Raw genomic sequence first — 115,343 nt, 5'->3', positions numbered from 1 at the left:
AACCCGGCAGCATCCGCCGGCGAGGGCGATGGCGTGTCGATCACCGTGCCGGTGGTGTTCCTCAACCAGCTCGATCCTGCCCGCTTCGCCTGGCTGATCCCGGGGCTGCGCCACGAGCTGCTCACCGCGCTGATCCGCTCGATGCCCAAGGCGATCCGCAAGAACTTCGTGCCCGCCCCGGATGTGGCGTCCAAGGCGCTGGGGATGCTGGAGGCGGACTTCGACCCGGACACCGACGAGCTGGCCGAATCCCTGGCCCTGGTGCTGCGCCGGCTGCGCGGCATCGTCGTCGATCCGGGCTCCTTCGATTTCGCCGCGCTGCCCGCGCATCTGCGCTTCGGCTTCACGATTACCGACGGCTCGGGCAAGGTGCTCGGGCGCGGGGACGATCTGGCTGCGCTGCAGTACAAGTTCGCCGCCGCCAACCGCGCCGCACTGGCCAGCGGGGTCAACTCCCCCGGGGCGGCCGCTCCGGGCGCAGCCGGCAAGCCCGGGACCCCGGGGGCGATGGCTTCCTCCTCGAAGCGGCAGAAGAAGGGAGCCAAGGCCGCCGGCTCCGCGGCCGCTGGCTCCGCTGCCACCGGGGCCTGGGACCAGCGCGGGCTGGATCACTGGCCGCAGCTGGAATCCGCTGGCGAGACCCAGGGCGATACGCTGCCGCAGAAGGTGAGCACCACCGTGATGGGCCAGCAGATTACCGCCTACCCGGGGTTGCTGGATACCGGGGACAAGGTGGACCTGACGGTCTTCCGCACCCAGGCCGAACGCGATGCGGCGCACCGCACCGGCGTGATCCGGCTGCTGATGCTGCGCCTGCCGCCAGCAGCGAAGTTCGTGATCTCGCACCTGAAGAACGCCGAGAAGCTGGTGTTCACGCAGAACCCGCACGGCTCCATCGAGAAGCTGATCGCCGACTGCACCATGGCAGCGGTGGACCAGCTGGTGCCCGAGCGGCTGCCGATGAACCGCGCCGAGTTCCAGGCGCTGTTCGAAACCGTGCGCGCCGAGCAGATCGATACGGTCTTCACCATCACCGCGATCGTGGCGAAGGTGTTCGGCTCCTCCACCCGCATCGCCAAGGATGTGAAGAACACCAAGTCGCTGGCGATGTTCGCGGCGGTGAGCGATATCCGCTCGCAATTGGAGCAGCTGATCTACCCGGGCTTCATCGCCGCTACCGGAGCGCCGCACCTGATGCGCCTGCCACGCTACCTGCAGGGCATCGAACTTCGCCTGGACAAGCTGCGCGGCGGTGCGGTCACCCGCGACGGGCAGGCTTTGGCGATCATCCAGAAGCTGGAGGACGAATACGATGCCGCGCTGGACAAGGTGCCCGAGGGCGCCCGGGTGCCGGCCGGCTTGGCCCAGGTGAAGTGGATGCTGGAGGAAATGCGCATCTCGCTGTTCGCCCAGGAGCTGGGCACCGCCTACACGGTCAGCGAGAAGCGCATCCGCAAGGCGATCAAGGATTCGCTGGCGCAGCTATAGCGGCCAGGAAAGGATCCCGACATACACGGCGGTACCGCCGAGCACGCTGAGCACCGGTGCGCCGGCGCAGCAGGTGCAGCCCCATGGTGGCCGCCAGCGCGGCGGCCACCGGCCAGGCCACTGCCGGATCCATGATGCCGGCGGGCAGCGTGGCAGCAACCAGCACCACCATGATGCCCAGCGGCATGCGCAGGGCGAGGTAGTTGATGAACCCGTGGCTGCGCAATTTGGCGATGAAGGCCAAGGGCAGCGCGCGCAGCCCGAAGGTCACGGCGGTGCTCGCCGCGATGGTCGAAAAGAGGTACAGGTTATCGGGCATTGCTTCCTTCTTCCTGAAGTGGCGCAGCGGCAGGCTCGCCGTCGCCGGCACCGGTGCGCCGGCGCAGCAGGTAGGCCGCCGCCAGTCCGGCCAGGAACATCGCCATGGCCACCACCATCATGCTCTGCGGCGCGATCCAGCTGGCCACCACTGCGCTGATCAGCGCCAGGCCGGACAGCGGAATACTGCGGTACGCCTTGAACGCTTCGATCGCCAGCACGGCGAATAATGCGGTCACCGCGAATTCCAGGCCCTTGATGGATTCGGGGATCAGTGAGCCCAGCAGCGCCCCAGCCAGCACGCTGGTGGTCCAGCTTGCATGGAGCAGGCCCTGGATGGCCAGGATCCGCGTCGAGGAATAGTTGTACCGCTCTGCCTGCAGGGTCAGCGCGTAGGCCTCATCGGTCAGTGCGAACATGCTGTAGATCTTTGCGCCCTTGCCCCTGACCCGGTGAAGCCTCCCATATGACCATGCGCAATGTCCGCGGCTAGGCCTTCACAGGGCTGAAGGCCGGCTCAGGCCTCGGGCACGAACTGGCCGTGGCCGTCCTGGCGCAACCCCTCGCGCAGCGCCTGCGCGTTGTTCTCCATGGCCTGCGGATCCGGGTTGTCGGCCGCCCGGGACAAATCGAAGTCGGCCAGCGAATTGGTCGGCCAGACATGCACATGCAGGTGCGGTACCTCGAAGCCGGCGATCATCAGCCCGGCGCGCTGCGCGGAGAACACGCGCTTCTGGGTGCGCCCGATCTTGGTGGCGACCAGCGTCAGGTGCGCCATCAGCTCGTCGGGGGCGTCGGTGAACTCGTCGATTTCCTCGCGCGGAACCACCAGGGTGTGCCCGTCGGACAGCGGCCCGATGGACAGGAACGCCACGCACTGCTCGTCCTTCCAGACGAAGCGGCCGGGAATTTCCCCGTTGATGATCTTGGTGAACAGCGTGCTCATTGCTGCCTTTCTGCGTTGATTGCTGAATTCTAGTGGCGGTGCTGCTCGTCGCTCGTGGCGATCGGCGCATCCGGGTAGGAGCAGTATTCGGACCAGCTGCCGGGGAACAGCGCCAGCTCGATCCCGGCGGTGGCCGCGGCCAGCACCTGGTGCGAAGCGGTGATCCCGGAACCGCAGTAGGCGGCCGAACCCGGCCGGTCGGCGCCCAGCTTCGCGAAGCTGGCCTGCAGCGCTTCGGGCGCGTGGAACCGCATCTGCGCGTTCAGGTTGTCGGTGGTGGGGCGATTGCGCGCGCCGGGGATATGCCCGGCCACCGGGTCCACTGGTTCCTCGATGCCCAGATAGCGTGCGGTGGCCCGCGAATCAATCAGCGTCCCGGCCACCTGTCCCAGCTCCTCGTACTCCACCACCGGCATCCGGCCCCAGGACAGCGACACGCTGCCCGGCTCGGCCTGCTCGTAGCCCAGCGCCAGCTGCCCGCCGGCGTCGGTCCAGGCGCCCAGTCCCCCATCGAGCACCTGCACGCGCTCGAACCCGGCATGGCGCAAGAGCCACCAGGCGCGGGCGGCGGCCAGCGCGCCGGCGTCGTCGTACACCACGACCTCGCTGCCGCCATCGATCCCCCAGCGGCGCGCGGCCGCTTCGAAATCCGCCGGCAGCGGCAGCGGATGGCGGCCGGTGTGCTCGCCCGGGGTCCCGGAGAGCTCCTTTTCCAGGTCGACGAACACGGCGCCGGGAATATGCCCGGCGGCGTAGTTCTGCGCGCCGTCATCGCGCCCGAGCACCCAGCGCACGTCAAGCAGCACCGGGTTCTGGCCTGCGTCCAGGATTTCGCGCAGCTGCGCGGCGCTGATCAAGGGGTTCATTGGCTGTGTCCTCCCAGCAGCTCGTCGAGTTCGTGTTCGATTCCGGGTTCCGGGCGCAGATAGCTGCATCCCGCGCGCTGGGCGATCGCGCCGAGCTGGCGGTCGAACAGGCCCAGCCCGTTGCCGTTGAGCAGCCCATCGTGGATCGGGATCCAGCACGCCGCATCCACCGCCACGGCGAAATCGGCCGCCTCGGCCATCTTGCCCCACGGGGCCATCACCGGCAGCAGCAGCACATCGGGCTTGGCCCCGATGGGAACCTGGTAGCTGTCGCCCGGGTGGAAGATTTCCCGCTGGCCGACCGCGCGGTCCCCCAGCAGGTAGCCCACGTTGGCCACCAGCGGGATCGAATGGTGGATCGTGGCGTGGGTGCCACCGAAGGTGCGGATGCGGATGCCGCCGACGATGAAGTCGGCCCCGGCCCGCACCGCCACCACCTGGGCTTGGCTGGCCGGCGGCAGCTGCTCGCGCATTGCGTGCGCCAGCGCTTCGGGCGCGTAGAGCTCCAGGACGGGGTTCGCTTCCAGCGCGGCGGCAATGGCCGGCTGGTCTGCATGATCGGCATGCTCATGGGTGATCAGCACGGCATTGATGCCGTTGAATGCGTCGTCGAGCTGCGAGAACCCACCCGGATCCAGCAGGACCTTGCCGTCGATCGTGCCCACTTCCACGCAGGAATGGCCCCTAAGTTTGATGCGCATATCCTTAGCGTAGGCTCAGCGCCCCGCCCATGCCAGAGCCAGACACGCATTGCGCCGCAAAGTTGGCTAAAATTGAGGGAAACCGCAGGTGATTGGCCCAGTTTGCTGGCTGGTCGCCGATCCGCAACAACGTCAAGGAATGGTGCACGTCGATGTCCCAGCCAGAAACCCGGGTCACCAAGCAGCGCCTGGCCGTCACCGAGGCGCTGAGCGAGGTCGATGATTTCGCCACCGCACAGCAGCTGCACCGCTGGCTGCAGGATTCCGAGAAGAAGGTTTCGCTGGCCACCGTGTACCGCCTGCTGCAGTCCATGGCCGACGACGGCCTGGTCGACGTGCTGCGCAGCGGAGATGGCGAAGCCCGTTTCCGCCAGTGCGTCACCGAAGTCCACCACCATCACCTGGTCTGCCGCTCCTGCTCCAAGACCGTCGAGGTGCTCGCCCCGGCCGTCGAACGCTGGGCCGCCCGCGTCGCGGCGGAGCACGACTTCTCCGATCCCGAGCACACCGTGGAGATCTACGGCCTCTGCGCCGACTGCCGAGCCAAGGCCGAGACCGGCACCAGCTCCGCCAAGTAGCCGTTTCAAGACCCGGGATCGGTTATCCCCACAAGAAAATATTCGAAGACATTTTCGAATAACGGGCGTATACTTATAGCATGTCCGAAGCAAAGGCGCACGGAAATGGCCTCGCACTCACCGCGGATCAGCCGGATTTGGAATCCCACCTGATCCAGCTGCAGAACGATCTGTCATGGCTCCAAGACCATGGCAGCAAAGCCGAATGCGCCCAAGCCATCGAATCCATCGAGGGCGTCATCGCTTCCCTGCGCTATGGCCAAGCTGGCCTGGCCCATCAGCTGGAGAAAGAAGTGCTGCGCGAGAATGAAGAGCGCGGCACCAATATCGATGACCAGGTCCGCGGAGCAGCCAGCCGGGTCGCCATCGCCCGCAAGCGGCCCCAAAACGGTTCCAGGAACTACTTGGTCAACTGCCGGATCCTCTTCGAAGACACGCCAAATATTGCCGCCGCGTTTTCCCGCGGTGAATTCACCGAGGCGCAGATCCAGGCAATGCTCACTCCGCTGCAGGATGTCCGGCCGCTGCGCCGCACCGAATTCGATGAGATTTTCAGGCAGAATCCAGACATGTTCGAATCCATGGGGCCTAAGCGCATCAAGGAGACGGTCACCAACTTCACCGTCAAATACACCTCGGATCGCGAAGACAAGAAGCTCAAGGACTCCAACGCCCAGCGTTATGTCCGCTTCCGCAAGGACCGCGAAGAAGGATGCGTTTTCCTGCAAGCCCGTCTGCCCATTGTGGGCGGCACCGGTTTGCAGAAGACCCTGCGGGACCAATCGTTCAGGATCAAGTGCAAGGGCGACCCGCGCACGCGCACGCAGATCGAGGCCGACCTGCTGGCCCGCTACATGTTCTTCGATGAAAACAACGAACAGACGATCAACGTCCAGCTGGGGCTGATCATGACGGACAAGGCATTGTTCATGGGCGATCGGGAACCGGCCTATTTGGAAGGCTACGGCTTCATCCCTGCCCAGACAGCCCGAGAACTGATTGGCGGTCACCAGATCCCCAATGAGCTGACCTTCGAGGAAATGGAAGCCAAGCTCACCCCGGAAAATATTGAGCGGATCGAGGTAATGACCGAGATTACCCGCCTGTACACAGCACCTGGGGATCAGGAACTGATCACGATGGATTCCAAAGCCCGGATCTTCCCGCAAAAGCTCAAGAAGTTCATCAGGATCCGCGACCGGCACTGCCGAACCCCATTCTGCGATGGGCTGGTCGAGGAAACAGACCATGTCACCCAATTTGCCCGTGGCGGAGCGACCAGCGTTTCGAACTCATCGGGCCGTTGCGCCATCTGCAATAAGGCAAAGCAAGCCACCGGCTGGTATGAATACACCGCATTCAATGATCATCATTCGATGCTGATCTGCCCGGGCTCGGCAATGTCCTATCGCTCTACCGCGCCACCGGCAACTGGGTACGTTCATAAGCCATTCCCGCAATTGATGTGCGATTCACAGTGGTTCACGCAATTCAAGGAACGGCTCGACCATCCCGATGGGCCACATTGCAGGCAATCATAGATAGCAGCGCGTGCTCCGTTGCGCTATTCATCGCACGAAGGCCATCCGCGGGCCTGACAACCCTCTAGCATGCTTGCCGCGGCTGGAGAGTAGCATCAGCAATTCAAGACGAGTGCCGGCGATCTGCGGGCCAATGCCCCAACGAAAAGTTTCGTCCTGGCTGCATAACTGCACCTTGCGTGCCAGTTCCTTGGCACCGCCAACGCCTTGAGGGGTGGCGGCCTGGTACTTGATCGCCAATTCCAGCGACATTTCGGGATAGTCCCGTTTCAAGCCCACGGCACGGCGGATATCCTCGCCGTGCGCGATTTCTTCGACCAATCGGCTGGCTACCGGCCCCGGCGGAGCATCGCGCAAACCAGCTACCTTCACAAGCTTCTGCAATGTCCCATCGGGAGTTGCGGATTTCTCTGCCGCCACTCCCTGATCGTTCTGGCGGTCAAAGTTGAATCCAGCCTTGGCCATCGCGATCAGCAGCCGGAAAATCGTTGCCCGCGCGTTATCGACTAAATGGGCGGCCACGTCATGGATGCTCCACCCGCTGCAGAGCGAAGGAGCCTCCCACTGATCCGCCGTCAATGTTCCCAGATCATCGATCAGGGCAAGGCGCTCGGCGTGGACCAATGGCCAGATTTCACTGGCAGGGATTTTGCTCATGTTCCACCTTGGGAGCATGGACTCCAGTTAGTCAAGCAAGCCCATGCCAGCCGACGCGCTCCAGGGACAGCAGCGCTATACCTGGTGCCGGCGCGGGGAACGCACCGCTTCGATTCCACGGCAGATCACATAGATAAGGAATGAAATCGTCGTGACATACGGGCTGATCGGCAAGGAACCTGCCAATGCCAGCAGGATGCCGCCTACGACAGCCAGTTCTGCGAACACGATGGAGAGCACGACGGTAGTAACCGGGTTGGAGGTCACGCGCATGGCGGCGGCGGCCGGGGTGATCAGCAATGCAAGCACCAGCAAGGCGCCAACCACTTGGATCGTCACGGCCACGGCCAACGCCAGAATCATCATGAAGACAATGGACAGGCCCGAGGTGCGCACGCCGCGGGCGTTGGCAACCACCGGATCCACCGAAGCGAAGGTCAAGGGGCGCCAGACAAGCAGCAGCGCGATGACCACTACTGCCGAAAGGAGCAGCATTCCGTTCAGTTGCACATCATCCACGGCCACGATCTGGCCGGTCAGCAAGCCGAACTTGTTCGCGCTTCGCCCCTCATACAGCGACAGGAAAAGGATGCCCAAGCCAAGTCCGAAAGGCATGAGCACTCCGGTGATGGAGTTTCGATCCCGGGCCCGGGTTCCGAGGATGCCGAGGATCAGGGCCGCGATCATGGAACCGAAGACTGAACCGGTCACCACATCAGCGCCGATGAGCAAGGCGAACGCCGCACCCGCGAAGGACAGCTCGGCGATGCCGTGCACGGCGAAAGCCATGTCGCGCATCATGATGAAAATCCCGATCAGGCCGCCGACGATGCCCAGGGCAGCGCCGGCGATCAAGGAATTGGTCACCAGCGGAAGCAGCAGCCCATAGTCCTGGAAATTGAATGCCTTCTCCAGAAGATCCGAAAAGTTCATATCCTGCTCCTACTTTCCGGTCTCGAGTTCGATGTCTTCAATGTGGTCATGCCCGTCGGCGGGCAAGGCCCGGGTGCCGTCGCCGGAGACCACCACGATGCGTCCGTTGACCCGAAGCACCGCGACCGGAGCGCCGTAAAGTTCGGTGAGCACGGAGGACTGCATGACTTCATCCACGCTCCCCAGGTGGAAGCGCCCTTCGGCCAGGTACAGGACACGGTCGACGTACGGCAGGATCGGGTTGATCTCGTGCGTCACGAAGACCACGGCGCTGCCGCGCTCCACAGCCTGGCGGTGAATCACTTCACTGATCGCCTGCTGGTGGTTCAGGTCAAGCGACAGCAACGGCTCATCGCACAGCAGGACCCGAGGGTCGCTGGCCAATGCCTGGGCGGCGCGCAAGCGCTGCTGCTCGCCTCCGGAGAGGTCGGACACCGCGCGGTTGGCGTAGCCGCTGGCGCCAACGAGCTCCAGCAGTTCGTCGACTTTGTTGCGCACAGCCCGGCGGGCCATGCGGATCCCGGGCTTGGCGCCATCCACCCCCAGCGCCACCAGATCGCGGGCGCGCAACGGAACGTTGTCCCCAAAGGGTCGTTGCTGCGGAATCAGCCCGACGGCAGCTGATCCCCTGCGCACCGGCTCACCGGCGATCGAGACGCGGCCGTGATTCAGCGCGGTGGTGCCGAGCATCGTGTTGATGAAGCTGGTCTTGCCCGATCCGTTGGGCCCCAGAACTGCAAGGAACTCCCCGGCCGCGATGGACAGGTCGAGTTGTTCCCAGAGCACGCGCGAGCCGAAGGCAAGGCGCGCGTCTTCGAATTTGACGATGGGGGTCTGAGTCATTGACTGCTTTCTAGATTGCGCTGGCTGCGGATGGGCCGGCGACGAAAAACTGCGGCACCGCAATGGGTGCCGCAGTCAATCCTACCAGTTGCGAGTCATTCGCAATATGCGCTTAGGCGTGAGCTTCCGCTATTTTGCCTGCTTTTCGCTGCGAGGCGGGATAACGCGCTTTCGGGTGGTATCGGTGATCTCGCCAACCAGCACCTCGATGATGTCCTCCAGGAAGACGACGCCGAGGGTTGCGCCGGACTCGTCGACGACTGCAGAAAGGTGGTTTCCTTCCTGCCGCATCGCTTCGAGTGCCGCCTCGATTTCGGTGTCCTGCTCCAACCGGCCCAGCGGATGCAATGGCAAGTCGAGCAGCGGCTGCGTGGAGTGCGCATCATCGATGAGCATCACGTCCTTGACATGCCAGTAGCCCACCGGGACGTCGTTCTTGGTGATCACCATGCGCGAGAACCCGGTCTTGCCGACCTTCTTCTCGAATTCGCGTGCGGTGGTCTGTCCGTATTCCAAGGTGAACAGGTCATCCAGCGGAACCATGCAGCTGCGTGCGGTCACCGAGGAGAATTCCAGCGCCTTGGTCAACCGTGCGGCGTCGTCCTCATCCAGCGCGCCTTCCTCGGAGGAAGTATCGATGATCGAGCGGACTTCGGCGGCAGTGTAGGAACTGGCCACCTCGTCCTTCGGCTCGATGCCGAAGGCATGCAGCACGAGGTTCGCCATGCCGTTGAGCGACGCGGTGATCGGCTTGAGCAGCTTGGACAGGCCAACCAGCGGCATGGCCAGCAGCAGCACGGCCTTGTCGGCGATGGACACCGAAATGTTCTTCGGCACCATTTCGCCGAAGGTCACGTGCAGGAAGGTCACCAGGATCAAGGCGATCAGGAAGGCAACGGAGTCCGCGGCGGATTCGGCCATGCCGATCTTCATCAGCGGCTCGGCGAGCAGGTGGTGGATTGCCGGCTCGGAGATATTCAGGATCAGCAGCGAGCAGACGGTAATGCCCAGCTGGCATACCGCGAGCATGATCGACACATGCTCCATGGCGTACAGCGCGACCTTCGCCCGCTTGTTGCCTTCGTCGGCCAGCGGTTCGATCTGCGAACGACGTGCGCTCATCACCGCGAATTCACCGGCGACGAAGAACGCGTTGCCGGCCAGCAGCACAACCAGCCAGATCAGGCCCATGAAGTCATTCATTGCCTTCCTCCTTCGCTGGGGTTGCTGGTTCGAAGCGGACCTGCGAGATGCGTCGGCCGTCGAGTTCGGTCACCGTGAAGGTGCCATGCTCGGTGACGACCTGGTCGTTGAGCTCGGCCAAGCGGCCCAGTTCGGCGAGCATGAAGCCGCCGATCGTCTCGTACGCCGATTCCTCCGGGATCACGTCGCCATCGAAGTTCTCGTTGATTTGGTCCGGACGGTACATGCCCGGGAACAGCCAGTTGCCATCGGGCTGGGTGACTGCTTCTTCCTCGTCCTCGTCGTGCTCATCGGACACTTCGCCGACGATTTCCTCGACCAGGTCTTCAAGGGTGACCAGCCCGGCGGTTCCGCCGTACTCGTCCATCACGATTGCAACCTGGTATTCGGCGGCGCGCAGCTGCTCGAGCAGCACGTCCAGGTGGATTGTTTCCGGCACGTACAGCGCATCGCGGGCGAACTCGCCGACCTGCAGCGCAGCGCGGCGTTCACGGGGCACCGAGACAATCGCCTTGACATGGCAGATGCCCTGGATTTCATCGGTGGATCCGGTGGTGACCGGGAAACGCGAGAAGCCGGTGTCGGCGCTGACTTCGATCAGCTCGGACAGGGCCGCCTCGGAATCGATGGTAGACATCGAGGTGCGCGGGGTCATCACGTCGGCAGCGGTGCGCTCGGAGAATTCAATGGTGGATTCCACAAAGCGCGCGGTCTGCACATCCAGGGTGCCCAGCTGGGCCGAACGGCGCACCAGCGACGCCAATTCCTGCGAGGAACGGGCCGCGGAGATTTCCTCCTTGGCTTCCAGCCCGAAGAACTTGCGCAGGACCATGTTGGAGAAGCCATTGAGCACGATGATCGCCGGCTTGAAGATGGCGGTGAAGACCAGCTGCGGGCGGGCCAGCAGCTTGCCGACCGCCATGGCCTTGGCGATCGCCATGTTCTTCGGGACCAGCTCGCCGATGAGCATCGACAGCAAGGTGGCAACGACCATCGAGACGACAACCGCGATGGCCAGCGAGCTTGCGGCGGGAATGCCCAATTTTTCCATCAACGGCTCGAGCAGCGCGCTCATCGCCGGTTCAAGCACATAGCCGGTCAGCAAAGTGGTCAGCGTGATGCCCAGCTGGCAGCTGGAGAGCTGGGTGGAGAGGGAGGTCAAGCACTGCAACAGCGGCTTGGAGCCGCGCTCGCCATTGTTGACTGCGTTCTGGACGGTGCTTTTATCCAGTGCGACCAAGGAGAATTCCACGGCCACGAAGAAGCCGGTGCCGAGAATCAGCAGCAGGCCGAAGAGTATTGAGAGCCATTCCATAGGCGCTTACCGCCGCCTATGCGCTGGCGTGCAAAGTTCAGTTTCAGTGCCGATCTGGCGGCAACTAGAAGGCTCCAAACGGGAGGCGGAACTTCCTGAACATGGACTGTTGTGGCCGGCACTGCGCCCGTGGGCGGCACACCGGCTTGGAGAGTGAGATTCCATAGTGCGCATCAGTCTATCGAACGAAGTGCTGTTGCGCACGACTTCGACACATGCTCGTTCAGCGGTGCCGCGGATACGCTGAACGGCATGTTATACGCGACACTTTCGTGAGATTAGATACGTGCCGTGGCCAAGTGGGAGAAAAAGTCACTAGACTGGTGCGCAGGTCTAGAAATCTTGTGGGCCGCAGTGGTCGTATCACGTCCTCGAAAGACCACCGGCTCAAGCTAGAACAACGTAGAAATCAGGGAAGAGGCGTTGCACGTGCCAGAGCAAGCACACCACCGGCTGACCGAAGAGTTTGGTGGAAACGAGTGGCTAGTAGACGAGCTGTTCGAACAGTATCTCGTCGACAAGAACTCGGTTGATAAGAAATGGTGGGATATTTTCGAATCTCTCGCCGCCGAAAAGAAGGAACCCGCAGCACCGGCAGCGCAGCCGGCACCAGCAGCGGCAGCCGCGGCAGCACCAGCTGCCAACGGGCAGGGCGCACCACGCGCCGCCGCCCAGGCCCGTGCCACCGAACCAGCGCCGGCTGCCACGGCAGCACCAGCTCCGGCCGCTGAAGCCAAGAAGGCTGAGCCAGCTCCGAAGACTGCCCCGATCCCGGCACAGGCCCCGAAGGCCACGCCGTCCACCGAACTTTACGGCGAGGAGAAGCGCACCCCGCTGCGCGGGCCGATGAAGGCCATCGCAACCAACATGGATGCCTCGCTCACCGTTCCTACCGCCACCACCGTGCGTGCCGTGCCGGCCAAGGTGATGATCGACAACCGCATTGTCATCAACAACCATCTCAAGCGCGCCCGCGGCGGCAAGATCTCCTTCACCCACCTGATCGGCTTCGCCGTGATCCGTGCGCTGAAGCAGATCCCGTCGATGAACGTCACCTACGACGTGATCGACAAGAAGCCGACCGCGATCCAGCCGGCTCACGTGAACTTCGGCATCGCCATCGACATGCCGAAGCCGGATGGCACCCGCATGCTGGCCGTGCCGAACATCAAGGCCGCCGAGACCCTGAGCTTCAACGAATTCTGGGCCACCTACGAAGATTTGATCAAGCGCGCCCGCGGCAACAAGCTGACCGCTGACGACTACGCAGGCACCACCGTCTCGCTGACCAACCCCGGCGGCATCGGCACCGTGCACTCGGTGCCCCGCCTGTCCAAGGGCCAGGCCGCGATCATCGGCGTCGGCGCACTGGAATACCCGGCCGAATACCGCGGCTCCTCGGAGAAGACCGTGGCCCGCCTGGGCATCGGCAAGCACATCACCCTGACCTCCACCTACGACCACCGCGTCATCCAGGGTGCAGGTTCGGGCGAGTTCCTGAAGCTGGTCGAGTCGCTGCTGCTGGGCGAGCAGGGCTTCTACGACGAGATCTTCGAGCAGCTGCGCATCCCTTACGAGCCGGTCCGCTGGGCCGTCGACAACCAGGTCGACATCGACCTGCAGGTCAACAAGGTCGCCCGCATCCAGCACCTGATCAATTCCTACCGCGTGCGCGGCCACCTGATGGCCGACACCAACCCGCTGGAATACGTCCAGCGCAAGCACCCGGACCTGGACATCAAGTCCTACGGCCTGACCCTGTGGGACCTGGACCGCGAATGGCTGGCCGGCGGCTTGGGCGGCAAGGACCGCGCGCTGCTGCGCGACATCCTCGGCGTGCTGCGCGATGCCTACTGCCGCACCATTGGCACCGAGTACATGCACCTGCAGAACCCGGAAGAGCGCGAATGGTTCCAGGCGAAGCTGGAATCCGGCTACGCCAAGCCAAGCCGCGAAGAGCAGCTGCGCATCCTGAGCAAGCTGAACTCCGCCGAGGCCTTCGAGACCTTCCTGCAGACCAAGTTCGTCGGCCAGAAGCGCTTCTCGCTGGAAGGCGGCGAATCGCTGATTCCGCTGCTGGATGCGATCATCTCCGACGCAGCCGATGAGCAGCTCAACGAGGTTGCGATCGGCATGGCCCATCGCGGCCGCCTGAACGTGCTGACCAACATCGCTGGCAAGACCTACGCACAGGTCTTCCGCGAATTCGAAGGCACCGCCACCCCGGGCTCGGTCCAGGGCTCAGGCGATGTGAAGTACCACCTGGGCACCGAGGGCTCGTACACCTCGGACGCCGGCAACCAGACCAAGATCTACCTGGCTGCCAACCCATCGCACCTGGAAGCGGTCGATCCGGTGCTCGAGGGCATTACCCGCGCCAAGCTGGACCGGCTGGAGCAGAAGAACACCGTGCTGCCGATCCTGGTCCACGGCGACGCCGCCTTCGCAGGCCAGGGCGTGGTTTCCGAGGTGCTGGCAATGAGCCAGCTGCCGGGCTACAAGACCGGCGGCACCGTGCACGTGATCGTGAACAACCAGATCGGCTTCACCACCGCGCCGAGCTCCTCGCGCTCCTCGGTCTACGCCACCGACGTGGCCCGCACCGTGCAGGCTCCGATCTTCCACGTCAACGGGGATGACCCGGAGGCAGTGGTGCACGTGGGCCAGCTGGCCTTCGAGTACCGCCAGAAGTTCGGCAAGGACGTCGTCATCGACCTGGTGTGCTACCGCCGCCGCGGCCACAACGAGGGCGACGACCCGTCGATGACCCAGCCGATCATGTACAACCTGATCGAAGCCAAGCGCTCAACCCGCAAGCTGTACACCGAGGCCCTGGTCGGCCGCGGCGACATCACGCAGGAAGAAGCCGAGAACGTGCTGGCCGAGTACAAGGAGAACCTGGAGCGCATCTTCGCCGAGACGCATGCCGCCCAGACCTCCCCGATCCCGATCATCACCCCGGGCTCGACCATCAACGACCTGGAGAAGCCATTCGCGCAGGCCGCCGACGAGAACACCGTCGACGGCGCCCGCGGCTCGGCCATCTCCGAGCAGACCCTGGCCAAGATCGGTGCCGCCCACCTGGACATCCCAGAAGGCTTCACCATGCACACCAAGCTGAAGTCGCTGCTGGAGCGCCGCGAGAAGATGTCCCGCGAAGGCGGCATCGACTGGGGCTTCGCCGAGCTGGCAGCCCTGGGCAGCTTGACCATGGAAGGCGTGCCGGTCCGCCTGGCAGGCCAGGACTCGCGCCGCGGCACCTTCGTGCAGCGCCACGCAGTCTTCCATGACCGCGAGAACGACAACGAGTGGTACCCGCTGAAGGGCCTGTCCGAGGACCAGGCTCCGCTGTGGATCTACGACTCGCTGCTCTCCGAATACGCCGCCCTCGGCTTCGAGTACGGCTACTCGGTTGAGCGCCCGGACGCGCTGGTCATGTGGGAAGCCCAGTTCGGCGACTTCGTCAACGGCGCGCAGACCGTGATCGACGAGTTCATCTCCTCCGCCGAGCAGAAGTGGTCGCAGTCCTCCTCGCTGGTCATGCTGCTGCCGCACGGCTACGAAGGCCAGGGCCCGGACCACTCCTCGGCCCGCATCGAGCGCTTCCTGCAGTTGTGCGCGGAGAACAACATGGTCGTGGCCCAGCCGTCCACCGGTGCCAACCACTTCCACCTGCTGCGCCGCCAGGCCTACGCCCGTCCACGCAAGCCGCTGATCGTCTTCACCCCGAAGCAGCTGCTTCGCCTGAAGGCAGCCGCCAGCGCCGTGGAGGACTTCACCACCGGCGGCTTCCGCGAGGTCATCGGCGATGCGTCGATCACCGATGCGAACGCCGTGGACAAGGTGCTGCTGTGCTCGGGCCGCGTGTACTACGACCTGCTGGCAGCCCGCACCAAGGCGAACGACACCAAGACCGCACTGGTGCGCGTCGAGCAGCTCTACCCGGCTCCGGCCGAGCAGATCGCCGCCGAACTGGCCAAGTACCCGAACGCCGAGGTTTCGTGGGTCCAGGACGAGCCTGCGAACCAGGGCCCATGGCCGTTCTTCGGCCTCTACGTGGTGCCGCAGCTCGATCGCAAGATCAAGCTCGTTTCGCGCCCGGCATCGGCTGCCACCTCGGCCGGTACCGCCAAGCGCCACGAAGCAGAAAACGCAGTGCTGATCCAGCAGGCTTTCGCCCGCTAACCAGCATCGGCTGAACGCTGCTGGCCAGCTGTGCCGGCGAACCGACCGGGGGTTGACCTCGGAGGTTCGCCGGCACAGCGCTTTAACCCCGGCACCGGATTCTCGCAGGGAATTGTGGGGTTCAACCACTGGCCGCCTCCCCCGATGCCGGCGATCCGACTGCTAAGGTGGGGATCGATTCATCATTTTGAGCCAACGAAAGGTCGCCCAGTTGGAGTTACGCACAATCCGCATTACCGCAATCGGAGATGAGCTGCTGGCCGGGCATGGCGACCCGCGAGGCCTGGGCTGGTTCGGCCGGGTCATGGCCCGCACCCAGGATCCGGCGCTGCGCCTGCAATCCTTCGTCCTGGCCGCACCGGCCGAGGGATCCGAGTCGCTGGCCGAGCGCTGGCTGGGCGAAGCCTCCCGCCGCTTCAGCGACCAGTACGAGAACCGCCTGGTCATCGCACTGTCCGACCGCGACGTCGACCTGGACGTCACCACCGCGCGCAGCCGGCTGAACCTGGCCAACATCCTGGATTCGGCCTCGCAGATGAACATCAAGGCGCTGCTGGTCGGCCCGGCCCCCGGCTTGGACGATGCGCGCAACCAGCGCGTGGCGGAGCTGAACCGGGTGTACTCGGATGTGGCGCTGCGCCGCAATCACCACTACGTCGATACCTTCACCCCGCTGCGTGCCCATGCCCAGTGGCGTGCGGACCTGAACGCCTCCGGCGGCGTGCCCGGCCAGGCCGGGTACGGCCTGATGGCCTGGCTGGTGCTGCACCGCGGCTGGTATTCCTGGCTGGACTTGCCCGAGCCGGGCGATAGCTGAGCCGGTCCGGTCCGTTAGGAAAATGGGCCGGAAGTGTGAAAGACTATGAGCCGGCCCGAATTTTCGGGAAGTACTATTGATCCCTCTAAGGAGTCACCATGTCGAAGCGCGCTCGTAAGCGTCGCGATCGCAAGCGTGGCGGTGCCAACCACGGCAAGCGCCCAAACAGCTAAGCGAAGCGAACATAAAAGAACCCCGTACCCTTCGAGATCTTCTCGAAAGATGCGGGGTTTCTCTTTGCCTTGCTAGCGGTGCCGGGCTAGTGCCCCGACTCCACGCGGATCTGTGAAATCCGCGCAATGATGCTGGCCTTCAGGGTCTGCGGGGCATGCTCCTGGCAGCTGCGGCGCACCACCGAGCGGATGATGCACTCCAGATCGTACTGCTCGGTGCATTCCGGGCAGCCTTCCAGATGAGACTTGACCTCCTTGAGGTCATCGAGCGTCAGCGCGCCGTCAAGGTACTCGTAGATGCGGACGATGCGGTCATCGGCGCAATCACCCAATGAATTGCAATCCATCCTATTTCGCTCCTCGTTCGGCCTTGGCGGCGCTCTTGCTCTGGGTGCCGGTGGCGATCCCGCGATCCGCGGCGTAATCCGCCAGCAATTCCCTCAAATTCTTTCGTCCACGATGCAACCTGGACATCACGGTGCCGATCGGCACGCCCAGGATCTCGCTGGCTTCCTTGTAGCTGAAGCCCTCGACATCCACGAAGTACACGGCCATGCGGAAATCCTCGCCGATCGACTGCAGCGCGGCCTTCACATCCGAATCCGGAAGGTGGTCCAGCGCCTCGGCCTCGGCCGAACGCAAGCCGGTCGGCGAATGCTCCATGGCCTGGGCCATCTGCCAATCCTCGACCGTGTCGGTGGAGGTGCGCAGCGGTTCGCGCTGGCGCTTGCGGTACAGGTTGATGTACGTGTTGGTCAGGATCCGGTACAGCCACGCCTTGAGGTTGGTGCCAGGCTTGTACTGGTGGAACGCGGAATAGGCCTTGGTGTAGGCCTCCTGCACCAGATCTTCGGCATCCGACGGGTTGCGCGCCATGCGCAGGGCAGCCGAATAGAGCTGGTCCACGTACTGCATCGCGTCACGCTCGAAGCGTTCGCGGCGCTGCTGTTCGGACTCAGAGGCCGCATCGGGCAAATTCTCGTCCACGCTCTCATTATTCATCACTGCCGAGTCTACGCGTTCAACCGGCTTTATGCGCGCGCCAGCACGGGCGAAGGCCGGGCGCGGGGCCTCGGCCAGCGCGCAGGCGGTGCCGCCGGCACTTGAAGTGTCCTGTCGTATCGTCACACTAGGCATAACCAACCGGGCGCAAACCTTATTCCCGCACCGATCTCGGCTAGGATTAAGCAGTGGGCGCACAGTGCTTCAAGCGCTGCTCGCGGCCCCCGAAGTGAAGCATCGAGCCGAAGGATCTACCAATCAGCACCGCAAGCGCCCCCGGCAACCGACCCAACCAGCTGCACGAGGCAGAAGAGAACTGGTGGGCGGCGCCCTTCGCCGCCACCGGCCTGGATGCCACCGTGCAGGTGCCCGCGTCGAAGTCGCTGACCAACCGGTATCTGATCCTTGCGGCCCTGGCCTCCTCCCCCTCCACCATCCACAACACGCTGATCAGCCGCGACACCGAGCTGATGCTGCGCGCCCTGGCCGAGTTCGGGGCAGGAATCGAGCGCATCGGGCAGGCCGATGGCTCCACCACCGTGGTCATCACCCCGGGCCAGCTGGCCGCCGGCCCGCTGTCCATCGACTGCGGCCTGGCCGGCACGGTAATGCGCTTCGTGCCCCCGCTGGCCGCCGTCGCCGGCGCCACGGTGGCCTTCGACGGCGACGAGGCGGCCCGCGTGCGCCCGATGGCCCCGGTGCTCGACGCGCTGGCGGACCTCGGCGCCCGCATCGACTATGCCGGTGCCGCCGGCATGCTTCCCTTCACCATCGACGCCAGCGCCATGAAGCAGGACGCCGAGGTGGTGATCGACGCCTCGGGCAGCTCGCAGTTCATCTCCGCGCTGCTGCTGGTCGGCCAGGCCCTGCCCGGCGGGCTGGCGCTGCGCGCCGCACCCGGGCCGATCGCTTCCCCGGACCACATCGCGATGACGGTGCAGACCCTGCGCGAGCTCGGCGTGGACGTGCAGGTCGATGCCGATGCGCGCGGCTGGCGCATCGCACCGGGGCAGCTGAACGGCTTCACCGTCACCGTCGAGCCCGACCTGTCCAATGCCGGCCCGTTCCTGGCCGCCGCGCTGGCCACCGCCGGCACCGTGCGCGTGCCCTTCTGGCCCGCGACGACCACCCAGGTGGGCGGCAAGTGGGTCGAGATCCTGACCGCGATGGGCGCGCAGGCAGAGCTGGGCGAGGACGGCGTGCTTTGCGTGCGCGGCACCGGAACAATCCGCGGGATCGACTACGCCGACGCCTCCGAGCTGGCCCCGACCCTGGCCGCCCTGTGCGTGCTGGCCGATGCGCCGAGCACGCTGAGCGGCATCGGGCACCTCCGCGGGCATGAAACCGATCGGCTGGCCGCGCTGGAAGCCGAATTGTCGAAGGTCGGCGCGCGCGTCACCGCGACCGCCGACGCGCTGCAGATCGTCCCAGGGCCGCTGCGGGCCGCGGATATCGAGTCCTACGAGGATCACCGCATGGCCACCGCCGGCGCCCTGCTGGGCCTGGCCATCGACGGGGTGCGCGTGCAGAACATCGCCACCACCGCGAAGACCATGCCCGATTTCCCGCAGCTGTGGAGCGCCATGGCGGCTACAGCAAAGGGCCAGGGCTGATGCGCTACTCCGACTACGACGAGTCCTCGGTGCGCGTGCGCCCGAACAAGAAGGGCAGCCGTCCGCGCACCAAGGACCGCCCGGCCCACGAGCAGGCCGTGATCGGCCGCATCATCACTGTGGACCGCGGCCGCTACACCGCGATCCTCGACGAGGACACCGCCACCGAGCGCATCGTCATCGCCGCCCGCGCCCGCGAGCTGCGCCGCCAGGCGATCGTGCCCGGGGACCTGGTGGGACTGGTCGGCGACACCTCCGGCAAGCCCGACACCCTGGCCCGGCTGGTGCGCATCGAACAGCGCAGCACCCTGCTGCGCCGCAGCGCCGATGACACCGACGCCACCGAGCGCGTGGTCGTGGCCAATGTGGACAAGCTGGTCATCGTCGTCGCCGCCGCGAACCCCGAGCCACGCACCGGCTTCGTGGACCGCGCGCTGGTCGCCGCCTACGACGCCGGCATCCAGCCGGTGCTCTGCGTGACCAAGGCCGATGTGAAGGACCCGGCCGAATTCCTCACCCACTACGAGGGGCTGGACTTCCCCGTGGTCATCTCGCGCACCACCGCGGCCGAGGCCTCGGGCATCGACGCCCGCAGCGCCGACGGCTCCAGCGCCCGGCTGGACGCCGGCGCCCTGGCCGAACTGGAGCAGCTGCTCTCCGGCTGCGTCTCGGTGGTGCTCGGCCACTCCGGGGTGGGCAAGTCCACCCTGGTCAACGCCCTGACCGGGTCGACCCGCGCCACCGGGCACGTCAACGCGGTCACCGGCCGCGGACGGCACACCTCCTCGAACGCGCTGGCCCTGCGCCTGGGCGGCACCCCCGGCTCCTGGCTGATCGACACCCCGGGCATCCGCTCCTTCGGGCTGGGGCTGGTGGATCCGGACAATATCCTGGCCGCCTTCGAGGACCTGGCCGAGATCGCCACCGGCTGCCCGCGCGGCTGCACCCATGCGGCCGGCGAGGCCGGCTGCGCGCTGGAAGCCTGGGCCGCCGAGTCCGAAGGCAGCCAGGCGGCCAACCGCCTTGCCTCCTACCGCCGGCTGGTCACCACCGAGGAAACCACGCACGAAAAGGAGCTCGGCGCGCAGTAGCCGCCGCATAACCATGGCTGAATACACCCTGCAGCAAGATCTCGACTTCGCCCTGGCATTGGCCGACAAGGTCGACGCCTTCACCCTGGCCCGCTACGGCGCCAACGACCTGGTGGTCGAATCCAAGCCGGACATGACCCCGGTCTCCGATGCCGATCGCGGCGCCGAGCAGCTGATCCTGGCCGAACTGGCAGCCCACCGCCCCGGCGACTCGGTGCTAGGCGAGGAATTCGGCGTGCACGGGGATTCGGCCCGGCGCTGGGTGATCGACCCGATCGACGGGACGAAGAACTTCGTGCGCCGCGTGCCGGTGTGGGCCACGCTGATCGCGCTGCTCATCGACGACGAGCCGGTGCTCGGCGTCATCTCCGCTCCGGCGATGACCCGCCGCTGGCATGCGGCCACCGGCCTGGGCGCCTACGTCAGCGAACCGGGCACCGTCCCCGGGGCCACCGCCACCCGCCGCCTCGCCGTCTCCTCGGTCAGCGCGCTGGAAGACTCCTCGCTGTCCTACGCCTCGCTGAACGGCTGGAAGGACGCCGGCAAGCTCGACGGCCTGCTGGAGCTGCTGGGCACCGCCTGGCGCACCCGCGGCTACGGGGATTTCCTCTCCTACGCGCTGGTGGCCGAAGGCGCGGTCGACGCCGCCTTCGAACCCGAGCTGGAGCTCTACGACATGGCAGCGCTGGTGCCGGTGGTGCGCGAGGCCGGTGGCCGCTTCACCTCGGTGGCCGGGGCTGAAGGCTGCCATGGCGGCAACGCGCTGGCCAGCAACGGCAAGCTGCACGAGGCAATCCTGCCCTACCTGAACCGCAGCTAGGCGCCGGGACGATCATGGCACCTGCACGCCGCGGACCGGCCGGCCTGACCACCAGCGAAGAGGACTACCTCAAGGCGCTGTACGCGCTCACCGAATGGGAAGACGCCGAAGTCGGCACCGGTGCGCTGGCCGACCAGCTGGGCCTGTCCCCCGCCTCGGCCACCGCCATGGTGCAAAAGCTCGCCGCCAAGGAGCTGGTGAACCACGTGCCGCGCGGGGCGATCACGCTCAGCGAGACCGGGCGGCGCGAGGCGCTGCGCATGGTGCGCCGCCACCGGCTGCTGGAGACCTTCCTGCGCGACGAGCTGGGCTACGGCTGGGACGAGGTCCACGACGAGGCCGAGGCCCTGGAGCACACCGTCACCGACCGGTTCATCAACGCCCTGGATGCCCGGCTGGGCCACCCGCGCCATGACCCGCACGGAGATGCGATCCCCAGCGCCGACGGGACCTTGCCGGTGTCTGCCGCGATCCGGCTGGACCGCTTCACCGGAAGCAGAGCGGTCATCGACCGGATCAGCGACGAGGATCCGCAGTTCCTGCGCCGTGCCGCCGCCCAGGGCCTGGTGCCCGGGGCGGGGATCGAGCTGCCGCATCAGCTGGATTTCATCGAGGCCTCGCTGATCTGGGTGCGCAAGGCCTAGCCGCAATGCCGTTGACTTAGCGTCGATGCATTATTCACCTTCCATGGCACCCAGCGGATGGGTGAAACCCTACCGATCAAAACGACTCCCAGACCAGGCTTCCCTGGGCGTGTTGGTGAAGGTTTTCCCAGCCACGCTAGCAAACGAGGTGATCGCCAAGGCGGGCGCCGGCGAGCAGCGCTCACACCTGCTCCCCGCATCGATGATGGTGTACTGCGTGATGGCTCTGGCATTGCATGCTGCAGCCACGTACGAGGAGGTCATGCCCAGCTTGCTCGGAGGGCTGCAATGGATTTCGCAAGGGTTCAGCGAATGAACGATGCCCACCAAATCGGCAATCTTCATAGCCCGTACCCGACTGGGATCCGAAGTGATGCTTGAGTTGTTCGAGCAGGACGCAAAGCCCTTCGGCTCCCAAACATAGCAGGGTTTCCTCGCTTGACTGCGACCGGTCAGCGTCGACGGGAACCACGATGGATATCGCAGGTAGGCCGCCAACGAACTGGCCTATGGGCGGTACGGAACCAATTCCAGCTTCAAGACCGACTTCCCGCAGGCAACTGGGGCTGCTGGAATGCGGCACGCACGCCATTATCGGCGCAGTGACAGGCCCTTTATCCACGTCGGAAAGCGACATGCACCTCGAGCTGCATCACAAGCTGGATCAGAGCATGCTGCTGATGGCTAACCGGGGTTCTTCAACTACCAATCGCTCAAGGATAGCTCCGCAACCTGCACCCAGCTGCTGCGGCGGTTGAACGAGAACTTGGTTCTTCCGGTGGTAGAGCAACTGAGGGACGGTTCGTATCTTTCAGCCATCTACGAAGAGACGAATCAGCGCCGGAACAAGGTGGACCCGGTGCCGGTGCGCGTGGTTGGGTGCACGGTCAGCAATGGTGCTCAAATCAGTGAATTCCGGTTGCTCACCACGCTGTTGGAACCAAATGCGGTCATTGTGCAGGAGCTCACTGAGGCCTACGCGAAACGGTGAGAAATCGAACTTTGCTTCAAGGAAGTTAAGACGCATCAGCAAGGCCGCTCGGCGGTGCTGCATTCGAAAACACCGGAAGGTGCGCTGCAGGAAATCTTTGGGTACTTGTGTACTGACTACGTGTTGCGCGCTTTGATTGGCGAGGTTGCCTCAGAGTTCGGCGAGGGTCCTTTGAGGGTTACCTTTGCGCCATGTTACGGGCTGCACAGCGTTTCATGGCCGAGCCGCCCGGTTTTCGCCCTAGAAATTTGCGGCAGCTGTTCACAGTGTTCTGCTCGGAACTGCTGCATGAGCTGTCGCCGGAGAGGCGGAGCAGGGTATTTCCGCGGACGGTGAAGCGGAAGATGTCTAATTGGTTGTTGCGGCAAGTCCCGAGACCTGTTAAGCAAACAGCATTGGGGCTAAAGCTCACGATTCGGAGATTGGGCCGCCCCCTTGAGCTCCCCGATTTTTCTAGGCTAAATCATTGAGCTTCCTGTTTTCAATCCGACCCTACGTGCATTTGAAACGATCTGCCCGCAGTACTGCTCCCCTGAGCTGCCCACGCACGCTACCACTTATTGAGCAATCAACAACCTAATGCGATCCATTTCAAACGCATATTTCGGCGCAGCGCTTACTGAATCGACTGAAATAATCGATCATCTACATTAAAAGGTTGCTACCAAAATCAAAACTGTGGTCAAATAATTCCACTGGGGAAATTACTCGCACGTCATTTCACAGCAAATCAAGGGAAAGATTCGTTGAATATTCAATCGAATAAGCTAACCATTGCTTGCAAGTGGTTAGCTACAGGGGCAATGACCATTGCGCTGGTCGCCTCAAATTTTGCAGCCGCCCAGGCTACCCCGGATGCTCAATCTGAAAAGGTTGTCACATCTAGCGATTCGGAAACTGCAGAAGAGACTTGGAAAACTCAGGAAGCTAGCCGAAAGGCCAAGCCCGCAAATGATCTTGGTGGAAAGATCTCCTTTAGCGCCAACGACACTTCAATCACTGCACCCGCAAAAAATAGCGGAATCGTCCTCCTCGACGCCGAGCATGCCTCACCTATAGGCATGTCCCTGCCCAAAAACCTTTCTCTAGACGCAGCAAGCGTTACGGGAGATGGGGTCGTTAAGTACGATTCGGCTAAAGATGGCGGTGTTGATGTCAGTGTACAGGTCTATGACGACGCTTCTGTCAGTATTCACACCGTAATTCCGAACATTGAGGCACCAAAGACATACGAGTACGATCTTACGTTGCCGAAATCAGCGCAGGCTATTCCGCAAGAAGACGGTTCAATTCTTTTTCTCGGAGCTGATGAAGAGTTCCTCGGTGGCGTGGCAGCTCCTTGGGCAAAGGATGCCACAGGAAAGTCCATAGCAACGTCTTACGAGTACGCTGATGGTGTTTTACGTCAATATATTGATTTTGATGGTTCTACTGCTTTTCCCGTTACAGCTGATCCGTGGATGGGCATTAAGATCTTCAAAAAAATCTCTGTCGACAAGTACTCTGGTCAACCGCGCGTAAATCTGGACCTGAGTTGGTGGGGCCACAGCATCTATAGCGGAGCTGCTCAAGGCGGTGGACTTGCAGGAATCGCGGCCGGCCAAGCTATTTTGAGGGGCGCTGGCTGGACAGAGGCCACGACTTGGAGCAGTACGGCAAGAAAAGCTTTGCTTGGGAAAGCTAGTATGAAGCAGCAGTTCGACTGCCATGTTGCGGGTTCGGCATTTGCGGGACAATGGAACCTTGAGCGATTCCGAGTAAGTCGCACTGTCCACTGGTCATATGGGGTTGCAGTGCATCACTGCAATTGGAAAACCGCTACACGGTACTAGAACGGAGATCGATCATGTCGATACAAGCTACAAAGAAGGCTGACCGTAAGTGGCGAGGGCCTCTCGTTATTGTTGCGATCCTGGTCGTGATAGTCATCGCTGGCGCCTGGTATTTGTCCGGAGGCTTCGAGAGGGATCGAAACAACAATCTGCGCGACACCCTATCAACGAGTACTACTCTCGACCCTCAGGAGAAAACGCAAGAGTTGTGCGCCAATGACTTATGTGTCGAAGGTTGGTCCACTTCAAGTGGAAATTTCCTCCGGTTTGATTCTCAGGGTGCTGCAGAGCAGTACGCTACCTACCTGGGAGATGAAGGTCGAAGGTGGAAGAACATCGTGCTTGACATGAGTGGCCAGGACCTGACTTTCGAACAGAAGAAAGAAGTTATTGACACTCTTTTTGCCCAGCATGACTGGTCGTAATTCGAATTCCTAAGTTAGCTAGGATCTGATGGTATTTTCCATCAGATCCTAGCTAGCTTGTTTGTCAAGCAATGAATCTTGATGCAGTTCTGTCAGTATTGCTCGTAGGGTAATTGTTTGGTCTCTCTGTCGGTCTCCTCTGAATCTGAAGTTAAGTTAGCGAAATCGCTGGCTCCACGGAATCACGTGGATCCAATCGTTTCCCCTTTCCCGTGTCTGCCTACGCCCGCGCTATTCCACTGGTCCAATTGGTCTGCGATCAGTTCCATGACTCGGTGCCGGGTGGCGGTCGGCATGGCCAGCAGCTTGCAGCTCTCCCCGACCCCGACAACGCACACGGGCTTGTCTTCATCGTTGTACGGCAGTTCGGCCACGGCGGTGCGCAGGTGCCAGGTCAGGCGTCCGGTGAGCATGCCAAGGAACACATGGGCCCGGGTGCGGTTCTCCGTGTAATGGCGCATGGTGGCGAAGCCGTAGTCGAACGCGCCAGAAAGCTCGGTGATCCGGGTGAAGAAACGGCTGAACGTCGCCTCGGAAGCCACCAGCTCGAACACACCTGAGGTAGTGCGTTATTGGTCGGTATCGGTGATGTGCCCCGCTCTCGTCGCGGATCAGGACCAGGTCGCTGACCATTTTTCATGGTCGGTGGGTCGCGATGGCGGGGACAAACTGCCCGAGCCGGTCCTCGGCCAGTTGTCAGAACCCGAGGCTGTTGAGCGGTCCGGTCAACGTACCAGCCCTGCGTGGGACACTAGATTTTGGGATGTGGTCGCGGTTGGGAGCTGCGGGTAAAGACCGGTAATATTGTGCACTGACAGAGCGATCATTGAACTCATGGAATTTTGGCTTCCACACCTTTACTTTCTCAGTTCAGATCACCCTTTCGTCTTTAACGACGGATAATTGCGCGGATCTTCATGAAACACCGAGCTAGCTTCTGGCCGGCTATGCGAGAATGAACAACAGCGGCGCGGACCTGAGCGCCTGAACGCCTGGGGAGGCCGGATGGAGCAGCGACCGATCATCCTCGGCGTTCCTGACCGGCTCGAACCCCATGTGCTGGCCACGGCCGCGGATCTGTCCGGTGCGCTGGGCACCCGGCTGCTGTGCGTGCATGTGAATGCCGCCGGCTACCTGATCGAAGAACTGCCCGATGGCACCATCCGCAGCGCACCGCTGGATCCCGAATCCGGGGAGGAAGCCATCGCGCGCTTCCCCGAGGAACTGCTGCTCCAGCTCCACGCCCAGCTCGACGGCACCGGGCTTGACTGGCAGGTGCATGCCACCGCCGGTGGGCCCGCGCAGCAGCTGGCATGGCTGGCAGTGCGCCATGATGCGGTGCTGATTGTGCTCGGTGTCCGCCAGCGTTCCCTGGCCAGCATCATCCACGAGCTGCTCAACGGCTCAGTCGCGGTGCAGCTGGCGCATCGCCACCACCACCCGGTGCTGCTGGTCCCTGCCCGCCCCGCCGAGAGCGCAGAACAGGATCAACGTCCATGACCCGCCCGCCAACACCCCTTGGCCCGGGCACTGCACGGCGTTCCCAGCTCAACCCGGGCTTCCTGCTGCTGGTGTTCCTCGGCGGCACGGCCGGAACCGCCTGCCGGCAGGCGCTGGGCATGCTGCTGACTGCCGTCGGAGATATCCCGGTCGCGATTTTCCTCGTCAACATGCTCGGAGCCTTCCTGCTGGGCTTACTGCTGGAGGCGCTGTCGCGCGGCGGCCGCGACGAGGGCAGGCGCCGCCGGCTGCGCCTGCTGCTCGGCACCGGTTTCCTGGGCGGCTTCACCACCTACAGTGCGCTGGCCACCGACAGCATGCTGCTGTACGCCTCGGGTGCAGCGTTACCGGCCGCAGTCTATGGATTGCTCACGGTGCTCTGCGGGGCTCTGGCCACCTGGTGCGGCATTGCCGTCGCCGCGAGGAGCGCCGTGCGCAAACAGGGAGGTCGCCGCTAGTGCTCTCCCCCGGGCTGTTTATTGTTATTGCGCTCTGCGGCGGCCTCGGCGCCTGCCTGCGCTACGTGCTTGATGCCTTCATCAGGCGGTGGCTGGCTGCCCCGCTGCCGTGGGGAACGATCCTGGTCAACCTCTCTGGTTCCTTCGCGCTGGGAGCGGTGACCGGCTTGGCGGCCCAGCAGCTGTTCTCGGCCCAATGGTTGGCGGCCGTGGGCACCGGACTGCTTGGTGGCTACACGACGTTTTCCACTGCCAGCTTCGAAACTGTCCGGCTGCTCCAGTCAGGCCGCATCGCGGCCAGCTTTGCCAATGCCGTGGGCACCTTGGTGGGTGCGGTGCTGGCCGCGTGGCTCGGTTTCCAGGTCGCAGGGATGTTTTAGCCCAAGAAAAAAGCCAAGCCTTGCGGCTTGGTTTTTTTCTTGAGTTTCTAGCGTGCTGCGCGGCGTCCCTTGGGGGCGCCGGTTCGTGCTCGGTTCGGAAGCGGCTTCTCCGGTTTCTTGGTCCGGTCGTGCGGGACCACGTAGCCGCCGGTAGCGAGCACCAGGATGGCGCTGATACCGGTCAACGAGAGCATCGCAATCGCCCAGATCTGGGACTGGTCATAGAAGGAATGGTCGACGCTCAGCCAAAGCACGTAGGCGCCGATGAGGTAGATGATATGGATCAAGAGCAGGCGCGTCCGCAGCCGCAGCTTGATGACTGCCTTCGGTGAGAAGAAGATCGACCACAGGATCAGCAGCGGAATGACCACGACGAGTATTGCTGGAATGGTCGGCCAGGGGATGAAGGCGATAGCTGCGAGTGCCGCCGCGAACAGCAGCCCGACTTCCAAGAGGAAAGCCACTGCGGCATAGGTTGCTGAGAGGAAAGGCGATACCCGCTGGGAACTTTTTTTACCCATCGACTTCAATCTCACTCCGTTTCTGCACGCGGCATTTCAAAGCCTTCGACTTTCATCTCAAGTCTATGTGCAAATTCTCCATCCCGCGAACAGGCTCGCGATGCGGCGGCTGACTTCAAGGCAAACAAAAAGCTCCGGATCCAAGCTTGCGGGCTTGGATCCGGAGCCGGAAATTGTGGAGATGGGGAGAATTGAACTCCCGTCCGATGTGGTGTTGCCAGGTCTTCTCCGGGCGCAGTTTGCTGTGGATTTTCTCTGCCCCAACCATCACGCAAACAAGTGGTTGATCCGGGCACAGTTGCCTGAATGTGTACTCAGCAGCGGCAACAACTGCTGAATACATTGGCTATCTAAATGACGTTAGGAACAGGGGCGATAGCGTCCCCTGGCTAACGGACTGTCTGGCTGCTTAGGCAGCGAGAGCGAAGTCAGTGCGCTTTGATTCGGCACTTATTGGTTTGCAAAGAGCGTTTACGAGATAACTTTGCGTCCTCGGCCCGCTTCATCTGTCGCGACTCACACCGTCGAAACCGATCATCCCCGTATTTTGTTGTCAGTCCCGGTTTCCCGGATGCAACCACACCCTAGGGCGTGTTCATCAATCATAGCGCATCACGCCGGGTTGCCCCAATGCGAAATGCGCCACAACCTCTGCTTACGCGTTGCCGCGGTTGCGTTCGCGCATGGCACGTAATGCTTCGCGGTTATCCTGCTTTTCGCGCAGGGCCTGCCGCTTGTCGTACTCGCGCTTACCGCGGGCGACACCGATTTCCAGCTTCGCCCGACCCGATTTGAAGTACAAGCTCAGCGGTACGACAGTCAGGCCGGCTTCGCCGATCTTGCGCTCGATCTTGAGCAGTTCCTGGCGGTGCAGCAAGAGCTTTCGCCGACGACGAGCCGCATGATTGGTCCACGATCCGTTGAGGTACTCGGGAATGTAGACATTCTCGATGTACAGCTCACCGCGGTAGAACTGGCCGAAACCATCAACGAGCGAAGCTTTGCCTTCGCGCAGCGACTTCACTTCGGTACCGGTGAGCACCATGCCAGCTTCGAAGGTGTCGAGGATTTCAAAATCGTGGCGCGCCTTGCGGTTGCTCGCGATGACTCGATCTTCTTGGTTCTTCTTAGCCACGTTACTCCTTGCATGTCGCGGGCGGATTCCCGCGCACAGACTACAAGTCTAGCGCTAGAGAAGTCCCAATGGGTTCACATGTGATCCATTGATGATCGTTTCGAAGTGCAGATGGCAGCCAGTCGAATTGCCGGTGGTGCCAACGTAGCCGATGATCTGGCCCTGCTTCACATGCTGGCCGACACTGACCGCGATGCGGGACATATGGTGGTAGTTGGTGGCCAGGGCCTTGCCCTTGATGACTCCATGCGAAATGGTGACCTTGTTGCCCGAGGATCCACCCCACCCGGCCATCCAGACTTCGCCGGATGCTGCCGCCGTGATGGGCGAGCCGCACTGGCCGCCGAAGCCCCAGTCGATACCCGCGTGCACATAGCCGCCGCGGCCACCGTAATCGATGGTTCCGGCTGGCGTTGGGCGCCATCCGAAGGTCGAGGTCAAACGGTTGCTGGTGGTCGGCTTAATCAATCCCCAGCTGCTTGGCTCGGCGTAGTCCGAAGACTTCGGCTGGGATTTCGGTGCAACGTAGGGCTTCTTCTTGTAGGTTCTTTTCTCCGCTCGGGCTTCGGCAGCCTTGCGCTCCTGCTCAGCCTCGTAGGCGGCCTTTTCCTCAGCGATGCGCTTTCGCTCGGCCGCTGCTTCGCGACGCGCCTTTTCTTCTGCCTTGCGCTTGCGCTCGGCGGCTTCCCGGATCAGGCGCTCCTGGCGTTCCTTGATCTGCTGATTGACCGCAGCGTATTCCTTCTGCTGCGATTCCAGCTTCGCCTGGATGCGCGGCTTCTGCGCTTCGAGTTCGGCACTGAGCGCTTCGGTGCTGGCTACCAGTGCATCCAGCTCGTTCTTGGCGTTCTGCGCAGCATCTCGCGCTGCCTGCTCCTGCGCCAAAGCTTCCTCTGCCTGGGCTTTCAACGAGGAGATTTCCTTCTCCACGGCAACCAGGCGAAGCTTGTTGCTTTCGTTATTGGCCTGTTCCTGGGCCAAATCGTTGTATGCGGCATTCTGGGATTCCATGGCACGATTGGCCATGTCCAGGCCGTCGGCCATCTTGGTTGCCGAATCCATGTTGAGGATCATGTCCAGCCCGCCCGAGACACCGCCGCGCTTATAGGCTTCCGCGGCGATCTGCGCCATCGCGTCCTCCGCTTCGGACAGCTTCGCAGCGTTTTCTTCGATCTGCTGGGCCACTTCATCACGAGTCGCCTGCGCGCTGATCAAGCGGTTGTTCAGATCGGAGAGGGTGGCCTGGGCATTGGCTACGCGGCTTTGCGCGTCAGCCAATGCCTGCTGGGCAATGGGTACCTGCGCCTGCTGGTCACGCAATTTCTTGTCGGTTTCCTGGATGTCGGCATCCAGGAATTCCATGTCGGTCTCGAGGTTTTCTATGTTCTTCTCGACCTGAGCTTTCTTGTCGTCCAGCTCGTCAGCGACCACAAGGCCTGCTGGCAGAGTGAGCGCAAGAGCCATAGCTCCACCGATAGAGGCGCGTAAGAATTTACGTCGCACGGCGTTCGACAGCATAAAGCTCCTTTAAGAAATTGCGTACTTCAGTTCAAGCCTAGATAACGTTTCGGCTAAACCTTCAGGTAACGCTTCAACGTTACCACTGATGAAATTGTGGCCAAAACGATACCAATAATCAAGAGTATCGGAGCAACTAGCCATATTTCGGTGGTAGAGATGAACGCTACACCGACGTTTTCGTTGGCCAACTTGTCCTCAACCAGGAACTTCAGCAGCAACCACAGGGTGCCCGAAGCCAGCAGGCCGCCAATCAGCGACGCGATCACGCCTTCGATGATGAATGGCAATTGAATCGTTGCTTTCGAAGCGCCGACCAGCCGCATGATGGTTGTTTCGAGCCGCCGGTGCATGGCCGAGAGCTGAATGGTCGTCCCGGTGAGCAGCACCGCGCAAACAATCATCACGATTGCCACGACGGCGGCGGCAGCGGAAGCCACGCGCACCAACTGGAATACCTTTTCAAGCAGTTCGCGTTGGTCGATTACCGAGTCAACGCCGTCAACGGTGGAGAACGCTTCGTTGATCACCGGATACTTTTCCGGATCAACGAGTGCGACGCGGAAGGATTCGGGAAGTTGTTCTGCAGTGACCTGGTCGACCAACGCGGAGTTCTCGTATTGGTCAAGGAAGTTCTCGTACGCCTGTTCCTTGGATTCGTAGGCGAATTCCTTGATGTATGGGGCGAGCTGCTCGGACTTGAGCATCTCCTCGATGTCCTGCCGCTGTTCCTCGGTGACCGCACTGCCGGCACAGTTCGGTGAGGTGCTCGTGTCATCGCAGAGGTACACCGCGACTTCCATGCGGTCGTACCAGTAGCCCTTCATCTGGTTGATCTGGAGCTGAAGCAATACCGAAGCGCCAACGAAGGTCAACGATACGAAGGTCACCAGCACCACGGAAACAACCATGACGACGTTTTGCCGCAGGCCCTTCGCCGCTTCGCGGAGAATAAATCCTAGTCTCACTGGTCCTCGTCTTTCTTATCCTCGGCAACCTGCGATTCTTCGTCGTATTCCACGGCCGAATCGCCGACGAGCAGTTCACGCGAGCCGTCCTGGTTCACCACAGTGGTCATCGGCGTGTACTGGCCATCAATTTCATCGCGGATGACTCGTCCGCGTTTCAGTTCAATAACGCGGTGGCGGTATTCGCTCACCAGCTCGTGCGCGTGCGTAGCCATCAGGACGGTCGTGCCGTTCTGGTTGATGCGATTGAGCACGTTCATCACTTCGATGCTGTTCTTGCGGTCAAGGTTGCCAGTAGGCTCATCGGCCAGCAGGATCGACGGCCTGTTCACAATGGCGCGGGCAATGCCAACGCGTTGCTGCTCGCCACCGGAAAGCTCGGTTGGCTTGCGGCGTGCTTTGTCTTCGAGGCCGACCATTTTCAATGCGTCCGGCACTCGCTCGCGGATCTGGGCACGGGAGGCACCGATGACTTCCATGGCGAACGCGACGTTGTCGAAGACCGTACGCTCACGCAAGAGGCGGAAGTCCTGGAAAACGAATCCAATGTCGCGGCGCAGCTTGGGCACACGACGGCTCGGTATGCGGTTGAGGTTCTGTCCGGCCACGTAGACGGATCCGTCGGTGGAGCGCTTTTCGCGCAGCACCAAGCTGAGGAAGGTCGACTTACCCGAACCGGATTCACCAACCAGGAAGGCGAATTCGCCACGGTCTATCTCGATGCTTACCTCGTCCAAAGCCGCATTCTGCTGCTTCGGCTCGTAAACCATCGAGACGTTTTCGAATTTAATCATGTCTTCAATCGCTAGTCTTCGTCGGGGCGCGACCCACGAACACCAATCTCGAGATCAAACGTCTATTGATGCGCCAGTCTTCCAAACACTATCGGTGCAAGGTTGCGAACCAGCCGAAATATAAGGCGTGTTGCAAGATTCATGCCGTACGTCCAGCTAACGCGAAGTGCGCAGCTTCGGCATGACTAGCTGTAATTGGCGCAGCAGGATCCGCAACGGTGATGATGCTTACACCCTGCATGACAGAAGCGTCCACCGCGGTCAGTGTCAGCGAGACCGCCTACTTGCTTGGTCGGCGTTGTCCTGCACGCCAGCGGATGCCTGCATCGATGAAATCGTCGATTTCACCGTCAAGCACCGCCTGGGTGTTGCCCACTTCATGTTCGGTTCGCAGGTCCTTGACCATTTGATACGGGTTGAGCACGTAGGAGCGCATTTGGTCACCCCAAGATGCCTTCACATCGCCGGCGAGTTCCTTCTTCTGCGCGTCCTCCTGCTCCTTCTTCAAGAGCAGCAAGCGCGACTGCAGAACTCGAAGCGCGGCGGCACGGTTCTGGATCTGCGATTTCTCGTTCTGCATCGAGACGACGACGCCGGTAGGAATATGCGTCATGCGTACCGCGGAGTCGGTGGTGTTGACGCTCTGGCCGCCAGGCCCCGAGGAGCGGAACACGTCCACGCGGATTTCAGATTCCGGGATTTCGATAGTGTCGGTCTGCTCAATCAGCGGCACAACTTCCACGGCCGCAAACGATGTCTGGCGACGACCCTGATTATCGAATGGCGAGATGCGCACCAGGCGGTGGGTACCGGCTTCTACGGAGAGCGTGCCGAAGGCATACGGGGCATCAATTTCAAAGGTTGCCGATTTGAGGCCGGCTTCTTCGGCGTACGAAGTGTCCATGACAGTGGCCTTGTATCCACGGCGTTCAGCCCAACGCAGGTACATGCGCAGGAGCATCTCCGCGAAGTCCGCGGCATCAACACCGCCGGCACCGGAGCGAATCGTGACAACCGCACCTCGGGCATCGAATTCGCCGTTGAGGAGGGTGACTATCTCGAGTTCAGCGAGGGCCTTCTGGATGCTGGTGAGCTCCTTGTCAGCTTCATCCAGCGTATCGTCGTCTTCTTCGAGCTCGGCAAGCTCAACCAGGACTTCCAAATCATCGATTCGCGTCTGCAGCCGAGTCAGCCGTTCCAGCTCGGATTGGCGATGGGATAGCTTGCTGGTGACGATTTGAGCAGCGGCCGGATCATCCCAGAGGTTGGGAGCGCCCGCTTCTTCCGAGAGGACTGCGATGTCAGCTTTGATCTGCTCGACATCGCTCACGTCTTCAATTGCGGAGAATGTAGAACGCAGTGAGCGGATTTCAGCGGAGAAGTCAGTTTTTGCCATGGTCTTCTAAGACTACGTCATTTGGCTTCTGATCATTGAGTCCGGCGGCCAACGTGGTGATTACCTGCTCAATACGGTTCGAGCGGATGATTCGACTGATATCGGCACTCCACCGGGAACTAGCCACCCTACTATCGGCGGTTGCACCGAACCGCTCAACTGGAGATTCGCGCCTTGGCCATCGGGCATGATCTGGACCCGGCCGATTCGCAGATTCTCCACCCGGCCGGCCGCACCAACGTCTGACAGGTACTGCTGCACTGCTTGCTGCACGCGTTGCTGGTCGAGCTGGATCCTTGGGTTGCCGTTGTCCGCAACGAACTCGAATTCGTCTACGGCAGCCACGACCGCTCCGTCGGCAATTGACAACAGCTGACGCGCTTTGAGATTGACGGCGCTGGCTGCCAGCACCACGGAAATGGTCAGCAATGTGATGGCGCACAGGCCGATTGCCAGCACCAAGGATTGCCCATCCTCATTCCGCAGATTCCGGACGGCACGCTGCGGCCTAGCCAAATCGATCAGTCCTTTGCGACGCGGAGGAATCCACGGTGAATGCGGACGCCTCGACCCATTCGGATACGAAAGGCAGCGGGACATCCAAGGCTACAGTCACGGTGACGACACTGCCCGGGCTCAAGCATTCCATTTCGCAACGAATTGAAGTGCGGGCGTTGCGATACCCAAAATTGTGCATGGTTCTTCGCACAACAGCGTGTGCATCGTTCCTCGCCTGCACAGGGTCTTCGGCGGCGGCAAAGACCTTGGCGGCATGATCGGCAGCACCAACCACGGCATAGCTGCCTCCTTGAAGCTGGCCGGCGGCCAGTATCAAGTACACCAGGGGAATCAGCAAGACGGTTGAAGCAAAAACGAATTCCACTACCGCACTTCCACGATCTTCATTCCGAATTCTGCGATGCATGGCGGTAGCCAGATTCTTGGCCCTACCCATAACGCACTGCTTCTCCTTCCACGTGCAAGTCCCACCCATTGGGCAAGAGCCCGATCAATGGCACTCGGGTGCTGACCGATACGGTAACCAACTGGCTGTCCCCTACTGGAGTGGTGCTCACGGCAATGTCACGGGCGAATCCACCATGCAAGCTTTCGGTGATCAATCTCCGGGTCCTGCCTTGGGCATCGGCCGCTGAACGATTGGCCAGTGCACCGTAGTGGGCGCCGTTGGAAGCCGCGTCAATCAGCGTATTTCGCACATGCAGAACCAGCGCGAGTTGGACAAGCGTCATTGCGATCACCACAAGCAACGTTGTCACCATGACAAATTCCGCTACCGCAGACCCGCGCTCGCTGCGCGTGGGCTCCACGGAGCGCAGAATTCCGGATGACCGCGCACCAAAGCTCATGCGCGGTTATCCCAATCCGGAAACTCGATCGATTGCCTGGTTGAACAGGTCCTGCAGCCTAGGTCCTGCGATGGCCAGCAACGCGGCGACCAGCAAAGCAGACATGAGCGTGATCATGACCCACCCCGGAACGTCGCCTCTGCTATCCCTGAGTTTCGGAAAAAGCTTATGAATGAGTAGTTCACCGGCCGCGATGATCTGCATTGCCAGTTTGAGCATCATTTGTTGTACGTGGTTCATGACAGCCCTTCCAATGTGCTAAAAGAATTCAAAGTGAGAGGTTCAAGATTTTCTATGCACCGTTCAGTAGCTCATCTCCAATAACGCTAGGCCGGGGAATACGGCAAAAACGATCGTGAGCGGCAGAATGCCGAATACCACCGGGATGAGCATGGAAATTTCACGTTTTCCGGCAACTTCCATCAGTTCGCGTTTCGACGCATCGCGAACATCCTGCGCCTGGTCTCTGAGCACCTGTGCCAAGGGCGTGCCCCGCTCTGTGGCAACAACGATCGCATCGACAAAGCGCGTCATCGCCCCGACTTGCATCCGGTCAGACATATTCTGCATAGCTTGGACCATCGGCGTACCTGCGTGAATGTCGTTCAAGGTCTTCGTTAATTCCTCGCCGATCACTCCATGGCAGATTCGCGAGATTCTCTCGATTGCTCCCGTTGTGGATTCGCCCGCGCCGACAGTTAGCGCCAGCACCTCGGCCACGGTGGGGAATTGAGTCAGTATTTTTCTAGACCGCCGGTGGATCTGTTCGCCAAGCCACCAACCACGCAAGGCGTAGCCCGAAATTCCGAAACCAATGACAACCAGCACTGACAAGAACAAAGAAACGTGATACTGGACGGCAGCAAGAGCCATGAATGCAGAACCTGCTACCAAACCAGCCAAAGCATAAACGATTTCCTGGGACCGATAGTCAACGAGGCTCATGTCCAATCCTGCAGCGTTCAGGCGCTTCCGGAGCGTACCGGCAGAAGGACTGTGCAAGCTAGCCAGCTTCTTGATTTGTTGCAGCATGGGGGCAGCTAGCTGGCCCAAAGCCGAGTGCCCGGAGTCCGAGTGCCAGGAGTCTTCAAGCATGCGCGAGCTTCGAACGCCAACACGGACGTGCGGCGCAATACGATCAGCGAAGGCCATTCTGCGCCAGCCCGGCAGGTTCACGAAGACCAGCCATAGACCCAGACCAAGTCCCAAACCGCAAAGCGCCGCCCATGACGTATAGCTGCTCATGCCAGCACTCGTTCTTCTACCGGCAAGGTACCGAGCCGGAGCATGATTCGATAGCAGACGAACGAAACCACCACGCCGAGGCCGAGCACGATCACTCCCCCGAATGTCATATACGCATCTTTCGCAGCTTCCTGGGTGCCCAGGACCAGCAGCAAGATCCACGGCGCCGCAACGGCCAGACGTGCTGCTGAAACAATCCATGATTGCCTGGCCGCGAGTTCTCCTCGTGTTCTCACGTCATCTCGCAGGAACGCCGACAACGTTGTGAGCGTATGGCCCAAGTCGGTGCCTCCGACCTCACGGGTGATGCGCAATGTCGTGAGAATTTTGTCAGCTACCGGGTCTGCCAATCGTTCGCCCAGCTGGTCCAGTGCCACAGAGAAGTTCGCGGTGGCTCGATAGTCCAAGGCGAAGTCCCGGAATAGAGGCCGCAATACGTCCGGTCCCACAACTGCCAACTGGCTCAAGGCTTCAGGAAGCGAGAGACCTGCCCGGATGGCGCTTCGCAAGTGGTCAACCACTTCGGGCCATTGCTCTTGCAACGCCGCGTGGCGTTTAGCTGCCTGATGGCGCAGATAAACCCATGGTGCAAATGACCCAAAGAGGCAAAACACGACGGCGAAGAGCCACGAAGCGGTGAGTCCCAAGGTCACCAACGCGAAAGTCAGCCCGCAGACCGCGCAAATTGCGATGAATTTTGCCGGCGCCAGATTGCTCATGCCCGCATGGAGCAATGCGTTCTTGATCGCCGAGCTGCGTTTAGGCGATTTCTCCCACGGGGCAAACAGCAACCAGTCAACCATGAGGGCAATGCCCAGCCCGCCGAGGAGAGCAAAGAAAGCAACCACCGCTACACCGCCATCAGTTCGGCAATATTGATGCCAGCTACATCGAACTTTTCATGCGACCAATCAGCACCCCTGGCCGGTTGCAGGCGATCGGCCTGCCGTTCGAAAAGCGTCGAGGACTCAATTTGCCCCTCCTCCACGCGATTGCGCACACTGAGAATTTCGTTGACGTAGCGATGGCCCTGGGGGCTTCGTACGCAATGGACAACTAGGTCAATGCATGCGGCTACCGTCTTGATGGTGAAGTCGCTGGTGATGTTCGGTCCGGCAAGCAGAGGCAAGGTGCAAATTTTCGTGATCGCGTCACGGGCAGAATTCGCATGCAAGGTGCACAGCCCCGCGATTCCCGAGTTCAACGCAATCAGCATATCCAAGGACTCTGCCTCGCGAACCTCGCCGACAATGATGCGTTCAGGGCGCATGCGCAGAGCTTCCTTGACCAATCGGCGCATGGTGATTTCGCCAGTTCCTTCAAGATTGGCGAGACGTGTTTGCATCGCAACGACATCCCGTAGCGAGAGATTGAGCTCGAAAATTTCCTCGATGGTGATGATTCGTTCCCTGGGGCCGATCGCTGATGCCAGGCAGTTGAGCATTGTGGTTTTTCCGGCCTGGGTAGGGCCAGTCACGATGACATTAAGACCTGCGCCGATGGCGGTGGAAAGGAATCTCGCCGCTTGTTCGCTCAATGATCCGAGCTCGACCAGGTCTTCGAGCTTTCCTGCGCGTGCTATGAACTTGCGAATGTTGATGGCCCAATGCTCGTGGGTGATATCCGGAATCACGACGTGCAGACGAGATCCGTCGGGCAACTGGCAGTCGACGAATGGTTGGGAAAGATCCAGGCGCCTGCCAGAGGACTTGAGCATCCGTTCTACCAGGGCTGCAATTTCGGCCGCTTCCATGCGGATGTGGGTCAGTTCGCTTTGGCCGCCCCTTGCGCAAAAAATTTGATGCGGTGAATTGACCCAAATTTCCTCGACAGAAGGATCATCCAGCAGGGGTTGCAATGGTCCAAAACCGGACACGTTGTCGAAAACTGAACGTTGGGCGGCCTCTAGCGATCCAAGTGAAGGCACAGCTCCAAGCAATGCGCGTTCGTCGTAGTCTCGGATGACTTCATCGATTAAGGCCCGGATCATCGCTGGCTGCTTGGCTGGGTCCAATCCGCGACGCCGGACCAGCTCACGTACTTCGTCTTCGACAATGGACAGCGCATCCACCACTGGCTCCTTTGGCTTTCCTGTTGGAGGATCCCGAAGTCGGGGACCATCGGCGAGCGCGTCGTCGGTGCAGCATACCTATTCGTATGACAAGGGATGCTATCTGCAGCGGAGACCGCTTTCAAGAGGTTGCTGCAGTTGTGGATAGTTCTTAATTCTTTCTCCACAATGGGATTTATATTTCCCGATGCCGACCAAATTGCTGGTTTTGATGGGAAAGGCTACTTTCCATCACTTTCAGGAGGGCTCATGGTCCGCTATGAATTGCTTCTGGTTTCCCGAAAATTCCAGCATCCGAGACAATTCGAACTTGTCATGTCCGGGCGAATCTCGGGCGAGCAGCTCGCCGCGCTCCTGCAGCGGAACTTCCCGGACCATCGATGGTTTGCGGGAGCAACGCGGATAGAAGAATTGGAGACTCTGTCTGCTGCCGATCGCCTCGTGCTCCATGAACTGCCCCAGCCCGCTCTCGTCTCAGGCACCGCTGCTTCGCGCCTCAAGCTGCTAGTGCTTCGCGGCCCCGACGCTGGTGCCTGGATTCCGCTCACGAAGGGAGAGCATGCCATCGGCCGAACTGCCCCGCTCTGGTTGGAAGATCCGCTGGTTTCCAGGAATCATGCGAAGGTCATCGTGACAGCACAGGGCTTGCACCTGCACGCGTGTGCCGAGCAAGAAATTGCCATGCCAGATGGAAGCCACCGCCAGTCCGTCGAGCTGGAGCAGGGATCACGCTTCCGGCTAGGCAACACCGAATTCGCCGTAGGCGATCCATTAGTTGCCGACTCCGGTCATCTGGTCTCCTCCGAACAGTTGGAAATCCAGGCACCTTCAAAGCCCGAACTGTCCCGATTGATTGCATTGGCCTTAGCCGCATTTGTTCCGATCATTTCCGGCGTCTTGCTTGCCGTGGTTACCGGTTCAATGCTCTTCCTGGTCTTGAGCGGCGTTTCTGCCCTGATGGGGCTGGTACCTGCGGGTCAGCTGGTGGTGGAACGGCGTCGGTGGAAAAGCGAAATGCAAGATCAGCGGGCGTCCGCGATCGCCGCAAGAACGAGATACTCCCCGGACCTTGGCGAAGCGTTCGTAGCTGGACTGGATGCTTCGTCTTTGGGCCTGTCCTGTAATCGGATACCACCCTTGGTTTGGGGCGAGGGCCTGTGGTCTCCCCAAGAATTCTCTCGTCCTTCTCCCACGGGCGTGCGCAAGATATTTCGAGGCCTCAGAAAGACGAAGACGGATGCGCCCTGGTTTGGCCCGGTGTTCTTCCCAAGCACCCCGGGAGTCTGGCAATTGAAGACTGTGCAAGGGCAAAGTGCGGGATCGATTCTCGCCGCAGTTCTTGCGCGTTACCTCCCGGCTATACATGCCGGCCAGCTACGGCTGGTGATCGATCCCAGTATTCGCTGTCTTCCTGCGTCATTGCTCTTGATGAACAACGTCTGCATGTCCCATCTGTCCGATTCCGATGAATCGAGCTTCCTCAGGAAAGAGGAAGCCGGTCTGGCCACGCTGTACGTCACTGCCCAATCACCGCAGCCCATATCCGGCACACTGGTGCTGGGCATTTCGCCGGTACTGTCCGAGTCTGTGGAGAATTGGATTGTTCCAAGCCCCGTCTGTGCGCATTTGCCCGACGAACGGCTAGTTCTTCAGAGCCTGGGCACGCTGAGCCTCGCTCGGTTCGACAAGATGGTGCAGCAATATGTGCAGCTGCCTAAGAAAGCAGCAACAGAGAATCCAGACTCAAGGCCATCTGGCTCCCGGTGCCTACGCGCGCTTCTGGGTCTGGATGACCAGCAAGAGGACGTGTTCCTCGACCTTCACGAGGACGGTCCGCACGTACTGGTATGCGGCACGACCGGCTCGGGCAAGTCAGAAGCGCTCCGGCGCATCATCGCAGATTTTTCCTGCAACTATTCGCCGGCTCAGCTCGCTCTCGTGCTCATTGATTTCAAGGGTGGAGCTGGGCTCGGTGTTTATGCAGGCTTGCCCCACGTCCAGCTCTTCGCAAGTGACCTTGATGAAGCCGCGGCTCAGCGTACGTTAGAGCAATTGGAGCATGAAGTGCATCGGCGCGAAGAGCTTTTGGCGGATCACGGTTGCAGCGACATTGCCGAATATCAAGATCTCGCTGAACCAGGCCCAGTCCTGCCTCGCTTGGTAGTCGTCATTGACGAATTCCGCGTCTTCATCGAAACCCTGCCTCAAGCCAGCGCCAGAATTGATCGCTTGGCTGCGGTAGGCCGGGCTCTCGGTATCCACCTGATTCTCAGTACGCAACGACCGGCTGGCGCCTTGACCGGGCAAACCAAGGCGAACTTGAACACGACAATCGCCTTGAGGGTCAACGACCCAGGCGAATCGATCGAACTGGTTGGCTCCGTCCAAGCATCCAAATTCCTCTTCCCTGGCCAGGCGATCATCAAGAGTGCTTCCAAGCCAACTCGGTGCCTGCAATTCCATCTGGCCATCGAGCCACCTCTGCACGGCGAATTATTCGAGCGGAATCGCCAAGATCTCACCTTGCTTCCCCTGTGCCAATTCGAGAAGAGCGTTGCATCAGCAACCGGAGATCCATTGCGCGACCATGCCTCCGAGCTTTCTTCACGATGGTCAGGTACGGAGCTGCCGGCATCCGGTTTTGCCCCGGCGTTGCCATTGCCATCAGAACCATGGCCTTCGCCGCCGACTTGGGAGGGGAAGGAGCGCGGGGCTATCTGCTGCGGTATTGCAGATAACCTGCATCTGGCCCGGCTCGAGCCGCTGGTCCTCGACCCTGCCCGTTCACGATCAACGTTGATCTGCGGCCTGCCTGAAGCCGGTGCACGCACGCTATTTGCTTCCCTTGCCGATTCGACAAGAAAAATATTGTGCTTCGGTCCATCACCAGTTCCTGATGCCGCCAAGAACCTCAAAGTTGTCACCGGTGAAGATCCCTACGACTTCTTCGAAGCTGTCGACTTCGTGGAATCCATGCCGAAGGATCCGGCATTGATCATTCTTGTACATTCACTCACCCAGTTGCAGTCCAACATCCACCCCCAGCATTTTCAACGCTTGGATGAAGCACTCGGTACGCTATTGCGCTTCGGCGGGCCTGAATCGCCAATGGTTCTTTGTTCAGTCGACCGGGACCAGAATGCCATGAAGTCCACTGGTCTTTGCACCGAGCAATGGTTTTTCCCATTCAACGCCACCGAGTCGTTGAAGATGATCTGGCCCAAGATTCCGGCCTGTTCTCCGCTGCCTGGCCGCGGAGTCAAACTAAGTTCCGGGCAACCGCCGCAAGTCTTCCAACTCACCCACGCACATTCGGCTGGCGTCGCCGATAGCGCCTGGCCGGTCCGGCCAACGGCCAGAGAGATCTTTGCAGGATCTGCGCTGCGCCCGGAAACTTTTCTGGGATTCTCGCCCTTTGATGGTGAAGCCGTGCCTCGACCAGCAGGGCAACTAGCCATTGTGCTCTGTCCCGATACGCTACAGCGCGGGCAGTTGAGCGATGTGCTCGCTGGGCGCTGGAACGCCATGCATATTTGCGGCTTGTCGGGCTTGGATCGGTTCGTCCGGGCTCTCGATGACGCCTCATCCGGGGACCGGCAGGAATTGCTCTGCGTCTACTTGGAAACCACTAGTGATTCGCGCCTGCCCCCGATCATTGAGGCGCTGAAGTCCAGAGGGATCGGTGTCGTGCTATTCGTTCCACCGTCCAACAGGATCGCCTACGACTTGGGAATGAGCGTCAACGGGCTAGATGATCGCCAGGTGATTGTTGTCGAAGCCCATCATCCGCAGGATCTTCAACCGATGAACTGGCCGCCGATCCACCCGGAGATTGACCAAGGGTTCAAGGATTATTGGGCCGCCATTATCTCTAAACGAGGCAACCCTCGTGTGATTCACATTCCGTACGAATTATCTGGCGGGCTTTCAGCGATTCGGCCGGTCTCCGAGGAAAGCGGTCGTCTTCGGGGCGAAGAGCATCACCACAGTAGTTCCCGCGATCACAATGGACAGGACCGCCGCGGCCGTCACCATCGGGATGTCGGAGCTCAGGAACGAAACGGAGAGGATGAGCTGGAATAGTTGCCAAACGATAATCGGAGCACGAGTGAACGCTTTTCCCTTGAAGAAGTTAATGGCAACCGAGCCGTGCCAAACAGCAAGCAGCAAGCAAAGAGCCAGCATGAATAGCTGCCCACCCATGTTGACTGTTCCATTGGCATCCAGGTTCAGCATGTAGCTGATGGCGTACGCCAGGGTGGCCAGTGCTTCAATCAGGACCAGCGCGGCAACCACGAAAACACTGGTTGGGCGGGACGAGGTTGTATTTTCGTTGCTCACATCAACAATTTTCGTTGACCTTCTACAGGAACTCAAACCGCAACAATTGACTTTCGCTGTTGTTCGCGCCACACCACCGATAACTAGCGGATCCAGGTGCCAAATGCCATGTGAGAAAGCCCTCAGGCATTCAGCAACTTTTCACTTCCGTGACTCTTGTTTACTTCCGCGTTACATGAAAACCTTATGTGGTTGGTTAAACGAAGTGCCCGAATGGACTTCACCGACCTTTCGAAACGCCAGAAGTTAACCACTAGGCAACCAGGAATTCATTTCACTCCTAGGTCATTGTTGCCTGTGTGTTGATTGCCGTTGGCGTTTCAGACCCTCTCAGATTTCAAGGAGCATCAATAAGCATGGATTGGCGTAGCCGCGCGGCGTGTCTGGAAAAGGACCCGGAACTGTTTTTCCCAGTGGGAAACACCGGTCCGGCCCTGTTGCAGATCGAAGAGGCCAAGAGCGTCTGCCGTCGATGTGAAGTAACCGAAACCTGCCTGCAGTGGGCCATTGAGTCCGGCCAGGACGCAGGGGTATGGGGCGGCATGAGCGAAGATGAGCGCCGTGCCTTGAAGCGTCGCGCAGCACGAGCTCGCCGCGCTTCCTAATTGAGCTGCGCTCGAGGTAATTCTCGCAACCCGAGACGCTATACGAAATCCGCCAGCGGTCAACACCACTGGCGGATTTCGAGTTTAAACGGCAAATTGTCAGCTCACCTAGGTACATTAAAAGTAGTATTCATGTTCGAAAGGATCCGTTAGTGACTCTGGCCCGCTTCGCGCGCACCGTTCAGGCAGGTGCGTCCGCAAAATGAGCCCGGCCCTGACCGACCCGAACCTGGGCAAGACGCTGGATGGCCGCTACCGGCTCGACCATCTGCTCGCTCTGGGTGGCATGTCACGGATCTACCGCAGCATGGACAAGCGGTTGCACCGAGCCGTTGTCGTGAAGATCTTGAATGACAACTTCGCCAGCGAGTCCACGGTTCGTGAACGATTCGAATCTGAAGCTGTCATCGCCGCGAATATCACCCATCCGAATGTGGTTTCAATCCGAGATCACAACGTGAGCGACAATCTGGTGTACCTCGTGATGGAATATGTTCGCGGGCGCAATCTCGAACAGGTCATAGAGGAACGCGGGCGTTTTACACCGCGCCAGGCCCTCAGTGTCCTTGAGCAGATTTGCCGCGGTCTCAGCGCCGCGCACAGCGAGGGCATCATCCACCGGGACATGAAACCGGCCAACGTGCTGCTCTCCGATACCGGTGAAGTCAAAGTCACCGACTTCGGCTTGGCCCGTGCCGCGAGCGCCCATACCCAGTCGGCGACGCTCGTGGCAACGCTATCCCATGTTTCTCCTGAACTGGTTTCAGGCTCGCCAGCCGATTCGCGCAGCGACATCTATGCCCTGGGCATCATGATCTATCAGATGCTGACGGGGCAATTGCCGTATACCGAAACCAATGCAGCCGCATTGATGAAACATCATCTGGACTCCCCCATGCCCCCGCCCTCGGACCTGGTTCCCGATTTGGCCGAAGATCTCGATGAACTCGTTCGATGGTGCACCGAGAAGGATCCGGAAAAGCGTCCGCAGGATGCCTCATTGCTGCTGGAGGAGATCATCCAGATCCGCTCCACGCTCAGCGATGCGCAATTGGATGTCGGTGCCGAGGATCTCGGCGGGATCGAAGATCTCGCACCGCAAGCATTCGCGCAGATGCCTACGACGCTGCAGCAGCGCCTTGATGCGATGCAGCGCGAGCGCGAGGAAGAACGTGAACAGCTGTGGCTGGAGCGGAACGCTGCACAGCAAGAGACCGGCTACGAACTAGATGATGCTCCAGCCGATCCTGATCGTACGACGGTCATTGCCGCCGCCGATGCCACCGAGGTCCTGGACCTTCGCGACGCGCAAGCCACCTTGGCCCCGCCTCGTGCGGCTGATCCCGGCTCGGATCCTGGAATTGCCGCGACGTCGGTGTACTCCCGTGGCGATGAGTTGGAATCAACCGAAGAACATGGCGAAGCCGATGAAGCTCCGCTGTCGGTCCGTGGCCAGAAGCGTGCGCAGAAGCAAGCCGCAAGGAAGTGGCGCAAGGAAGCCCAGGTGCCCACCCACAGTTTGCGGCAGCCGCGCACCGGAACGCAGAGGTTCGTCATCACGCTGATGTGGATCCTCGTCGTCGCTCTGGTGGCCGGCGCAGGATGGTTCTTCGGCCGCGGCCCCGGAACAATTATCCGCATCCCGTCATTGACCGGAATGCTCCAGTCCCAGGCAGTCGCGCAGATGGACGGCCAAGGCGTTCCCGTTCGCATAGGCACCGCCTACGACGATGAGATTGCCATCGGCCGGGTGGTGGATTCGCAACCTGGAACCGGCGAAAACATCATGAAGTTCCAGGGAATCGACCTGATCGTTTCACAAGGGCCGCAGCTTTTTGCGGTTCCGGATGTTGCCGGGAAAACCCTTGAGCAGGCCACCACGGCCCTGGCCGAGGTCGGCTTCGAGGACATTAAGACCACCGAAGCCTACTCGGAATCGGTCAAGGAGGGCGAAGTCATCAGTTCCGCCCCGGCCGCCGGCGAGAAATTGCCGAGGAAGAACATCATCACCCTTGCCATTTCAAAGGGACATGCTCCGGTCAGCGTTCCCTCGGTCATCGGCCTTGGCAAGGAGGCGGCCAAGGAGAAGCTTGAGGCGGTTGGCCTGGAGCTTGAGGCAGGTGAAGCCGTCCATTCCTCGACGGTCGAAAAAGACCTCATCGCACTCCAGGATCCAGCTCAGGGCACCGTCCCATATGGCAGCACCGTGACGGTAAATCTTTCGCAAGGACCGGAGTACGTCCAGATCCCGTCCGTGATTGGCATGGGCGTGGAAGAAGCCGTCACGACGCTGGAATCCGCCGGTTTTACCGTCAAGACCCATGATGTCTTTGGCGGTTTCGGCCAAACCGTGCGCATGCAATCTCCGCTGCACCAGCAAGCCGTGCGCGGCAGCGAGATCAGCATCTACGCTTTCTAGGGCCGTTGGCGCTTCCAGTTCACAAAAAATAATCCGGTTCCCGCTTGGGGAACCGGATTACTTTTCTAGCTGCTAGCGATTGCGGCTGCGGCTCTGCAGTGCCGAGGAGACCAGGAAGGCCATTTCCAGGGACTGGCGGTGGTTCAGCCGCGGGTCGCACAGCGACTCATACAGCGAATCGAAGTCTTCCTCGCGGATCGGATCCGCGCCGCCGAGGCACTCAGCAACATCGTCGCCGGTCATCTCCACATGCAGACCGCCCGGGAAGGTGCCCAGCGAGTCGTGCACCTCGAAGAAGCCGCGGACTTCGTCCATGACGTCTTCGAAGTTGCGGGTCTTGTAGCCGTTCTGGCTGGTGACCGTGTTGCCGTGCATCGGGTCGGTAACCCACAGCACCTGTGCTCCTGATGCAGTGACCTTCTCCACCAGGTTCGGCAGCTTCTCGCGGATGTTCTTCGCACCCATGCGGGTGATGAAGGTCAGTCGGCCCGGCTCGCGGTTCGGATCGAGCTTGTCGATCAGCGCCAAAACGTCCTCTGGGTCCGTGGTTGGGCCCAGCTTCACGCCGATTGGGTTGCGCACGCGCGAGAGGAAATCAACGTGGGCGTGGTCCAGCTGGCGGGTGCGTTCGCCGATCCACAGGAAGTGGCCCGAGGTCGCGTACGGCAGGCCGGTGCGGGAGTCGGTACGGGTCAGCGCACGCTCGTAGTCCAGCAGCAAGGCTTCGTGGGAAGCGAAGAACTCGGTGCGCTTGAGCGCCTCGAAGTCTGCTCCGCAGGCATCCATGAAGCGGATGGCCGAGTCGATTTCTCCGGCCAGCTGCTCGTAGGCGGAGTGCGCCGGATTGGCCATGAAGCCGCTGTTCCAAGAGTGCACGCTGCGCAGGTCGGCGAATCCGCCCTGGGTGAAGGCGCGGATCAGGTTCAACGTCGCAGATGAGGTGTTGTAGGCCTGCACCATGCGCTTTGGATCGTGGGCACGCGACTCCGGCGTGAAATCGAAGCCGTTGACGATGTCGCCGCGGAATGCCGGCAAAGTTACACCATCTCGGGTTTCGTCATTCGAGGAGCGCGGCTTGGCGAATTGGCCAGCCATGCGCCCCATCTTGATGACCGGCATCGAGGCGCCATAGGTCAGCACGACGGCCATCTGCAAGATGGTGCGCACACGCGATGAGATCTTGTCTGCGGTCGCGTCGGCAAAGGTTTCGGCGCAGTCGCCGCCCTGCAGCAAGAAGGCCTTGCCTTGGGCCGCCGCGGCCAGGCGTTCGCGCAATACGTCGACTTCGCCGGCAAATACCAGTGGCGGACGCGAACCCAATTCCTTGATGGAGGACTGATAGTCCTTGTGCTCACGCCAGGTCGGCTGCTGGGCAATTGGCAGTTCACGCCACAAATCTAGTTGCGGATCGGTGGCGGGGCCGGCTACAGAGGAGCCGGGCAATGGGGTTCGGTTTTCTTCGCTCACCTTGCCCATTCTACGTGGCGTGGGCTCAAAGCACCGCGACGAATGTAACAACGAGCCGTAACACTGCCACTGGTGCGCTGCTACTTCTTCGCTTTGCGCGGTGCGTAGATATCCACGTAGCTCTGGCCTGAGAGGACATTGATCGCCTTGCGGATTTCGTCGGCGCAGGCACGGAGCGTTTCGGGGTTCGATGGCTGGCCGCCCAGGTGCTCGAAGGTCAGCGGCTTGCCGATCTTGATGCCGACCTTTCCCGGATGCGGCAGGCTCTGGCCGATGGGCTGCACCTTGTCGGTACCGATCATCGCAATCGGTATCACCGGTGCGCCGGTCTCCAAGGCGAGCTTGGCGACACCGAGCTTGGCCCGGTACAACCGGCCATCCGGAGAACGCGTCCCTTCGGGATAGATGCCCAGCACCTGTCCCTGCTCCAGCGCCTTCTTGGCGCTGGCCAGCGAGGCCGCCGATTTCTGCCCGCCCGACCGGTCCATGGGCAACTGGTTGATGTTGCGGAAGAACCACGCGGTGATCCTGCCTTTGATGCCGGTGCCATTGAAGTACTCGTCCTTGGCCAGGAAGATGACGGTGCGGTCCAACGCAGCGGGGAGGAAAACCGAGTCGCACACCGACAAGTGATTCGAAGCCAGGATTGCCGCGCCGGTTTCCGGCACATTGCCGATGCCCTGGATCTTGACGCGGAAGAAAATTCGGATAATTGGCCGGACAGCGAAACGCTTGAGGAAGTCGTACAGCACGGCGGGAAAAGTCCTTCTTCTAGTTGACCAGCTACGCGGGAAGAGAAACCGCGACCTTGCTGGTCGAAGCGCACTCCGCACCATTCAATTGTGCACTACGCTCGGAGGTGTAGGCAGAATTCGGGAGGATACCATGATGAAAATTGATGAAGGCAATACTCCGCTCAATGAGCCCGTGCGCTCCAACGCAGTGCTCTTGATCCATGGTTTTACCGGCTCCCCCGTCGCCATGCGGCCTTGGGCGGATTCCCTGGAGCTGGCCGGGTTTGACACTGACGTCCCGCTTTTGCCAGGCCACGGCACACAGTGGCAGGACATGGTCGGCCGAGGGTACGACCAGTGGATCCATGCCACCGAAGAAGCGTTCGACGAGCTCGCCAGGACCCACCAGCAGGTATTCGTCGCCGGACTTTCCATGGGTGGCGCGCTGGCTCTGCATCTGGCGACCCGGCGCAACGTGGCTGGCGTGTCGCTGGTCAACCCGGGACTGGTCGTGGACTCCCGCTTGGCGCCCTATACCCGTTGGCTCAAGCATGCCGTGCGCACTGTCGCCCCGATCAGCAATGACATTGCCAAGCGCGGCGTCGATGAAGGGGCCTACCCGCGCACCCCGGTAGCGGCAGTAGCCGAACTCCACGCGCTCTTTGCCCAAACCCGCCGCCGCCTGGAATTGGTCAGCGCCCCGGTGCAGCTCTTCCGGTCCACCGTTGACAACGTGGTCTCGGAGCAATCGGTGCGCGAACTGGTGGATGGCTTGAACCCGGGCACCTTGGCCGAGCACCATATGCTCCTGCACTCCAAGCATGTGGCCACGCTGGATTACGATGCCGAGCAGATCTTCCATGAATCGGCCCGCTTCTTCGCGCAGCTGGCCGCCAGGGAGCAGAAGCGCAAGGAGGAACGCGCATGAATCCAGATGATGTCCATCCTTCGAACCAGCAAGACCCGCAATGGGATGAGCTGGTCGAGAATTTCCGCCAGCTCGATGCCGCGGCACCACGCGAACCCAGCGCCGAAGAGCGCAAGGCGCAGCTGGAGAAGCTGTTCAACACCGGACCTGCCGCGGTTCGCGGTCCACGCGACTACGAAGTCGACGACACCGGCGAGGAGTTCGTTCCAGAAGCACCCGCCGCACTGGGTTCTGGCGATCCGATGCTGAATCTCGCCTGGGCTGGCGCGGCTGGCGGCCCGCTGGGGTTGCTGCTGTGTGTGCTGTTTTTCCGCTCGGCTCCGGCGTTCATTTATTTCGGTTTGGGAATCATCGCCCTGCTCGGAGTCGCATACTTGCTGAAACGTCTTCCCACTGAACGCGATCCGGGAGATGATGGGGCGCAAGTCTAGAAAACGGCTTTGAGCACGAACCACCGTAGGTTACTCTATAGTAATAAACATGTGATGCGGATTACCCGCAATTGCTAATGGGGTCACACGAAGTTTCAGGAGTTGAAGACCAGATGCGCGAATACAGCTCGCCAATTCGCATTCATTCGCCAGAGCAGTCGAACATTACCGATCTGCTGCTGCGCCACGCGAATTCAGCGGCGAACCCGGCCTTGTTCTCCAAGCCGGGAGCCGACGGAACATGGAATGATGTCACTGCCTCGCAGTTCGCTGCCGATGCCCGGGCCATCGCGAAGGGCTTCATCGCCAACGGCATCGAGGCCGGCGACAGGATCGCCCTGATGGCCAAGACCCGATACGAGTGGACACTGGTCGACTTCGCCATCTGGTTCGCCGGTTGCATCACCGTTCCCATCTACGAAACCTCCTCCCCCAGCCAGGTTGCCTGGATCGTTTCGGATTCCGGCGCCAAGGCCGTGGTTGTCGAGGCCACCGCCCAAGAAGCGGTCGTGCGCCGCGCCGCCCATCAGGAGCAGCTCGATTCCCTGGATCATGTCTGGCAGTTCGACGGCGGGCTGGACCAGCTCTCCGAAGATGGCAAGAACGTCGATGACCAGCTGCTCGAAACCCGCCGGGCAGGCGCATCCCTGGAGGATGTCGCCACAATCATCTACACCTCTGGCACAACCGGCCGCCCCAAGGGCTGCGAGCTGACCCACGGCAACTTCGTGGAACTGGCCGAGAATGCGGTGGCTGCCTTGCCCGGTGCCGTCTACCCGGGCGCATCGACCATCATGTTCCTGCCGCTGGCCCACGTATTCGCCCGTTTCATCTCGGTGGTCAACGTGGCCGCCGGCTGCCGCACCGGGCATACCCCGGACGTCAAGCACCTGCTCGAGGACCTGCAGTCCTTCAAGCCGAATTTCATCCTCGCCGTGCCGCGCGTCTTCGAGAAGGTCTACAACTCGGCCATGCTCAAGGCCGAGGACGGCGGCAAGGGCAAGATCTTCCACGCCGGCGTCAGCGTCGCGGTGGCGTATTCCAAAGCCACGCAGCAGGGCAAGGTTCCGTTGGCGCTGAATCTGAAGCATAAGCTCTTCGACGCCCTGCTCTACAAGAAGCTGCGCACCGCCATGGGCGGCAACATCCGCCATGCCGTCTCCGGAGGCGGCCCGCTGGGCGAACGCCTGGGCCATTTCTTCAACGGGATGGGCGTGACCATTCTGGAAGGCTACGGACTGACCGAAACCACCGCGCCGATTTCGGTCAATACGCTTGACCGCATCAAGATCGGCACCGTCGGCAAGCCGCTGCCGGGCAACGCCGTGCGCATTGCCGCTGACGGCGAGATCCTCGCCAAGGGCATCTGCGTGATGCGCGGCTACCGCAACCGCCCGGAACTCCAGGACGAGACCTTCACCGACGGCTGGTTCCACACCGGGGATATCGGCGAGCTCGATGCCGATGGATTCTTGAAGATCACCGGCCGCAAGAAGGAAATCATCGTGACCGCTGGCGGCAAGAACGTGGTTCCTGCCCTGCTCGAGGACCAGATCCGCGCCGACGCGCTGGTATCCCAATGCGTCGTCATCGGCGAGGGCCGGTCGTTCATTGCGGCCCTGGTGACCCTGGACCAGGAAGCCCTGCCGGGCTGGCTGGCCCGCCACCAGATGGACAAGGACCTGTCGCTGGAGGAGTTGTCGACCCACCCGAAGGTGCTCGAAACCGTGCAGGCGGTAATCGACAAGGCCAATGCCTCGGTCTCCAAGGCAGAGGCAATCAAGTCCTTCCGCATCGTGCCCGCTGACTTCACCGAGGAAACCGGCCATCTGACTCCCTCGATGAAGATCAAGCGTGCGGTAGTGCTCAAGGACTACGAAGCAGTGATCGATCAGATCTACTCGGCTCCCAAGCCCACTGCATAATCCAGCACAGCATGAGCCAGCTCCCACGATTCGCGAGCTGAAGCGGCCCAAGGCAACTTGAGGCCGCTTTGCTGTGTCCGGGCATAGTAGCTGCGCGGCAGGACCACGCGGCTGAACGCCGGGGCAGGGTGGTTCTGGTGCTCGTGGCCGAGCACCGCGTAGATCAGGTTCGCGGCAAGCTCCTTGCGGCCATTGGCCAGCAGCCATTCCACCAGTTCCATCAACCGGTCTTCGGATTCGGCGCTGGTATCCCCCACCGCCACCAGCACGTTCACACCGGTGAATTTGCCTTCCCTCACCGATTGCACGCGCTGCGGCCCGGCCGTGGCTACCGTGGCCTGGCACTCCAGCTCGCCGAATTGCTCGGCCAAGTGCTCGGCAATTTCGCAAAATGGCAGATGCGTGTCGAGGGTGAAGACCAGTACCGAGATGGGCAGGATCCTGGATCCCAGCTCGGCAACTTGTTGCTTCAACTCCTCGGGCGCAGCCCCGGGCTTCGTCTTGTGTGCGCGCATCCCTGCTCCTTCAGCTAGTTGGTTCACACGATCATTTGCGGCAGAGCGCAGGGGCCCGCAACCGTGGTCGCGAGCCCCTGCGCTCCGGGTACGGCGGGTGCTACTTCGGTTCGATGACCAGCAGCAGATCACCGCCCTGCACCTGGCTGGTGCCGTTCAGGGTTACCTGGCTGACCACGCCGCCGGTGTTGGCGGTGATGCCTGCCTCCATCTTCATGGCTTCGATGGTGGCTACCGACTGGCCGGCCTCGACCAAGTCGCCGACCTTGACGTTGACCGTCACGGCTCCGGCGAATGGTGCGGCGACATGGCCCTTGTCGTTAGGGTCGGCCTTCGGCGCGGACTTCACGGTGGATTCCACCGATTCATCGCGGACCCTGACCTGGCGGGACTGGCCGTTGAGGTTGACCACGACGGTGCGCAGGCCCTTCTCGTCAGCTTCCGACACCGATACCAGCCGGACGAGCAGTCGGACGCCGGTGCCCAGCGAGATGACATGCTCGATGCCTGGAACCAGGCCGTAGAGGTAGTCGCGGGTGTGCAGCACGGACAAATCGCCGTAGTTCTCCACCGACTTCTCGAAGTCGCGGGTTGGGCCTGCGAAGAGCAGCCGGTTCAGGGTGCCGCGGATCGTCTCCGAATCCGACTTCAGCGCCGCCGCGTCTTCCGCCGAGAGGTCCTCGATACGGGCCTTGACGTTGCGTCCCTGCAGCGCCTTCGTGCGGAATGGCTCTGGCCATCCGCCTGGAGGGTTGCCCAGCTCGCCCGAGAGGAACTGGATGACCGAATCCGGGATGTCGTAGTTCTGCGGGTTCGCTTCGAAGTCCGCGGCGGGCACGCCGGAGCCGACCAGCTGCAGGGCCAGGTCGCCGACGACCTTGGATGACGGGGTAACCTTCACCACGTTGCCGAGCATGTCGTTGACCGAAGCGTACATCGACTCGATGGCTTCGAAACGCTCGCCCAGGCCCAGCGCGATGGCCTGCTGGCGCAGGTTCGAAAGCTGGCCGCCAGGAATCTCATGCTGGTAGACACGGCCGGTCGGCGCCGGCAGTCCGGATTCGAATGGCCTGTACATCGCGCGCACTGCTTCCCAGTACGGTTCGAGCGACGCCACTGCATCCAGCGACAGGCCCGGATCGCGTTCGGTGAATTCCAGCGCCGCAACCAGTGCGGACGCCGAAGGCTGCGAGGTGGTGCCCGCCATGGCCGCGCTGGCCACGTCCACGGCGTCGACGCCGGCATCGATGGCAGCCATCAGGGTTGCCAGCTGGCCGCCGGAGGTGTCGTGGGTGTGCAGGTGCACCGGCAGGTCGAAGCGTTCGCGCAGCGCGGTCACCAGCTTGGTGGCAGCGGCCGGGCGCAGCAGGCCTGCCATGTCCTTAATCGCGATGATGTGCGCACCGGCATCGACGATCTGCTGGGCCAGGTCCAGGTAGTAGTCCAGGGTGTACAGCTTCTCGTTGGCATCCAGCAGGTTGCCGGTGTAGCACAGGGCCACTTCGGCGACCGCGGTGCCGGTTTCGCGCACTGCCTTGATGGCCGGGGCCATCTGCGAGACATCGTTCAGCGCGTCGAAGATGCGGAAGATGTCGATGCCGGCGGAGGCTGCTTCCTTCACGAACGCGTCGGTTACCTCGGTCGGGTATGGGGTGTAGCCCACGGTGTTGCGTCCGCGCAGCAGCATCTGCAGCGGGATGTTCGGCAGCTCGGCGCGCAGCAGCTCCAGGCGCTTCCATGGATCCTCGCCCAGGAATCGCAGGGACACATCGTAAGTGGCACCGCCCCAGACCTCCATGGAGAACAGCTGCGGCACGTTGTGCGCGTAGGCCGGAGCGGCGGCGAGCAGGTCGCGGGTACGCACGCGGGTGGCCAGCAGCGACTGGTGCGCGTCGCGGAAGGTGGTATCGGTGATGCCCACCGCCTTCGAGTCGCGCAGCGCCTTGGCAAAGCCCTCGGGGCCCAGCTCCAGCAGCTTCTGGCGCCAGCCATCAACCGGTGCGGCAGACTTCGATGGGCCGTCGAATGGCGAACGCTCCGGCTCGTCGGACTTGTCGCCCGGGAACGCGGGAAGCTTCTTACGCGGGTCGATGCCCTCGACACGGCTGCCATTGGGCTGGTTCACCGTGACATGGGCCAGGTAGTTCAGCGCCTTGGTGCCGCGGTCCTGGGACTCGTTGCCGGTAAGCAGATCCGGACGGGAATCGATGAAGTTGGTAGCGACATCACCGGCCAGGAACTGCGGGTCGCTGAGCACATTCTGGATGAACGGGATGTTGGTGGCCACGCCGCGCACGCGGAACTCGGCCAGCGCACGGCGGGCGCGGGCCACGGCGGTGGCGTAGTCGCGGCCGCGGCAGGTGAGCTTGACCAGCATCGAGTCGAAGTGCGGCGAGACCTCCGCACCGGTGTAGATCGTGCCGCCATCCAGGCGTACGCCCGAGCCGCCGGCCGAACGGTACACCGTAATGGTTCCGACATCCGGACGGAAGCCGTTGGCCGGATCTTCGGTGGTGATGCGGGACTGCAGTGCCCAGCCACGCACCTGGACTGCATCCTGGCTGATGCCCAGGTCCTTCAGCGATTCGCCGGAGGCGATGCGCATCTGCGCCTGGACCAGATCGATGTCGGTGACTTCTTCGGTCACCGTGTGCTCCACCTGGATGCGCGGGTTCATCTCGATGAAGACGTGCTGACCGGCGCGCTCGCCCACGGTATCGACGAGGAATTCGACGGTACCGGCGTTCTGGTAGCCCAGGGTTTGGGCAAACTTCACGGCGTCGCGGAACAACGCCTGGCGGATCGACTCGTCCAGGTTCGGTGCCGGAGCGATCTCGACAACCTTCTGGTGGCGGCGCTGCAGCGAGCAGTCGCGCTCATGCAGGTGGACGATGTTGCCTTGCTCGTCGGCGAGGATCTGCACCTCGATGTGGCGCGGACGCAGCACTGCCTGCTCCAGGAAGACGGTTGGATCGCCGAAGGCGGTGCCGGCTTCGCGCATGGCCGCCCCCATCAGTTCCGGCAGGTCTTCGCGCTTGTCGACGCGGCGCATGCCGCGCCCGCCGCCGCCGGCTACTGCCTTGACGAAGATCGGGAAGCCGATGCGATCGGCCTCGGCGATCAGGTAGTCGACGTCGTCGCTTGGCTCGGAGGATTCCAGTACCGGAATGCCTGCTTCGCGGGCTGCTTTCAGTGCCGCGACTTTGTTGCCGGCCAGTTCAAGCACGTCCGCCTTTGGACCGATGAACTTGATGCCTTCTGCTTCGGCAGCGCGGGCGAGGTCGGGGTTCTCCGAGAGGAATCCGTAGCCCGGGTAAATTGCGTCCGCGCCGGCTTCTTTGGCAACGCGGATAATCTCGTCTATATCCAGGTAGGCTCGGACCGGATGGCCCTCTTCGCCGATCTGGTAGGCCTCTGCGGCCTTCTGGCGGTGGATCGAATTGCGATCTTCATGTGGGTAGACAGCAACGGTCTTTGCGCCCAGCTCGTAGCCGGCACGGAAGGCACGAATTGCAATCTCACCGCGGTTGGCGACCAAGATCTTTTCAAACATAGTGTCCCTACATCGAATCATTACACGCTGGCACAACGGCACCCTCGGGACTGTTTCCGCCAGGTGCTTGCCCGCCATACCAGCGTGTCGGGTCTCGAAAAGCGGCAAGCATTTGCCACTTCTGTGAAATACCCTACACGGGGAATCTCCAGAACGTCCAAACATTTCATCTTGTGGTCAGACCACATGAAATAATTGGAGCTGTGAAGTTTTAATCACCAACTTGTGCCTAATGGCAAAAACTCACGTTGCAAAGTCGGAGAAACGCCGGTCGGCACACTATGATGATGAGAGACTAAAAATTCGGTGGGACGTTTAAACTAACGAACAGTGAAAGGCGTGGTCTGGTCCGTGCACGTAGTGAGCATCAGCAGCCTCAAGGGTGGCGTAGGAAAAACCTCCGTGACACTCGGATTGGCTTCAGCAGCACTTGCCGCCGGCATTCCGACTCTCGTCATTGACCTGGATCCCCATGCGGATGCCAGCACTGGCCTCGGAGTCCGGGCTAACGGAAAGCAGCCAATTGGGCAGATGCTCAAGAACGCTCGCCGTGCCCGCCTGCAGGATCAGGTTGTCGCCAGCGCCTGGCAGTCAAAGGCAGCAGAGAAGAAGTCCCGCACCCGCATTCCAGTGCTCGACGTTGCTGTTGGCGACGCCTTCACCGGAATCTACGATCGCCCTGATCTGCGCACCCGCGACCTGCGCCGCCTCTCCCAGCTCCTGAGCCGCACCAGCGGTTACCAGCTGGTGCTCATCGACTGCCCGCCATCGCTCAACGGCCTGACCCGCATGGCATGGAGCGCATCGGATCAGCTCCTGCTGGTCGCAGAACCCAGCCTGTTCTCCGTCGCCGGCACCGAGCGCACCCAGCGCGCATTGGAACTGTTCCGCCGCGAGTTCGCTCCGTCCTTGGGACCGGTACACGTCGTCGCCAACCGGGTCCGCAAGGATTCTGCAGAGCACACCTTCCGCTTGGGCGAAATGCGCCAGATGTTCGGCGATTCCATGGTCAAGCCCGAAATTCCCGAGCACCCGGAGTGGCAGCAGATCCAGGGCGCCGCGTATTCGGTGCACCAGTGGCCTTCGAAAGCCACCGCTCCGATGCTGGCCCAGTTCGACGCCTTGCTCAAGGAAGTCATGTCTGTCGCAGGCCCGAACAACACCTAGGATCTCCGGACGATATCTGGAGAAATTGGAACTTAAACTACTGGCCGGATCTTCCTTCGTGGAAGATCCGGCCAGTAGTTTAAGTATTGGTTTCCAGTCCCGAGCTTAGCCGACGTTACGAGCGGCCTTGGCGGCACGACGGGCAGCCAGCTCGTCTTCAGGCAGGGTCTGCTGCGCAGAGCTCTCAGATGGCAGCTGGGCCAGCGATCCTTCGACCTCGCGCCAGACGCGGCCCACGGCGATGCCGAACACGCCTTGGCCCTTCTGGACGAGGTCGATGACCTCATCGGCGCTCGTGCATTCGTAGACCGAAGCGCCATCGCTCATCAGGGTGATCTGGGCAAGATCCTCGACACCGCGTTCACGCAGATGCAAAACAGCCGAACGGATCTGCTGCAGTGATACTCCGGTGTCCAGCAACCGCTTGACGACCTTGAGCACGAGGATGTCCCGGAAGGAGTAGAGCCGGTGGCTGCCAGAGCCCTTGGCTCCGCGCACTGCTGGCTCCACCAAGCCGGTACGTGCCCAGTAGTCGAGCTGGCGGTAGGTGATGCCTGCCGCCTTGCACACAATCGGACCACGGTAGCCTGCATGCTCGTCCAGCTCAGGCAGGTCATCGGTGAAGAGCAACCCTTGGGTACTGGATTGCTTGGTGCCACCATCGACCCCATAGTGAGGTCCAGTCTGGCGAGACTCCATCCAATTGCTCCTTGCGTGTCAGCACGTTCCTAAACGAGTATCCAGGGACCGAATAAGAACCGCGCAGATGCGAGTGATGACTATCAAAATACAGCTCTATTTAAATGTCCCTATGCAAAGACGGTACGGCGATAATGCCTAATGGTCAAAGACCTTCAAGCTTAACTTTAAGGCGTGTCGCGCGAGCTTCGGGAATTACCCAATTCAAGGCCTGTATTCCGCTGAAACCAAACGTCCGATTTCTATGAGGAGAAATCTTCTGGATCAATGTTGTCCAAGAATTCCCGGAATTCCCGCATTTGCTCCTCGGGCGCTTCTTCGCCGTCTGACTCGTTTTCGATCGCCACTCCTGCTTCCTCCAGGACATCCTCGGCGCACATGATGGGGCACTGCGCGCGCACGGCCAGCGCCACCGCATCAGAGGAACGCGAATCCACGCGTTTGCCGTTGGAGAGGACGAGTTCGGCGACGAATACGGCGTTGTGCACCGAGACGATTTCGATCCGTTCAAGTTTCACGCCCATGCTTTCAATGACGCTGATCAACAGGTCGTGAGTCATCGGACGCGGCGGTGTGAGCCCTTGCTCGGACATGGCAATGGCCGAAGCCTCGGGCGCGCCAATCCACAGCGGCAGGTAGAGATTCCGCTCTGGATACTTGAGCAGCAGCAGCGGCTGATTCGCCGGCAGTTGAATACGGATCCCGGCAAACTCCAGTTCCAGCATGCTAGCCCCTTAGAGTTGTGGTTTCCTGTTGGAATTCAGCCTAGCGATCTAGTTGGGAAATAGCACGTTGCACTAGGGCTTCGTGAATTTCCAGGCACTGGCGGGAGATTTCCTGGGCCTCTTCCGCGGCACGGGCGCGGGCGGAAACTTCCGGCTTTTTCAGTTCGTTGCCGACAATCGATTCGATCAGCGAGAACTCGCGATCGGCCGCGGTGCGGAACTGCCGCAGATGGCGGGGCTCGACGCCATGACCGGCCAGCTGTACCGCCGACTTGGTGACCTTGATGCTGCTGGCGTCGAACAGGCCAGCCAACGGTTCGATCAAGCCAAACTTGATCAATTCGCCGATGAGATCCTCACTGGCGCCGGTCAGCCCCTGCAGCTCAGCCATGGAGACCGAACGGGCCTTTCGCTCCACGGCCTCGGCCATGTCGTTGTTGACTGCCTTGGGAGCCACCGGGGCTCCCCCAGGCAATGCCGCCGGTGCTTCACCGCGGTCCACCGAGTCAAGGTGGTCCTTGATGACCTTCAAAGGCAGGTACTGGTCGCGTTGCACGGACAGGATGAAACGCAAGCGGCTCACGTCCGACGCGGAGTACTTCCGGTATCCGGCTGAGGTGCGTTGCGGGATGATCAAACCCTTGTCTTCCAGGAAACGGATCTTGGAAGCGGTGACGCGCGGGAATTCATCCTTGAGTTCCGAGAGCACTTCGCCGATATTCAGCGCGGCCTGCCGGACGGCCTCGTGGCGTGGTGCCTCGAGTCGTGGGCTGCGGGCTGCGTCAAAGATCGGCAAAGGGTCTACACCTCGGATGTATGGATATGTCGGCGTGCCAGACGCCGGCGGACAAAACCTCGAACTCTACCAGTTTAAAGGTTGGGAACGCTTTGGTAGAAATTCAGGCGGAATTTGCCAATCTGAACTTGCACGCCGGTGCTCAAAGGGATTTCATCGATGCGGTCGCCGTTGATGTAGGTGCCGTTGAGCGATCCGATGTCGCTGAGGGTGAAGCGCTCGCCAGTACGGGAGAACTTGGCGTGACGACGCGAAACGGTTACGTCATCCAGGAAGATATCGGCGTTCGGATGCCGGCCTGCGATGCTCTCGTCGGTGTCCAGCAGGAAACGTGCGCCCTTATTCGGTCCTGAATGGGCGATAAGCAGCGCAGAACCAGCTGGAAGGGCGTTAACTGCGTTTTTCTCATCTTCACTCAGGGTGTAGATGACCGAAGGTTCAGCACCCTTGTGCGCCCCAGGAAGAGCGATATTGGTCGTCTCAGAGGCAGACTCGTTGTGCGGGTCAACCGGCCGATGTTCCGACATTGTGGGGTCCTCCAGAAAATTCTGCTTACAGTTCGTGCGTGACGACCTTGTGTTCTACGTTGGCACAGTCAGTATTACCAAACTATTTACAGATTAGCCTACTCACTGCCCAAGTGATAACAGAAAGTACATATTTTCCGATGCGCCGGATGGCCAGTGTGGCATGATGCCATTAGAGAAGAAGATGCACTGGGATCGCCAACACTTCGATCTTTTCGCACAGATGAAATCGATGCAAGGCCATATCAGGAACTTTCAGGTGAATCATGACGAAAATACTGCTCAAGCGGGCATACGCAGCGCCCAGCGCCGAGGATGGCTACAGGATTCTGGTTGACAGGCTCTGGCCGCGCGGGCAAAGCAAGGCGGTGCTCCAGCTGGATCACTGGGCCAAGGGCATTGCGCCGAGCACCGAGCTGCGCAAGGGCTGGGATCATGACCCCGCCCGCTTTGATGAATTCGCGCAGCACTATCGCACCGAACTGAACCAGAATCCCGCAGTCGACGATTTCCTGGAATTACTCTCCCAGCATCCAGTGGTCACCTTCGTCTACGGAGCGAAGGATGAGCAGGCTAATCACGCGATGGTGTTGCGTGACTATCTGCTGGATCAGCTGTCTGCTCCGTAGGAGGCACGAAGCACACGCCGTCGGCGCACACCATGTCCGAAGCGACAACCTGCTGAAGATCGAAGCTGAATTCCCCGCCCACCGTGGCACCTTTCGTCGAATAGCCCTGTCCTAGTGGTACAACCGCGCCAGCCCAGCAAATATTCCGGACTTGACGCCGCGACCGACTCCAGCAAGATGCCGATGGCACCGCGAGATATTCGCGGTGCCATCGTTATTCTAGGTGCCGGAAGTCAGCGCACTGCTTAGCGCTGATCGAGCAGGATCGGTTCGAAGAAGCCGGCCAGCTCTTCGGTAGCGTCCAGCGGCAGGATGCTGGCTACGTACATGTCCGGACGGACAATCACGATCGCGCCATCGCGGGAGATCTGGCGCTCCTCGAAGATATCTGAGCCTTCCCGCGTGGTGTAGACCTTCTCGTAATCCATGAGTCCGAAGTCCCCGATGTTCGGACGGAACACCTTGGGCGCGTCGTTGACGTTCATCGTGGTGTAGTCCTGCTGGTAGACGACCTTGATGTCGAACAGCGCATCGGTGTCGGCGCCCTTCGGGGTGAAGCGCACCAGCGGCGACCGCTCGTCCTCCAGCAGCCAGCTCGACAGGTCGGCAATCTTCTGCGACTGCCCGATTGGCAGCTGGTCTGCGAAGACGTAGATGCGGTAGCGGCCATCGGCCCGGTGGTGGTGGCCCAGGTGCTTCGGATTGGCATCGGCCAAGCGCATGACCTGCGAGGAGCGGAAGCGCTTGCCCATAGGGAAGCCGGCAGCCAGTTCCTGGTAGTCCTTGCCCGCGGTCAGCGACGACTGCGGGTACTCGGTCATGAAGCCCGCAGGGAATTCGGCTGTGCGCACGTAGAACTCGGCAACGCCTTCCTGGCCTTCGAGCTCCTCGGGCGAGGCGGCCATGATGGAGGACCACTTCTTGTCGAAGTCGATCAGGTCCTTGGCGATCACCTTGCGTTCCTCCGAGTAGGTGCGAAGCAGGCTTTCCGGAGCCCGGCCGGAGAGCACGTAGCCGATCTTCCAGGCCAGGTTGAAGCCGTCCTGCATGGACACGTTCATGCCCTGGCCTGCCTTGGCCGAGTGCGTGTGGCAGGCATCGCCGGTGATGAACACGCGCGGTTCGCGGGTGCCGATTTCCTCGACCGCTACATCGTCGAAGCGGTCGGCCAGTCGGTGGCCCACTTCGTACACGCTGTGCCACGCAACGTCCTTGACCTCCAGGGTGTATGGATTCAGGATCGCCTTGGCGCGCTCGATGATTTCTTCCAGCGGGGTCTCGCGGACCTTGCCGTTATTCCCTTCCGGAACTTCGCCGAGGTCGACGTAGAGGCGGAAGAGCTGCCCGCCCTCGCGCGGGATCAGCAGAATCGAGCCGGCCTTGGAATGGATGGCGCATTTGGTGCGCACGTCCGGGAAGTTGGTCAGCGCCAGGGTATCCATGACACCCCAGGCGTGGTTGGCCTTATCGCCCGAGAGCTTCGCGCCAATTGAGCGGCGGACATTGCTACGGGCCCCGTCGGAACCGACCACATACTTGGCCCGCACTACGCGCTCGATGCCCTCGTTGCCATCCGTGCAACCGATCAGGGTGACCTTGACGGGGTACTCCTCGCCGTCTTCGACGACCAGTTCCTTGAAATCCCAGCCGTAGTCCGGGACGGTGCGGGCTGGCGAGTTCGCGGCGAATTCAGCGAAGTAGTCGATGACTCGAGCCTGGTTGACGACGAGGTGCGGGAATTCGCTGACACCCGTTGGGTCATCGGGGGTGCGGTCGGTGCGGATGATCCGCTCCGGGTTTGCCGGGTCGGGATTCCAGAAGGTGGTTTCCTTGATGATATAGGCCTCGGCGGTGATGCGCTCGGCAAAGCCGAAGGCCTGGAAGGTCTCGACGGTGCGCGACTGGATTCCGTCGGCCTGGCCGATTTCCAGCCGGCCCGGGCGCCGGTCGATGATGCGGGTGTGCACATCAGGGAATTGGGACAGCTGGGCGGCGGTGATGATCCCGGCGGGACCGGCGCCGACGATCAGCACATCCATTTCATCCGGCAGCTCGGCGGGACGATTTACGCCCGCACCAGCAGCTGGCTGCACTCGTGGATCTGCCGAAATGTATCCGTTGTGGTGAAACTGCACCGTTTCATCCCCCAATTCCCTCTGATGACCTCAGTCAATACGCTACTTGTTCGATATTAGAACTCCATGATCTTTTATCGCACATTAATCATATACGATCTGTGAGCTCACACACAAGCGGACGTAGGCGGCACCCCACGCGCTCGGGTCGCTTGATGCCCTTTGCTGCAGATGCTCCCACTGCGCGCCAGCAGACTCCAGTACTTGTTGTTCATGGAGGTTCGAACTGCACTTGAGCGCTCGGTGCACTGCTGGCCTTTGCGCAGACCACCCGGGAGCCGGGACTGTGCAGCTGGCAGCAAGCAGCGGATGAATTGGATTGCAGCTGAGCCGTGCCCACCCCGCGGCACGTTCGTCGGCGGTTCGGGCCGCGAACCGGAGAATCGAAACGGCGGCTTGAGTGGCAGATGCTGGCTGGCAGAGGGCTACTTAACCAGCTCGACGCGTCCGGCTGAGACTGAGAGGCGATGAACTACCGCGTGCTCGCGCATTTTCTGCTGCCATCGCCGGTCATGGCTCACCGTGATCACGGTGCCCGGGTAATCCACCAGTGCGGCTTCCAGCTGCTCGACCAGGGCCGGGGAAAGATGGTTTGTCGGCTCGTCGAGAAGCAGCACCTGCGCCTTGGTGCTGACCGCAACGGCCAGTTCCAAGCGGCGGCGCTGGCCCACCGACAGCGCCATGGGATGCCGCAGGAAATCCTGCGGCGCAAACAAGCCAAGCTTGGCCAAGGACGCACCAGCATCCTGGACGTACTGGCTGGTGGCCGAGGCGAAAGCTTCGATCAGGCTGTCGCCAGGAAGGATCCCGATGTCCTGGCGCAGCCAAGCGCAGTGCAGGTGAGCAGCGCGCTCGATCCGCCCCGCGGTGCATTCCAGTTCGCCGGCAAGCATCTTCAGCAACGTAGATTTGCCAGCGCCGTTGGAGCCGGTGACCAGCCAACGCTCACCGAGCTTGATTTCGAAGCTGCCGGTGGACAGTTTCGGCGCGATGCTGCGCTGCGCGTTCATCACCTTCAGCAGGGTTTCACCGCTGTGCTGGCCTTCGCCGCCGCTAGGCATGACGAATGCCAATTCGGCGGCAGGCTCAGGGGCACGGTGGGTTTCGAGTTCCTCGATACGCGACTTGGCTTGGCGAATCTTCGAAGTCGAGCCGTGGCTGGAATCGCGGGCACGGAAATTGCCGTGCCCGAAACCTGCCTTCTCCTGCTTGCGCGGGATGGCGGCAACGCGCGAAGCGTACTTGTCGACCAGATTCTGCGAACGCTCATACTCCTGGACCCAATTCTCATAAGCCACGCGGATTGCGGTTCTCTCCTGCTCCTTGGCATGCAGGTAACCGTCATAGCCGTTGCCGTAGTGCGCGAGCTGGCCATCGCTGACCTCGATGATGGACCGGGCGAAGCGCTTGAGGAACATCCGGTCGTGGCTGATCAGCACCAGGGCGCCGCGGTGCTTGTCGATGGTCCGCTCCAGCCAGTTCATGGCTGTCTCGTCAAGGTCGTTCGTCGGTTCATCCAGCAGAAGCAATTGCGCACCGGAGCACAGCACGCAGGCCAGGGCGAGTCGCGAGGATTGCCCGCCGGATAGCTGCGCAACGGGTCGTTGCCGGTCCATCTGCCCCAGCCCCAGCTGCTCCAGCGCGCTGTCCAGGCGCGGCGCCAGCGAATAGCCGTCGGCGGCTTCGTACAGATCGGTAACTTTCTGCAGCTGCTGCAGGAGCCGTTGGGCCTGATCCTCCGGGGCATCGTCGAGCCTATTGGATATGACGCGCATCAAGGTTTCCAGTTCGCGGAAGCGCTGGTGGTAGGAGTCGATCACGTGCTGCACGCTCATCGCTTGCGCGAAGCGCGGGTTCTGCGCCGCATAGGCCACGGCGCCGGGCGCGTTCATCGTGCGCTGCCCGCGGTCGGGTGCCAGATTTCCGGCGATGACACGCATCAGCGTAGATTTGCCCGAACCATTATCGCCAAGCACGGCGATGCGATCGGTAGCGGAAATGGACAGTTCGATGCCGGCGAGGACATCTCGTTCGCCGAAGCTGACCGCGATGTCCTGCAACAAGCAGACGTAATCCGGTTCGGTGTCTTGCTCGCGCCGATCGGAGGGGCGCACATTCCGGGAGTGGGTCATGGGTCATTCCTGCCTCGCACCGGTTCCGCCCGCCGGAGCAGGCTTCGGTGCTGGTGGTTGGAGGCACTCGCAGGTGCCGAGGACTTGGCGGCAGCGAAGCAGAGCTCAACGCTGGCTGGCGCCTAGAGGAAATGGATCCCAAGAATTATCGTGCCCATCGTCCAAGGCTAATGCTCTGGGTTCGGTGCTGGCAAGGCTCGTGCGGCTAGAGATCGATATTGCCTTCGATGAGCACATTCGTGGCGCCGCCCACCCAGAGCTGCCCGTCGGCCATCTCCAAATGCACTTCTCCATCGCGTCCCCCCTTGGCGCCCTGCCGGTTGACCAGCGGCGCGGCGGCATGCCCGGCGTCGATCAGCCATTGCGCGGCCGCGCCATTCAGGCTCCCGGTGACCGGATCCTCGCGCACTGCGCCGTTTTCGATGGTCAGCGCCCTCACCTCGAAGCCCCCGCCTGGCGTACTGGGTGGCAACGCGCCAAGGACCCCGATCTTCCAGCGGCCGAACCGCTGCGGAGCCTGCGCCGAGATCTCCAGGACCTGCTGCGCATCCTGCAGCAGGATAGCGGCCCAGCCTGGGCCGTTGTCCACCCATTGCGCGTCCACCACCTGCTCCGTGCCGATGCCCAGGATCTGCAGCATTTCCGCCAGTTCCTGCTGCCCGATCGCGCCGGTGCGCGTCGCCGGCGGCGAGGCGAAGGACAGCAGCTCGCCGTCGATCCTGATCGGCACCAGCCCGGCACCGCATTCGGCGATCAGCTGCTTCGGGTCGCGCGGCACTCCCCCGGCCTGCAGCCAGGCGCGTGCAGTGCCCAGGGCCGGGTGGCCGGCAAACGGGTATTCGCGGTCGCGGGCGAAGATCCGGAACCGGTAGTCGGCCTGCACGTGGCGTGCCGGCAGGATGAAGGTGGCCTCCGAGAGGTTGGACCACAGCGAATAGTTGCGCATCGCTTCGTCCTCCAGCCCGTCGCCATCGAGCACCACACCCAAGGGGTTGCCCTTGTACGGGACGGTGCTGAAGACATCGACCTGCTGGAATCTGCGTTGCATTGGACCATCCTCCGGATGTTCGGGCGCGGGATGCGCAATTGCGGGCGGGCACGGCAAAACCCCGCCGAGAAGTCATCTCGACGGGGTTTTCCGATCGGTTGGTCGGGCTAGCGGGATTTGAACCCACGGCCTCCTCACCCCCAGTGAGGCGCGCTACCAAGCTGCGCCATAGCCCGATGCCCTCGCAGCCGTTATCCCCAAGTCGTGAGAACCAAGGGTGCCGTCTGCGAAAAGCTCCTCCATTAGCCTACACCAAGTGAAGGGCTAAATTCGAAATTTAGCGATTGCGCCCGCGGCGTTCGCGGATTCGCATCGAAACTTCGATCGGGCTGCCCTCGAAACCGAAGGTTTCGCGCAGCCGGCGGGTGATGAAGCGGCGGTAGCCCGGATCCAGGAAGCCGGTGGTGAACAGCACGAAGCGCGGCGGGCGGGCCGAGGCCTGGGTGCCGAACAGGATGCGTGGCTGCTTGCCGCCGCGCACCGGGTGCGGGTGGGCCGCGACAAGCTCGCCCAGGAAGGCATTCAGCTTGCCGGTCGGGATGCGCTTGTCCCAGGATTCCAGCGCGGTATTCAGCGCGGGAACGAGCTTGTCCTTGTGCCAGCCGGTCTTCGCCGAGATGTTCACGCGCGGGGCCCATTCGATATGGGCCAGGTCGCGCTCGATCTCCTGCTCAAGGTAGTAGCGGCGGTCCTCGTCCACCTCATCCCACTTGTTGTAGACGATGACCATCGCGCGGCCGGCCTCGATGGCCAGCTGGATGATGCGCACGTCCTGCTCGGAAATGGTCTCGTTGGCGGCCAGCAGGATCACTGCGACCTCGGCCTTTTCCAGCGCGGTCTGGGTGCGCAGCGACGCGTAGTAGTCCGAGCCGACGGCCATGTGCTGGCGGCGGCGGATGCCTGCGGTATCCACGAAGCGCCAGACTTCGCCGCCCAGCTCAACCAGTTCGTCTACCGGGTCGCGGGTGGTGCCGGCGTAGTCGTCGACCACCACGCGCTCGGAGCCGGCCACCTTGTTCAGCAGCGAGGACTTGCCCACGTTCGGACGGCCGATCAGCGCAACGCGGCGCGGACCGCCCGAGGGGATCATGCCGCCGAAGGCCGAGTGGACCGGCAGCTTCTCCATGACAGCGTCCAGCAGGTCGGCGGTGCCGCGGCCGTGCAGGGCCGAGACTGGCCATGGCTGGCCGAAGCCCAGGCCCCAAAGCACGGCGGCTTCGGCTTCCTGGTTGAAGTCATCGACCTTGTTGGCTACCAGGAAGACCGGCTTGCCCTTCTTGCGCAGCATCTTCACCACAGCCTCATCGGTTGCGGTTGCTCCCACATGGGAGTCGACCACGAAGAGGATGGCGTCGGCCACGTCGGCGGCGATTTCTGCTTGGTCGGCCACCGAAGCGTGGATGCCCTTGGCATCATGCTCCCAGCCACCGGTATCAACGATGGTGAATGGGCGGCCCATCCACTCGGCGGAGTAGGACACGCGGTCGCGGGTCACGCCCGGGGTGTCCTCCACGACCGCTTCGCGGCGGCCGAGGATGCGGTTGACCAGGGTGGACTTGCCCACGTTGGGGCGTCCGATAACAGCCAGGACCGGCGGGATGACGACGTCTTCATCATCGTCATCGAAGGAGTCCAGTCCTGCAAGCAGGGCGGAGTCCTCTTCGTCCAGTTCGTAGTCTTCCAGTCCGCTGAGCAGAGCCTGGGCGCGAACCGCAGCCTCTTCCTCGCTCAGTTCGGCCAGGCGCTCGGCGATATCGTCGTCTCCAACGGGGATGTATTCCTCGTCGTGGGTGGAGTTGTTCTCGCTCATGATATTCCCTTCACAGCGATCGTAATCTTCATCGGCTCTCGCCGAGGATGGGCACCAGCTTTAGGCTAGTTTTTCGTTGCGGTGCTGATGGCGTCAAGCACCGCGTCGATGGTCTGCTCGAAATCCAGCTCCGAGGAGTCAACGGTCATGACCCCGTCGGCGGCCTGGGTGAAGTTCACCACGGTGGAGTCCTTCGCATCGCGCGCCAGCACCTGGGTGGCCAGCTGCGCGTCGTTCTGGGTTCCGCCCAGCTGCAGGCCGCGGCGGCGCAGGCGGGCTTCCTCCGAAGCAGTCAGCAGGATGCGCGCATCGGCATCCGGGGCGACCACGGTGGTGATGTCGCGGCCTTCGGCCACGATGCGGGCGTTGGCGGCGATGATCTCCTGCTGGCGGCGGACCAGTTCGGCTCGCGCGTCCAGGTTGGTGGCCACGGTGGAGACCTGCTCGGAGATGCGCGGTTCGCGGATCGCCGCGGTCACATCCACCCCGCCGATTTCGACCAGTTCGGCATCCGGATCAACCGAGATGGACAGCTTCGCATCGCGCACTGCCTGGGCCACGGCGTCTGCGTTGGCCAGGTCGGTGCCGTCGGCGAGCACCGAGTAGGTGATCGCGCGGTACATGGCACCGGTATCCAGGTAGGCCGCGCCCAGCTTGCGGGCGACGGCCTTGGAGACCGAGGACTTGCCGGAGCCGCTGGGGCCGTCGATGGCAATAACAAGCTTGTCGTTGTTCAAGGTGCTCACTGGGCTACTTTCCATCCGTTCTTGGTCAATACGTCGATCAGTTCATCGCGCCGGCCGGGCACGACCGAAACATCCACCATGCCGACCTGGTGGCCGGCGGAGTGCTCCATGCGCAAATCCTCGATATTGATCTGCGCATCGCCGATTTCGGTCAGCAGCTGGGCGATCTGCCCCGGGCGGTCGTCGATCACGACGGTCACCAGGGCGAAGGCCTGCGGCGGTGCGCCGTGCTTGCCCGGGATCCGGGCACGCCCGGCGTTGCCTTCGGTCATCAGCTGCGAGAGGTCCAGCAGCGCGCCGGCCCCTTGCGGGTTGCGCAGCGTGTTGATCAGCCGGTCCAGGTCTTCCTTCATCCCGGTCAGGATCGGCACCAGCGCGTCGGCGTTGTGCGAGAAGATCTGGATCCAGAGCTTCTCGTCGCTGGCCGCGATGCGCGTGGTGTCGCGCAGCCCGTTGCCGGCCAGGGCCAGCTGGTGGCTTTCGGCGTTCAGCAGGCGCGAGGCGATCATCGAGCTGGCCGCCTGCGGGAAGTGGCTGATCAGCGCGACGGATTCGTCATGCTCGGTGACGCTCATCCGGTGCATGGTCGCGCCCAGGTCGATGGCCAGGGATTCGGCGGCCTTAACGCGCGAGGCCTGCGCCCCGTTGTGGGCGCAGATGACCCACGGCATGGAGGTGAACAGCTCGCCGCGGGCGGCGGCCGGGCCGGATTTCTCGCGGCCGGCCATCGGGTGCGTCCCCACATAGCGGGATCTCTCGGCCTCGCCCAGCCGCGTATCGGCCAGCACGCCGGCCAGGATCGAGCCCTTGACGCTGGCGATGTCCACCACCGTGGCGTTCGGGTAGGCCAGCAGCGCATCGCCGACCAGCGCGGCGGTGACATCCGGCGGAGCGCCGATCACTACCAGCTCGGGGGCGATCTGCTGGTTATCCAGCAGCACGCCGGCGCCGATGTCCTGGGCAACCCCGGCCGCGGTCGGCGAAATATCCGACAGGTAGACGTGCACGCCCTTGGCGCGCAGTCCCAGTCCCACAGAGGTGCCCAGCAAGCCGGTGCCGATGACCAGCACCGGGCCTGCGAGGTGCGAGGCGGCCATCAGCTACATCCCCACCATGGCCATGAGGTGCCCGACTTCCTGGTTGCCCAGGGAGCGGATGGTGCCCTGCTTCTGGTCACCCAGCTGCACCGGGCCCACTGCGACGCGCACCAGGCGCTGGACCGGGTGGCCCACGGCGTCGAACATGCGGCGCACGATGCGGTTGCGGCCCGAGTGCAGGGTCACCTCGACCATCACGTGCTTCGGGGTGGTGGCGATGATCTTCAGGTCATCGACCTTGATCCAGCCGTCTTCGAGCTTGATGCCCTCGCGCAGCTGGTTGCTCACCGCGCGCGGCAGCGGGCCGGGGATCTGCACCAGGTAGGTCTTCGGGACCTCGTACTTCGGGTGCTGCAGGCGGTTGGCCAGCTCGCCGTCGTTGGTCAGGATCAGCACGCCTTCGGTCTTGTAGTCCAGGCGGCCGACGTGGAACAGGCGCAGCGACTTGTGCTCGTTCTTGAAGTAGTCGGCGATGGTGCGCCGGCCTTCCGGGTCGTCCATCGTGCACATCACGTGCTTCGGCTTGTTGAAGACGAAGTAGCGGTTGGCCTGGTTCGTCTGGATGCGCATGCCATCGACGTGGATGCGGTCCTTGTCCGGGTCCACGCGGGTGCCCAGCTCGACGACCAGGTTGCCGTTGACCTCGACGCGGCCTTCGAGGATCATCTCCTCGCAGACGCGGCGCGATGCCACCCCGGCGTTGGCCATGGCCTTCTGCAGGCGGATGCCATCCTGCTGCTCCCCGTTGATCTCGCGGGCCGCTTGGTTCTCGGCACGGGCCTGGGCGCGGGCGCGCTGGGTCGGGCGTGCGTAGTTGTTCGGCACGGAGTTGCCGAAGCGTTCCTTGCCGAAAGCCCGCTCGGAGTTCTTGCGCGCTGCCGAAGTGTTGCGCTTGGCCGGGTTCGACTTCTCGCCCGGCTTGCCGGAGGACGACTTGCCGTACGGCTTCTCGCCGAAGGACTTGCCGCCGGTGCGGCCAGCGCCACCTGGCTTGCCGTAGGACTGGCCCCCGGATTTGCCGCCGTTGCTGTTGCGGCCGCCTGCTGGCTTGCCGCCGAAGTTTGAATTGCCGCCGCGTTCGCCGCGGCCGGAGGAGGATCCCCTGCTCATGCTTGCCTGTGTCCCTTGCTGTTACGTGTTCGCTGCGCGAGCCCGCCAGTGGCATCGGCTTCACGCGTGGTTGGTCCGGTGTAGCTGCCGGCTGGCAGCTACCTAGTCGTCGTAGGTTGCCGAATCGAGCGATTCGAGATCGGCCACCCCGGGAAGATACGGGGACAGCGCAGGCAACTCATCAAGCGAGCCCAGTCCCAGTCGTTCCAGGAAGTATTCGGTGGTTTGGTACAGCGTCGCTCCGCCATCCCCGACTTCCGGATACTCCGTGATCAATCCGCGGGTGAGCAGCGTGCGCACCACTGAATCGACGTTGACACCTCGAATCGCCGAAATACGTCCACGCGAGACCGGCTGTCGGTAAGCGATGACAGCCAGGGTTTCTAGGGCGGCCTGCGACAGGCGTGCTGTCTGCCCGTCGAGCACATAACTGGAGACGAAATCGGCGTAATCGGCCCGCGAATAGAAGCGCCACCCGGAGGCGACGCGACGCAGTTCAAATCCGCGCGGGCGATCCTTACCATCATACTCGGAAGCAAGATTCTCCAAAGCGGCGGCAACCCTGGCCGTGGGCACCTCGAAGATTTCGGCCAAACGCGCCGAGGATACGGGGATATCGGCGACCATCAGCACCGCTTCAAGACCCGATTCCAGGCCCCCCGGCAGCCGGTCAATGGGTGCAATCTCACTCATGATTCACCTCACCACCACTCCCCTCGTAGTCGTCTTGCACCGCCTGCGCATCGAAGCTCGATTCCTGGATCAGCGAGATCAGCAGCGGCCCGAGCGGATCTTGTTGCGCAAAGCTGATGGCTTTCTGCCTGAACATCTCCAACAATGCCAGAAAACGCACGACCACCACCAGCTGCGCCGGCGCGTCCGCGACCAGCTCGGTGAAGGCCAGCGTGCCGCGGGCTTCGAGCAGGGCGGTGATCGACTCGGCTTCCTCGGCGATCGTGACATTCGCCCCGTGCAGGTGCCCGATCCCGACCTCGGTGGCAGGTTCGGGCTTCGGCGCCAGCGCCTTGGCAGCCATCGCGGCCAGCGCGTCGGGCCCGATGGTGAACACCAGTTCCGGCAGCAGGGCGGCGAACTGCGGTTCCAGCGAGACCTCGCGGGGATGCCGGGCACCCTCGGCGGTGTAGCGTTCGCCCAGGAATTCGGCGGCCTGCTTGAAAGCCTTGTACTGCAGCAGGCGGGCGAACAGCAGGTCGCGGGCTTCGAGCAGCTCGAAGTCCTCCCCGTCGGCCATTTCGCCGCGCGGCAGCAGCCGGGCAGCCTTCAGATCCAGCAGCGTGGAGGCGACCACGAGGAATTCGGTGGTCTCGTCGAGCACCTTCATCCCGTCGCTGCCGCTTTCTGCGCTGGCAGCCTGCAGTTCGCGCAGGTAGGCGATGAATTCGTCGGTGACCTCGGCCAGTGCGACCTCGGTGATATCCAGCTCGCGCTTGGTGATCAGGTGCAGCAGCACATCGAAGGGCCCGTTGAAGTTCTGCAGGGCAAGGCGAAAACCGCCAGCCGATTCCTGCCCAGCTTCAGCTGGCGTCGTGGATTCGGTGGCGGTTTCCTCGCTGAGCGTGGCGCTCATTACGGGGCACCACCACGCCAAATCAGTTCGCGGGCGAGGTTGCGGTACGCCTCGGCACCCGGGTGGTTGGCCGCGTAGGAAGTTATCGGTTCGGCGGCCACGTTCGCGTCGGCGAACTTGATGGTGCGCTTGATCACGGTTTCGAAGAGCTTGTCGCCGAAGGCCTCATCCAGCCGGGTGATGACCTCGCGGCTGTGCAGGGTGCGCGCGTCGTACATGGTGGCCACCACGCCGTCCAGCTCCAGCACCTGGTTCAGCCGGTCCTTGACCTTGTCGATGGTTTCCATCAGCAGGGCCACCGCACGCAGCGCGAAGAACTCTGCGGTCAGCGGGATGATCACGCCGTGGGCGGCGGTCAGCGCGTTGATGGTCAGCAGGCCCAAGGATGGCTGGCAGTCGATGAGCACCACATCGTAATCGTCGATGACGTGGCGCAGCGCGCGTTCGAGCACCTGCTCGCGGGCGACCTCGTTGACCAGCTGCACCTCGGCGGCGGACAAATCGATGTTGGCCGGCAGCAGATCGATGTTCTCGACGTCGGTCTTCACAATCGCGTCGGTGATCTTGACCTTGCGGTCCATCAGCACGTTGTAGACGGTGATGTCCATTTCGTGCGGGTTGGTTCCGAAGCCCGCGGACAGCGCGCCCTGCGGGTCGAAGTCCACCAGCAGCACCTTGCGGCCGTACTCGGCGAGCGCGGCAGCGAGGTTGATCGTGGAGGTGGTCTTGCCGACGCCGCCCTTCTGGTTCACCATGGCGATCACGCGTGCCGGGCCGTGCGAAGGCAGCGGTGCTGGCACGGGGAAATCTGTCAATGGCTTGCCAGTTGGACCCACCGGACGAGGCTCCTTGAGCATCCCCGCTCCGCGGTGCTTATTTCCCTGTTCCTCGCTCACGATGGGTAAACCACACTTCCCGTTCGATAAACCTGATTCCTCGAGCTGTAAGCTCATTCCAAGGTTATCGGCCGAAGCAAAAGATCTTGGTTTTTTGGGCTCTTTCACGGCGAGCCTTTACCTTGAACCTTAGCTCTAATGTTGTATGCGAGCTGAATGCCAACTGGCATTAACCGAAAGGCAGCGATGAAGGAGATTGCCAAGTTCCCCAGCCTGGCCGAAGCCGAGCCGGGCAGCACGCAGGTCAGCGTCGGCGTGCTCTTCCAGGCCCAGCCGGAAGACGGGAAATGCATCGTGCTGCTCGATGACCGCGGGTTCTTTACGAGCGCGCAGTGGCAGCAGGCGAGACCGGAGGAAATCCGCGACACCGCACTGGCTATGGTGGGCCCGGATGAGCCGGCGCCGGGGGCGGACGCAGGCCGAGGCGCTGCACGATTACTGGGAGTACATCGCCTCCCTGCTGGCCGCCCAGCAGATCCAGGAGCCCGCCGAGGAGCTGGTGAAGCTGGAGCACGAGGTCCGTTTCGGCCCGCGCCTGCAGCGGCTGCTCGCCTCGAGCGGCCGCTGATCCGGCGCCCAGTCCGGTCATTCGCTGGCCATCACCCAAGGGTTCTTGAACCTGGTTCCCGGCAGTGGTCGAATGGATGAACACGCGCTGGTATCTGGCGGCCAAAGGGGCGAGGGCGATGTTCACGGGAATGCTCGGCAATTGCACGGTGTCCGATGTGGCTCGGGCGGAGAACTGGTATGCCCGGGTCTTTGGCAGGGCGCCGGATGCGCGGCCCATGGACGGGCTGATCGAATGGCATCTGGCCCCGGGCTTCGGCGTCCAGGTCTTCGCGGACCCTGAACGCGCAGGGCACAGCACAGTGGTCCTGGAAGTCGCCGACCTGGATGCCCAGGCCGAACGCCTGTTCGCCTCAGGCATCGAGCACCAGGGCCCGCAGCCCGGCGGCGGGGCACGGATCCTGCAGCTTCAGGACCCCGACGGCAACCGGGTGGTGCTCGCCTCTCCCCTGGCGGGACTTTCGCGCTGAGTCTGGCCCCGGGTGCTCAGGCCTGCCCGGCCACCCAATCGAAGGACCATGGCAGCAGTTCACCGATCGCGATGCTGCGCGCCCCGGCCGGGGTCTGGACAATGACCCGAAGCCGCGGATAGCTGTCGGCCATCACCTGCCGGCACCGACCGCACGGGTTCTTGATTCCGCGCCCCTGATTGCCCACCGCGACCACCACCTGCGGATCCACCGCCCCGGCTGCGCGAGCGGCTCCCAGGGCCACCAGCTCTGCGCACGGGCCTCCGGTGAAATGGTAGAAATTCACTCCTGCGTGCATCGTGCCATCGGCAGCAAGCACACCGGCCCCCATGGTGTGCATCCCGTCGCCGCCATCGGGCGCGTCGGTCACCGCCTCGATGGTTCGCCGGGCCAGCTCAACCAGTTCTACTTCGGCTTCTGCCAGTTCACGGCAGTGCAGCTCGTGCGGTGTTGATTTCATGGCTCCAGCCTAGCCGCATGCGTCTCGCAGCCGCGACGCTTGGGCCTGTCTGCCGAAAGCGCCACAACGCAGAAAATCCGCTACCCGAGCATGTCGGATAACGGATTTCTGGCTAAGGTCCTGGCGGACTAGTGTCCTTCGACGCTGTTCTCGTCGAATGGACGGTTGCCGGCCAGCACTGCCTGGGCCTGGTCCATGTCGATTTCCTTGGTCCACTTGCCGATCAGCAGCGTTGCCACGGCATTGCCGGTGAAGTTGGTCAGCGCGCGGGCCTCGGACATGAACTTGTCGATGCCCACGATCACGCCCATGCCGTCCAGCAGCTCCGGACGGTGCGACTGCAGGCCTGCAGCCAGGGTTGCCAGGCCGGCGCCGGTCACGCCGGCGGCGCCCTTGGAAGCGATGATCATGAAGACCAGAAGGCCGACCTGTTCGCCCAGGCTCATCGGCATGCCCATGGCGGTGGAAACGAACAGGGCAGCCATGGTCAGGTAGATGGCGGTGCCATCGAGGTTGAAGGAGTAGCCGGTCGGCACGGTGATGCCGACAACCGGCTTGGACACGCCAGCGTGCTCCATCTTGGCGATCAGGCGCGGCAGCGCCGATTCGGAGGAAGAGGTGGAGAAGATCAGCAGGTATTCGCGAGCCAGGTACTTCAGCAGCAGGAAGATGTTCAGGCCGGTGACCAGGCGCAGCAGGCTGCCCAGGATGACGACAATGAACAGCGCGCAGGTGACGTAGAAGGCACCCATGAGGATCGCCATCGAGCCGATGGCGGCCCAGCCGGTGGCACCGACCACTGCGGCGATGGCACCGAACGCGCCGATCGGGGCAGCCCACATGATCATCATCATCAGGCGGAAGACCACGGCCTGGATGTGCTTGATGCCGTTGAGCACCGGTTCGCCACTCTTGCCCATGGACTGCAGCGCGAAGCCGACCAGCAGCGCCAGCACCAGGGTCGGCAGCACGGGGATGTCGCCCGGAATCATGTCCAGCAGGAAGGCAACGGTGGAGTTCTCTTCGCCCTTGGCGCCAGACTCATACGGTTCGAGCTGCAGGCCCGAACCCGGGTGGATGATGTTGCCCACGACCAGGCCGATGGCCAGCGCGAAGGTGGACATGGTGATGAAGTACAGCAGCGCCAGGCCGCCGACCTTGCCGACGGTCGCCGCCTTGGCGATGGAGCCGACACCCAGCACGATGGTGCAGAAGATGACCGGTGCGATCAGCATCTTGATCAGCGCGACGAATCCGGTGCCCAGCGGCTTGAGCGCCTTGCCGAGATCCGGGGCCATCAGGCCGACCGCTGCGCCGAGCACCACGGCGGCAATCACCATGATGTACAGCCAGTGGGTCTTGTCCTTCTTCTTCGTTCCGGCCTGCGGCGAATTGCCTGCCGGCGTCATCTGGTCTGTGACAGCCATTGCGTGGTCCTACCCTCGTGTGCGTGTGGAACCGGACGGCGCACCCTTGCGCGGCCGGCATTACGTAGAATCGTTCTGTATCCATGGTGCGGCGCAAAGTGATCCGCATCTCCATTGCGTTCATATTGGTCACGCGGTGGGCCTGCCAGGAGCAACCAGCACGAGGAGATGCGCGCAGTGACCGATCATTTCACCGACCTGTCGCTGGCCCGGCGCGCCGGCAACACCGCTTCCCCCGCCCCGCTGAGCCGCGACGGCTGGTCCCTGGCGGTCGTCATCTTCGCGGCGCAGATGATGGTGGTCATCCTCGTTGTCGTGGGCCTGGCCGTGGCCACCTACCAGCACCAGGCGCAGGTGATCCAGGACGACAAGCAGGCCACGGTGGCCGCGATCTCCATCACCCTGGCCAACGACCCCTTCGTGGCCGAAGCGCTGGCCGGCGAGAACCCCACCGAGCTGCTGCAGCCCTACACCAACAAGATCCTGGACCGCGGGCAGGGCGTGGATTTCATCACGATCATGACCGCCGAAGCCCTGCGCGTCACCCACCCCAATCCCGCGCAGCTGGGCAAGCCTTATTCGGGAAGCATCCGCCAGGCGCAGGCCGGCCAAACCTACAACGAGGTCGCCTTGGGCACCCTGGGGCTTTCGGTGCGCACCATCGCCCCGGTGTACCACGATGGCAAGCTGGTGGGCATGGTCGCCACTGGCATCACGCTGGAAAGCCTGCAGTCGATCTACCGCAGCGAGCTGCCGCAGATCCTGGCCGTGTCGGCGCTGGCCCTGCTGCTGGCCGGCTTCAGCTCATGGTCCTTTTCCCGCTACGTCAACCAGGCCACGCTGGGCTTCGGCCCGCACGGGTTGCGCCGGCTCTACGCTTTCTATTTCTCCGCGCTGCATTCGGTGCGCGAAGGCCTGGTGCTGCTGGATCGGCGGCACCGCATCGTGCTCTATAACCAGGAAGCGGCCCGATTGCTCGGCTTCCCCGAAGAAGTCCCTCCCGGCGGGTTGGATCTCGACCAGGTGCAGATCCCCGAAACCCTGCGCACCCTGATGGCGACCGGGCGCAGCTGCAAGGACGAGATCCATTTGGGCGCCCGCACGGTGCTGTCCATCTCCCAGGGGCCGGCCCGCCTGACCAACGCGCGCCTGCCCCGGCGCGGCGGGCTGCCGGTACGCTGGTTCCGTTCCCAGCCGCTGACCGGCCAGGTCATGACGCTGCGCGATCTGACCGAAGTGCAGGAGCTGGCCGGCGAGGTGCAGTCGCTGAAGACCTTCTCCACCGCCCTGCGAGCGCAGACCCATGAGCATGCCAACCGCCTGCACACCATTGCCACGCTGATCGAAAATGGGCAGAGCGGCAAGGCGCTGGCTTTCGCGGTCGATGACCGCCAGCACTCGCAGAAGCTCACCGATGCGATTGTGCATTCCATCGACGACGTCTACCTCTCCAGCCTGCTGGTGGCCAAGGCCGCCCAGGCGAACGAGCGCGGCGTGCAGCTCGATATCAACACGCAGGGACAGATCCCGAGCGACGCGTTCGCCGCCACCGATATCGTCACGATCGTCGGCAACCTGCTGGATAACGCGCTGGACGCCTCGGCCGGCACCGAGGACGCGACGGTGTGGGTGGAAGTCGCAGCGGCCGATGACGAGCTGATCATCTCGGTGGCCGATTCGGGTCCGGGCATCGAGCCGGAATTCCTCGATCAGCTGCTGCGCTTCGGGGTCAGCACGAAGGCCGGCGGCCAACCGCGCGGCCTCGGCCTGGCGCTGGTGCAGCAGGCGGTGCTCCGGCTAGGTGGCACAATGAATGTTGACAACGACGCCGGAGCAATCTTCACCGTCACCCTGCCCCTGAAAAACAGCGACTAGACCGGGAGGTTTCGAGTGCACGACTCCGCTGCAGCCACGCCCGCGCCGGGCTTGCCCGCGCACACCTTCAAGGTCCTCGTTGTCGACGACGAACCGGAAACCGCAGCTTCCCACGCGAAGTACGTCAACCGCGTGCCCGGATTCGCCACCGGAGCCATTGCAGCCAATGGCCAGCAGGCGCTCGCGCTGCTGTCCGAGGCGCGCGCAGCGCACGAACCGTTCGACCTGGTCCTGCTGGATATGACCTTGCCCGACCTGCACGGCATCGATGTCGCCAAGCGCATGCGCGGCCACGGGCTGACCACCGACATCATCGCGATCACCGCGGTGCGCGACCTGGCGGTGGTGCGTTCGGCGGTCGCCACAGGCATCACCCAGTACCTGATCAAGCCCTTCACCTTCGCGGCGTTCACCGAGAAATTGGAGAACCACCGGCGTTTCATTTCCGAGATCAGCTCCAGCGGCCCGGATACCAGCCAGGCTGCGCTGGATAATGCGTTCTCCGCACTGCGCACCACCACCGCCTCGGCGTCGCTGCCCAAGGGCCTGATCCCTGAAACGCTGGCGCAGATCACCGGCCTGCTGCGCAGCAAGCCCGAAACCTGCTTGTCCGCCACCGAGCTCGGCGAAGAGCTGGGCATCTCCCGGGTCACCGCACGGCGCTATCTGGAGCATCTGGCCGAGGCCAAGGCCGTGGTCAAGCAGCCCCGGCACGGCACGAGAGGCCGCCCGGAATATGAATACCGGGCGGCCTCCCATGGCTAGCACTGCCGAGATCTAGGCCTCTGGACGCAGCAGCGGCACCAGTTCGTCGAGCACGCTCGTGTCCTCGATGGTCGACGGGACCGAGTATTCCTTGCCATCGGCAATCTGCCGCATGGTCTTGCGCAGGATCTTGCCCGAACGGGTCTTGGGCAGCGCGGCGACGACGGTGACTTCGCGGAAGTCGGCGACCGCACCGATGTGCTGGCGCACCAGCGCGACGATTTCCTTCTTCAGCGCCTCCTCCTCGACGTCGATCCCTGACTTGAGCACCACGTAGCCGCTGGCCCGCTGGCCCTTGAGCGCATCGGCCAGTCCGATCACGGCGCATTCGGCCACGGCCGGATGGCTGGCCAGCACCTGTTCCATGGCGCCGGTGGACAGCCGGTGCCCGGACACGTTGATCACGTCATCGGTGCGCCCCATGACGAACAGGTAGCCGTCGTCGTCAAGATAGCCGGAATCACCGGTCAGGTAGAACCCGTCGATCTGCGACAGGTAGGTATCGATGAAGCGCTGGTCGTTGCCCCACAGGGTGGTCAGGGCGCCGGGCGGCAAGGGCAGCCGGACCACGATGTTGCCTTCCTGGTTCGCTTCGAGCCGCTCGCCCAGCGCGTCGCGGATCTGCACGTCGAAGCCAGGCACCGGGGTGGTGGGCGAACCGGCCTTGGCAGGCAGCTCCTCCAGGCCCAGCGGGTTCGAGGCGATCGGCCAGCCCGTTTCGGTCTGCCACCAGTTGTCCACCACCGGAATGCCCAGCAGCTTCGAGGCGAAGTGGTAGGTGTCCGGGTCCAGCCGCTCGCCGGCGACGAACAGCGCGCGCAGGCTGGACAGGTCGTGGCTGGCGATCAGCGCACCTTCCGGATCGGCCTTGCGCACCGCGCGCAAGGCCGTCGGCGCGGTGAACATCGTGGTGACCTTGTGGTCGGCGATGATGCGGCCGAAGACCCCGGCGTCCGGGGTGCCGATGGGCTTGCCCTCGTAGAGCACCGTGGTGGCGCCGGCGATCAGCGGCGCGTAGACGATGTAGGAGTGGCCGACCACCCAGCCCACGTCGGAGGCGGTGAACATGGTATCGCCCGGATGCACGTCGTAGATCGCGTTCATGGAGAACTGCAGCGCGGTGGCGTAGCCGCCGGTATCGCGCACCACGCCCTTTGGCGCGCCGGTGGTGCCCGAGGTGTAGAGCACGTAGAGCGGGTGGGTGGATGGCACGGATACCGGCCCGGCCGGCGACGCGGTCTTCGCCTGCTCATCCCAGTCCAGCCAATTGATCTGCTGCCCGTTGACCGGTTTGCCCTGGTATTCATCCAGCGAGTGCTCGAAGCCTTCGCGGCGGGCGACGATCACGTCCCTGACCGCAGGCTCCGCCAGGCTCAGCGCCTCGGCCACCGCCGGCAGGTATTCGATGCGGCGGCTCGGCTCGATGCCGCCCGAGGCGGTGACGATCGCCACCGGGGCGCAGTCGGTGATGCGCGCCGCCAGTTCCTTGGGCGCGAACCCGCCGAAGACCACCGAATGGATCGCGCCCAGGCGTGCGCAGGCGAGCATCGCGATAGCCGCCTGCGGGATCATCGGCAGGTAGATCAGCACGCGGTCCCCGGTCTTCACGCCGCGTTCGGCCAGCACGCCGGCGAAGATTTCCACTTCGCGCAGCAGCTCGGAGTAGGTGTATTTGGTGACGGTGCCCAGCATGGCCGAATCGTAGATCAGCGCGGTGCTCTCCCCGCGGCCGGCTTCGACGTGGCGGTCCAGTGCGTTGGCCGAAAGGTTCAGCGTGCCATCCGGGAACCAGCCGTACAACGGCTTGCGCGAATCATCCAGCGCCGTCTGCGGTGCCGTATCCCAGCGGATATCCTGGGCGGCTTGCAGCCAGAATGCTGCTGGGTCAGTGGTGGCTTGCTCAAAGGCCTGGCGGTATTCCTGCACCATGGTTCTCTCCTCCTGGCCCCGGGCGTCATTACCCGGCACCTGCGTGGTGATTGAGGTCGTCCTCTTGGCATTAACTGTATGAGTACGATCACATGATCGCAACTACGTTGTATACAGATTTCGAAAAAATTCCAAATAAATTGGATCCAGCTCACACATTTCCCGCTTCTATGTATACACTGGAGCCATGAGAGCAAGCGATAAGGTCTACGAGAGCCTCCGCGCCGACATCGTCGAATGGCGGCTGGCTCCCGGCACCGTTCTTGCAGAAGTAGAGCAGTCCGAACGCCTGGGCGTTTCCCGCACTCCGGTGCGCGAGGCCCTGGGCCGATTGGTCGCCGACGGCTTGGCGGTGCAGCAACGCGGACGCGGCGCCGTCGTGTCCGAGGTCAGCGAAGACCACGTAGAGGACCTGTTCGTTCTGCGCGTGGCGCTGGAATGCGCCAGCGCACGCGAAGCTGCCAAGTCGACGGGGCGATCGGCCTTCAACGAGTTGGCCAGCCGCTTCGAAGCAGCCGTCAAGGAAGTGGAGCTTCCCGGATCCCGGGAGTCCTACTACCAGCTGGTGCAGCTGCTGGACGAGTCGATCGACGAAGCGGCCAGCAACAAGTACCTGTCCAACGCGCTGCGCACCTTGCGGGTGAACCTGCAACGGGTGCGACGCCTGGCCAAGGACAACCCCGAAAGGCTCAAGGCTTCCGCTTCCGAGCATGCGGCCATCGCACGAGCGATTGCCAGCGGAAACCCAGAGGTCGCAGCCGCGGCCACCACAGTCCACCTGCACGAATCCTTCACCCACATCATGACCCACGCGGTCGGATCAGAAAGGCAGTTAGCATGATCAACCACCCAGTACGCGTATACCGCTCCGAGGAAAACCTGGCTCGCGAGAACCAGCTGGCACATAAGATCGCCAAGGTTGCCGCCGATCCGGTAGAGGTCACCAGCGAAGTGACCGAAATGATCATCAACCGCATCATCGACAACGCTTCGGTTGCCATCGCGTCGCTGAACCGCGGCCCGATCGTCGCTGCCCGCGCCCAGGCGCTGACCCACGCCCCTTCCACCGGCGGCAAGGGTGCCTCGGTGTTCGGCATTTCCGAGAAGGTGTCCCCCGAATGGGCCGCCTGGGCCAACGGCGTGGCCGTGCGCGAACTGGACTACCACGACACCTTCCTGGCCGCCGAGTACTCCCACCCGGGCGATAACATTCCGCCGATCCTGGCCGTTGCCCAGCACACCGGCGCATCGGGCAAGGACCTGATCCGCGGCATCGCCACCGGCTACGAAATCCAGGTGGACCTGGTCAAGGCCATCTGCCTGCACAAGCACAAGATCGATCACGTAGCGCACCTGGGCCCATCGGCCGCCGCCGGCATCGGCACCCTGCTCGGACTCGATGTCGAGACCATCTTCCAGGCCGTGGGCCAGGGCCTGCACACCACCACCGCCACCCGCCAGTCGCGCAAGGGCGAAATCTCCACCTGGAAGGCCCACGCCCCGGCCTTCGCCGGCAAGATGGCAGTCGAGGCTGCCGACCGCGCCATGCGCGGCCAGACCTCCCCAGTGCCGATCTACGAAGGCGAAGACGGCGTCATCGCCTGGATGCTCGATGGCAAGGATGCCGCCTACGAGGTGCCGCTGCCAGAGGCCGGCGAAGCCAAGCGCGCCATCCTGGACACCTACACCAAGGAGCACTCGGCCGAGTACCAGGCGCAGGCCTGGATCGACCTGGCCCGCAAGCTGCACGGCGAGCACCCGGAAGCCACCGACCCGAAGAACGTGAAGTCGGTGCTGATCAAGACCAGCCACCACACCCACTACGTCATCGGCTCCGGCGCCAACGACCCGCAGAAGTACGATCCGACCGCTTCGCGCGAGACCCTGGACCACTCGATCCCGTACATCTTCACCGTCGCCCTGCAGGACGGCGCCTGGCACCACGTGGATTCCTACTCGCCGGAGCGCGCCGGCCGTGCCGATACCGTTGAGCTGTGGAACAAGGTCACCACCGAGGAAGACGCCGAGTGGACCCGCCGCTACCACTCGCTGGACATCTCGGAGAAGGCCTTCGGCGGTTCGGTGGAAATCACCCTGAACGACGGCACCGTGATCAGCGATCAGATCGCAGTGGCCGACGCGCACCCGCTGGGCGCACGTCCATTCGCCCGCGAGCAGTACATCAACAAGTTCCGCACCCTGGCTAAGGGCCTGGTCGATGAGGCAGAGATCAACCGCTTCATCGCCGCCGCCGAGAACCTGGAAAACCTGGCCGCCGGCGAACTGGACCAGCTGAACATCCAGGCCGCAGCAGGCGTCATCGACACCGCGGCCGCACCGAAGGGCCTGTTCTAAGATGCTGTATTCAACCAAAACTCCAGATGCAAAGCGCGCCGCGCTGCGCGAGATGCTCACCCCGGGTGCTGCCCGCCAGTTCCCCGGAGCCTTCAACCCGCTCTCGGCCAAGCTGATCAGCGAGAAGAACTTCGACGGCGTCTACATCTCCGGTGCGGTGCTGGCCAACGACCTGGGCCTGCCGGATATCGGCCTGACCTCGCTGACCGAGGTCGCCACCCGCGCCGGGCAGATCGCCCGCATGACCGACCTGCCGTCGATCGTGGATGCCGATACAGGTTTCGGCGAGCCGATGAACGTGGCCCGCACCATCCAGGAACTGGAATACGCCGGCCTGGCGGGCTGCCACATCGAGGACCAGTTCAACCCGAAGCGCTGCGGCCACCTGGATGGCAAGAACGTGGTGGATACCGAAACCATGCTCAAGCGCATCGCGGCCGCCGCCGACGCGCGCATCGATGCGAACTTCCTGATCATGGCCCGCACCGACATCCGCGCGGTCGAGGGCCTGGATTCGGCAGTCGATCGCGCCAAGGCGATGGTTGATGCCGGAGCGGACGCGATCTTCCCGGAGGCGATGAAGAACGTCGCCGAGTTCGAGGCGATCTGCAACGCGGTGGACGTGCCGGTGCTGGCCAACATGACCGAGTTCGGCAAGTCGGAATTGTTCAAGCGCCAGGAACTGGCAGATGCCGGCGTCGCGCTGATCATCTACCCGGTCACCCTGCTGCGCAGCGCCATGGGCGCCGCTGAACGCGTACTGGATGCCATCAGCGAAGATGGCACCCAGCAGCGCGAAGTGGATAACATGTTGACTAGGTCACGTTTGTACGAGCTCGTGGACTACGAGGCCTACAACCGCTTCGATACCGGAATCTTCAACTTCCAGGTCCCGACCCTGGACATTGATTCCAACAGCGCGAACCTCTAGGCTCGCAAGCATTTAGCACCATCTGCGCCGGCCGGCACCCGCTGGCCGGCGCAATCCAAAGCATTACTATTCTCCGGCAATGAAGAGGAGCAAGAATGACTGCCACCGAGGAAATCAAGAAGGGCCTGGCAGGCGTCGTCGTTGACTACACCGCCGTCTCCAAGGTCAATCCAGAAACCAACTCGCTGCTCTACCGCGGCTACCCCGTCCAGGACCTGGCCGCGAACAAGTCGTTCGAAGAGGTGGCACTGCTGCTCTGGACCGGCGAGCTGCCAACCCAAAGCGAACTGACCGAGTTCTGCGCTTTCGAGCGGGCCAACCGCGCTCTGGACCCACGCGTCAAGGCAGCCATCGACCTGCTGCCAACCGACTGCCACCCGATGGACGTGGGCCGCACCGCGGTCTCGGTGATCGGCGCCAACCACCCCGAGGCCGAGAACTCCTCCCCCGAGGCTGAGCTGCTCAAGGCCAAGGAACTGTTCGCCGCCTTCCCTGCAGTGGTTGCCTACGACCAGCGCCGCCGCCGCGGCCAGGATGCCGTGGCTCCACGCGAGGATCTGGACTACTCCTCGAACTTCCTGTGGATGGCCTTCGGCGAAGAAGCGGCCCCAGAGGTTGTCGACGCCTTCCGCGTGTCCATGGTGCTCTACGCGGAGCACTCCTTCAACGCTTCGACCTTCACCGCCCGCGTGATCACCTCGACCCTCTCAGACCTGCACTCGGCAGTCACCGGGGCGATCGGCGCGCTGAAGGGCCCGCTGCACGGCGGCGCCAACGAAGCAGTCATGCACACCTTCAACGAGATCGGCATCAACAAGGAGGAATCCCGCGAGGATGCCGCCAAGCGTGCCAAGGCCTGGATGGAAGAAGCACTGGCCGCCAAGAAGAAGGTCATGGGCTTCGGCCACCGCGTCTACAAGCACGGCGACTCCCGCGTGCCTACCATGAAGGCCGCACTGGATCGCATGATCGAGCACTATGGCCGCCATGAAATGCTGGGCCTGTACGACGGCCTGGAGGCCGCCATGGACGAGGCCAAGGCCATCAAGCCGAACCTCGACTACCCTGCCGGTCCCACCTATCACCTGATGGGCTTCGACACCGAGATGTTCACCCCGATCTTCATCGCGGCGCGCATCACCGGTTGGACCAGCCACATCTTCGAGCAGCGCGCAGCCAACGCGCTGATCCGCCCGCTTTCGGCCTACAACGGCGTGGAGCAGCGTTCGCTGTAAGAATTTCGCTTCCTGGCATTGGCCACGGGAATGGCGCAAGCGCGTCAGCCCGTGGCCATTCGCATGCCCAAGCTATCCGGAGTTGCCGTCGCAGACCTCTTGCCCTATCGTTTAACGATAGAAACATTTCGAAGAACGATAAGGTCCTAGCCATGGGAAAATACAGCATTATCGGCCTGAAGGTAGTTCTCGCCGTCATCCTGGCCGGAACGCTCTTTGTGCAGCTGTTCATGATACCGATGATCCTTATCCATGAATCGCCAAGCAACGGCACCGACAAGTTCTTCCAAGCCGCTTTCCTCGGCTATCTGATTCTCGCCGGACTGGTCATTGAAACTTGTGTCTACAGCGTGTGGAAACTGGCTACGAGAGTCAAGCGCGGCACCGTCTTCGATCCCGCGTCGCTGGGCTATGTCACCCCCATCATCGTCGCCTTCGCGGTTGGTGCGCTTGCCACTTTCGCCCTCGGCACCATCTTTGCCGCGAGCACCGACATCGCCCCTGGGGTCGTCCTCCTCGTTGGCGGAGCCGGGCTGCTGATGATCGGGATCAGCATCATCGTGCTCGTGCTGCGCCAGCTGCTCGCGCAAGCCGCGTTGACCGAGGCACAGGCAGCTGAGCTGCGGACCGAGCTGGGCGGCGTCATCTGATGGGAATCCGCGTAGATATCGACGTGATGCTGGCCCGCCGTAAAATGGCCGTCGGCGAGTTGGCCGAACGCATCGGCATTACCCCGGCCAACCTCGCTGTGCTCAAGAATGGGCGTGCCAAGGCGGTACGCTTCAGCACCCTTGAAGCGCTGTGCCGGGAGCTGGATTGCCAGCCAGGCGACCTGCTGGTCTTTGAACCCGGCGAAGACGGGCAACTGGCCGATAGCTAGTCCCAGTTCTCGAAGCTGATCTCCTGCACCGAAATGTTGTCCCGCGCCAGCACGATTTCAACGGTGAAATTCCCACCGGCTACGAGCTTGGGCAGCCACAACGGGGAATCCTGCCACATCTGCTCGACCGGCAGGGCATCCGGATCTGCCCACAGCGGCTCCAGTTCCTCGGTGGCTTCCGGCTGGCCCGTTGATTGCCTAGCAATGAAGGTTGCGCATTCCATGTCGGCTGCCGGCTGAGCCGGGAATCGGAAATTGATTTGTGCCGCAAGCTCCAGTTCCTGCGGTGCGAGCACCAGGCCAGTTTCCTCGCGGAATTCCCGGATGGCCGCTTGCACAGCACTCTCTCCGGGCTCGATCTTGCCGCCGGGCAAGACGATATTTCCCTTGCCGAACCCGCGGCGCTTGCGCCCGAGCAGCACGTGCAGGCGACCGGCGCGTTCTTGCAGCAGGGCAACGAGGGCTACCTGCTTGGCACCGGGCATCCGGCGGCCCGCCACTAGTTCACCCTCGGGTGGGCCAACTGGTAGGCCTCGCGCAGCGAATCAACGGTGACCTTGGTGTAGATCTGCGTGGTGGTGACCGATGCATGCCCCAGCAGTTCCTGGACCACCCTGACATCTGCTCCGCCCTCCAGCAAATGCGTGGCGAAGGAATGGCGCAGCGTATGCGGAGAGACCTCGGTAGCTATCCCGGCCCGTTCGGCCGCCTTGGCCAGCAGCAGCCATACCGATTGGCGCGAGAGCCGTCCCCCGCGCTGGTTCAGGAACAATGCCGGGGTGCCCTTTCCCTTGGCGGCCAGCCCGGGACGAGCACGTACCAGATAATCGCTGACCGCACGCTGGGCGTACCTGCCGACCGGAACCACCCGCTCCTTGGATCCCTTGCCGAACAAGCGCACCACGGCATCGTCGGCAAAGTGCAGATCATCGACATCCAAGTCCACGACTTCGGATATGCGTGCGCCGGTGGAGTACAAGAATTCCAGGATCGCCCGATCCCGCAGTCCGGCAGGGGTTTCGATGCTCACCGATTCGAGGATCCGGGTGACCTGGTCGATGGATATTGCCTTGGGCAGGGATTGGCCGATGGCCGGGGGCTGGATCTCGCGGGCAGGATTCGGCGCGCAGATCCCTTCGAGCTCCCAGTACTTGTGCAGCTGGCGGATGGCTACCGAGTGGCGTGCGACGGAGCGGGCACTCAACGGCTGATGCTCTTCGTCTCCGCGCGAGAGCTCCTGCAGGTAGCCGCTGATGGCTGCCTCGGTAATCTGCTGCGGCTGCGCGATGCCTGCCGCTTGCAGCGCATCCGTGTATCGGGTCAGGTCCCTGCGGTAGGACGCCAAGGTGTTCTCGGCCAGCCCGCGCTCGATCGCCAGATGCTGCAGGTAGCGCTTGAGCGGGGTTTCGAACCGGTTGCTCATCCTTCGCGCAGGTACGGGTGCACGTCGAATGGCTCGTTCGCATCGCGCAGGTCGAGGTACTTGTTGGCGCGGGCGGCATGGGCGGCCAGGATGGCGATGGTCGCGGTGGGGTTATGGATCTTTCCTGCCAGCACCGCGGCAACGGCTTCTTCCAGGGGAACCCAGGTGCTGACCATTTCGGCTTCCTCTTCGGTCCGCTGATGGCGATGGTCTGCTGCGACCAGCTTCGCATCGCGTGCCAGGTAGATCCGCACGGCCTCGGCCGACGAGCCCGGGCTCAAGAAGACATCGGTGAGGATCGACCAGTGATCGGCGGTGCGGTCCGCTTCTTCCCACAATTCGCGCTTGGCGGCTTCCAACGGCGGTTCGCCAGCTACGTCGAGCAGGCCGGCCGGGATTTCCCACAGGCGCATGCCGACCGGGTGGCGGTACTGGTTGACCATCAAGATGCGTTCCTCGGCGTCCATGACCAGCACGCTGACCGCACCGGGGTGGTTGATGTAGTCGCGTTCGATCGTCGCCCCTGATTCAGAGAGCTTCACGGTGTCATGGATGACGTCCCAGATGCGGCCCTCGTACACGGTTTCGCGGTTCAGCAATTCACGCGGTGAGAATTCATCGGCTATCGGATGCAGCGGCACGAGGATCGTCCTTCGGTAGAAAAAGCTGGTCGTTACTCTCCAGCTTAAACAGCAACGCGCCGGTCAGTACTGACCGGCGCGCATTGCCTTCAGAGTTTCACCCCTGGCAAGCTGTATTACTTGCGCAGCTCCAGGGCTGCCTCGACCAGACCTGCGAACAGCGGGTGTGGGCGAGTTGGGCGGCTGGAGAGCTCTGGGTGCGCCTGCGTGGAGACGTAGTACGGATGCACGTCCTTCGGCAGTTCAACGAACTCGACCAGGCTGCCGTCTGGCGAGGTGCCAGCGAAGACCAGACCAGCTTCTTCAAGCTGGGCACGGTATGCGTTGTTGACCTCGTAGCGGTGGCGGTGGCGCTCTGCGACCTCGGTCTTGCCATAGGTTTCAGCAAGAACCGAACCTTCAAGCAGCTTCGCGTCGTACAGGCCCAGTCGCATGGTGCCGCCCAGATCGCCCTTGCCGTCGACGATCTCCAGCTGCTCTTCCATGGTAGCGATGACCGGGGTCGAGGTTTCTGGATCGAATTCGGTGGACGAGGCATCGGTGAGGCCAGCCATGTTGCGGGCGTATTCGATGACCATCGACTGCAGCCCCAGGCACAGGCCCAGGGTTGGCAGCTTGTTTTCGCGAGCGAAGCGCAGTGCGCCCAGCTTGCCTTCCAGGCCGCGGATGCCGAAGCCGCCGGGGACGCAGATTGCTTCTGCGCCTTCAAGCGCCTTGGCAGCCCCTGCCTCGGTAGCGCAGTCGTCAGCCGGCACCCAGCGGATGTTGACCTTCGCGTTGTTGGCGAAACCGCCGGCACGCAGTGCTTCGGTGACCGACAGGTAGGCATCCGGCAGATCGATGTACTTGCCCACCAAAGCGACGGTCAGCTCGGTTGCCGGGTTGTGCACGACTTCGAGCAGTCGATCCCACGACTCCCAGTCCACATCGCGGAACTTCATCTCCAAGGTCTGGACGATGTAAGCGTCCAGGCCCTGGGAGTGGATGACCTTGGGGATGTCGTAGATGCTTGGAGCGTCGGCGCAGTTGATGACTGCTTCGGTGTCCACATCGCAGGTGCGGCCGAGCTTGGCGCGCATCTCCGCAGGGATTGGCCGGTCCGAGCGGATCACCAGTGCGTCTGGCTGGATGCCGATCGAGCGCAAAGCCGCAACGGAGTGCTGGGTAGGCTTGGTCTTCAGTTCATGGCTCGGGCCGATGAACGGAACCAGGGAAACGTGCACGAAGAATGCGTTCTTTCGGCCGATGTCCTGGCGGACCTGGCGCGCCGCCTCGAGGAATGGCTGGGATTCGATATCGCCAACGGTGCCACCGATTTCCGTGATGATCACGTCGGGAGCCGACTTGCCGGCGCCCGGGTCGGTAGCCGCCAAGCGCATGCGGCGCTTGATCTCATCGGTGATGTGCGGGATGACCTGCACGGTATCGCCGAGGTATTCACCGCGGCGTTCGCGTTCCAGGACGGTCGAGTAGACCTGTCCGGTGGTCACGTTGGCGGTACCTGGCAGGTTTTCGTCCAGGAAACGCTCGTAGTGGCCGATGTCCAGGTCGGTTTCGGCACCATCGTCGGTAACGAAGACTTCACCGTGCTGGAAAGGGTTCATGGTACCTGGATCGACGTTCAGGTACGGGTCGAGCTTCTGCATGGTCACTGAGAGACCACGAGCTCGAAGTAGATGTCCGAGGCTGGATGCCGTCAAACCCTTACCCAGGGAAGAGGCCACACCGCCGGTGACGAAGATATGCTTTGTCGTTTCAGACGACCGAGAATCACGAGTTGAATTACGCTGCACCACGGGATTTCATCCTATCACCATTCCAATATTTCGCATCCTCATAAGACTCTAGTGCACCACCGGCCAATGCCATAGCATCCGCGTAATTCAGGGGTTCACCAAGACTTTTAGGCCTTCGCCAATTTCTTTGAGGTGAGCGATGACACTAGCTTCTGGGCATCCTCGAGCAGCTCCTCGGCATGCGCCTGCGCGGTGCCGGATTCCTCTTGGCCGGCGAGCATGCGCGCAAGCTCCTTGACGCGGGCTTCCTGATCCAGGCTGATGACGTCGCTGGCAGTGTAGCCAGCTCCGGCCTTCAACTTGGCATCTGAATTCTTGATCACACGGATATGCCGATCCGCATAGGCGGCCACCTGGGGCAGGTGGGTCACCACGATGACCTGCACATGCTTGGCCAGCATGGCCAGGCGCTCGCCAATGGCCACCGCTGCCTTGCCGCCCACACCCTGGTCCACTTCATCGAAGACGAAGGTCGGTACCGGATCGACGGCTGCCAGGACGACTTCTATGGCTAGCATGACGCGGGAGAGCTCGCCGCCGCTGGCCCCCTTGCCCAGCGGCCGCGGCGAAGCGCCAGCATGCGGGGCCAACAGCATGGAGATTGCGTCTTGCCCGAAACCGCCGGGTTCTTCCAATTCGCTCACCTCGATGACGAGCTTGGCATCGGGCATCGCCAGGGCCTTCAGCTCGGCCGAAACCTGCGCGGAGAGCTTCTTGGCTGCCTTGCGGCGCGCATCGGAGAGGTCCGAGGCCAGCGAGGAAACCTTGTGCTCCAGGTCGACGACTTCTACTTCCAGTTCCTCGATGCGCGAGTCGTCCCCGCCAAGTTCTTCGAGCCGGGAGCGGGATTCGGCCGCCCAGGCCAGCACCTCATCGATGCTCGGCGCGTACTTGCGCATGAGCTTGTTCAGGTCGGCACGGCGGGCTTCAATCTGCGCCAAGCGCTCCGGGCCTTCTTCATCGAGGTCGGCTACGTAGGAGGAAAGATCACTGGAGAGCTCAGATGCAAGAATGCCCAATTCAGCTGCCCGCTCTGCGAAAGCCGCCAGCACGGTGTCATCGCCGCTGGCCTGGCCCAGCACGCCGCGGGCGGTCTCGGCCAAGGTCGTCACGCCCGGGTTTTCGAAATCTTCGGAGTCGATGATGGCCTGGGCCTGCTGGCAGGCGGTACGCAGGGATTCGATATTGCCCAGCTTCATGGATTGCTCGCGCAGCGACTCGTCCTCGCCGGGCTGCGGATCCAGCGAATCGATCTCATCCAACGCCAGGCGCAAGTTCTCTGCTTCGCGTACGCGGTTGCGCGAATCGGTTTTCAGGCCAGCCAGCTCCTTGGAAGCCGAACGCCACTGGCGATAGGCGCGCTGGTAGCTGCTGAGCGTGCGCGACAGCGAGCTACCGGCAAAGCGGTCCAACGCGTCACGTTGGGCAACAGGTTCTTTCAGGCGGATCTGGTCCGACTGGCCGTGGACGGCAACCAGATCATGGCCCAGCTCGGCCAGCAACCCGACCGGGGCGCTTCGTCCTCCAATGGTGGCCCGCGAACGACCTTGGGCCGAGAGCGAGCGGGACAGCAGCAGCTCGCTGTTCTCCCCCGCCGGCTCGATGAACGCACCGGCCTGGCCTGCGGCATCGAGCACGTGGTGATCCGGGGGCAGGTGCACTACGGCTTCGGCCAGGGCATGCTTGGCACCGTTGCGCACCGCACCGGCATCGGCCCGGCGTCCAAGCAGCAGGGACAGGGCGGTGATCACCATGGTCTTGCCAGCGCCCGTTTCACCGGTGACTACCGTGAGCCCGGGGCCAAGCGGCAGCGTGGCCTCGGTAATCACTCCGAGGTTGGAGATCTGGATTTCCTGAATCATTGCCTGCTCCCGAATGTCGAGTTCAAGTCGTACCGTGCGTTTTTAGTATATGTGTTCTAATCCTATTTTTCGCAACTATGTTCGAGCGGGTGGAGAATTTTTCGCTGATGCGGGCGGTTAGCCCTGGTCCTCAGGCCGTCCCACCATGGGGATCCCCGGTTCATCGCGGTAGTGCGGATCGACGCTTTGCAGTCCCGGCCCGATCACCGGCAATGCCGTGGTTGCCGGACGGCGGGCCTCTTCCGTTGCCGGACCGCGCCAGCCGGTAATCGGCAGTTCGAATTTGTTGACCAGTCGCTCGGAGAATGGGGTCGTGTTCAGCCGGGCCATGTAGACCGGCCGATCGCTGCGCGTCACTTCCACGCGGGCTCCCGGCGGCAGCTCGATGGTGCGCCGGCCATCGCACCAGAGCACCGCGCCGGCATCGGTGCGGGTGAGCATTTCCACGGCCATGATCGAATCCGGGGAAATGACCAGGGGCTTGGCGAACAGGGCGTGCGCGGAGATTGGCACCATGATCAGCGCCGCGACATCCGGCCACACCACTGGTCCGCCGGCAGAGAAGGAGTATGCGGTGGAGCCGGTCGGCGTGGCCATTACGACGCCGTCGCATCCGAAGGTGGAGATCGGACGCCCATCGACCTCGATCACGACCTCGACCATGCGCTCGCGGTTGGCCTTTTCCACGGCGGCCTCGTTCAAGGCCCAGGTCTCGGCAAGACAGACGTTATCCAGCCACACCTTGACCTCGATGGTCATGCGCTCTTCCACTGTATAGGTCTCATTGACCAGCGCCTGGACGGTGGAGGCCAGTTCGCTGCGTTCAGCTTCGGCGAGGAAACCCACATGCCCGAGGTTCACGCCCACCAGCGGCATCGGGGATTCGCGGACCAGTTCCGCGGCGCGCAGCACCGAGCCGTCGCCGCCGAGCACCACGCCCAAGTCGACGTCTTCGATCTGGCAATCCTCGTCGAGCACCTGCACCGAGGGCACAGCCGCGCCGATCGCTTCGGTCATCGCCAGCTGGTCCTTGCGGCGCATCACCGGGATGGCGCCTGCTTCATTGAGCAGGGCGCAGGTTTCGATGGCCGCGGTGATCGCTTCTTGGCGGCCGGTATGGGTGAAAATCAGGATTCGGCGCAAGGCGGTCGGCCCCTCTCAGCTTCGCGAGGTGCAAAATGACCGTGGTTATCGACCACGGCTAAAACACGTCACTACTAAGAATAGTCAACGTCCTGCCCGAAGAGCGGCACATCGGCAGGCTGTGGATTCCCGCCGGCGGCCAGCCAGAGGAAGAATTCGACGTTGCCGTCCTGTCCCGGCAGGGGGCTGCGGGCCAAGCCGCGCAGTTGCAGGCCCGCAGCGTGCGCGCTGGCCACGACCGCTTCCACGGCGCTGCGGCGCAGCTGCGGATCGGTGACCACGCCGGTACGGTTCAGATGCTCGCGCCCGACCTCGAACTGCGGCTTGACCATCAGCAGCAGCCCGCCGCCGTCCTTGGTGGCCGAGGCCAAAGCGTCGATCACCAATCGCAGCGAGATAAAGGACAAGTCGGCTACTACGAGGTCGACTGGTCCACCAATATCTTCGGGGAGCAGATAACGCACGTTCAGCCCTTCGCGGACCGTGACGCGCGGGTTTTCGCGGATCTCATCGACCAGCTGGCCATGGCCTACATCGGCTGCGACCACGGACTTTGCCCCGCGGCGCAGCAGCACGTCGGTGAAACCGCCGGTGGAGGCGCCGGCATCCAGGCAGCGCAGGCCCGCAGGATCGATAGTCGCAAAGACATCTAGTGCGCCGGCGAGCTTGTGCCCGGCACGAGAGACGTACTCCTCGCCTTCGCTGGGCACCAGGGCCAGCTCGTCGGCCGCGGACACCTTCTTGGAGGCCTTGGCGGTTGCCTGCCCGTTCAGCAGCACCCTCCCGGCATCGATCAGCTTGGCAGCTTCGGTGCGCGAGCGCGCCAGCGCCCTGGTGACAAGTTCTTGATCCAGGCGATTCACGCGCCGTGCTCCGTACGGTTCAGTTCGTGCTGCAGGCCGGCAAGCAGCTGCTCATAGATTCCGGCATGCTCGGTAATGTCGTGGTCGGCCAGCGAGGACAGCGCCTGCTCGACTGCCGCCTCATCCAGCCCTCGGGGGCCGGGGCCTGGGACAGGTTCCTGTGGCTGCATGGCTAGCCCCGCACCTTCCGCAGGGCATCCAGCCCGCGTTCGGTGAACCGGATTTCCGGTTCTTCGTGCCGCGACTGGCGCGGGTGGGCCAGCCACCAGGCATGACAGGCGGCGCGCCAGGCGTTCAGGTCCTGGTCGCTGCCCGTCACTTCGATCGCGCCGTGATCGACCTTGGCGACCGCGTCGCCGACCTGCACGCCGTAGCCGAGCACCTTGATGGTCGGGTAGGGACGGTACAGGTCGGCCAGGGAGTTGATGAGGTAGTTGGGTCGCTGCTCGACCGGAGCGCCCAGCGCTGTGCGCGGGGTGTCGACGCCGGTGAGCACCAGCGCGGTGGAGAATCCTGCACGGAAGCCGCCGAGGATGTCGGTGTCCAGACGGTCGCCGACGACCAGCGGGCGCTGGGAATCCAGCCGGTCGGCGGCCCGTGCGAACAGGTAGGATTCGGGCTTTCCGGCCACCCGCGGTTCCACGCTGGTAGCCAGCTTCACCGCGTTGACCAGCGACCCGTTGCCCGGGGCCAGGCCCTCGGCGCGCGGGATCGTCAGGTCGGTGTTGGTGGCAACCCATGCGGCGCCGTTATTGATCGCATAGCTGGCCTCGGCCAGGTTCGTCCACGAGATGTCCGGGTCGAACCCCTGGATCACCGCTACGGGTTCTTCCTTATGGGTTTCGACGACTTCCAGCCCGCGCACGGCAATGCATTCGCGCAGGTAGGGGGAACCGACCACCAGGACCTTGGATCCCGGATTCAGTTCGCGGGCCAGCATCTCCGCGCCGGCGTCGGCCGAGCCGAAGACCTGCTCGGCGCTGGTCTTCACACCCAGCTGGCGCAGGTGCGCCGCGACCGACATCGGCGAACGCCCGGCATTGTTGGTAATGAACGCCAGTGTGACATTCACTTCCGCGAGGGTGTTCAGCGACTCGACGGCGTCGTCAATGGCGTTCGGGCCAGCATAGACGACGCCATCCAAATCGGAGAGGACAGAATCAAATCCGGAGATCAGCATTCGGTGGTGGTTCCTACTACTTTAGGTATTTGGCTACTACGCCAAAGCTTACTTCGTCGATTCGTCTTCCACGTCGGCTTCGGCGGCGTCCGTGTCGGATTCGACGACCACGTTCAGGTCATCGTCCTCGTCGATGCCGGTCTGCTCGGCTTCAGGCTCTTCAGCTTCGTCTGCGGTTGCTTCGGCAGCCGCTTCCGAGGACTCGGAAGGTTCGATCAGATCCTTGGCACGCGGGGTTTCCTCTTCCTCGTCCAGCTCCGGAGCCAGGTCCATGATGAAGGATTCGGTTTCGCGTTCGATGCCCAGGGCGCTTTCGGCAACCTCCACCTGTGCATTCCAGCGCTTCGCGTCTTCTGCACGGCCGGCAGCCGAGAGCAGGTCAGCGTAGGCGGTGAACAGGCGCGGGCTGAAGGAGAAGGCGCGGTTGAAGTTCAGCTGCTCCAGCGACTCCAGCTCAGCCAGTGCCTTGTCCAGCTTACCCAGGTCGGCGTAGGAGCCAGCGGCAACCATCTGCATTTCGACCTTGACGGCAGTTTCCAGGTTGGCGCATTCCTCAGAGTGCGCCAGCTCGATGGCTTTCTCCGCACGGCCCAAGCCGCGCAGCGAGTCGGCGATCAACGGCAGGTTGTAGTCCGAGCCGGAAATGCGGCGGTGGGTGCGCAGCTCACGCAGCGCGTCGGCGTACTTGCCGGCATGGTAGGCGGCAATGCCAACGGCTTCGCGCACGACGGCGACGCGGCCGCCACGGCGCGATGCCGCCAGGGTGTGCTGGTAAGCCAGTTCCGGGTCCTCTTCCAGCAGGCGGCCAGCCATCACCAGGTGCTTGGCGACCCAGCTTGCCGAACGCTCTTCGAGGTAGCGCAGCTGTGCGCGTGCTACACGGTCCAGCTCCTTGCCAGTAACGTCCTCATCGATGTCCGGGGACTGCTCGCGATCGGAGCGGTTCGAGATGCGCAGATCGCCCGGGTTGTGCGCGCGTGGTGCATTCTCGCGCTTGTCGGCAAAGCGGTCCTCGCGTGCTGGACGATCCCCCTTGGAACGACGGTCATCGGCGCGCTTGAAGCCGCCACCGCGGTTGTCATCACGACGCTCGCCACGGAAACCGCCACGGTCATCGTTGCGCTTGAAATCGCCGCGGTTGTCATCACGCTTGAACCCGCCACCGCGGTTGTCATCACGACGTTCACCACGGAAACCGCCACGGTCATCGTTGCGCTTGAAATCGCCGCGGTTGTCATCACGCTTGAACCCGCCACCGCGGTTGTCATCGCGACGTTCACCACGGAAACCGCCACGGTCATCGTTGCGTTTGAAACCGCCGCGATCATCATTACGCTTGAACCCGCCATCGCGGTTGTCATTGCGCTTGAAGCCACCACCGCGGTTGTCATCACGGCGCTCGCTACGGAAACCGCCACGGTCATCGTTACGATTGCTACGGAAACCGCCACGGTCATCGTTACGCTTAAAGCCACCGCGATCATCGTTGCGCTTGAACCCGCCACCGCGGTTGTCATCACGGCGCTCACCACGGAAACCGCCACGGTCGTCATTACGCTTGAACCCGCCACCGCGGTTGTCATCACGGCGCTCACCACGGAAACCGCCACGGTCGTCATTACGCTTGAACCCGCCACCGCGGTTGTCATCACGGCGCTCACCCCGGAAACCGCCACGATCATCATTACGCTTGAACCCGCCACCGCGGTTGTCATCACGGCGCTCACCGCGGAATCCACCACGGTTATCGTCGGTGCGCTTGAAATCGCTGCGGTCATCGCGACGCTTGAAACCATCGCGGGAGTTGTTGCGGCTTGAGTTTGAGTTCCGGAAGTCGCCTCGTCCGTTGTCGGAGTTACGGCGGAATTCGTTAGACATCTAATGTCCCCTTCAGCGGCTATCTCAATACCGCAACCTTCGTGATTGCCTTAGCAAATCACTTCACTATTAACTATTCTGCACGCCATAAAGGCATGTACATCTAACTTCAAGTCTACGGGAGCCACGAGACATACCATAGGGAAACAGGTGCAATGTGGCAAGACACTCAGTCACTCCACTTAGGTTTTCTCTTCGGCTCAATGCCGGCCTGATCCGTTGTGGAGCGGGGCACGGCAGCGGCCAGCGGCCAAACCCCCTTAAACACGAACAGGCCAAGCATCGCCTGGCCGCACAGTCACGGGTTAAACAGGTGAGGCTCCAACCATCACTGGCTAGAGCCTCAAACCCACTGAGGTTAAGTCCGGCGGTGACCTACTCTCCCACACCCTCACGAGTGCAGTACCATCGGCGCAATGGGCCTTAGCTTCCGGGTTCGGTATGGGACCGGGCGTTTCCCCCACGCTATGACCGCCGTAACAATCACGAAGCACACAAACCAAATATTTCCTGGTCAGTGTTTTCCGGTGCTACAAAGTCTTGCAACTCATCTTGCATTTATTGGTTAGAGGTTGTTGTCTCGTAACCGCATAGTGAACGCGAACAGCATTGAAAAATATCAGTTCAAATTATTGTTTTATTGTGTGTTGTAAGCCATCGGCCTATTAGTACAGGTCAGCTGCACAAGTCTTCAGTCCTTGCTTCCACATCCTGCCTATCAACCCAGTGGTCTAGCTGGGGGCCTCTCACACACAAAGGTGCATGGAAATCTCATCTCGAAGCAGGCTTCCCGCTTAGATGCTTTCAGCGGTTATCCCTTCCAAACGTAGCTAATCAGCGATGCACTTGGCAGTACAACTGACACACCAGAGGTTCGTCCGTCCCGGTCCTCTCGTACTAAGGACAGCCCTTCTCAAATTTCCAACGCGCGCAGCGGATAGGGACCGAACTGTCTCACGACGTTCTAAACCCAGCTCGCGTACCGCTTTAATGGGCGAACAGCCCAACCCTTGGGACCTACTCCAGCCCCAGGATGCGACGAGCCGACATCGAGGTGCCAAACCATGCCGTCGATATGGACTCTTGGGCAAGATCAGCCTGTTATCCCCGAGGTACCTTTTATCCGTTGAGCGACGGCCCTTCCACGAGGTGCCGCCGGATCACTAGTCCCGACTTTCGTCCCTGCTCGAGCTGTCACTCTCACAGTCAAGCTCCCTTGTGCACTTACACTCGACACCTGATTGCCAACCAGGCTGAGGGAACCTTTGGGCGCCTCCGTTACATTTTAGGAGGCAACCGCCCCAGTTAAACTACCCATCAGGCACTGTCCCTGAACCAGATCATGGTCCGAAGTTAGGTGACCGGTACAGCCAGAGTGGTATTTCAACGATGACTCCACCTGGACTAGCGTCCAAGCTTCACAGTCTCCCACCTATCCTACACAAGCTGCACCGAACACCAATACCAAACTATAGTAAAGGTCTCGGGTCTTTCCGTCCTGCTGCGCGTAACGAGCATCTTTACTCGTACTGCAATTTCGCCGAGTTCATGGTTGAGACAGCGGGGAAGTCGTTACTCCATTCGTGCAGGTCGGAACTTACCCGACAAGGAATTTCGCTACCTTAGGATGGTTATAGTTACCACCGCCGTTTACTGGGGCTTAAATTCTCAGCTTCGCCACAAAAGTGACTAACCAGTCCTCTTAACCTTCCAGCACCGGGCAGGAGTCAGTCCGTATACATCGTCTTGCGACTTCGCACGGACCTGTGTTTTTAGTAAACAGTCGCTTCCCCCTGGTCTCTGCGGCCCACACCCGCATCAGAGAAGCAAGTTCTCATCACGGGGCAGGCCCCCCTTCTTCCGAAGTTACGGGGGCATTTTGCCGAGTTCCTTAACCATGATTCTCTCGATCGCCTTAGTATTCTCTACCTGATCACCTGTGTCGGTTTGGGGTACGGGCGGACTGGGACCTCGCGCCGATGCTTTTCTAGGCAGCATAGGATCACCGAATCACCCCATAAACGGGGCGCCTATCAGGTCTCAGAATACATGAGCGGCGGATTTGCCAACCGCTCTTCCTACACCCTTGGACCAGGTCAATTCCATTGCCTGGCTCGGCTACCTTCCTGCGTCACACCTGTTAATACGCTGACCTCACTGCATCGGTTCCCACCACACCACCAGCAACCATTCCCGAAGGAACAAATCACCGGATCCGTCATGGTTAGCATCCACAGCTCAGTATGGGCGGTCCTTCGCCGGTACGGGAATATCAACCCGTTGTCCATCGACTACGCCTGTCGGCCTCGCCTTAGGTCCCGACTAACCCAGGGCAGATTAGCTTAACCCTGGAACCCTTGATCATTCGGCGGACGGGTTTCTCACCCGTCATTCGCTACTCATGCCTGCATTCTCACTCGTGTGGCCTCCACCGCTGGTTTACACCGCGACTTCACCGTCCACACGACGCTCCCCTACCCATCCAAACACCCAATCGAAACCAGGTTAATATTTGAATGACGCAACTTCGGCGGTGTGCTTGAGCCCCGCTACATTATCGGCGCGGAATCACTTGACCAGTGAGCTATTACGCACTCTTTCAAGGGTGGCTGCTTCTAAGCCAACCTCCTGGTTGTCACAGCAACTCCACATCCTTTTCCACTTAGCACACGCTTAGGGGCCTTAGTTGGCGTTCTGGGCTGTTTCCCTCTCGACTATGAAGCTTATCCCCCACAGTCTCACTGCTGCGCTCTCACTTGCCGGCATTCGGAGTTTGGCTAAGGTCAGTAACCTTGTAGGGCCCATCGCCTATCCAGTAGCTCTACCTCCAGCAAGAAACACGCAACGCTGCACCTAAATGCATTTCGGGAGAACCAGCTATCACGAAGTTTGATTGGCCTTTCACCCCTACCCACAGCTCATCCCCTCCATTTTCAACTGAAGTGGGTTCGGTCCTCCACACGCTCTTACACGCGCTTCAACCTGGCCATGGGTAGATCACTTCGCTTCGGGTCTAGATCACGCCACTCAAACGCCCTATTCAGACTCGCTTTCGCTACGGCTTCCCCACACGGGTTAACCTCGCGACGTAACACTAACTCGCAGGCTCATTCTTCAAAAGGCACGCCATCACCAGGGAACAAGTCCCCAGCTCTAACGGATTGTAAGCGCACGGTTTCAGGTACTATTTCACTCCCCTCCCGGGTACTTTTCACCATTCCCTCACGGTACTGATTCACTATCGGTCATCAAGTAGTATTCAGGCTTACCAGGTGGTCCTGGCAGATTCACACAAGGTTTCACGGGCCCCGTGCTACTCGGGTATCAACACTAGAACGGCAGACACGCATTACACCTACGGGACTATCACCCTCTCTGGTCCGGCATTCCAACCGATTCACCTATACGCCTGCACCTCATCCCACCAGCAAGATAGCGCTGGTACATGCTGACCCCACAACCCCGATGATGCAACGCCTATCCGCTATCACACACCAACCGGTTTAGCCCCATCCGCGTTCGCTCGCCACTACTAACGGAATCACTATTGTTTTCTCTTCCTGCGGGTACTGAGATGTTTCACTTCCCGCGTTCCCTCCACACAGCCTATACATTCAGCTGCAGGTCACACCACATAACATGGTGCGGGGTTCCCCCATTCGGAAATCCTGGCCTCAACGTCCGGTTATCGACTCCACCAGGCTTATCGCAGATTCCCACGTCCTTCATCGGCTCTTGATGCCAAGGCATCCACCGTGCGCCCTTAAAAACTTCAACACAAATCAAAGTCTCAGAATTGAGCAATAAAACAATCTAACAAAATCACGCAGACAAGACTCCAACACCAGGCAATCCAAGGAAAAGGACCACCCAGCTCATCTCATCTGCAAGATGCTCGCGTTCACTATACAGTTCCCAAACAACAACCCCGCACCCCGCAACAACACCCCAAAACCAACACCAACCAAAGGCCAGCATCAATCCAACAGGACATCCTTGCAGCAAACACAGGACAAACACCGAAACACCAAGAACCCCTCACCCAAGCGAACACCACCAGGACCCTCCCCACAGGAAGAACCCCGGCAACCATTCACCAGGAAAGGAGGCTTGTTGCCTCAAAACCCAACAGCATGCCAAACCATACAAACCACACAACACCCACACACCGCATTCCAGCACCGCAAGAAGAAAACCCCTGCAATGCGTACTAGCAGATGCCCAAGCACCACGCGGCCACAGCCAATACCCCGCACCAGCATCAGCCAGCACGTTTTCCGGTATTGAGTCCATTGATATTCCACCCATGAGCAACCCACCCGGACAACACTCGTGTCCAGCATGGGCAACCAATAATGGTTAGCTCCTTAGAAAGGAGGTGATCCAGCCGCACCTTCCGGTACGGCTACCTTGTTACGACTTAGTCCCAATCGCCAGTCCCACCTTCGACGACTCCCCCACACAAGGTGGTTAGGCCATCGGCTTCGGGTGTTACCAACTTTCGTGACTTGACGGGCGGTGTGTACAAGGCCCGGGAACGTATTCACCGCAGCGTTGCTGATCTGCGATTACTAGCGACTCCGACTTCATGGGGTCGAGTTGCAGACCCCAATCCGAACTGAGACCGGCTTTTAGGGATTAGCTCCACCTCACAGTATCGCAACCCATTGTACCGGCCATTGTAGCATGCGTGAAGCCCAAGACATAAGGGGCATGATGATTTGACGTCATCCCCACCTTCCTCCGAGTTGACCCCGGCAGTCTCCCATGAGTCCCCACCACTACGTGCTGGCAACATGGAACGAGGGTTGCGCTCGTTGCGGGACTTAACCCAACATCTCACGACACGAGCTGACGACAACCATGCACCACCTGTGAACCAGCCCCGAAGGGAAACCCCATCTCTGAGGCGGTCTGGCACATGTCAAGCCTTGGTAAGGTTCTTCGCGTTGCATCGAATTAATCCGCATGCTCCGCCGCTTGTGCGGGCCCCCGTCAATTCCTTTGAGTTTTAGCCTTGCGGCCGTACTCCCCAGGCGGGGCACTTAATGCGTTAGCTACGGCGCGGAAAACGTGGAATGTCCCCCACACCTAGTGCCCAACGTTTACGGCATGGACTACCAGGGTATCTAATCCTGTTCGCTCCCCATGCTTTCGCTCCTCAGCGTCAGTAAATGCCCAGAGACCTGCCTTCGCCATCGGTGTTCCTCCTGATATCTGCGCATTTCACCGCTACACCAGGAATTCCAGTCTCCCCTACATCACTCTAGTCTGCCCGTACCCACCGCAGATCCGAGGTTGAGCCTCGGACTTTCACGGCAGACGCGACAAACCGCCTACGAGCTCTTTACGCCCAATAAATCCGGATAACGCTTGCGCCCTACGTATTACCGCGGCTGCTGGCACGTAGTTAGCCGGCGCTTCTTCTGCAGGTACCGTCACTTTCGCTTCTTCCCTACTGAAAGAGGTTTACAACCGAAGGCCGTCATCCCTCACGCGGCGTCGCTGCATCAGGCTTTCGCCCATTGTGCAATATTCCCCACTGCTGCCTCCCGTAGGAGTCTGGGCCGTGTCTCAGTCCCAGTGTGGCCGGTCACCCTCTCAGGCCGGCTACCCGTCGTCGCCTTGGTGAGCCATTACCTCACCAACAAGCTGATAGGCCGCGAGTCCATCCCCCACCGATAAATCTTTCCACCAACAACCATGCGGTCAAAGGTCATATCCGGTATTAGACCCAGTTTCCCGGGCTTATCCAGAGTCGGGGCAGGTTACTCACGTGTTACTCACCCGTTCGCCACTAATCCACCCAGCAAGCTGGGCTTCATCGTTCGACTTGCATGTGTTAAGCACGCCGCCAGCGTTCATCCTGAGCCAGGATCAAACTCTCCATAAAAAAATAAAAAGCCACCAGCAACCCCTTGGAAAAGAAGGGCGAAGCCGATGAAGTCCTGGCGAATAATAAAACACTCGAGAACACTGCACGGGGGGTGCAATGCCTCAAGCAAATGTTATGTATTCACCAAATAAAAATATTCGGTATCAACAAACTTGGCACACTATTGAGTTCTCAAACAACAAACACTCTCGACACCACAACCACCAATCCTTCGATGACTGCTTCGCTCCGGAGCAACTTTTCCAGCTTACCACCGCGTTGACCATTGTCAACTCGGTATTTCAGACTGGTTCACCCCGCTGTTTCCGATTCGCCTTTTCAGGCCGTCCGGATCAGCGGCGCGAGATAAAACTTTACACGCATCCCACCACGACGCAAAATCGGCCAGCAGGCTTGTTTTCACTTATTATTTCGAGCTTGACTAGGAATTTTGTTAATTTGGTACAACAAAACCGCCAGAAAAGTGTCTTGGTTCACAAGTTTTTCTGGCGGTTTCGTGTAGTGCAGCTGTTCGCGGGCCTTACTTGACCAGTTCAGCCACTGCCATGTTCTTCTTGCCGCGGCGCACGATCGCGTACCGGCCATGCAGGAAGTCCGACTCGGCCAGTTCGGTTTCGATGCCGTCGACCTTGGCGTTGTTCACGTAGGCGCCACCTTCGGCTACCGTGCGGCGCGCTTCGGACAATGACTTGCTCAGGCCCGATGCCACCAGGACATTCAGGATGCCCAGATCGTCCGCCGCGACCTTTGCCGAAGGCAGCTCGGCGATGACCGATTCCAGGGTAGGAAGATCGATTGCGCCAAGATCGCCATTGCCGAAGACCGCAGCCGAAGCGGCGATCACCTGTTCGGTGGCCCGCACTCCGTGAACCAGGGAAGTGACTTCCCAGGCCAAGGTGCGCTGGGCGACGCGCTTGAACGGGCGCTCGGCAACCTCGGTTTCCAATTCCGCGATCTGCTCGCGGGACAGGAAGGTGAAGACCTTCAGGCGGTCGATCACGTCGGCGTCGGCGGTGTTCAGCCAGAACTGGTAGAAGGTGTACGGGCTGCACATCTCGGCATCCAGCCAGATGGCGTTGCCCTCGGACTTGCCGAACTTCGTGCCGTCGGAATTGGTGATCAGCGGCGTGCCATAGGCGTGCACCGAGTTGCCCTGGACCTTGCGGATCAGCTCGGTGCCGCTGGTCAGGTTGCCCCACTGGTCCGAGCCGCCGGTCTGCAGGGTGCAGCCGTACTGGCGGTTCAGCTCCAGGAAGTCGTAGCCCTGCAGCACCTGGTAGGAGAACTCGGTGTAGCTGATGCCCTCGTCGGAGTTCAGGCGCGCGGCCACGATCTCCTTCTTGACCATGGTGCCTACGCGGAAGTACTTGCCCACATCGCGCAGGAAGTCCAGGGCCGACAGCTGCGCGGTCCAGTCCAGGTTGTTGACCAGGCGCACCGCATTCTCGCCTTCGGCGGAGAGGAAGCGGGAAACCTGGGCCTGGAGCTTGGCGACCCATTCGGTCACGGTTTCCTTGGTGTTCAAGGTGCGCTCGGCGGTCTGCCGCGGGTCGCCGATCAGGCCGGTGGAACCGCCCACCAGGGCCAGCGGCTTGTGGCCGGCCAGCTGAAGGCGTCGCATGTTCAGCAGCTGCACCAGGTTGCCCAGGTGCAGGGACGGCGCGGTGGGATCGAATCCGCAATAGTAGGTCACAGATTCTTCGGACAGGGCTCGTTCCAGCTCGGCTTCGTCGGTGGACACGTGCACCAGGCCGCGCCACTTCAATTCCTGCCAGACGTTCTCGAAAGATGCGTCGTTGCTCTGTCCCGCAATCACGGGATTCTGCTTCGTATCAGACATGCTCACTGTGACCATTTTCTGTCTTCGTTCTGCCCCGAGTGCACGCATTTGCCTGCGTGCACCTGTGATCGCGCCGGGAGTCGGGGTTGCGTTCCCGGCACACAGGTTCAAGGTTATCGCCTGCCGGCGGGCTCGTGCCACTTGCCCGGCCCGCCCCTTGGTCACATCTGCAACCGCGCGGGCCGCTAGGCTTCCATGCCCTCGGGCAACTCGCGGGCGTGGACCACGTGCAGCCGCTGGGTGGTGCGGGTCATCGCCACGTACAAATCGCCGACGCCGCCGTCGACCTCGTCCACCAGCTCGGCAGGTTCAAGGATCAGCACGCCGTCGAATTCCAGGCCCTTGGACTCGCGCGCGGTGATCACCACGATGTCCTGGCTCAACCCGCCCGAGCCGCTGCCGACGCGGTCGCCGTAGACCTGCTCGACCGCCGCGCGGATGCGGGCCAGATCCTGCTGCGGCACGATGATCGCCTGCAGTCCCCCGGCCGAATATTCCAGTTCTTCGCGCAGCGCGGCCAGCACCGCCTCCTGCACTCCGTCGGCCGTGGTGCGGGTCAGCACCGGCGGCCAGTCGCCCTCGCGGACCGCCTGCGGGGTGGTGATGCGCAGGCCGGCGGCCTGGGCAACGCGCACCGCCGCGTCGGCGATCTGCGCCGGAGTGCGGTAGTTCACGGTCAGTTCTTCGAGTTCGAAGCGGTCGCCGAAGAACGGCTCCAGGGCCTGGGACCAGCTGCTGGCGCCCGAGGCGGCCGAGGTCTGGGCGATATCGCCGACGATGGTGAAAGACTTCATCGGGCAGCGGCGAATCAGCAGGCGCCACTGCATCGGCGAGAGCTCCTGCGCCTCGTCGACGACGATATGCCCGTAGGCCCAGGTGCGGTCGGCCACCGCGCGTTCGGCGGCGGTGAGCCGCACGGCGGTTTCCTGGTTCACCCCGGCTACCTGCTCCGCGGTGACCACGCCGTCGATGCCGGCGTTTTCCAGCATCGTGTGCATATTGCGCAAGGCGGCCTTGGCGTTCTCCACATCGGCCTCGTACTGGGCGGTACGGGCGCCTTCCAGCGGGTCGGCGAAGTCGCCGAGCAGCCCGGCGGCCTCGTCCAGCAGCGGCACATCGGCCTCGGTGAACGGCGAGCCGGCCCGGCGGTACAGGGCGTCGCGTTCGTGCTCGGCCAGATGCGGGGCGGCGGCGGCCAGAAGGTGCGGGGTGGCGAACAGCTCGGCCACCAGCTGCTGCGGGGTCATCGGCATCCAGCACAGGTTTAGCGCCACGCGCACATCGTGCGATTCGCGCACCTCCTGCGGCAGGTAGGAGCGGTCGGTGGTCGAGGACTGCCCGGCCGATTCCTCCAGCTTGCGGCGCAGCTGCTCGGCCAGCTCGCCCACCAGCACCTTGACGAAGGTCTCGCGAGCCTCGTTGTACGGCTTGCGGGTGTGGCGGGCGCGTTCGCGCGCGTTCTTGACCATCTTCGGGGTCAGCACCAGGCGCGTGCCCTCCACCACCAGGGTCCGGTCTTCCGGGATCAGCCGCTGGCGGTTGCGCACCGCGTTGGCGATCACCTTGGCCATGGACAGCTGGCCCTTGAGCCGGGCGACGGTGCGGTTGGCTTCCGGCACGGCGTGGATTCCGTGGTAGAGATCGCCCACCGAGGACATGACCACGCCGGTCTCGCCCAGCGAGGGGAGCACGCGTTCGATGTAGCGCATGAAGGAGTTGGAGGGGCCGACGATCAGCACGCCGGCGTTCTTCAGCCGCTCGCGGTATTCGTAGAGCAGAAAGGCCGCGCGGTGCAGGGCGACGGCGGTCTTGCCGGTGCCCGGGCCGCCCTGGACCACCACGGCCCCGGGCAGCTGGGCGCGGATGATCGCGTCCTGCTCGGCCTGGATGGTGCCGACGATGTCTCCCATGCGGCCGGTGCGCTTCTCGCGCAGGGCGGCCATCAGCGCGCCTTCGCCGTGGTGCGTGTGGCCCTCGTCCAGCCAGGTCTCGTCGAGCACGTCGTCCTCGATGCCTGCCACGGACCGGCCCTTGAGCATCAGGTGGCGGCGGCGGCGCACTCCGCGCGGATTCAGCGCGGTGGCCTGGTAGAACGGGGCGGCTTCGCTGGCCCGCCAGTCGATCATCAGCCGGTTCAGGTCCTCGTCGGACAGGCCGATGCGGCCGATGTAGCGCGGCGTGGCCGCGGAATCGGCGTCGCCGGGCTGCTGTTGCCGGCCGTTGGCCGCCATGTCCAGCCGGCCGAAGACCAGGCGGTCCTCGACGGCGTCGAGCTGGGCGATCCGGTCCTCGTAGAGCGTGGCGAAGGAGTCGCGTTCGGACATGTTCTGGAAGGTGCCCACGGCCCCCTGGGCCCGGGTGCGCTCCAGCTGCTCCAGCTTTTCGGCGCGCAACTCGTCCAGCCGCGCATACAGGCGGCCCACATACTCGGATTCAGCTAGCAGATCGGCCTCGATGGTGTCGGTCAACCCAGTTTCCCCTCGCGCTCAAGATGTGCCCGTGTGCAGGGCGCAGGGCCCCGCGTGCAACGGTTCCCGCGTAAAAACGCAGGACAGATAATGATACGCGCCTTTTCGCCGGCGCAGGTAATCCCGTGCGCCGTTGCCCGCGCGCGGTCCGGGCCCGCCGGAGGGTTGTTCGCCAGCGGCGTGGAACCGTGGCGGATTGTTACCCGCCCACACAGGTTCAGGAATGCACGACCTGCAAGGACACGACCTGCTGCCCCGGCAGCTTGGCGCGGCCGCCCAGGCCGTCGAGTTCCAGCACGACGCCGACGCCGGCGATCTTCGCGCCGGTCTGCTGGAGCAGGCGGACCGCCGACCCGACGGTGCCCCCGGTGGCGAGCACGTCATCGAGGATCAGCACGCGGGTGCCCGGGGCGATCTCGTCCTTGTGCACCTCCAGGCAGCTGGTGCCGTACTCCAAGGTGTACTCGTCGCGGTAGACCTCGCGCGGCAGCTTGCCTGCCTTACGGATGGTCAGCATGCCCTTGCCCGAGGCGTAGGCGGCCGCCGCGGCCAGCACGAAACCGCGCGCTTCGAGGCCCGCGACGATGTCGAACTGCCCTTCGAAGGGTGCGATCAGTTCGTCGACCATGCGGCGCAGGCCGACCGGGTCGGCGAAGACCGGGGTGAGGTCCTTGAAGGAGATCCCCGGCTGCGGGTAGTCGGGCACGATCTCGCACAGTCGGTCCAGCAGGTCGCTAATGCTCTCAGAAGTAGTCACGTCTGCCAATTTTAGTCCCTTTGCGTGCAGCTTTTCCCACGCTCGTGCATAATCATGAGCACATTCCGGGTGGCCCCGGCGCGGTGCGCCCGGTTCTAGCGGGCCATCAGCCGATCGCTGGGCCAGGGCAGCAGCTGCGGGTCGGCGGCCGAATCGGCGGCGGCGGTGACCTGCACCGGCCCGGCTGCCGGGCGTCCTGCCATCCAGGCGGCCAAATCGAAATCCGTGCCCGAAAGCACCCAGGATTTCGAGCCGTTCCCGAGCACGATCGGGGTCTTCCCATGCGGCTGCAGCACCAGGCGGGTTCCTTCCGGGACGCGGGCTTCGAGCGCACGGAACAGGTGCGCGCTGAAGGCCGCCGGCCAGCTGGCGGCAGGGCGGACGAATTCGTCCAGGTCGGTGGCGTGGATCAGCATCTCGCGCCAGGTCGCGTACATCAGGTCCGCGGCCGTGGCGCCCGGGCGGTACCCCACCGGCTGCTCCCAGACGTCTTCGACGCCGGGCAGGACGGCGCGCAACTGGGCCAACCCGTCGGTGGCCAGGGCACGCAGGGATTCGGGGCGCATCAGCGCGGTCATGTTGATCGCCTCGATCCGGCCCTCGGCGCCGCCGTCGTACATCGAGGGCAGCTGGTCCGCTCCGGCGTGCTCGAATTGGCGCACGGCGGCCTTCGCGAAGGAGGCCAGGTGCGCGATCAGCTGGGCGGTGCTCCACCCCGGCAGCGAGCTCGGCTTGGTGTACTGCGTGGCCGGAACCTCGCGCAGCTGCACGGTCAGCTCATCCAATGCTGTGGTGACCTGTGCGATCAGTTCGGCCGGGGCCAGGAGTTGTGTCATGAAGCACACTCTAGCGCGAACCTGGGACAAATGTGCAAGGGCAGGAGGCCATGGTTGAAACGGCAGCGGCCGCCGGGCGGGATGCTTCCCGATCGGCGGCCGCCTGCCACGTGCCCAAGTGCTACTTGGCCCAGGCCTTGATCTCGGCCAGCTGGCGTTCGAACTCTTCCAGCTGCGCCGCGACGGCGCTCGGGGCGGTGCCGCCCTGGCCGTTGCGGGCGTTCAGCGAGCCCTCGGTGGAGAGCACCTCGCGCACCGCAGGGGTCAGATGCTCGGAGATCCCGGCGTAGTCCTCGTCCGTCAGGTCCCACAGTTCCACGCCGCGCGATTCGGCCAGCTGTACGGCCGCGCCGGAGAGCTCGTGGGCGTCGCGGAACGGCACGCCCTGGCGGACCAGCCATTCGGCGATGTCGGTGGCCAGCGCAAAGCCCTGCGGGGCCAGCTCGGACATGCGCTCGGTATTGAAAGTCAGCGTGCCCATCATGCCGGCGACCGCAGGCAACAGGAGTTCCAGGGTGTCCGCGGCGTCGAACACCGGCTCCTTGTCTTCCTGCAGGTCGCGGTTGTAGGCCAGCGGCAGCGCCTTGAGCGTGGCCAGCAGGCCGGTCAGGTCGCCGATCAGCCGGCCTGCCTTGCCGCGGGCCAGCTCGGCAATGTCCGGGTTCTTCTTCTGCGGCATGATCGAGGAGCCGGTGGAGAAGGAGTCGTGCAGCTTCACGAAGCTGAATTCCTTGGTGGCCCAGAGGATGACTTCTTCGCTCACGCGGGACAGGTCCACGCCGATCATGGCGGCGATCCAGGAGAATTCGGCGAACACGTCGCGGGCTGCGGTGCCGTCGATCGAGTTGTGCACGGCGGAGTCGAAGCCCAGCTCGGCGGCGACGAAGTTCGGATCCAGGCCCAGGGTCTGGCCGGCCAGCGCACCAGAGCCATAGGGCGAAACGGCGGCGCGCTTGTCCCAGTCGATCAGGCGCTGCACGTCGCGCAGCAGCGGCCAGGAGTAGGCCAGCAGCAGGTGCGAGAGCAGGATCGGCTGGGCATGCTGCAGGTGGGTGCGGCCGGGCATCGGCGCATACGGGTGGGCCTTGGCCTGCTGGACCATGGCGTCCAGGGTGTCGATCACGCCGCGGGCGATGATCCGCGCGTGGTCGCGCAGGAACATGCGGCCCAGGGTGGCGATCTGGTCATTGCGCGAACGGCCGGCGCGCAGCTTGCCGCCCAGTGTGGTTCCTGCGCGCTCCAGCAGCCCGCGCTCCAGCGAGCCGTGGACGTCCTCGTCGGTGGGCGCGGCAACATAGGCCTCGGAGAGCACGTCTGCTTCCAGCTGGTCCAGCGCGGTGATCATGTCTGCCAGCTCGGCATCGGTGAGCAGGCCAGCGCGATTGAGCACCTTGGCATGGGCACGGGATCCGGCAATGTCGTAGCTGGCCAGGCGCCAGTCGAAGTGGGTGGACTTGCTCAGCGCTGCCATTGCATCCGCTGGGCCGCCGGAGAAGCGACCGCCCCAGAGCGATCCTTCATTTGTTGACGAGGCCATGGCCCGTTCCTTTCTGCCGGTAAAAATTGCACTGCACCCTACTCTAGCAAAGCTTTATGCAATGCAACTCATATTTATGCAACGTTGTGCCAATTCATGCATCGCATGATTTCCGCCGTGGCCTGCGTGGCGATGATCGATGGAGCTCTGGAACACGCAGGAAACCTTAAGTTTTGCCTCTTCCAGTCCTCAGCGCCCGGGCGTATGGTGTGATCATAGAGCCGATACGGAACGATCTTCGGAGGTACCAAATGGAAATCCAGCTGTACCGGGGCGACATCACCACCCTGAAAGTTGATGCCATCGTCAATGCGGCTAATCCTTCACTGCTCGGTGGTGGCGGCGTCGACGGCGCCATCCATGCAGCCGCCGGCCCCAGCCTGCTGGCCGCTTGCCGGGAGATTCGCGCCAACCGCTACCCCGACGGAATCCCCTCGGGCATTGCCGTCATCACCAAGGCCGGGAATCTGCAGGCCAAGTGGGTCGTGCACACCGCAGCTCCGAATCTGGCGCTGATCAAGCCGAACCCGAAGATCCTTGATGACTGCTTCGTGAATTCCCTCTACGTCGCCGCCCGCCATGAGGCCCACTCGGTCGCGTTCCCGGCGATTGGCGCAGGTGCCTTCGGATGGGATCCCGAACAGGTTGCCGACATCGCCCATGCAGCCATCAGCCGGTGGGTCGAGACCAACAAGCACATTTCACCGATCCACAAGATCATTCTGGTGGCCCATACCGACGAGGTCCAGGCAGCTTTCGAGCGCGCATTCTCGCTTGACGCCGTGGAGGAGCTTGCCGCCTGATCCGGCCCGATCGGCATCAACGCACGAAAACTGCCGCGCACTTGGTACCGAGTGCGCGGCAGTTTTGCGATCTCGGGCAGCTAGGTCCGGGCGAAATAGGCGTTGCGTTGCGGCAGTTGCAGCGGATCGAGGTGCTTGGGCAGGATGATGTGGGGCAGTCCCCTGACCTTGACCACTTTCAGGTAGCCGCTGTGGACCATGGTGTGGTGCGCTGCGCACAGCGGGCAGCAGTCCTGGAGCCGGGTCCGGCCTCCCTTGGCCCATGGCCTGAAGTGGTGGAATTCGAGCAGGGCCGGGTCCTGCGTGCAGCCAGGGACCAGGCAACCGCCGTCCCGGTCGCGGGCGGCAAGCTTCATCCAGCGCGGGAAGTATCTGGCGTCGCGGCCGATGTCGATGACCATCCCGTCAGCGTCGTAGATCGGGCTGAGCACTTTCGCTTCGCACAGCATGGTGCGCAGCTGCGGCGCAGAGATTTTCACGCCGTGGGCGCTGATGCCGGTGAGCGTTGCGAGATCCTGGAGATCCTCCAGGTGCGCGTGCACCACGATTTCAGGGATGATGCGTTGGCCGTTGCTTTCCCTGCCGGTATTGCGCAGGATGGCGTTCAGCGCGTTGAGCCGGCGTTCGGGCACCGAGCAGGTTTCTGGCAGGCCCGGCGGCGGGGCCGGATCCGAACGGGCATCATCTGGCGGGGATTCATCTGGCGCGGATTCTTCTGGCGGGGAATCCGGCTCAATGCCCGCCCAGTCCGGGGCAGGTTGGCCGCTGTGCCAGAGGCGGTCGGACGCTGCGTCCTGCCCTGTCGTGCCATTGTGCGTTTGCTGGTCGTTTCCCGGGCCAGGCGCGTCGGGGGCCTGTGCGCCCCTGCGGCCGGTGGGCTGCCCGTCGGCCGCAGGATTGCCGGTGTCACCAGTTTGCTGGTCTGAGCTGCTGTTGCCGGAGCGCTGGCCATCTGCCGGGTCATCGCCGGCGGCATCTGCTGCGTCTGCTGCTTGGCGGGCGGCGGCGCCGGCCTTGGTGCGCTTGTTGTCGGCCTGCGTGATCAGCGATTCCCAGAGCTCCGCGTCGATCTCCCGCACGCGCACGATGAATTCATGCACGCCGTTGACCACCTTGCCGCGGAAAAGGCCCAGTTTCGGGGTCTTGCCCTGGGCGTGCGCGTCCTTGTAGTCCTTGATCAAGCCGTTGATGCGCTTTTGGCGGATGCGGATCCGGTCTTCCTTCAGGTGCGCGGCGGCGTGCTCCTCCAGCAAGTTGCCGTCGGCGGCCTTGGCGGTCGCCGCGGTGGGCAGGCCGTCGAAGGTGGTGTCTTGGGGTTCGAACTTGTCCAGCGCACGGGCGGTTTTCAGCACTTCGCGCGGGTCCGGGGCGTTGTGCAGCTCCGGCAGGGCCCAGCCGGCGGGCGCGTACGATGCCGCGGTACTCGTATCAGCGGTGGCCGAGGCGGCATCCGGCAGGCCGGGGGCGGGGGCTGCGAAGTGCTCGGCAAGCAGGGTGAAGCGCGGGGCGCAGGCGGCGCCGGAGATGTCCTTGCGGGCGTGGATCAGGTGGGCGTCCTTGACGCGGCGGTCGGCCTCGAAATAGTTCAGGTCCAGCAGCTGCGAGAGCACGGTGGCGGCATCCAGGTAGACGGTGCGGCCGGGCGCGAATTGGGGCGGGGCGCTGAAGTCGGTGGTGCCCGCGCGCAGGTGGTCGAACTCATCGAGGTCCAGGGCGTGGGCTGCGGTGGTTTCCACCAGGCTTGCGGCGATGATGAGGGCGCGGGTGGCGTGTTGGCCGAAGGCTTCGGCAAAGTGGGCGTGGGCCAGGGCAAGGCGCGGATCGGTGCTGCGCGAGGCCTGGGCGCCGAGGTGCTGGAACAGGTTCAGGCACGCGGCCTCGGCACGCAGCAGGCTGGCCGCATCCAGCGGGGTTCCGCTGGCCAGCTGCTCTGCGGTGCTGGCCAATACGGCGGCCAGGCCGGTGGCCGGATCGGCAGGCCCTGCGGTGCCTAGGGTGCCGGCGTGTTCCTGTGGTTCCATGCACCGATCATCCGGCGCTACGGGGGCGGGCATGGCGAAGCCGCCGCGAACTGTGGAGAAGTTCGCGGCGGCTAGGGTGCTGGTGCCTAGCGGGGCTCGGCCAGCTGCAGGAAGCGGGCGGCGACTTCGGCGCCGCCGTCGACCGCGCGGGTGGTGAGCATGATGGTGTCATCCCCCGCGATGCAGCCCAGGATCGAGGGCATCTGCGAGTGGTCGATGGCCAGGGCCAGCAGGTTCGCGGCGCCTGGCGGGGTGCGCAGCACCACGATGTTGCCGCTGGCTTCGGCGGTGACCAGCTGCTCGGCGCAGATCTTCGCCAGGCGCGCGTCGAGCACTTCCTGGGTGATCGCGGTCTGCGGGGAACGGTCCCCGCCCTCCTGGCGCACCGCGTAGATCAGCTGGCCGGAGTTGTCGCGGATGCGCACCGCGCCGATTTCCACCAGGTCGCGCGAGAGCGTGGCCTGGGTGACTTCGAGCCCGTCCTCCTTGAGCAGGCCCAGCAGCTCGGCCTGGGACTTGACGGAGTTGTTTCCCAAAAAGGCGCGGATGCGGGCCTGGCGGGCGGTCTTGGTGCTGGGCTGGGCGGACATCCTAGAGCTCCACCCGGTCGTCGTCTGCCAGGCCGGAAGCGACCATCAGCCAAGTCATGACCGCCTTCTGCGCGTGCACGCGGTTCTCGGCCTCGTCGAACACCACCGACTGCGGGCCGTCGATGACCTCCGTGTCGATCTCGTAGCCGCGGTAGGCCGGCAGGCAGTGCAGCACGATCGCGTCGTCCTTGGCCAGCTTCATCGCCTGCGCGGTCACCGAGTAGCCGGTGAACAGCTTCAGCCGTGCTTCCTTCTCGTCCTCCTGGCCCATGGAGACCCAGGTGTCGGTGACGACCACGTCGGCGTCGGCGAGCGCGGCGGCGGCATCGGTGGTGATCATGACCGATCCCCCGGTGAGTGCCGCGCGTTCTTCAGCCGCGGCGATGATCGATGCGGAGGGCAGGTAGCCTTCGGGACCGGCGATGCGCACGTGCATGCCGGCGGTCACCCCGGCCAGCAGGTAGGAGTTGGCCATGTTGTTGGCCGCGTCGCCCAGGTAGCTCATGGTCAGCCCCTTGGTCTTGCCCTTGTGCTCGCGCACGGTGAGCAGGTCGGCGATCAGCTGGCAGGGGTGGTAGTCGTCGGACAGCGCGTTGATCACCGGCACCGAGGAATTCGCGGCCATTTCCTCCAGGCCCGACTGGGCGAAGGTGCGCCACACGATGGTGGAGACCATGCGTTCGAGCACCTTGGCGGAGTCGGCGATGGACTCCTTGTGGCCCAGCTGCGAGTCGGCGGAGTTGATGACCAGCGGGGAGCCGCCCAGTTCGGCGATGCCGGCGTGGAAGGAGACCCGGGTGCGGGTGGAGGTCTTGTCGAAGAAGACCGCGACGGTCTGCGGGCCGGCGTACGGGGCATAGCCGTACTTGTCGGCCTTCATCGCCGCGGCCAGATCCAGCACCTTGGACTGCTCGTCGGGGGTGAAGTCCAGGTCGGTCAAGAAGTGGCGGGTTGCGCTCATGGGGTGATTCCTTTGCTCGTCTCAGGGGTGGTGGCGAGGTTCATTCCGGCCGCTAGCTGGCCGCGCTGATCAGCTGCGGCAGGGCGGCAATCAGGGTGCCCAGCTGCTCGGTGGTGATCACCAGCGGCGGGGCCAGGCGGATGGTCTGCTCGTCGGTGGCGTTCACGATGAAGCCGGCATCCAGCGCCGCGGCCACCAGCTTCGGCGCGTTCGCGGAAACAAGTTCGAAGGCGGTGAGCAGCCCGGCGCCGCGCACCGCACAGATGCCCTCGATGCCCGCCAGCTGCTCGCGCAGCCAGTGGCCGGTGGCGCGCACATGGGCCAGCAGGTTCTGCGCTTCGATGGTGTGGATGACCGCCAGGCCCGCGGCGCAGGCCACCGGGTTCCCGCCAAAGGTGGTGCCGTGGTCGCCCGGGGCCAGCCATTTGGTGTTCTCTTCGCCGAAGACGATCATCGCGCCGATCGGGAAGCCGCCGCCCAGGCCCTTGGCCAGCGTCATCACATCCGGGATCACCGGTGCGGAGGCGAAGAACGAGCCGGTGCGGCCCATGCCGGTCTGCACCTCGTCGAAGACCAGCAGCGCGCCGGCCTCGCGGGTGATCTGCCGGGCGGCGGCCAGGTACTCGGCAGAAAGCAGCCGCACCCCGGCCTCGCCCTGGATCGGCTCGATGAACACCGCCGAGACGGTCTCGTCCACCGCGGCGCGCAGCGCCTCGATGTTCCCGGCCTCGATCCACTGCACGTTGCCCGGCAGCGGGGCGAAGGGGGCGCGGTACTTCTCCTTGTAGGTCAGCGACAGCGCGCCGAGGGTGCGGCCGTGGAAGGCGTGTTCCAGGGCGATCACCTTGGTGCGCGGTGCGTCGGCGGTGCCGGCATTGCGCCGGGTCAGCTTCAGCGCCGCCTCATTGGCTTCGGTGCCGGAGTTGGCGAAGAACACCTTGGAGCCGGCCGGGGCGGCGGAGATCTCCAGCAGTTTCTCGGCCAGCGCGATCTGGCTGGGGCTGGTGAAGAAGTTCGAGACATGGCCCAGGGTGGCCAGCTGGCTGGAGATCACCGAGGCGAGCAGCGGGTGCCCGTGGCCGAGGGTGTTCACCGCGATGCCGCCGAGCAGATCCAGGTACTGGTTGCCGTCGGCATCCCAGACGTGGCAGCCCGATCCGCGCACCAGCACCCGCTGCGGGGTGCCGAAGACGCCCAGCAGGGAGTTGGAGTAGCGTTCGGACAGGGCGGCCGAGGAGAGCTGGCTCAGCCCGGCAACCTCGGCGGCTGCGCTGCCGGCCAGCGCGGAATCGGTGGTGGGGTCGGCGTGCTCGCTCACTTGGCGTCCTTCTGTGCGGTGTTCGTAGCGGTGTTGCTTGGTGTGTTGGCGGCGGGGAGTACCTGGGTGCCCACGCCGGCGGTGGTGAAGATTTCCAGCAGCATCGAGTGCGGCTGGCGGCCATCGACGATGTGGGCCTGGCCCACACCCTCGTCCACGGCCTTCAGGCAGGCGCCCATCTTCGGGATCATGCCCGATTCCAGGGTGGGCAGCATGGCGCGCAGCTCGTCGTTGGTAATCGAGCTGATCAGCGAGGACTTGTCCGGCCAGGCCGCGTA

101 protein-coding genes, 1 tRNA gene, 3 rRNA genes, 1 other RNA gene and 2 pseudogenes (2 of these 108 cut by a window edge) are annotated in these 115,343 nt (G+C 62.6%); 36 read left to right on the top strand and 72 right to left on the bottom strand.

The window, feature by feature from the left end; all coding sequences use genetic code 11:
• On the top strand, positions 1-1,488 hold the 3' portion of the coding sequence (gene hrpA, locus F0M17_RS06200) for an ATP-dependent RNA helicase HrpA (RefSeq protein WP_149596678.1). Its footprint begins 2,493 nt before the window's first position; the window shows 1,488 of its 3,981 coding nt (coding positions 2,494-3,981); its start codon lies off the left edge, out of view; its stop codon occupies positions 1,486-1,488.
• Here the strand turns inward: hrpA and F0M17_RS06195 are convergent.
• The 5 genes from F0M17_RS06195 to F0M17_RS06175 all read right to left on the bottom strand — a co-directional run bounded on the left by F0M17_RS06195 (position 1,463) and on the right by F0M17_RS06175 (position 4,319).
• Positions 1,463-1,807 carry an AzlD domain-containing protein gene (locus F0M17_RS06195; protein ID WP_210416700.1) on the bottom strand — a complete coding sequence of 115 codons (345 nt, stop codon included), beginning with the start codon at positions 1,805-1,807 and terminating at the stop codon, positions 1,463-1,465. The two genes, hrpA and F0M17_RS06195, sit on opposite strands and share 26 nt — an antisense overlap.
• Entirely contained in the window at positions 1,797-2,225 is a 429-nt protein-coding gene (locus F0M17_RS06190) for a hypothetical protein (RefSeq protein WP_149596677.1), read from the bottom strand. Before F0M17_RS06190 ends, F0M17_RS06195 begins: the two co-directional genes overlap by 11 nt.
• Positions 2,226-2,323: 98 nt before the next feature.
• Positions 2,324-2,752 (bottom strand): HIT family protein, encoded by a 429-nt coding sequence (locus F0M17_RS06185; protein ID WP_066137601.1) that lies wholly within the window; start codon positions 2,750-2,752, stop codon positions 2,324-2,326.
• A 29-nt stretch (positions 2,753-2,781) separates the two neighbouring features.
• Positions 2,782-3,618: a sulfurtransferase gene (locus tag F0M17_RS06180; protein ID WP_073707654.1), complete on the bottom strand. Its 837-nt coding sequence runs from the start codon at positions 3,616-3,618 to the stop codon at positions 2,782-2,784.
• Positions 3,615-4,319: an MBL fold metallo-hydrolase gene (locus tag F0M17_RS06175; protein WP_149596676.1), complete on the bottom strand. Its 705-nt coding sequence runs from the start codon at positions 4,317-4,319 to the stop codon at positions 3,615-3,617. Before F0M17_RS06175 ends, F0M17_RS06180 begins: the two co-directional genes overlap by 4 nt.
• A gap of 152 nt (positions 4,320-4,471) precedes the next feature.
• Between F0M17_RS06175 and F0M17_RS06170 the strand changes: the two genes are divergently transcribed.
• Entirely contained in the window at positions 4,472-4,897 is a 426-nt protein-coding gene (locus F0M17_RS06170) for a Fur family transcriptional regulator (protein ID WP_066137597.1), read from the top strand.
• Positions 4,898-4,977: 80 nt separating this feature from the next.
• Entirely contained in the window at positions 4,978-6,438 is a 1,461-nt protein-coding gene (locus tag F0M17_RS06165) for an HNH endonuclease (protein WP_149596675.1), read from the top strand.
• Positions 6,439-6,465: 27 nt separating this feature from the next.
• Here F0M17_RS06165 and F0M17_RS06160 read toward each other — a convergent pair whose 3' ends face one another.
• From F0M17_RS06160 to F0M17_RS06140, 5 genes are all read right to left on the bottom strand, one after another.
• Positions 6,466-7,095 carry a maleylpyruvate isomerase family mycothiol-dependent enzyme gene (locus F0M17_RS06160; protein ID WP_149596674.1) on the bottom strand — a complete coding sequence of 210 codons (630 nt, stop codon included), beginning with the start codon at positions 7,093-7,095 and terminating at the stop codon, positions 6,466-6,468.
• A 75-nt stretch (positions 7,096-7,170) separates the two neighbouring features.
• Positions 7,171-8,028, bottom strand: coding sequence for a metal ABC transporter permease (locus tag F0M17_RS06155; RefSeq protein WP_038990428.1), 858 nt, complete (start codon positions 8,026-8,028; stop codon positions 7,171-7,173).
• Positions 8,029-8,037: 9 nt separating this feature from the next.
• Positions 8,038-8,871, bottom strand: a complete 834-nt coding sequence (locus F0M17_RS06150) for a metal ABC transporter ATP-binding protein (protein WP_073707659.1) — start codon at positions 8,869-8,871, stop codon at positions 8,038-8,040.
• 129 nt (positions 8,872-9,000) lie between these two features.
• Entirely contained in the window at positions 9,001-10,074 is a 1,074-nt protein-coding gene (locus tag F0M17_RS06145; RefSeq protein ID WP_073707660.1) for a hemolysin family protein, read from the bottom strand.
• Positions 10,067-11,389 (bottom strand): hemolysin family protein, encoded by a 1,323-nt coding sequence (locus F0M17_RS06140; protein WP_038990424.1) that lies wholly within the window; start codon positions 11,387-11,389, stop codon positions 10,067-10,069. Before F0M17_RS06140 ends, F0M17_RS06145 begins: the two co-directional genes overlap by 8 nt.
• 429 nt (positions 11,390-11,818) lie before the next feature.
• Here F0M17_RS06140 and F0M17_RS06135 point away from each other — a divergent pair, with 429 nt between their 5' ends.
• The 3 genes from F0M17_RS06135 (at position 11,819) to F0M17_RS17830 (ending at position 16,564) form a co-directional block, all read left to right on the top strand.
• Entirely contained in the window at positions 11,819-15,574 is a 3,756-nt protein-coding gene (locus F0M17_RS06135) for a multifunctional oxoglutarate decarboxylase/oxoglutarate dehydrogenase thiamine pyrophosphate-binding subunit/dihydrolipoyllysine-residue succinyltransferase subunit (RefSeq protein WP_073707710.1), read from the top strand.
• Positions 15,575-15,785: 211 nt separating this feature from the next.
• Positions 15,786-16,391 (top strand): GDSL-type esterase/lipase family protein, encoded by a 606-nt coding sequence (locus F0M17_RS06130; protein ID WP_038990422.1) that lies wholly within the window; start codon positions 15,786-15,788, stop codon positions 16,389-16,391.
• A 98-nt stretch (positions 16,392-16,489) separates the two neighbouring features.
• Positions 16,490-16,564 (top strand): 50S ribosomal protein bL37, encoded by a 75-nt coding sequence (locus F0M17_RS17830; RefSeq protein ID WP_369299107.1) that lies wholly within the window; start codon positions 16,490-16,492, stop codon positions 16,562-16,564.
• Positions 16,565-16,650: 86 nt separating this feature from the next.
• Here F0M17_RS17830 and rsrA read toward each other — a convergent pair whose 3' ends face one another.
• Positions 16,651-16,911: a mycothiol system anti-sigma-R factor gene (rsrA, locus tag F0M17_RS06125; RefSeq protein WP_038990421.1), complete on the bottom strand. Its 261-nt coding sequence runs from the start codon at positions 16,909-16,911 to the stop codon at positions 16,651-16,653.
• A 1-nt stretch (position 16,912) separates the two neighbouring features.
• Positions 16,913-17,566: a sigma-70 family RNA polymerase sigma factor gene (locus F0M17_RS06120; RefSeq protein WP_168202065.1), complete on the bottom strand. Its 654-nt coding sequence runs from the start codon at positions 17,564-17,566 to the stop codon at positions 16,913-16,915.
• Positions 17,567-17,862: 296 nt separating this feature from the next.
• Here F0M17_RS06120 and aroA point away from each other — a divergent pair, with 296 nt between their 5' ends.
• The 7 genes and pseudogenes from aroA (at position 17,863) to F0M17_RS06085 (ending at position 24,982) form a co-directional block, all read left to right on the top strand.
• Positions 17,863-19,179 carry a 3-phosphoshikimate 1-carboxyvinyltransferase gene (gene aroA / locus F0M17_RS06115; protein ID WP_149596673.1) on the top strand — a complete coding sequence of 439 codons (1,317 nt, stop codon included), beginning with the start codon at positions 17,863-17,865 and terminating at the stop codon, positions 19,177-19,179.
• Positions 19,179-20,270, top strand: coding sequence for a ribosome small subunit-dependent GTPase A (locus F0M17_RS06110; protein ID WP_369826792.1), 1,092 nt, complete (start codon positions 19,179-19,181; stop codon positions 20,268-20,270). Before aroA ends, F0M17_RS06110 begins: the two co-directional genes overlap by 1 nt.
• 7 nt (positions 20,271-20,277) lie before the next feature.
• Entirely contained in the window at positions 20,278-21,090 is an 813-nt protein-coding gene (locus F0M17_RS06105) for an inositol monophosphatase (RefSeq protein WP_371737263.1), read from the top strand.
• A gap of 14 nt (positions 21,091-21,104) precedes the next feature.
• The gene (locus tag F0M17_RS06100; protein ID WP_038990417.1) at positions 21,105-21,734 is read left to right on the top strand and encodes a metal-dependent transcriptional regulator; all 630 of its coding nucleotides are present in this window, start codon (positions 21,105-21,107) and stop codon (positions 21,732-21,734) included.
• Positions 21,735-21,777: 43 nt separating this feature from the next.
• A pseudogene (locus F0M17_RS06095) lies at positions 21,778-22,967 on the top strand (IS4 family transposase); the annotation flags it as partial.
• Between the two features lie 561 nt (positions 22,968-23,528).
• The gene (locus F0M17_RS06090; protein WP_149596671.1) at positions 23,529-24,557 is read left to right on the top strand and encodes a hypothetical protein; all 1,029 of its coding nucleotides are present in this window, start codon (positions 23,529-23,531) and stop codon (positions 24,555-24,557) included.
• 14 nt (positions 24,558-24,571) lie between these two features.
• Positions 24,572-24,982, top strand: a complete 411-nt coding sequence (locus F0M17_RS06085; protein WP_149596670.1) for a hypothetical protein — start codon at positions 24,572-24,574, stop codon at positions 24,980-24,982.
• Between the two features lie 458 nt (positions 24,983-25,440).
• Here the strand turns inward: F0M17_RS06085 and F0M17_RS17655 are convergent.
• Positions 25,441-25,809, bottom strand: a pseudogene (locus tag F0M17_RS17655) (IS1380 family transposase); the annotation flags it as partial.
• A gap of 178 nt (positions 25,810-25,987) precedes the next feature.
• On the opposite strand from F0M17_RS17655, the gene F0M17_RS06075 reads away from it, so the two are divergent.
• The 3 genes from F0M17_RS06075 to crcB are packed head-to-tail and all read left to right on the top strand — an operon-like array spanning position 25,988 to position 27,320.
• Positions 25,988-26,482, top strand: coding sequence for a universal stress protein (locus F0M17_RS06075; protein ID WP_149596668.1), 495 nt, complete (start codon positions 25,988-25,990; stop codon positions 26,480-26,482).
• A complete protein-coding gene (locus F0M17_RS06070) occupies positions 26,479-26,940 on the top strand; it encodes a CrcB family protein (RefSeq protein WP_149596667.1) in 462 nt (153 codons plus the stop codon). Before F0M17_RS06075 ends, F0M17_RS06070 begins: the two co-directional genes overlap by 4 nt.
• A complete protein-coding gene (gene crcB, locus F0M17_RS06065) occupies positions 26,940-27,320 on the top strand; it encodes a fluoride efflux transporter CrcB (protein WP_149596666.1) in 381 nt (126 codons plus the stop codon). Before F0M17_RS06070 ends, crcB begins: the two co-directional genes overlap by 1 nt.
• A gap of 47 nt (positions 27,321-27,367) precedes the next feature.
• On the opposite strand, the gene F0M17_RS06060 is transcribed toward crcB, so the two are convergent.
• From F0M17_RS06060 to F0M17_RS05995, 14 genes are all read right to left on the bottom strand, one after another.
• Positions 27,368-27,841 carry a DUF2568 domain-containing protein gene (locus F0M17_RS06060; RefSeq protein ID WP_149596665.1) on the bottom strand — a complete coding sequence of 158 codons (474 nt, stop codon included), beginning with the start codon at positions 27,839-27,841 and terminating at the stop codon, positions 27,368-27,370.
• A gap of 173 nt (positions 27,842-28,014) precedes the next feature.
• Positions 28,015-28,383: a transfer-messenger RNA gene (gene ssrA, locus F0M17_RS06055) on the bottom strand.
• Between the two features lie 113 nt (positions 28,384-28,496).
• A complete protein-coding gene (gene smpB / locus F0M17_RS06050; RefSeq protein WP_073707668.1) occupies positions 28,497-28,976 on the bottom strand; it encodes an SsrA-binding protein SmpB in 480 nt (159 codons plus the stop codon).
• A gap of 54 nt (positions 28,977-29,030) precedes the next feature.
• Entirely contained in the window at positions 29,031-30,440 is a 1,410-nt protein-coding gene (locus F0M17_RS06045) for a M23 family metallopeptidase (protein ID WP_246857148.1), read from the bottom strand.
• Positions 30,441-30,547: 107 nt separating this feature from the next.
• On the bottom strand, positions 30,548-31,462 hold the full coding sequence (gene ftsX, locus F0M17_RS06040) for a permease-like cell division protein FtsX (RefSeq protein WP_066137562.1): 915 nt from the start codon (positions 31,460-31,462) through the stop codon (positions 30,548-30,550).
• Positions 31,459-32,256, bottom strand: a complete 798-nt coding sequence (ftsE, locus tag F0M17_RS06035) for a cell division ATP-binding protein FtsE (protein ID WP_038990409.1) — start codon at positions 32,254-32,256, stop codon at positions 31,459-31,461. The genes ftsX and ftsE overlap by 4 nt, the downstream gene beginning before the upstream one ends.
• A gap of 280 nt (positions 32,257-32,536) precedes the next feature.
• The gene (gene prfB, locus F0M17_RS06030; protein WP_038990407.1) at positions 32,537-33,652 is read right to left on the bottom strand and encodes a peptide chain release factor 2; all 1,116 of its coding nucleotides are present in this window, start codon (positions 33,650-33,652) and stop codon (positions 32,537-32,539) included.
• 60 nt (positions 33,653-33,712) lie between these two features.
• On the bottom strand, positions 33,713-34,114 hold the full coding sequence (locus tag F0M17_RS06025) for a hypothetical protein (RefSeq protein ID WP_157066295.1): 402 nt from the start codon (positions 34,112-34,114) through the stop codon (positions 33,713-33,715).
• Positions 34,115-34,160: 46 nt separating this feature from the next.
• Positions 34,161-34,607: a hypothetical protein gene (locus F0M17_RS06020; RefSeq protein WP_246857146.1), complete on the bottom strand. Its 447-nt coding sequence runs from the start codon at positions 34,605-34,607 to the stop codon at positions 34,161-34,163.
• Positions 34,600-35,019: a TadE family protein gene (locus F0M17_RS06015; protein ID WP_149596662.1), complete on the bottom strand. Its 420-nt coding sequence runs from the start codon at positions 35,017-35,019 to the stop codon at positions 34,600-34,602. Before F0M17_RS06015 ends, F0M17_RS06020 begins: the two co-directional genes overlap by 8 nt.
• A gap of 6 nt (positions 35,020-35,025) precedes the next feature.
• On the bottom strand, positions 35,026-35,223 hold the full coding sequence (locus F0M17_RS06010; RefSeq protein WP_371737262.1) for a hypothetical protein: 198 nt from the start codon (positions 35,221-35,223) through the stop codon (positions 35,026-35,028).
• Positions 35,224-35,322: 99 nt separating this feature from the next.
• Entirely contained in the window at positions 35,323-36,264 is a 942-nt protein-coding gene (locus F0M17_RS06005) for a type II secretion system F family protein (RefSeq protein ID WP_149596661.1), read from the bottom strand.
• Positions 36,261-37,112 (bottom strand): type II secretion system F family protein, encoded by an 852-nt coding sequence (locus F0M17_RS06000; protein ID WP_038990360.1) that lies wholly within the window; start codon positions 37,110-37,112, stop codon positions 36,261-36,263. The genes F0M17_RS06005 and F0M17_RS06000 overlap by 4 nt, the downstream gene beginning before the upstream one ends.
• A gap of 2 nt (positions 37,113-37,114) precedes the next feature.
• Positions 37,115-38,335, bottom strand: coding sequence for a CpaF family protein (locus F0M17_RS05995; RefSeq protein WP_141358588.1), 1,221 nt, complete (start codon positions 38,333-38,335; stop codon positions 37,115-37,117).
• Positions 38,336-38,584: 249 nt separating this feature from the next.
• Between F0M17_RS05995 and F0M17_RS05990 the strand changes: the two genes are divergently transcribed.
• The 3 genes from F0M17_RS05990 (at position 38,585) to F0M17_RS05980 (ending at position 45,700) form a co-directional block, all read left to right on the top strand.
• Positions 38,585-42,418, top strand: a complete 3,834-nt coding sequence (locus F0M17_RS05990; RefSeq protein WP_168201964.1) for an FtsK/SpoIIIE domain-containing protein — start codon at positions 38,585-38,587, stop codon at positions 42,416-42,418.
• A gap of 614 nt (positions 42,419-43,032) precedes the next feature.
• Complete coding sequence (locus F0M17_RS05985) at positions 43,033-43,281, top strand: WhiB family transcriptional regulator (RefSeq protein WP_013348560.1); 249 nt, start codon at positions 43,033-43,035, stop codon at positions 43,279-43,281.
• A gap of 202 nt (positions 43,282-43,483) precedes the next feature.
• A complete protein-coding gene (locus F0M17_RS05980) occupies positions 43,484-45,700 on the top strand; it encodes a Stk1 family PASTA domain-containing Ser/Thr kinase (RefSeq protein WP_121866516.1) in 2,217 nt (738 codons plus the stop codon).
• A 72-nt stretch (positions 45,701-45,772) separates the two neighbouring features.
• On the opposite strand, the gene F0M17_RS05975 is transcribed toward F0M17_RS05980, so the two are convergent.
• Positions 45,773-47,176: a class II 3-deoxy-7-phosphoheptulonate synthase gene (locus F0M17_RS05975; protein WP_038990356.1), complete on the bottom strand. Its 1,404-nt coding sequence runs from the start codon at positions 47,174-47,176 to the stop codon at positions 45,773-45,775.
• Between the two features lie 71 nt (positions 47,177-47,247).
• On the bottom strand, positions 47,248-47,919 hold the full coding sequence (locus F0M17_RS05970; RefSeq protein ID WP_066137548.1) for a 1-acyl-sn-glycerol-3-phosphate acyltransferase: 672 nt from the start codon (positions 47,917-47,919) through the stop codon (positions 47,248-47,250).
• A gap of 133 nt (positions 47,920-48,052) precedes the next feature.
• On the opposite strand from F0M17_RS05970, the gene F0M17_RS05965 reads away from it, so the two are divergent.
• The 3 genes from F0M17_RS05965 to F0M17_RS05955 all read left to right on the top strand — a co-directional run bounded on the left by F0M17_RS05965 (position 48,053) and on the right by F0M17_RS05955 (position 51,185).
• On the top strand, positions 48,053-48,829 hold the full coding sequence (locus tag F0M17_RS05965) for a carboxylesterase (protein WP_168201963.1): 777 nt from the start codon (positions 48,053-48,055) through the stop codon (positions 48,827-48,829).
• Positions 48,826-49,260 carry a hypothetical protein gene (locus F0M17_RS05960; protein WP_149596658.1) on the top strand — a complete coding sequence of 145 codons (435 nt, stop codon included), beginning with the start codon at positions 48,826-48,828 and terminating at the stop codon, positions 49,258-49,260. Before F0M17_RS05965 ends, F0M17_RS05960 begins: the two co-directional genes overlap by 4 nt.
• A 113-nt stretch (positions 49,261-49,373) precedes the next feature.
• A complete protein-coding gene (locus F0M17_RS05955) occupies positions 49,374-51,185 on the top strand; it encodes a long-chain fatty acid--CoA ligase (RefSeq protein ID WP_149596657.1) in 1,812 nt (603 codons plus the stop codon).
• Here F0M17_RS05955 and F0M17_RS05950 read toward each other — a convergent pair.
• Together F0M17_RS05950 and F0M17_RS05945 are read right to left on the bottom strand one after the other, a co-directional pair.
• A complete protein-coding gene (locus F0M17_RS05950; RefSeq protein ID WP_038990352.1) occupies positions 51,158-51,700 on the bottom strand; it encodes a hypothetical protein in 543 nt (180 codons plus the stop codon). The two genes, F0M17_RS05955 and F0M17_RS05950, sit on opposite strands and share 28 nt — an antisense overlap.
• 100 nt (positions 51,701-51,800) lie before the next feature.
• A complete protein-coding gene (locus F0M17_RS05945) occupies positions 51,801-55,253 on the bottom strand; it encodes a pyruvate carboxylase (RefSeq protein WP_073707674.1) in 3,453 nt (1,150 codons plus the stop codon).
• Positions 55,254-55,604: 351 nt separating this feature from the next.
• Here F0M17_RS05945 and F0M17_RS05940 point away from each other — a divergent pair, with 351 nt between their 5' ends.
• The gene (locus tag F0M17_RS05940) at positions 55,605-56,420 is read left to right on the top strand and encodes a ParA family protein (RefSeq protein ID WP_149596656.1); all 816 of its coding nucleotides are present in this window, start codon (positions 55,605-55,607) and stop codon (positions 56,418-56,420) included.
• Between the two features lie 105 nt (positions 56,421-56,525).
• Here the strand turns inward: F0M17_RS05940 and F0M17_RS05935 are convergent, their stop codons facing one another.
• The 4 genes from F0M17_RS05935 to F0M17_RS05920 all read right to left on the bottom strand — a co-directional run bounded on the left by F0M17_RS05935 (position 56,526) and on the right by F0M17_RS05920 (position 59,167).
• Positions 56,526-57,119: a MerR family transcriptional regulator gene (locus F0M17_RS05935; protein ID WP_038990350.1), complete on the bottom strand. Its 594-nt coding sequence runs from the start codon at positions 57,117-57,119 to the stop codon at positions 56,526-56,528.
• Positions 57,120-57,361: 242 nt separating this feature from the next.
• Positions 57,362-57,844, bottom strand: a complete 483-nt coding sequence (locus F0M17_RS05930; protein ID WP_038990348.1) for a bifunctional nuclease family protein — start codon at positions 57,842-57,844, stop codon at positions 57,362-57,364.
• 40 nt (positions 57,845-57,884) lie between these two features.
• A complete protein-coding gene (locus F0M17_RS05925) occupies positions 57,885-58,640 on the bottom strand; it encodes a MerR family transcriptional regulator (RefSeq protein ID WP_246857142.1) in 756 nt (251 codons plus the stop codon).
• 74 nt (positions 58,641-58,714) lie between these two features.
• A complete protein-coding gene (locus F0M17_RS05920) occupies positions 58,715-59,167 on the bottom strand; it encodes an FHA domain-containing protein (RefSeq protein ID WP_038990347.1) in 453 nt (150 codons plus the stop codon).
• Positions 59,168-59,433: 266 nt separating this feature from the next.
• On the opposite strand from F0M17_RS05920, the gene F0M17_RS05915 reads away from it, so the two are divergent.
• A complete protein-coding gene (locus F0M17_RS05915; protein WP_038990346.1) occupies positions 59,434-59,796 on the top strand; it encodes a DUF488 domain-containing protein in 363 nt (120 codons plus the stop codon).
• Between the two features lie 245 nt (positions 59,797-60,041).
• Here the strand turns inward: F0M17_RS05915 and F0M17_RS05910 are convergent, their stop codons facing one another.
• The 11 genes from F0M17_RS05910 to F0M17_RS05860 form a co-directional block, all read right to left on the bottom strand.
• The gene (locus F0M17_RS05910; protein ID WP_149596655.1) at positions 60,042-61,931 is read right to left on the bottom strand and encodes an FAD-binding monooxygenase; all 1,890 of its coding nucleotides are present in this window, start codon (positions 61,929-61,931) and stop codon (positions 60,042-60,044) included.
• A 425-nt stretch (positions 61,932-62,356) separates the two neighbouring features.
• Positions 62,357-64,063, bottom strand: a complete 1,707-nt coding sequence (gene abc-f, locus F0M17_RS05905) for a ribosomal protection-like ABC-F family protein (RefSeq protein ID WP_149596654.1) — start codon at positions 64,061-64,063, stop codon at positions 62,357-62,359.
• 205 nt (positions 64,064-64,268) lie between these two features.
• Positions 64,269-65,111, bottom strand: a complete 843-nt coding sequence (locus tag F0M17_RS05900; RefSeq protein ID WP_149596653.1) for a PhzF family phenazine biosynthesis protein — start codon at positions 65,109-65,111, stop codon at positions 64,269-64,271.
• Between the two features lie 99 nt (positions 65,112-65,210).
• A tRNA-Pro gene (locus F0M17_RS05895) sits at positions 65,211-65,287 on the bottom strand.
• Between the two features lie 101 nt (positions 65,288-65,388).
• A complete protein-coding gene (gene der / locus F0M17_RS05890) occupies positions 65,389-66,921 on the bottom strand; it encodes a ribosome biogenesis GTPase Der (RefSeq protein WP_149596652.1) in 1,533 nt (510 codons plus the stop codon).
• A 65-nt stretch (positions 66,922-66,986) separates the two neighbouring features.
• A complete protein-coding gene (gene cmk / locus F0M17_RS05885; protein ID WP_371737261.1) occupies positions 66,987-67,697 on the bottom strand; it encodes a (d)CMP kinase in 711 nt (236 codons plus the stop codon).
• Entirely contained in the window at positions 67,664-68,764 is a 1,101-nt protein-coding gene (locus F0M17_RS05880; RefSeq protein WP_149596651.1) for a prephenate dehydrogenase, read from the bottom strand. The genes cmk and F0M17_RS05880 overlap by 34 nt, the downstream gene beginning before the upstream one ends.
• Positions 68,765-68,767: 3 nt before the next feature.
• Positions 68,768-69,874: a pseudouridine synthase gene (locus F0M17_RS05875; RefSeq protein WP_149596650.1), complete on the bottom strand. Its 1,107-nt coding sequence runs from the start codon at positions 69,872-69,874 to the stop codon at positions 68,768-68,770.
• Positions 69,875-69,976: 102 nt separating this feature from the next.
• Positions 69,977-70,567: an SMC-Scp complex subunit ScpB gene (scpB, locus tag F0M17_RS05870; protein WP_038990339.1), complete on the bottom strand. Its 591-nt coding sequence runs from the start codon at positions 70,565-70,567 to the stop codon at positions 69,977-69,979.
• A complete protein-coding gene (locus F0M17_RS05865) occupies positions 70,560-71,462 on the bottom strand; it encodes a ScpA family protein (protein ID WP_149596649.1) in 903 nt (300 codons plus the stop codon). Before F0M17_RS05865 ends, scpB begins: the two co-directional genes overlap by 8 nt.
• The gene (locus tag F0M17_RS05860; RefSeq protein WP_038990337.1) at positions 71,462-72,358 is read right to left on the bottom strand and encodes a ParA family protein; all 897 of its coding nucleotides are present in this window, start codon (positions 72,356-72,358) and stop codon (positions 71,462-71,464) included. Before F0M17_RS05860 ends, F0M17_RS05865 begins: the two co-directional genes overlap by 1 nt.
• Before the next feature lie 391 nt (positions 72,359-72,749).
• Between F0M17_RS05860 and F0M17_RS17430 the strand changes: the two genes are divergently transcribed.
• Together F0M17_RS17430 and F0M17_RS05855 are read left to right on the top strand one after the other, a co-directional pair.
• On the top strand, positions 72,750-72,926 hold the full coding sequence (locus F0M17_RS17430) for a hypothetical protein (protein WP_158024701.1): 177 nt from the start codon (positions 72,750-72,752) through the stop codon (positions 72,924-72,926).
• 76 nt (positions 72,927-73,002) lie between these two features.
• Positions 73,003-73,395, top strand: coding sequence for a VOC family protein (locus F0M17_RS05855; protein WP_246857140.1), 393 nt, complete (start codon positions 73,003-73,005; stop codon positions 73,393-73,395).
• 16 nt (positions 73,396-73,411) lie between these two features.
• On the opposite strand, the gene F0M17_RS05850 is transcribed toward F0M17_RS05855, so the two are convergent.
• The gene (locus F0M17_RS05850; protein ID WP_149596648.1) at positions 73,412-73,855 is read right to left on the bottom strand and encodes a cytidine deaminase; all 444 of its coding nucleotides are present in this window, start codon (positions 73,853-73,855) and stop codon (positions 73,412-73,414) included.
• 128 nt (positions 73,856-73,983) lie between these two features.
• Positions 73,984-75,282, bottom strand: a complete 1,299-nt coding sequence (locus F0M17_RS05845) for a cation:dicarboxylate symporter family transporter (protein WP_038990332.1) — start codon at positions 75,280-75,282, stop codon at positions 73,984-73,986.
• Between the two features lie 177 nt (positions 75,283-75,459).
• Between F0M17_RS05845 and F0M17_RS05840 the strand changes: the two genes are divergently transcribed.
• The gene (locus F0M17_RS05840; RefSeq protein WP_158024702.1) at positions 75,460-77,157 is read left to right on the top strand and encodes a sensor histidine kinase; all 1,698 of its coding nucleotides are present in this window, start codon (positions 75,460-75,462) and stop codon (positions 77,155-77,157) included.
• A 15-nt stretch (positions 77,158-77,172) separates the two neighbouring features.
• Complete coding sequence (locus F0M17_RS05835; RefSeq protein WP_083586917.1) at positions 77,173-77,922, top strand: response regulator; 750 nt, start codon at positions 77,173-77,175, stop codon at positions 77,920-77,922.
• Between the two features lie 12 nt (positions 77,923-77,934).
• Here the strand turns inward: F0M17_RS05835 and F0M17_RS05830 are convergent, their stop codons facing one another.
• A complete protein-coding gene (locus F0M17_RS05830) occupies positions 77,935-79,851 on the bottom strand; it encodes an AMP-binding protein (protein WP_121866503.1) in 1,917 nt (638 codons plus the stop codon).
• Between the two features lie 187 nt (positions 79,852-80,038).
• On the opposite strand from F0M17_RS05830, the gene F0M17_RS05825 reads away from it, so the two are divergent.
• From F0M17_RS05825 to F0M17_RS05800, 6 genes are all read left to right on the top strand, one after another.
• Complete coding sequence (locus tag F0M17_RS05825; protein ID WP_038990330.1) at positions 80,039-80,692, top strand: GntR family transcriptional regulator; 654 nt, start codon at positions 80,039-80,041, stop codon at positions 80,690-80,692.
• Complete coding sequence (locus F0M17_RS05820) at positions 80,689-82,206, top strand: MmgE/PrpD family protein (protein WP_149596647.1); 1,518 nt, start codon at positions 80,689-80,691, stop codon at positions 82,204-82,206. Before F0M17_RS05825 ends, F0M17_RS05820 begins: the two co-directional genes overlap by 4 nt.
• Position 82,207: 1 nt before the next feature.
• The gene (gene prpB / locus F0M17_RS05815; protein WP_038990328.1) at positions 82,208-83,137 is read left to right on the top strand and encodes a methylisocitrate lyase; all 930 of its coding nucleotides are present in this window, start codon (positions 82,208-82,210) and stop codon (positions 83,135-83,137) included.
• A 95-nt stretch (positions 83,138-83,232) separates the two neighbouring features.
• Positions 83,233-84,372, top strand: a complete 1,140-nt coding sequence (locus F0M17_RS05810) for a bifunctional 2-methylcitrate synthase/citrate synthase (protein WP_038990327.1) — start codon at positions 83,233-83,235, stop codon at positions 84,370-84,372.
• A 152-nt stretch (positions 84,373-84,524) separates the two neighbouring features.
• Positions 84,525-85,022 (top strand): DUF2975 domain-containing protein, encoded by a 498-nt coding sequence (locus tag F0M17_RS05805; RefSeq protein WP_149596646.1) that lies wholly within the window; start codon positions 84,525-84,527, stop codon positions 85,020-85,022.
• Positions 85,022-85,252 (top strand): helix-turn-helix transcriptional regulator, encoded by a 231-nt coding sequence (locus tag F0M17_RS05800; protein ID WP_066137503.1) that lies wholly within the window; start codon positions 85,022-85,024, stop codon positions 85,250-85,252. The genes F0M17_RS05805 and F0M17_RS05800 overlap by 1 nt, the downstream gene beginning before the upstream one ends.
• Here the strand turns inward: F0M17_RS05800 and F0M17_RS05795 are convergent.
• The 10 genes from F0M17_RS05795 to F0M17_RS05755 all read right to left on the bottom strand — a co-directional run bounded on the left by F0M17_RS05795 (position 85,249) and on the right by F0M17_RS05755 (position 94,973).
• A complete protein-coding gene (locus tag F0M17_RS05795) occupies positions 85,249-85,752 on the bottom strand; it encodes an 8-oxo-dGTP diphosphatase (RefSeq protein ID WP_149596645.1) in 504 nt (167 codons plus the stop codon). The two genes, F0M17_RS05800 and F0M17_RS05795, sit on opposite strands and share 4 nt — an antisense overlap.
• Positions 85,752-86,675, bottom strand: a complete 924-nt coding sequence (xerD, locus tag F0M17_RS05790) for a site-specific tyrosine recombinase XerD (RefSeq protein ID WP_073707686.1) — start codon at positions 86,673-86,675, stop codon at positions 85,752-85,754. Before xerD ends, F0M17_RS05795 begins: the two co-directional genes overlap by 1 nt.
• Positions 86,672-87,316, bottom strand: coding sequence for an NUDIX hydrolase (locus F0M17_RS05785; RefSeq protein ID WP_083586920.1), 645 nt, complete (start codon positions 87,314-87,316; stop codon positions 86,672-86,674). The genes xerD and F0M17_RS05785 overlap by 4 nt, the downstream gene beginning before the upstream one ends.
• Before the next feature lie 116 nt (positions 87,317-87,432).
• On the bottom strand, positions 87,433-89,112 hold the full coding sequence (locus tag F0M17_RS05780) for a CTP synthase (RefSeq protein WP_038990321.1): 1,680 nt from the start codon (positions 89,110-89,112) through the stop codon (positions 87,433-87,435).
• A 107-nt stretch (positions 89,113-89,219) separates the two neighbouring features.
• Positions 89,220-90,974 (bottom strand): DNA repair protein RecN, encoded by a 1,755-nt coding sequence (gene recN, locus F0M17_RS05775; protein WP_038990320.1) that lies wholly within the window; start codon positions 90,972-90,974, stop codon positions 89,220-89,222.
• A 117-nt stretch (positions 90,975-91,091) separates the two neighbouring features.
• The gene (locus F0M17_RS05770; RefSeq protein ID WP_052253599.1) at positions 91,092-92,117 is read right to left on the bottom strand and encodes an NAD kinase; all 1,026 of its coding nucleotides are present in this window, start codon (positions 92,115-92,117) and stop codon (positions 91,092-91,094) included.
• Positions 92,118-92,191: 74 nt separating this feature from the next.
• On the bottom strand, positions 92,192-92,980 hold the full coding sequence (locus F0M17_RS05765) for a TlyA family RNA methyltransferase (protein WP_066137492.1): 789 nt from the start codon (positions 92,978-92,980) through the stop codon (positions 92,192-92,194).
• A complete protein-coding gene (locus F0M17_RS17425) occupies positions 92,977-93,150 on the bottom strand; it encodes a hypothetical protein (protein WP_158024703.1) in 174 nt (57 codons plus the stop codon). The genes F0M17_RS05765 and F0M17_RS17425 overlap by 4 nt, the downstream gene beginning before the upstream one ends.
• A 2-nt stretch (positions 93,151-93,152) precedes the next feature.
• A complete protein-coding gene (locus F0M17_RS05760) occupies positions 93,153-94,160 on the bottom strand; it encodes an HAD-IIA family hydrolase (protein ID WP_038990318.1) in 1,008 nt (335 codons plus the stop codon).
• Positions 94,161-94,208: 48 nt separating this feature from the next.
• Entirely contained in the window at positions 94,209-94,973 is a 765-nt protein-coding gene (locus F0M17_RS05755; protein WP_149596644.1) for a hypothetical protein, read from the bottom strand.
• On the opposite strand from F0M17_RS05755, the gene F0M17_RS05750 reads away from it, so the two are divergent.
• A complete protein-coding gene (locus tag F0M17_RS05750) occupies positions 94,926-95,978 on the top strand; it encodes a hypothetical protein (protein ID WP_149596643.1) in 1,053 nt (350 codons plus the stop codon). The two genes, F0M17_RS05755 and F0M17_RS05750, sit on opposite strands and share 48 nt — an antisense overlap.
• A gap of 422 nt (positions 95,979-96,400) precedes the next feature.
• Here F0M17_RS05750 and rrf read toward each other — a convergent pair.
• The 8 genes from rrf to argH all read right to left on the bottom strand — a co-directional run bounded on the left by rrf (position 96,401) and on the right by argH (position 109,372).
• Positions 96,401-96,517: ribosomal RNA gene (gene rrf, locus F0M17_RS05745) — 5S ribosomal RNA — on the bottom strand.
• A gap of 165 nt (positions 96,518-96,682) precedes the next feature.
• Positions 96,683-99,815 (bottom strand): 23S ribosomal RNA (locus F0M17_RS05740).
• 594 nt (positions 99,816-100,409) lie between these two features.
• Positions 100,410-101,931: ribosomal RNA gene (locus F0M17_RS05735) — 16S ribosomal RNA — on the bottom strand.
• The 16S, 23S and 5S rRNA genes sit together here, the layout of an rRNA operon.
• 523 nt (positions 101,932-102,454) lie before the next feature.
• Complete coding sequence (gene tyrS, locus F0M17_RS05730) at positions 102,455-103,774, bottom strand: tyrosine--tRNA ligase (RefSeq protein WP_149596642.1); 1,320 nt, start codon at positions 103,772-103,774, stop codon at positions 102,455-102,457.
• 185 nt (positions 103,775-103,959) lie between these two features.
• Positions 103,960-106,242, bottom strand: coding sequence for an AAA family ATPase (locus F0M17_RS05725; protein WP_084084151.1), 2,283 nt, complete (start codon positions 106,240-106,242; stop codon positions 103,960-103,962).
• Between the two features lie 217 nt (positions 106,243-106,459).
• Positions 106,460-107,008, bottom strand: a complete 549-nt coding sequence (locus F0M17_RS05720) for an adenine phosphoribosyltransferase (protein ID WP_121866497.1) — start codon at positions 107,006-107,008, stop codon at positions 106,460-106,462.
• A gap of 86 nt (positions 107,009-107,094) precedes the next feature.
• Positions 107,095-107,835, bottom strand: a complete 741-nt coding sequence (locus F0M17_RS05715) for a maleylpyruvate isomerase family mycothiol-dependent enzyme (RefSeq protein WP_038993665.1) — start codon at positions 107,833-107,835, stop codon at positions 107,095-107,097.
• A gap of 121 nt (positions 107,836-107,956) precedes the next feature.
• The gene (gene argH, locus F0M17_RS05710; RefSeq protein ID WP_149596641.1) at positions 107,957-109,372 is read right to left on the bottom strand and encodes an argininosuccinate lyase; all 1,416 of its coding nucleotides are present in this window, start codon (positions 109,370-109,372) and stop codon (positions 107,957-107,959) included.
• A gap of 251 nt (positions 109,373-109,623) precedes the next feature.
• Here argH and F0M17_RS05705 point away from each other — a divergent pair, with 251 nt between their 5' ends.
• Entirely contained in the window at positions 109,624-110,175 is a 552-nt protein-coding gene (locus F0M17_RS05705; RefSeq protein ID WP_038993667.1) for a macro domain-containing protein, read from the top strand.
• A gap of 80 nt (positions 110,176-110,255) precedes the next feature.
• Here the strand turns inward: F0M17_RS05705 and F0M17_RS05700 are convergent, their stop codons facing one another.
• The 5 genes from F0M17_RS05700 to argB form a co-directional block, all read right to left on the bottom strand.
• Positions 110,256-112,196, bottom strand: coding sequence for an HNH endonuclease signature motif containing protein (locus F0M17_RS05700; RefSeq protein WP_149596640.1), 1,941 nt, complete (start codon positions 112,194-112,196; stop codon positions 110,256-110,258).
• 86 nt (positions 112,197-112,282) lie between these two features.
• Complete coding sequence (locus tag F0M17_RS05695; RefSeq protein ID WP_038993670.1) at positions 112,283-112,786, bottom strand: arginine repressor; 504 nt, start codon at positions 112,784-112,786, stop codon at positions 112,283-112,285.
• A gap of 1 nt (position 112,787) precedes the next feature.
• The gene (gene argF, locus F0M17_RS05690) at positions 112,788-113,747 is read right to left on the bottom strand and encodes an ornithine carbamoyltransferase (protein ID WP_073706817.1); all 960 of its coding nucleotides are present in this window, start codon (positions 113,745-113,747) and stop codon (positions 112,788-112,790) included.
• Positions 113,748-113,799: 52 nt separating this feature from the next.
• Positions 113,800-115,065: an acetylornithine transaminase gene (locus tag F0M17_RS05685; protein WP_149596639.1), complete on the bottom strand. Its 1,266-nt coding sequence runs from the start codon at positions 115,063-115,065 to the stop codon at positions 113,800-113,802.
• Positions 115,062-115,343: the final stretch of an acetylglutamate kinase gene (gene argB / locus F0M17_RS05680; protein WP_149596638.1), read on the bottom strand. Its footprint extends 681 nt past the window's final position; the window shows 282 of its 963 coding nt (coding positions 682-963); the start codon falls outside the window, past its right edge; its stop codon occupies positions 115,062-115,064. Before argB ends, F0M17_RS05685 begins: the two co-directional genes overlap by 4 nt.

It is taken from the genome of Glutamicibacter sp. ZJUTW (assembly GCF_008370855.1).
In the GTDB taxonomy this organism is placed as follows: domain Bacteria; phylum Actinomycetota; class Actinomycetes; order Actinomycetales; family Micrococcaceae; genus Glutamicibacter; species Glutamicibacter nicotianae.
This window is presented reverse-complemented; position numbering and strand designations above follow the sequence as displayed.

Excerpts from the sequence above, each read along its gene's own strand:
- F0M17_RS05695 (WP_038993670.1), bottom strand. The coding sequence starts at position 112,786 with ATGTCCGCCCAGCCCAGCACCAAGACCGCCCGCCAGGCCCGCATCCGC.
- F0M17_RS05985 (WP_013348560.1), top strand. The coding sequence starts at position 43,033 with ATGGATTGGCGTAGCCGCGCGGCGTGTCTGGAAAAGGACCCGGAACTG.
- F0M17_RS06195 (WP_210416700.1), bottom strand. The coding sequence starts at position 1,807 with ATGCCCGATAACCTGTACCTCTTTTCGACCATCGCGGCGAGCACCGCC.
- argF (WP_073706817.1), bottom strand. The coding sequence starts at position 113,747 with ATGAGCGCAACCCGCCACTTCTTGACCGACCTGGACTTCACCCCCGAC.
- F0M17_RS05975 (WP_038990356.1), bottom strand. The coding sequence starts at position 47,176 with ATGGGCAAGGTGAGCGAAGAAAACCGAACCCCATTGCCCGGCTCCTCT.
- ftsE (WP_038990409.1), bottom strand. The coding sequence starts at position 32,256 with ATGATTAAATTCGAAAACGTCTCGATGGTTTACGAGCCGAAGCAGCAG.
- F0M17_RS05990 (WP_168201964.1), top strand. The coding sequence starts at position 38,585 with ATGGTCCGCTATGAATTGCTTCTGGTTTCCCGAAAATTCCAGCATCCG.
- F0M17_RS05880 (WP_149596651.1), bottom strand. The coding sequence starts at position 68,764 with ATGGCCGCCTCGCACCTCGCAGGCCCGGTGCTGGTCATCGGCACCGGC.
- F0M17_RS06045 (WP_246857148.1), bottom strand. The coding sequence starts at position 30,440 with ATGGCTCTTGCGCTCACTCTGCCAGCAGGCCTTGTGGTCGCTGACGAG.
- F0M17_RS05820 (WP_149596647.1), top strand. The coding sequence starts at position 80,689 with ATGATCAACCACCCAGTACGCGTATACCGCTCCGAGGAAAACCTGGCT.
- F0M17_RS06070 (WP_149596667.1), top strand. The coding sequence starts at position 26,479 with ATGACCCGCCCGCCAACACCCCTTGGCCCGGGCACTGCACGGCGTTCC.
- F0M17_RS05805 (WP_149596646.1), top strand. The coding sequence starts at position 84,525 with ATGGGAAAATACAGCATTATCGGCCTGAAGGTAGTTCTCGCCGTCATC.
- F0M17_RS05935 (WP_038990350.1), bottom strand. The coding sequence starts at position 57,119 with ATGGAGTCTCGCCAGACTGGACCTCACTATGGGGTCGATGGTGGCACC.
- F0M17_RS05980 (WP_121866516.1), top strand. The coding sequence starts at position 43,484 with ATGAGCCCGGCCCTGACCGACCCGAACCTGGGCAAGACGCTGGATGGC.
- F0M17_RS06015 (WP_149596662.1), bottom strand. The coding sequence starts at position 35,019 with ATGAGCTTTGGTGCGCGGTCATCCGGAATTCTGCGCTCCGTGGAGCCC.
- F0M17_RS06145 (WP_073707660.1), bottom strand. The coding sequence starts at position 10,074 with ATGAATGACTTCATGGGCCTGATCTGGCTGGTTGTGCTGCTGGCCGGC.
- F0M17_RS06020 (WP_246857146.1), bottom strand. The coding sequence starts at position 34,607 with ATGGGTAGGGCCAAGAATCTGGCTACCGCCATGCATCGCAGAATTCGG.
- argH (WP_149596641.1), bottom strand. The coding sequence starts at position 109,372 with ATGGCCTCGTCAACAAATGAAGGATCGCTCTGGGGCGGTCGCTTCTCC.
- F0M17_RS05800 (WP_066137503.1), top strand. The coding sequence starts at position 85,022 with ATGGGAATCCGCGTAGATATCGACGTGATGCTGGCCCGCCGTAAAATG.
- F0M17_RS05830 (WP_121866503.1), bottom strand. The coding sequence starts at position 79,851 with ATGGTGCAGGAATACCGCCAGGCCTTTGAGCAAGCCACCACTGACCCA.
- F0M17_RS06170 (WP_066137597.1), top strand. The coding sequence starts at position 4,472 with ATGTCCCAGCCAGAAACCCGGGTCACCAAGCAGCGCCTGGCCGTCACC.
- F0M17_RS05915 (WP_038990346.1), top strand. The coding sequence starts at position 59,434 with ATGACGAAAATACTGCTCAAGCGGGCATACGCAGCGCCCAGCGCCGAG.
- F0M17_RS05945 (WP_073707674.1), bottom strand. The coding sequence starts at position 55,253 with ATGTTTGAAAAGATCTTGGTCGCCAACCGCGGTGAGATTGCAATTCGT.
- F0M17_RS06180 (WP_073707654.1), bottom strand. The coding sequence starts at position 3,618 with ATGAACCCCTTGATCAGCGCCGCGCAGCTGCGCGAAATCCTGGACGCA.
- F0M17_RS06155 (WP_038990428.1), bottom strand. The coding sequence starts at position 8,028 with ATGAACTTTTCGGATCTTCTGGAGAAGGCATTCAATTTCCAGGACTAT.
- F0M17_RS05755 (WP_149596644.1), bottom strand. The coding sequence starts at position 94,973 with ATGGCTGGCCGCCTGCTGGAAGAGGACCCGGAACTGGCTTACCAGCAC.
- F0M17_RS06140 (WP_038990424.1), bottom strand. The coding sequence starts at position 11,389 with ATGGAATGGCTCTCAATACTCTTCGGCCTGCTGCTGATTCTCGGCACC.
- F0M17_RS06185 (WP_066137601.1), bottom strand. The coding sequence starts at position 2,752 with ATGAGCACGCTGTTCACCAAGATCATCAACGGGGAAATTCCCGGCCGC.
- rsrA (WP_038990421.1), bottom strand. The coding sequence starts at position 16,911 with ATGGATTGCAATTCATTGGGTGATTGCGCCGATGACCGCATCGTCCGC.
- F0M17_RS05825 (WP_038990330.1), top strand. The coding sequence starts at position 80,039 with ATGAGAGCAAGCGATAAGGTCTACGAGAGCCTCCGCGCCGACATCGTC.
- F0M17_RS05955 (WP_149596657.1), top strand. The coding sequence starts at position 49,374 with ATGCGCGAATACAGCTCGCCAATTCGCATTCATTCGCCAGAGCAGTCG.
- F0M17_RS05810 (WP_038990327.1), top strand. The coding sequence starts at position 83,233 with ATGACTGCCACCGAGGAAATCAAGAAGGGCCTGGCAGGCGTCGTCGTT.
- F0M17_RS05865 (WP_149596649.1), bottom strand. The coding sequence starts at position 71,462 with ATGAGCGCCACGCTCAGCGAGGAAACCGCCACCGAATCCACGACGCCA.
- F0M17_RS06060 (WP_149596665.1), bottom strand. The coding sequence starts at position 27,841 with ATGGGTAAAAAAAGTTCCCAGCGGGTATCGCCTTTCCTCTCAGCAACC.
- prfB (WP_038990407.1), bottom strand. The coding sequence starts at position 33,652 with ATGGCAAAAACTGACTTCTCCGCTGAAATCCGCTCACTGCGTTCTACA.
- F0M17_RS06100 (WP_038990417.1), top strand. The coding sequence starts at position 21,105 with ATGGCACCTGCACGCCGCGGACCGGCCGGCCTGACCACCAGCGAAGAG.
- F0M17_RS17430 (WP_158024701.1), top strand. The coding sequence starts at position 72,750 with ATGAGCCGGCGCCGGGGGCGGACGCAGGCCGAGGCGCTGCACGATTAC.
- recN (WP_038990320.1), bottom strand. The coding sequence starts at position 90,974 with ATGATTCAGGAAATCCAGATCTCCAACCTCGGAGTGATTACCGAGGCC.
- F0M17_RS06165 (WP_149596675.1), top strand. The coding sequence starts at position 4,978 with ATGTCCGAAGCAAAGGCGCACGGAAATGGCCTCGCACTCACCGCGGAT.
- F0M17_RS05950 (WP_038990352.1), bottom strand. The coding sequence starts at position 51,700 with ATGCGCGCACACAAGACGAAGCCCGGGGCTGCGCCCGAGGAGTTGAAG.
- F0M17_RS05700 (WP_149596640.1), bottom strand. The coding sequence starts at position 112,196 with ATGGAACCACAGGAACACGCCGGCACCCTAGGCACCGCAGGGCCTGCC.
- F0M17_RS06190 (WP_149596677.1), bottom strand. The coding sequence starts at position 2,225 with ATGTTCGCACTGACCGATGAGGCCTACGCGCTGACCCTGCAGGCAGAG.
- F0M17_RS05920 (WP_038990347.1), bottom strand. The coding sequence starts at position 59,167 with ATGTCGGAACATCGGCCGGTTGACCCGCACAACGAGTCTGCCTCTGAG.
- scpB (WP_038990339.1), bottom strand. The coding sequence starts at position 70,567 with ATGAGTGAGATTGCACCCATTGACCGGCTGCCGGGGGGCCTGGAATCG.
- tyrS (WP_149596642.1), bottom strand. The coding sequence starts at position 103,774 with ATGTCTGATACGAAGCAGAATCCCGTGATTGCGGGACAGAGCAACGAC.
- F0M17_RS06005 (WP_149596661.1), bottom strand. The coding sequence starts at position 36,264 with ATGAGCAGCTATACGTCATGGGCGGCGCTTTGCGGTTTGGGACTTGGT.
- F0M17_RS05965 (WP_168201963.1), top strand. The coding sequence starts at position 48,053 with ATGATGAAAATTGATGAAGGCAATACTCCGCTCAATGAGCCCGTGCGC.
- F0M17_RS05850 (WP_149596648.1), bottom strand. The coding sequence starts at position 73,855 with ATGAAATCAACACCGCACGAGCTGCACTGCCGTGAACTGGCAGAAGCC.
- F0M17_RS05715 (WP_038993665.1), bottom strand. The coding sequence starts at position 107,835 with ATGACACAACTCCTGGCCCCGGCCGAACTGATCGCACAGGTCACCACA.
- F0M17_RS06090 (WP_149596671.1), top strand. The coding sequence starts at position 23,529 with ATGACCATTGCGCTGGTCGCCTCAAATTTTGCAGCCGCCCAGGCTACC.
- F0M17_RS05705 (WP_038993667.1), top strand. The coding sequence starts at position 109,624 with ATGGAAATCCAGCTGTACCGGGGCGACATCACCACCCTGAAAGTTGAT.
- der (WP_149596652.1), bottom strand. The coding sequence starts at position 66,921 with ATGAGCGAGAACAACTCCACCCACGACGAGGAATACATCCCCGTTGGA.
- xerD (WP_073707686.1), bottom strand. The coding sequence starts at position 86,675 with ATGAGCAACCGGTTCGAAACCCCGCTCAAGCGCTACCTGCAGCATCTG.
- prpB (WP_038990328.1), top strand. The coding sequence starts at position 82,208 with ATGCTGTATTCAACCAAAACTCCAGATGCAAAGCGCGCCGCGCTGCGC.
- F0M17_RS06110 (WP_369826792.1), top strand. The coding sequence starts at position 19,179 with ATGCGCTACTCCGACTACGACGAGTCCTCGGTGCGCGTGCGCCCGAAC.
- F0M17_RS05875 (WP_149596650.1), bottom strand. The coding sequence starts at position 69,874 with ATGAGCAGGGGATCCTCCTCCGGCCGCGGCGAACGCGGCGGCAATTCA.
- F0M17_RS05900 (WP_149596653.1), bottom strand. The coding sequence starts at position 65,111 with ATGCAACGCAGATTCCAGCAGGTCGATGTCTTCAGCACCGTCCCGTAC.
- F0M17_RS17425 (WP_158024703.1), bottom strand. The coding sequence starts at position 93,150 with ATGCAGCCACAGGAACCTGTCCCAGGCCCCGGCCCCCGAGGGCTGGAT.
- F0M17_RS06085 (WP_149596670.1), top strand. The coding sequence starts at position 24,572 with ATGTCGATACAAGCTACAAAGAAGGCTGACCGTAAGTGGCGAGGGCCT.
- F0M17_RS06120 (WP_168202065.1), bottom strand. The coding sequence starts at position 17,566 with ATGAATAATGAGAGCGTGGACGAGAATTTGCCCGATGCGGCCTCTGAG.
- F0M17_RS06150 (WP_073707659.1), bottom strand. The coding sequence starts at position 8,871 with ATGACTCAGACCCCCATCGTCAAATTCGAAGACGCGCGCCTTGCCTTC.
- F0M17_RS05760 (WP_038990318.1), bottom strand. The coding sequence starts at position 94,160 with ATGCTGATCTCCGGATTTGATTCTGTCCTCTCCGATTTGGATGGCGTC.
- abc-f (WP_149596654.1), bottom strand. The coding sequence starts at position 64,063 with ATGACCCACTCCCGGAATGTGCGCCCCTCCGATCGGCGCGAGCAAGAC.
- F0M17_RS05960 (WP_149596658.1), top strand. The coding sequence starts at position 48,826 with ATGAATCCAGATGATGTCCATCCTTCGAACCAGCAAGACCCGCAATGG.
- F0M17_RS06175 (WP_149596676.1), bottom strand. The coding sequence starts at position 4,319 with ATGCGCATCAAACTTAGGGGCCATTCCTGCGTGGAAGTGGGCACGATC.
- F0M17_RS05930 (WP_038990348.1), bottom strand. The coding sequence starts at position 57,844 with ATGCTGGAACTGGAGTTTGCCGGGATCCGTATTCAACTGCCGGCGAAT.
- F0M17_RS05855 (WP_246857140.1), top strand. The coding sequence starts at position 73,003 with ATGAACACGCGCTGGTATCTGGCGGCCAAAGGGGCGAGGGCGATGTTC.
- F0M17_RS06160 (WP_149596674.1), bottom strand. The coding sequence starts at position 7,095 with ATGAGCAAAATCCCTGCCAGTGAAATCTGGCCATTGGTCCACGCCGAG.
- F0M17_RS05845 (WP_038990332.1), bottom strand. The coding sequence starts at position 75,282 with ATGGCTGTCACAGACCAGATGACGCCGGCAGGCAATTCGCCGCAGGCC.
- F0M17_RS06010 (WP_371737262.1), bottom strand. The coding sequence starts at position 35,223 with ATGCAGATCATCGCGGCCGGTGAACTACTCATTCATAAGCTTTTTCCG.
- F0M17_RS06075 (WP_149596668.1), top strand. The coding sequence starts at position 25,988 with ATGGAGCAGCGACCGATCATCCTCGGCGTTCCTGACCGGCTCGAACCC.